106 protein-coding genes, 1 riboswitch and 1 other annotated feature (2 of these 108 cut by a window edge) are annotated in these 115,343 nt (G+C 29.3%); of the genes, 25 read left to right on the top strand and 81 right to left on the bottom strand.

Going from position 1 to position 115,343, the window contains the following annotated elements; translation table 11 throughout:
• The 4 genes in view from T514_RS0101870 to eutM are tightly spaced (at most 21 nt apart) and all read right to left on the bottom strand, a layout consistent with a single transcriptional unit that may run on beyond the window.
• A protein-coding gene (locus tag T514_RS0101870; RefSeq protein WP_027623214.1) for a propanediol/glycerol family dehydratase medium subunit crosses the window boundary here: on the bottom strand, positions 1-589 show its 5' portion. It extends 89 nt beyond the left edge of the window; the window shows 589 of its 678 coding nt (coding positions 1-589); the start codon lies at positions 587-589; the stop codon falls past the left edge of the window.
• A gap of 15 nt (positions 590-604) precedes the next feature.
• A complete protein-coding gene (locus tag T514_RS0101865) occupies positions 605-2,269 on the bottom strand; it encodes a propanediol/glycerol family dehydratase large subunit (RefSeq protein ID WP_027623213.1) in 1,665 nt (554 codons plus the stop codon).
• Between the two features lie 21 nt (positions 2,270-2,290).
• Positions 2,291-3,142: a propanediol utilization microcompartment protein PduB gene (gene pduB / locus T514_RS0101860; protein WP_027623212.1), complete on the bottom strand. Its 852-nt coding sequence runs from the start codon at positions 3,140-3,142 to the stop codon at positions 2,291-2,293.
• A 20-nt stretch (positions 3,143-3,162) separates the two neighbouring features.
• On the bottom strand, positions 3,163-3,447 hold the full coding sequence (eutM, locus tag T514_RS0101855) for an ethanolamine utilization microcompartment protein EutM (protein WP_027623211.1): 285 nt from the start codon (positions 3,445-3,447) through the stop codon (positions 3,163-3,165).
• A 204-nt stretch (positions 3,448-3,651) separates the two neighbouring features.
• Here eutM and T514_RS0101850 point away from each other — a divergent pair, with 204 nt between their 5' ends.
• Together T514_RS0101850 and T514_RS23695 are read left to right on the top strand one after the other, a co-directional pair.
• Positions 3,652-4,860, top strand: a complete 1,209-nt coding sequence (locus tag T514_RS0101850) for a sensor histidine kinase (RefSeq protein ID WP_027623210.1) — start codon at positions 3,652-3,654, stop codon at positions 4,858-4,860.
• A 102-nt stretch (positions 4,861-4,962) separates the two neighbouring features.
• Positions 4,963-5,745: a response regulator transcription factor gene (locus tag T514_RS23695; protein WP_051541709.1), complete on the top strand. Its 783-nt coding sequence runs from the start codon at positions 4,963-4,965 to the stop codon at positions 5,743-5,745.
• Positions 5,746-5,793: 48 nt separating this feature from the next.
• On the opposite strand, the gene T514_RS0101840 is transcribed toward T514_RS23695, so the two are convergent.
• From T514_RS0101840 to T514_RS0101735, 23 genes are all read right to left on the bottom strand, one after another.
• Positions 5,794-6,240: a cupin domain-containing protein gene (locus tag T514_RS0101840; protein ID WP_027623209.1), complete on the bottom strand. Its 447-nt coding sequence runs from the start codon at positions 6,238-6,240 to the stop codon at positions 5,794-5,796.
• Positions 6,241-6,254: 14 nt separating this feature from the next.
• The gene (gene eutH, locus T514_RS23690) at positions 6,255-7,382 is read right to left on the bottom strand and encodes an ethanolamine utilization protein EutH (protein ID WP_051541707.1); all 1,128 of its coding nucleotides are present in this window, start codon (positions 7,380-7,382) and stop codon (positions 6,255-6,257) included.
• 28 nt (positions 7,383-7,410) lie between these two features.
• Positions 7,411-7,956 (bottom strand): BMC domain-containing protein, encoded by a 546-nt coding sequence (locus tag T514_RS0101830; RefSeq protein ID WP_027623208.1) that lies wholly within the window; start codon positions 7,954-7,956, stop codon positions 7,411-7,413.
• A gap of 1 nt (position 7,957) precedes the next feature.
• On the bottom strand, positions 7,958-8,236 hold the full coding sequence (locus tag T514_RS0101825; protein WP_027623207.1) for a EutN/CcmL family microcompartment protein: 279 nt from the start codon (positions 8,234-8,236) through the stop codon (positions 7,958-7,960).
• Positions 8,237-8,317: 81 nt separating this feature from the next.
• The gene (locus T514_RS0101820; protein ID WP_027623206.1) at positions 8,318-9,010 is read right to left on the bottom strand and encodes a hypothetical protein; all 693 of its coding nucleotides are present in this window, start codon (positions 9,008-9,010) and stop codon (positions 8,318-8,320) included.
• A gap of 13 nt (positions 9,011-9,023) precedes the next feature.
• Positions 9,024-9,848, bottom strand: a complete 825-nt coding sequence (eutJ, locus tag T514_RS0101815) for an ethanolamine utilization protein EutJ (protein WP_027623205.1) — start codon at positions 9,846-9,848, stop codon at positions 9,024-9,026.
• 13 nt (positions 9,849-9,861) lie between these two features.
• Positions 9,862-10,488: a phosphate propanoyltransferase gene (locus tag T514_RS0101810; RefSeq protein ID WP_027623204.1), complete on the bottom strand. Its 627-nt coding sequence runs from the start codon at positions 10,486-10,488 to the stop codon at positions 9,862-9,864.
• Positions 10,489-10,500: 12 nt separating this feature from the next.
• Complete coding sequence (locus T514_RS0101805; protein ID WP_027623203.1) at positions 10,501-11,265, bottom strand: hypothetical protein; 765 nt, start codon at positions 11,263-11,265, stop codon at positions 10,501-10,503.
• A gap of 63 nt (positions 11,266-11,328) precedes the next feature.
• Entirely contained in the window at positions 11,329-11,613 is a 285-nt protein-coding gene (locus T514_RS0101800) for a BMC domain-containing protein (RefSeq protein ID WP_027623202.1), read from the bottom strand.
• A gap of 42 nt (positions 11,614-11,655) precedes the next feature.
• The gene (locus T514_RS23685) at positions 11,656-13,107 is read right to left on the bottom strand and encodes an acetaldehyde dehydrogenase (acetylating) (protein ID WP_051541705.1); all 1,452 of its coding nucleotides are present in this window, start codon (positions 13,105-13,107) and stop codon (positions 11,656-11,658) included.
• A 5-nt stretch (positions 13,108-13,112) separates the two neighbouring features.
• Positions 13,113-13,241, bottom strand: coding sequence for a hypothetical protein (locus tag T514_RS27495; RefSeq protein ID WP_278246504.1), 129 nt, complete (start codon positions 13,239-13,241; stop codon positions 13,113-13,115).
• Positions 13,242-13,267: 26 nt separating this feature from the next.
• Positions 13,268-13,762, bottom strand: a complete 495-nt coding sequence (locus T514_RS0101790; RefSeq protein ID WP_027623201.1) for a BMC domain-containing protein — start codon at positions 13,760-13,762, stop codon at positions 13,268-13,270.
• Positions 13,763-13,769: 7 nt separating this feature from the next.
• On the bottom strand, positions 13,770-14,423 hold the full coding sequence (eutL, locus tag T514_RS0101785) for an ethanolamine utilization microcompartment protein EutL (RefSeq protein WP_027623200.1): 654 nt from the start codon (positions 14,421-14,423) through the stop codon (positions 13,770-13,772).
• Positions 14,424-14,440: 17 nt separating this feature from the next.
• A complete protein-coding gene (gene eutC, locus T514_RS0101780; protein WP_207640909.1) occupies positions 14,441-15,331 on the bottom strand; it encodes an ethanolamine ammonia-lyase subunit EutC in 891 nt (296 codons plus the stop codon).
• Between the two features lie 42 nt (positions 15,332-15,373).
• Complete coding sequence (locus tag T514_RS0101775) at positions 15,374-16,738, bottom strand: ethanolamine ammonia-lyase subunit EutB (RefSeq protein WP_027623198.1); 1,365 nt, start codon at positions 16,736-16,738, stop codon at positions 15,374-15,376.
• 25 nt (positions 16,739-16,763) lie between these two features.
• Positions 16,764-18,191 carry an ethanolamine ammonia-lyase reactivating factor EutA gene (gene eutA, locus T514_RS0101770; protein WP_027623197.1) on the bottom strand — a complete coding sequence of 476 codons (1,428 nt, stop codon included), beginning with the start codon at positions 18,189-18,191 and terminating at the stop codon, positions 16,764-16,766.
• A gap of 120 nt (positions 18,192-18,311) precedes the next feature.
• Positions 18,312-19,724 carry a sensor histidine kinase gene (locus tag T514_RS0101765; RefSeq protein WP_027623196.1) on the bottom strand — a complete coding sequence of 471 codons (1,413 nt, stop codon included), beginning with the start codon at positions 19,722-19,724 and terminating at the stop codon, positions 18,312-18,314.
• A gap of 21 nt (positions 19,725-19,745) precedes the next feature.
• On the bottom strand, positions 19,746-20,315 hold the full coding sequence (locus T514_RS0101760) for an ANTAR domain-containing response regulator (RefSeq protein WP_027623195.1): 570 nt from the start codon (positions 20,313-20,315) through the stop codon (positions 19,746-19,748).
• A 77-nt stretch (positions 20,316-20,392) separates the two neighbouring features.
• Positions 20,393-20,812, bottom strand: a complete 420-nt coding sequence (locus T514_RS0101755; protein ID WP_341350164.1) for a EutP/PduV family microcompartment system protein — start codon at positions 20,810-20,812, stop codon at positions 20,393-20,395.
• 22 nt (positions 20,813-20,834) lie between these two features.
• Entirely contained in the window at positions 20,835-21,179 is a 345-nt protein-coding gene (gene eutS, locus T514_RS0101750; RefSeq protein WP_027623193.1) for an ethanolamine utilization microcompartment protein EutS, read from the bottom strand.
• Between the two features lie 219 nt (positions 21,180-21,398).
• A complete protein-coding gene (locus T514_RS0101745; RefSeq protein WP_027623192.1) occupies positions 21,399-22,562 on the bottom strand; it encodes a 1-propanol dehydrogenase PduQ in 1,164 nt (387 codons plus the stop codon).
• A gap of 161 nt (positions 22,563-22,723) precedes the next feature.
• The gene (locus T514_RS0101740; protein WP_084284226.1) at positions 22,724-25,501 is read right to left on the bottom strand and encodes an ATP-binding protein; all 2,778 of its coding nucleotides are present in this window, start codon (positions 25,499-25,501) and stop codon (positions 22,724-22,726) included.
• A complete protein-coding gene (locus T514_RS0101735) occupies positions 25,494-26,816 on the bottom strand; it encodes a metallophosphoesterase family protein (RefSeq protein ID WP_027623190.1) in 1,323 nt (440 codons plus the stop codon). Before T514_RS0101735 ends, T514_RS0101740 begins: the two co-directional genes overlap by 8 nt.
• Positions 26,817-26,960: 144 nt before the next feature.
• Here T514_RS0101735 and T514_RS0101730 point away from each other — a divergent pair, with 144 nt between their 5' ends.
• A complete protein-coding gene (locus T514_RS0101730; RefSeq protein WP_027623189.1) occupies positions 26,961-28,466 on the top strand; it encodes an MBL fold metallo-hydrolase RNA specificity domain-containing protein in 1,506 nt (501 codons plus the stop codon).
• 187 nt (positions 28,467-28,653) lie between these two features.
• Here T514_RS0101730 and T514_RS0101725 read toward each other — a convergent pair whose 3' ends face one another.
• Entirely contained in the window at positions 28,654-29,115 is a 462-nt protein-coding gene (locus T514_RS0101725) for a hypothetical protein (protein WP_027623188.1), read from the bottom strand.
• Between the two features lie 551 nt (positions 29,116-29,666).
• Here T514_RS0101725 and gltX point away from each other — a divergent pair.
• Positions 29,667-31,127: a glutamate--tRNA ligase gene (gene gltX / locus T514_RS0101720; protein WP_027623187.1), complete on the top strand. Its 1,461-nt coding sequence runs from the start codon at positions 29,667-29,669 to the stop codon at positions 31,125-31,127.
• Positions 31,128-31,177: 50 nt separating this feature from the next.
• On the opposite strand, the gene T514_RS0101715 is transcribed toward gltX, so the two are convergent.
• The 8 genes from T514_RS0101715 to T514_RS0101680 form a co-directional block, all read right to left on the bottom strand.
• Positions 31,178-32,587, bottom strand: a complete 1,410-nt coding sequence (locus T514_RS0101715) for an FAD-binding oxidoreductase (RefSeq protein WP_027623186.1) — start codon at positions 32,585-32,587, stop codon at positions 31,178-31,180.
• 28 nt (positions 32,588-32,615) lie between these two features.
• A complete protein-coding gene (locus T514_RS0101710; RefSeq protein WP_027623185.1) occupies positions 32,616-33,812 on the bottom strand; it encodes an electron transfer flavoprotein subunit alpha/FixB family protein in 1,197 nt (398 codons plus the stop codon).
• 51 nt (positions 33,813-33,863) lie between these two features.
• Positions 33,864-34,652: an electron transfer flavoprotein subunit beta/FixA family protein gene (locus T514_RS0101705; protein ID WP_027623184.1), complete on the bottom strand. Its 789-nt coding sequence runs from the start codon at positions 34,650-34,652 to the stop codon at positions 33,864-33,866.
• 56 nt (positions 34,653-34,708) lie between these two features.
• Positions 34,709-35,983, bottom strand: coding sequence for a nickel-dependent lactate racemase (larA, locus tag T514_RS0101700; protein WP_027623183.1), 1,275 nt, complete (start codon positions 35,981-35,983; stop codon positions 34,709-34,711).
• Between the two features lie 25 nt (positions 35,984-36,008).
• Positions 36,009-37,529, bottom strand: coding sequence for an L-lactate permease (locus tag T514_RS0101695; protein WP_027623182.1), 1,521 nt, complete (start codon positions 37,527-37,529; stop codon positions 36,009-36,011).
• A 253-nt stretch (positions 37,530-37,782) separates the two neighbouring features.
• Positions 37,783-38,475: a FadR/GntR family transcriptional regulator gene (locus T514_RS0101690; protein ID WP_027623181.1), complete on the bottom strand. Its 693-nt coding sequence runs from the start codon at positions 38,473-38,475 to the stop codon at positions 37,783-37,785.
• A gap of 27 nt (positions 38,476-38,502) precedes the next feature.
• Positions 38,503-39,135, bottom strand: coding sequence for a ribonuclease H-like domain-containing protein (locus T514_RS0101685; RefSeq protein ID WP_027623180.1), 633 nt, complete (start codon positions 39,133-39,135; stop codon positions 38,503-38,505).
• Between the two features lie 60 nt (positions 39,136-39,195).
• The gene (locus T514_RS0101680; protein ID WP_027623179.1) at positions 39,196-39,924 is read right to left on the bottom strand and encodes an HAD-IB family hydrolase; all 729 of its coding nucleotides are present in this window, start codon (positions 39,922-39,924) and stop codon (positions 39,196-39,198) included.
• A gap of 188 nt (positions 39,925-40,112) precedes the next feature.
• Between T514_RS0101680 and T514_RS26015 the strand changes: the two genes are divergently transcribed.
• From T514_RS26015 to T514_RS26010, 6 genes are all read left to right on the top strand, one after another.
• A complete protein-coding gene (locus tag T514_RS26015; protein WP_027623178.1) occupies positions 40,113-40,286 on the top strand; it encodes an aspartyl-phosphate phosphatase Spo0E family protein in 174 nt (57 codons plus the stop codon).
• Positions 40,287-40,432: 146 nt separating this feature from the next.
• Entirely contained in the window at positions 40,433-40,819 is a 387-nt protein-coding gene (locus T514_RS0101670; protein ID WP_027623177.1) for a BlaI/MecI/CopY family transcriptional regulator, read from the top strand.
• Positions 40,820-40,830: 11 nt separating this feature from the next.
• Positions 40,831-43,218, top strand: a complete 2,388-nt coding sequence (locus T514_RS25510; protein WP_084284222.1) for a M56 family metallopeptidase — start codon at positions 40,831-40,833, stop codon at positions 43,216-43,218.
• 301 nt (positions 43,219-43,519) lie between these two features.
• Positions 43,520-43,786, top strand: coding sequence for a FeoA family protein (locus T514_RS23675; RefSeq protein WP_051541702.1), 267 nt, complete (start codon positions 43,520-43,522; stop codon positions 43,784-43,786).
• Positions 43,761-45,527 carry a ferrous iron transport protein B gene (feoB, locus tag T514_RS0101655; protein WP_027623176.1) on the top strand — a complete coding sequence of 589 codons (1,767 nt, stop codon included), beginning with the start codon at positions 43,761-43,763 and terminating at the stop codon, positions 45,525-45,527. Before T514_RS23675 ends, feoB begins: the two co-directional genes overlap by 26 nt.
• Before the next feature lie 12 nt (positions 45,528-45,539).
• Positions 45,540-45,692 (top strand): FeoB-associated Cys-rich membrane protein, encoded by a 153-nt coding sequence (locus T514_RS26010; protein WP_084284219.1) that lies wholly within the window; start codon positions 45,540-45,542, stop codon positions 45,690-45,692.
• Between the two features lie 104 nt (positions 45,693-45,796).
• On the opposite strand, the gene pflA is transcribed toward T514_RS26010, so the two are convergent.
• The 6 genes from pflA to T514_RS0101615 form a co-directional block, all read right to left on the bottom strand.
• Complete coding sequence (pflA, locus tag T514_RS0101645; RefSeq protein ID WP_027623175.1) at positions 45,797-46,531, bottom strand: pyruvate formate-lyase-activating protein; 735 nt, start codon at positions 46,529-46,531, stop codon at positions 45,797-45,799.
• On the bottom strand, positions 46,518-48,740 hold the full coding sequence (pflB, locus tag T514_RS0101640) for a formate C-acetyltransferase (RefSeq protein WP_027623174.1): 2,223 nt from the start codon (positions 48,738-48,740) through the stop codon (positions 46,518-46,520). Before pflB ends, pflA begins: the two co-directional genes overlap by 14 nt.
• 216 nt (positions 48,741-48,956) lie before the next feature.
• Positions 48,957-49,340, bottom strand: a complete 384-nt coding sequence (locus T514_RS0101635; RefSeq protein WP_027623173.1) for a CBS domain-containing protein — start codon at positions 49,338-49,340, stop codon at positions 48,957-48,959.
• A gap of 60 nt (positions 49,341-49,400) precedes the next feature.
• Entirely contained in the window at positions 49,401-50,198 is a 798-nt protein-coding gene (locus T514_RS0101630; protein ID WP_027623172.1) for a ribonuclease H-like domain-containing protein, read from the bottom strand.
• Between the two features lie 149 nt (positions 50,199-50,347).
• Positions 50,348-52,039, bottom strand: a complete 1,692-nt coding sequence (gene argS / locus T514_RS0101625; RefSeq protein ID WP_027623171.1) for an arginine--tRNA ligase — start codon at positions 52,037-52,039, stop codon at positions 50,348-50,350.
• Between the two features lie 89 nt (positions 52,040-52,128).
• Positions 52,129-52,343 (bottom strand) — a binding site (T-box leader).
• Between the two features lie 43 nt (positions 52,344-52,386).
• Positions 52,387-53,622 carry an MFS transporter gene (locus tag T514_RS0101615; RefSeq protein WP_027623170.1) on the bottom strand — a complete coding sequence of 412 codons (1,236 nt, stop codon included), beginning with the start codon at positions 53,620-53,622 and terminating at the stop codon, positions 52,387-52,389.
• A 166-nt stretch (positions 53,623-53,788) separates the two neighbouring features.
• Here T514_RS0101615 and T514_RS0101610 point away from each other — a divergent pair, with 166 nt between their 5' ends.
• Positions 53,789-54,145, top strand: a complete 357-nt coding sequence (locus T514_RS0101610; RefSeq protein WP_027623169.1) for a CidA/LrgA family protein — start codon at positions 53,789-53,791, stop codon at positions 54,143-54,145.
• Positions 54,138-54,827, top strand: coding sequence for an LrgB family protein (locus tag T514_RS0101605; RefSeq protein WP_027623168.1), 690 nt, complete (start codon positions 54,138-54,140; stop codon positions 54,825-54,827). The genes T514_RS0101610 and T514_RS0101605 overlap by 8 nt, the downstream gene beginning before the upstream one ends.
• Positions 54,828-55,031: 204 nt before the next feature.
• On the opposite strand, the gene T514_RS0101600 is transcribed toward T514_RS0101605, so the two are convergent.
• The 6 genes from T514_RS0101600 to T514_RS0101575 form a co-directional block, all read right to left on the bottom strand.
• Positions 55,032-57,083, bottom strand: a complete 2,052-nt coding sequence (locus T514_RS0101600) for a thioredoxin domain-containing protein (RefSeq protein ID WP_027623167.1) — start codon at positions 57,081-57,083, stop codon at positions 55,032-55,034.
• A gap of 147 nt (positions 57,084-57,230) precedes the next feature.
• On the bottom strand, positions 57,231-57,731 hold the full coding sequence (locus T514_RS0101595; RefSeq protein ID WP_027623166.1) for a MarR family winged helix-turn-helix transcriptional regulator: 501 nt from the start codon (positions 57,729-57,731) through the stop codon (positions 57,231-57,233).
• On the bottom strand, positions 57,697-59,274 hold the full coding sequence (locus T514_RS0101590; RefSeq protein ID WP_027623165.1) for a DHA2 family efflux MFS transporter permease subunit: 1,578 nt from the start codon (positions 59,272-59,274) through the stop codon (positions 57,697-57,699). The genes T514_RS0101595 and T514_RS0101590 overlap by 35 nt, the downstream gene beginning before the upstream one ends.
• A gap of 14 nt (positions 59,275-59,288) precedes the next feature.
• Positions 59,289-59,942 carry an HlyD family secretion protein gene (locus T514_RS0101585; RefSeq protein ID WP_027623164.1) on the bottom strand — a complete coding sequence of 218 codons (654 nt, stop codon included), beginning with the start codon at positions 59,940-59,942 and terminating at the stop codon, positions 59,289-59,291.
• Positions 59,943-59,962: 20 nt separating this feature from the next.
• Positions 59,963-60,943: an RND family efflux transporter gene (locus T514_RS0101580; protein WP_027623163.1), complete on the bottom strand. Its 981-nt coding sequence runs from the start codon at positions 60,941-60,943 to the stop codon at positions 59,963-59,965.
• A gap of 239 nt (positions 60,944-61,182) precedes the next feature.
• Complete coding sequence (locus T514_RS0101575; protein ID WP_027623162.1) at positions 61,183-61,773, bottom strand: TetR/AcrR family transcriptional regulator; 591 nt, start codon at positions 61,771-61,773, stop codon at positions 61,183-61,185.
• Between the two features lie 134 nt (positions 61,774-61,907).
• Between T514_RS0101575 and T514_RS0101570 the strand changes: the two genes are divergently transcribed.
• Positions 61,908-62,750, top strand: a complete 843-nt coding sequence (locus T514_RS0101570) for a DegV family protein (protein ID WP_027623161.1) — start codon at positions 61,908-61,910, stop codon at positions 62,748-62,750.
• Positions 62,751-62,851: 101 nt separating this feature from the next.
• On the opposite strand, the gene T514_RS0101565 is transcribed toward T514_RS0101570, so the two are convergent.
• The 11 genes from T514_RS0101565 to T514_RS0101515 all read right to left on the bottom strand — a co-directional run bounded on the left by T514_RS0101565 (position 62,852) and on the right by T514_RS0101515 (position 77,119).
• Complete coding sequence (locus T514_RS0101565) at positions 62,852-63,508, bottom strand: HAD family hydrolase (protein ID WP_027623160.1); 657 nt, start codon at positions 63,506-63,508, stop codon at positions 62,852-62,854.
• Entirely contained in the window at positions 63,495-64,331 is an 837-nt protein-coding gene (thiM, locus tag T514_RS0101560; protein ID WP_027623159.1) for a hydroxyethylthiazole kinase, read from the bottom strand. The genes T514_RS0101565 and thiM overlap by 14 nt, the downstream gene beginning before the upstream one ends.
• 28 nt (positions 64,332-64,359) lie before the next feature.
• Positions 64,360-64,863 (bottom strand): energy coupling factor transporter S component ThiW, encoded by a 504-nt coding sequence (gene thiW, locus T514_RS0101555; protein ID WP_027623158.1) that lies wholly within the window; start codon positions 64,861-64,863, stop codon positions 64,360-64,362.
• A gap of 15 nt (positions 64,864-64,878) precedes the next feature.
• Positions 64,879-65,178 carry a thiamine-binding protein gene (locus T514_RS0101550; RefSeq protein ID WP_027623157.1) on the bottom strand — a complete coding sequence of 100 codons (300 nt, stop codon included), beginning with the start codon at positions 65,176-65,178 and terminating at the stop codon, positions 64,879-64,881.
• Positions 65,179-65,414: 236 nt separating this feature from the next.
• Positions 65,415-65,513: riboswitch (TPP riboswitch) on the bottom strand.
• 86 nt (positions 65,514-65,599) lie between these two features.
• Positions 65,600-67,999, bottom strand: coding sequence for a tyrosine-protein phosphatase (locus T514_RS0101545; RefSeq protein WP_027623156.1), 2,400 nt, complete (start codon positions 67,997-67,999; stop codon positions 65,600-65,602).
• Between the two features lie 405 nt (positions 68,000-68,404).
• Positions 68,405-69,739, bottom strand: a complete 1,335-nt coding sequence (gene potE, locus T514_RS0101540) for a putrescine-ornithine antiporter (protein ID WP_027623155.1) — start codon at positions 69,737-69,739, stop codon at positions 68,405-68,407.
• A gap of 35 nt (positions 69,740-69,774) precedes the next feature.
• A complete protein-coding gene (locus T514_RS0101535; RefSeq protein ID WP_027623154.1) occupies positions 69,775-71,934 on the bottom strand; it encodes an ornithine decarboxylase in 2,160 nt (719 codons plus the stop codon).
• 110 nt (positions 71,935-72,044) lie between these two features.
• The gene (locus T514_RS0101530; protein WP_027623153.1) at positions 72,045-73,190 is read right to left on the bottom strand and encodes a PucR family transcriptional regulator; all 1,146 of its coding nucleotides are present in this window, start codon (positions 73,188-73,190) and stop codon (positions 72,045-72,047) included.
• Positions 73,191-73,407: 217 nt separating this feature from the next.
• The gene (locus T514_RS0101525; RefSeq protein ID WP_027623152.1) at positions 73,408-74,091 is read right to left on the bottom strand and encodes a GntR family transcriptional regulator; all 684 of its coding nucleotides are present in this window, start codon (positions 74,089-74,091) and stop codon (positions 73,408-73,410) included.
• Positions 74,092-74,271: 180 nt separating this feature from the next.
• Positions 74,272-75,594, bottom strand: a complete 1,323-nt coding sequence (locus T514_RS0101520; RefSeq protein WP_027623151.1) for a sodium-dependent transporter — start codon at positions 75,592-75,594, stop codon at positions 74,272-74,274.
• Positions 75,595-75,727: 133 nt separating this feature from the next.
• A complete protein-coding gene (locus tag T514_RS0101515; RefSeq protein ID WP_027623150.1) occupies positions 75,728-77,119 on the bottom strand; it encodes a tyrosine phenol-lyase in 1,392 nt (463 codons plus the stop codon).
• A gap of 328 nt (positions 77,120-77,447) precedes the next feature.
• On the opposite strand from T514_RS0101515, the gene T514_RS0101505 reads away from it, so the two are divergent.
• From T514_RS0101505 to T514_RS0101480, 6 genes are all read left to right on the top strand, one after another.
• Positions 77,448-78,185: a CPBP family glutamic-type intramembrane protease gene (locus tag T514_RS0101505; protein ID WP_027623149.1), complete on the top strand. Its 738-nt coding sequence runs from the start codon at positions 77,448-77,450 to the stop codon at positions 78,183-78,185.
• Between the two features lie 222 nt (positions 78,186-78,407).
• Positions 78,408-78,971 carry a serine/threonine-protein kinase gene (locus T514_RS0101500; protein ID WP_027623148.1) on the top strand — a complete coding sequence of 188 codons (564 nt, stop codon included), beginning with the start codon at positions 78,408-78,410 and terminating at the stop codon, positions 78,969-78,971.
• A gap of 215 nt (positions 78,972-79,186) precedes the next feature.
• The gene (locus T514_RS23670) at positions 79,187-81,145 is read left to right on the top strand and encodes a 5'-nucleotidase C-terminal domain-containing protein (RefSeq protein ID WP_051541700.1); all 1,959 of its coding nucleotides are present in this window, start codon (positions 79,187-79,189) and stop codon (positions 81,143-81,145) included.
• 208 nt (positions 81,146-81,353) lie between these two features.
• Entirely contained in the window at positions 81,354-82,841 is a 1,488-nt protein-coding gene (locus tag T514_RS0101490) for a spore germination protein (RefSeq protein ID WP_034867837.1), read from the top strand.
• Positions 82,834-83,919, top strand: a complete 1,086-nt coding sequence (locus T514_RS0101485) for a GerAB/ArcD/ProY family transporter (protein WP_027623146.1) — start codon at positions 82,834-82,836, stop codon at positions 83,917-83,919. The genes T514_RS0101490 and T514_RS0101485 overlap by 8 nt, the downstream gene beginning before the upstream one ends.
• Before the next feature lie 83 nt (positions 83,920-84,002).
• A complete protein-coding gene (locus T514_RS0101480) occupies positions 84,003-85,127 on the top strand; it encodes a Ger(x)C family spore germination protein (RefSeq protein WP_051541698.1) in 1,125 nt (374 codons plus the stop codon).
• 39 nt (positions 85,128-85,166) lie between these two features.
• On the opposite strand, the gene T514_RS0101475 is transcribed toward T514_RS0101480, so the two are convergent.
• The 5 genes from T514_RS0101475 to T514_RS0101455 all read right to left on the bottom strand — a co-directional run bounded on the left by T514_RS0101475 (position 85,167) and on the right by T514_RS0101455 (position 89,704).
• Positions 85,167-86,156 (bottom strand): D-cysteine desulfhydrase family protein, encoded by a 990-nt coding sequence (locus T514_RS0101475; RefSeq protein WP_027623144.1) that lies wholly within the window; start codon positions 86,154-86,156, stop codon positions 85,167-85,169.
• Between the two features lie 35 nt (positions 86,157-86,191).
• Complete coding sequence (locus T514_RS23665) at positions 86,192-87,463, bottom strand: dicarboxylate/amino acid:cation symporter (protein ID WP_034867834.1); 1,272 nt, start codon at positions 87,461-87,463, stop codon at positions 86,192-86,194.
• Between the two features lie 327 nt (positions 87,464-87,790).
• The gene (locus tag T514_RS0101465; protein ID WP_027623143.1) at positions 87,791-88,798 is read right to left on the bottom strand and encodes a WG repeat-containing protein; all 1,008 of its coding nucleotides are present in this window, start codon (positions 88,796-88,798) and stop codon (positions 87,791-87,793) included.
• A gap of 19 nt (positions 88,799-88,817) precedes the next feature.
• Positions 88,818-88,973, bottom strand: a complete 156-nt coding sequence (locus T514_RS26885; RefSeq protein ID WP_169735791.1) for a hypothetical protein — start codon at positions 88,971-88,973, stop codon at positions 88,818-88,820.
• Positions 88,974-89,059: 86 nt separating this feature from the next.
• Positions 89,060-89,704, bottom strand: a complete 645-nt coding sequence (locus T514_RS0101455) for an undecaprenyl diphosphate synthase family protein (RefSeq protein ID WP_027623142.1) — start codon at positions 89,702-89,704, stop codon at positions 89,060-89,062.
• A gap of 159 nt (positions 89,705-89,863) precedes the next feature.
• Between T514_RS0101455 and T514_RS0101450 the strand changes: the two genes are divergently transcribed.
• From T514_RS0101450 to T514_RS0101440, 3 genes are read left to right on the top strand one after another with little or no spacing between them, the layout of a single operon-like run.
• Positions 89,864-91,126: a 2-hydroxyacyl-CoA dehydratase subunit D gene (locus T514_RS0101450; protein WP_027623141.1), complete on the top strand. Its 1,263-nt coding sequence runs from the start codon at positions 89,864-89,866 to the stop codon at positions 91,124-91,126.
• Positions 91,127-91,147: 21 nt separating this feature from the next.
• The gene (locus tag T514_RS0101445; RefSeq protein WP_027623140.1) at positions 91,148-92,800 is read left to right on the top strand and encodes an acyl-CoA dehydratase activase; all 1,653 of its coding nucleotides are present in this window, start codon (positions 91,148-91,150) and stop codon (positions 92,798-92,800) included.
• A gap of 48 nt (positions 92,801-92,848) precedes the next feature.
• The gene (locus tag T514_RS0101440) at positions 92,849-93,784 is read left to right on the top strand and encodes a DMT family transporter (RefSeq protein ID WP_027623139.1); all 936 of its coding nucleotides are present in this window, start codon (positions 92,849-92,851) and stop codon (positions 93,782-93,784) included.
• 64 nt (positions 93,785-93,848) lie between these two features.
• Here the strand turns inward: T514_RS0101440 and T514_RS25505 are convergent, their stop codons facing one another.
• The 3 genes from T514_RS25505 to T514_RS0101425 all read right to left on the bottom strand — a co-directional run bounded on the left by T514_RS25505 (position 93,849) and on the right by T514_RS0101425 (position 96,599).
• Entirely contained in the window at positions 93,849-94,553 is a 705-nt protein-coding gene (locus T514_RS25505; RefSeq protein WP_027623138.1) for a phosphatase PAP2 family protein, read from the bottom strand.
• A gap of 182 nt (positions 94,554-94,735) precedes the next feature.
• On the bottom strand, positions 94,736-95,389 hold the full coding sequence (locus T514_RS0101430; protein WP_027623137.1) for a GntR family transcriptional regulator: 654 nt from the start codon (positions 95,387-95,389) through the stop codon (positions 94,736-94,738).
• A gap of 76 nt (positions 95,390-95,465) precedes the next feature.
• Positions 95,466-96,599, bottom strand: a complete 1,134-nt coding sequence (locus tag T514_RS0101425; protein WP_027623136.1) for an alanine dehydrogenase — start codon at positions 96,597-96,599, stop codon at positions 95,466-95,468.
• 148 nt (positions 96,600-96,747) lie between these two features.
• Here T514_RS0101425 and T514_RS0101420 point away from each other — a divergent pair, with 148 nt between their 5' ends.
• Positions 96,748-97,551, top strand: a complete 804-nt coding sequence (locus tag T514_RS0101420; protein ID WP_027623135.1) for a polysaccharide deacetylase family protein — start codon at positions 96,748-96,750, stop codon at positions 97,549-97,551.
• A 15-nt stretch (positions 97,552-97,566) separates the two neighbouring features.
• Positions 97,567-98,841, top strand: coding sequence for a lysine 2,3-aminomutase (kamA, locus tag T514_RS0101415; RefSeq protein ID WP_027623134.1), 1,275 nt, complete (start codon positions 97,567-97,569; stop codon positions 98,839-98,841).
• 28 nt (positions 98,842-98,869) lie between these two features.
• Here the strand turns inward: kamA and T514_RS0101410 are convergent, their stop codons facing one another.
• The 12 genes from T514_RS0101410 to T514_RS0101350 all read right to left on the bottom strand — a co-directional run bounded on the left by T514_RS0101410 (position 98,870) and on the right by T514_RS0101350 (position 111,347).
• On the bottom strand, positions 98,870-100,930 hold the full coding sequence (locus tag T514_RS0101410) for a methyl-accepting chemotaxis protein (RefSeq protein ID WP_051541697.1): 2,061 nt from the start codon (positions 100,928-100,930) through the stop codon (positions 98,870-98,872).
• A gap of 295 nt (positions 100,931-101,225) precedes the next feature.
• Complete coding sequence (locus T514_RS0101405; RefSeq protein WP_027623132.1) at positions 101,226-101,735, bottom strand: DUF2179 domain-containing protein; 510 nt, start codon at positions 101,733-101,735, stop codon at positions 101,226-101,228.
• Between the two features lie 92 nt (positions 101,736-101,827).
• Positions 101,828-102,847, bottom strand: a complete 1,020-nt coding sequence (locus T514_RS0101400; RefSeq protein ID WP_027623131.1) for a homoserine dehydrogenase — start codon at positions 102,845-102,847, stop codon at positions 101,828-101,830.
• 4 nt (positions 102,848-102,851) lie between these two features.
• The gene (locus T514_RS25500; protein ID WP_051541695.1) at positions 102,852-104,573 is read right to left on the bottom strand and encodes a transglutaminase domain-containing protein; all 1,722 of its coding nucleotides are present in this window, start codon (positions 104,571-104,573) and stop codon (positions 102,852-102,854) included.
• Between the two features lie 106 nt (positions 104,574-104,679).
• On the bottom strand, positions 104,680-105,126 hold the full coding sequence (locus T514_RS0101390; protein ID WP_027623130.1) for a PadR family transcriptional regulator: 447 nt from the start codon (positions 105,124-105,126) through the stop codon (positions 104,680-104,682).
• 1 nt (position 105,127) lies between these two features.
• Positions 105,128-105,979: a DegV family protein gene (locus T514_RS0101385; protein WP_027623129.1), complete on the bottom strand. Its 852-nt coding sequence runs from the start codon at positions 105,977-105,979 to the stop codon at positions 105,128-105,130.
• 201 nt (positions 105,980-106,180) lie between these two features.
• Positions 106,181-106,378: a hypothetical protein gene (locus T514_RS23650; RefSeq protein WP_051541693.1), complete on the bottom strand. Its 198-nt coding sequence runs from the start codon at positions 106,376-106,378 to the stop codon at positions 106,181-106,183.
• 151 nt (positions 106,379-106,529) lie between these two features.
• A complete protein-coding gene (locus T514_RS23645) occupies positions 106,530-108,152 on the bottom strand; it encodes a S41 family peptidase (protein WP_051541691.1) in 1,623 nt (540 codons plus the stop codon).
• Between the two features lie 105 nt (positions 108,153-108,257).
• Positions 108,258-109,046 (bottom strand): TIGR00266 family protein, encoded by a 789-nt coding sequence (locus T514_RS0101370; protein WP_027623128.1) that lies wholly within the window; start codon positions 109,044-109,046, stop codon positions 108,258-108,260.
• 470 nt (positions 109,047-109,516) lie between these two features.
• On the bottom strand, positions 109,517-110,281 hold the full coding sequence (locus T514_RS0101360; protein WP_027623126.1) for a hypothetical protein: 765 nt from the start codon (positions 110,279-110,281) through the stop codon (positions 109,517-109,519).
• On the bottom strand, positions 110,281-110,976 hold the full coding sequence (locus T514_RS0101355; protein ID WP_027623125.1) for an ABC transporter ATP-binding protein: 696 nt from the start codon (positions 110,974-110,976) through the stop codon (positions 110,281-110,283). The genes T514_RS0101360 and T514_RS0101355 overlap by 1 nt, the downstream gene beginning before the upstream one ends.
• Complete coding sequence (locus T514_RS0101350; protein ID WP_027623124.1) at positions 110,976-111,347, bottom strand: GntR family transcriptional regulator; 372 nt, start codon at positions 111,345-111,347, stop codon at positions 110,976-110,978. The genes T514_RS0101355 and T514_RS0101350 overlap by 1 nt, the downstream gene beginning before the upstream one ends.
• A gap of 154 nt (positions 111,348-111,501) precedes the next feature.
• Between T514_RS0101350 and T514_RS0101345 the strand changes: the two genes are divergently transcribed.
• Positions 111,502-112,110, top strand: a complete 609-nt coding sequence (locus tag T514_RS0101345; protein ID WP_027623123.1) for a superoxide dismutase — start codon at positions 111,502-111,504, stop codon at positions 112,108-112,110.
• 91 nt (positions 112,111-112,201) lie between these two features.
• Here the strand turns inward: T514_RS0101345 and T514_RS0101340 are convergent, their stop codons facing one another.
• Complete coding sequence (locus tag T514_RS0101340; RefSeq protein WP_027623122.1) at positions 112,202-114,277, bottom strand: M1 family metallopeptidase; 2,076 nt, start codon at positions 114,275-114,277, stop codon at positions 112,202-112,204.
• Between the two features lie 211 nt (positions 114,278-114,488).
• Positions 114,489-115,343 carry the 3' portion of a methyl-accepting chemotaxis protein gene (locus T514_RS0101335; RefSeq protein ID WP_027623121.1) on the bottom strand. 846 nt of this gene lie beyond the right edge of the window, so the window shows 855 of its 1,701 coding nt (coding positions 847-1,701); its start codon lies beyond the right edge, outside the window; it ends in the stop codon at positions 114,489-114,491.

Here is a 115,343-nt window from a genome sequence, read left to right as displayed (position 1 = left end):
GATAAGTTGGTCTTGCCATCTGATCATTCCTTACTGGTACAGGATCAGGTGATTCACCCTTTGCATACTTTGCAGCATTTTTACCAATAGCCCTATAGGTTTCCCTATCAATTAGCGGTGCCTGTGGGAAAAGTTCTAGGTTATTTAATAGTTCCAAATCCTTTTGATGAATTACAGTAGTTCCTTTTGATTGAATTCCTATTCCAATACCAGAGCCACTTAATACTGCTGCATCATGAGCCATAAAGGATACATCTGAAGTTCTTATTACTCTAATTATTCTAGGAGATACTCCTTCTTCTTCTATACCTGCCATAACTTCTTTCAATATATCCTCATGAGGTGTTCCCATTATATTTTTACTTTGATTTTTTCCAAAGGCAGGTCCTATAGCTACTACTACTTCATCTAATCTTTTTCCTTGTGCTGCTGTACCTTTTTCTACAATATTCATTTTTCTTTTATTAACTTTGCTTACTTCTTTTTTCACATTTTCTGTTGGGACTTGAACTTTATCCTTCTCCATTTGCTTTAGGACTTCCTTGGTTATTATTTCTATTAAATCCTCATTGGATATTGTATTTAACATATTACCACTCCCCTCTTAAATCTTTTCTGGATCAAGTGCCTGATTAATATTCTTTATTTCTTCCCATCTCTGACCATCTACCCTGTAACCAGTTCCTGGTCCCATATAATCATTAGGATTGTTAACTGCTGTTATAACATTGAAATCCTTGTCAAAAATTGAAGAGGTGTGTAAGTAGTCTCCTGCAACCCTTTGTTTAAGCATATTTAATACATTATTAGCTACATCTTCAAATCCACCTTTATATAAGGCTTTAACTATATCAAGACCAGTTATTCCTCTCTTTAATAGTTCCTGAGCTGCCTTTAAATCCTCTACTACATTTCTATTAGGCATGTCTTTACTTCCATGAGCATAAGTAGCTGCTTCCACTTCTTCATCAGTAATTGGTGGAAGTGCTAATTCTTTAAATACTGCTTGTAGTGCCCTAGCTGCCTTATTTCTTATTTTAATAGCTTCTTCTTCTGTGATTGGTTTTAAACCACCCTCAACCTTTAAATCTCTTTGAAGAATTAAATAATCATCAAAATCTTCAGCATCAAAGTTTGAACCAGCAAACATATTGTCATAGTTTGGTACTGCACTATATCCAGAGAATATAAAATCAGTTCCTGGTAAAAACTGCATCATTGTTCTAGCAGTTTTTCTAATTTGTGAATGTGTAAAAGTCTGGTCATTTCCTGAAGCTACCTCTAAATCTAACATAGTAGTTATTAAATTTTCTGCGAGAACCGCTCTTATTCCTCCAGCTACTGCACCAGGAACACCTATACAACTTATAGAACCATTTTGAAGTCCCTGTACTCCTGCTCCTTTAGCTATCATGATACATCTTGCTTCCAGATATAGCATAGACTTACCCTCTGCATATCCCATTTGAACCTCAGAACCAGTTCCTGAAGTAAATCTCATTTTTAATCCTCTTGAAGCATAGGCAGAAGCTAAAAATGCTTTAGACCAAGGTGTATCATCTCCATCTACAAATACGTTTTCAGTACCATACACTGAAATTGTTTCTGCATAACATGTGTATCCAAGCATTCCTAGTCTTAATTCTGTAGCTTCTTCCAAAGCACACTGAGTTAGAACTCCTCCTCTTCCTGTTTGAGCTCCAATTAAAATTGCTAATGCATTAAAAGGAGCATACCTTACTATACCTACAGTGGTTTCCATTTCGTCAAAGCCTCTTATACCAGCTTCTGCTGCATCTGCTGCAATTTGAATAGGATTGTCCTTTACATTTGTTACATGACATTGATTAGATGGAGTTCTTCTTGCTCTCATCTTCTGCATAGCCATCATCATTTCTACTACATTAAGTTCATTTACTACTTGAACAATTTTTGCAGGTGTAAGTGCTGTTGTAATTTTAACTAATTCCTCTCTATGAACATTTATATCTACAAGCATTCTTGCAATTTCTAAGGATGTCATAGACATTGCTTTTTCTGTATTTTCAATATTTATAGCATAGTCTGCAATGAATAAATCTATAAAATCAAAATTTTCTCTCTTTTTACCATCCATTTCTACTATTACGCCATTTTCTACTTTTACACTAGGTTTTGGATCATTAGGGCTATCTACAGCTATTAAACCTACCTCTGGCCAATCCTTTACAAAACCATCCTTATTAACTTCTCTGTTCTCCAATATTTCAAACCTTTTAGACTTTTTCATTATTCCCACCACCTTCTAAATTTAAATATATGGTTGAGTTGTAGATGTTGGATTTTGCCCCATAGCTTTTAATATTTTCATTCCTTTTTCTCTTGCTGACATAACAGACTGTCTAACAGCTCCCGAGTCACCAGTTATAGTTAATATAACTTCATTAGAATGTGCAGTTCCTACATTAGGGCTTGCATAGGATACCACTTCTACATTTGCAGTCTTTAAAGCCGTATCTGCCATTACAACTCCTATGGCTGCTGGAGCTCCAACTATAATACCAAAAGCTTTTCCTATAGGTGCTCCAAATCCTTTGTTTAAAGCATAACTAGCTCTTGCAGTATACTGTAATTCAAGGTGTCCAACGTCGCATCCATAAACGTCTCCAAAAGTTCTATTTAATTCCTTTAAAGTTACTTCTACAGCTCTTCTAGCATCTGACACATCTTCTGCTGCAAATATAACTAATGAACCATGTCCTGCTCCACCTTTTGTATCTCTGGCTAATTCAATTGCCACTACTTCCGTATTAGTGGCTTTTACTGCTTCATCACCAGCCATTATTTGAGGACCTGCTCCTGTTCTTCCCCCAACTATACCAATAGATCTATACTTTTTATCTAATCCCATTTTTTCATGAAGAGCACTGTCCACATTAGCAATAACTAGTCCTACAGTATCTCCCAATCCGTATCCAATAAATTCTGTTATTCCTGATATATTTTCCATACACTTTACCTCCTTTTTTACTTCATTTTCACTTTCACCATTTAACTGACCTATAGTTTGCTGAATCTCTTTCTCCACATCAAAATTCATTTCTTTATCATTCAATTTCTTTTTTACTTCTTCTAAAACCCTTTGAATAATTTCATTATCCATGGTATACCGGCTCCTTTAAATTATTTCTCATCTAATTGAGGTATTATTTTTTCTACATCTGTATGTGGCCTTGGTATTACATGAATAGAAACTACTTCACCTACTCTTTTTGCCGAAGCTGCCCCTGCATCTGTTGCAGCCTTAACTGCTCCTACATCTCCTCTAACCATTACAGTTACTAATCCTGAGCCAATTTTCTCATATCCTAATAAAGCAACATTTGCTGCCTTCACCATTGCATCTGCTGCTTCTATAGCAGCCACTAAACCTTTAGTTTCTATCATTCCTAATGCTTCTTGTCCCATAAACACACCTCCATTTTTTTATACCTTAATTATATAATGCATTTTTGTAATTTTTTTACATTATTTTGACCTATTAAACAACTTTATTGACTTATTTCACATGTAATTTTTTTACTATTTATGGTATTATTTTAACTACTTTCATGAATTTTTTTAGTAATTATAGAATAGTCTAATTAATATAACGATCTTTGAGGTGATCTAATGACATTACCTGGAAGTTATCATTTTAATGAAATAATAGATATAAAATCTTTACAGGATATTCAGGATAAGTTTGCAAATATAGTTGGGCTGTCTACTATTACTGTAAACAAAAACGGTATTCCCGTAGCTAATTCCAGCAAATTTTCAAAGTTTTGCAATTTAGTTAGAAGTACTGAGCTTGGAAGAAAAAGATGTGAAAAATGTGATGCATCTGGTGGTACTAATGCCATGAAAACAGGTAAACCTATTATTTATTTTTGTCATTCTGGATTAACAGATTTAGCTGCCCCTATAATAGTTGATAATAATTACATAGGTTGTATGCTTTGTGGACAGATTATTGTAAAAGAATTCTATAACAAAAGCTACATGAACTTAGAAAAGCTCTCTAATGAAATTAAGGTTCCAAAAGAGCAACTTGAAGAGGCTTTAAAAGAAGTTAAGGTGTGGAAATATAAAGACATAACTGAGGCTGCTGATTTTCTCTATCTTTTCTCCAATTTTATAGCTAAAATTGGAGTTTCAAATATAACATATTTTAAATTACTAGAACAAACAAAAGAAAAAGCCTATCTAGAAAAATTATTAAAAGATACTAAGATTAAGGCTTTGCAATCTCAAATCAATCCCCATTTTCTATTTAACACACTTAATACAATTGCTAGAATGGCACTACTTGAAAATGCGCCCAAAACTGAAGAACTTATTTATTCCTTATCAGATATATTAAGATATAGTATTAAAAATTCAGAAAATATGGTATCAATTGAAACTGAAATAAATAATGTTGAAAAATATCTCTTTATCCAACATGAAAGATATGGTAATAGAATTAGATATGAAATAAATATAGATGATAAAATTCTTCACTATAAAATTCCTGTAATGACACTACAGCCTATAATAGAAAATTCCATAATACATGGATTAGAATGTAAAAAACATGGTGGTAAAATTACCATTTTGGGAAATCTAATTCCCGAAAATTATGTTGTATTAGAAATAATAGATAATGGTGTTGGAATGGATACTGATAAGCTTCATATTATAAATTTCCAAGAAAATGATTCTTCTTCCCTTGAACTAGGAATACAAAATGTAAGAAATAGATTGAAATATTACTTCGGAGACAATAGTAGTTTATATATTAAAAGTAAAGTTAATAACGGAACTAAAGTTACTATAAAAATTCCTTACATCTCTTAAATCATCTTTAATAAAAATTTTTTCCCTAATGAAATAGCTTTTGCACTGTCATATAAAAAATTACAAATGATATTAATCAGGTGTAATTTAGGAGGTATCATTATGTATAAATTGATGATTGCTGAAGATGAGGTTCTTGAACGTGAAGCTTTAAAATTAATTATAAAGAAAAATTTTAATAATTTATCAATTATAGGGGAAGCTTATGATGGAGAAATGGCTATACACTTAGCTAAAAAAATGAGACCTGATATTATACTTATGGATATAAAAATGCCTGTTATAGATGGTTTGGAAGCGCAAAAAAATATTTGTGAATTTTTACCTAATGTAAAAACTATTATATTAACCGCTTATGATGACTTCAAATATGCACAATTGGGAGTTAAGCTTCATGCTTTTGATTATCTTTTAAAACCTGCAAAACCTTCCGATATAATAGAATCCTTAAAAAAATTAATTCTATCTATAAATAATAATAGTGATTATATGCAAAAATTACCTGTAGTAAATAACGAAGATAGCATAATAGATAAAGCACTGAAATATATCAAATCTAATTATAGTGAAGATATAAATTTAGAAACCGTAGCCTCTTATGTACACTTAAATCCTCAATATTTTAGTAGATATTTTAAATCTAAAGTAGGAATGAATTTTATTGATTATTTATCAAAAGTAAGAATAAATGCAGCTATATTTCTACTTATGAATACAGAGGATAACATAAATTATATATCTTTGAGAGTTGGATATGTAGATGCTGCCTATTTTAGTAAAGTATTTTTAAAGTTTGTAGGGGTATCTCCACACAGATTTAGGTCACAAAATAAAGATAATTTCTTAAACTATTCTGTAGAAGATAAATTTCTTATTAAATTTTAACTAAGGAGGTGTTTCAAAAGCAACTCTTTTGAAACACCTCCCTATCTATTATTCCTTTTGTTCTGCCCAATTAGCTGGATAGGTCACATATAAAAATCTTGCATAATCAGGTACACTAAATTTAATTGAAGATCCCTTAGGAATAAAAATCATATCTCCCTCTTCTCCAGTAACTGTTCTACCATCGATAATTATTTGGAGTTTTCCTTTAATAATATAATCTACTTCGTCATAGTTTAAGGTCCAATCAAAACAAGTTTTATCCATTTCCATTACTCCGCAGCCAAGTCTTGGACTTTCTTCTAAGCTAACTACATCCTTTAGATAAACTTTATCCCCTTCTTTTCCAGTATCAAAGTTTTCACATTTTACAGTAGGTAGCTTTACACTTAAAATCCCACTTTTATCCACATCTTTTTCAAATTCATTATCTTTAATTTTTTCTGTCAATATTTTTCTTACTATTTCCGCTATAAGCTTTTCATCACATTCCATTTAACAATTCCCCCTTACATTCCTTTTGAACCATTAGCTTTTGTAGCAGCAGATGATTTCTTTATAGTACTTGCTGGAGCAATAAAGCATGCTAATATAACTGCTGTAATTCCTCCAATAAGCTTTCCAACTATCATAGGGAATATCATTTCTTTGTTTACTCCTGCTGTAAATCCTAAATGATCACCAAATACAAAGGCTGCACTAACAGCAAATGCAACATTTATTACTTTGCCTCTATCGTCCATATCTTTCATCATTCCAAACATAGGTATATTATTTGCAAGTGTAGCTACCATACCAGCTGCAGCAACATCTCCCATTCCTAGTAAACCACCAAGTTTCATTAAAGGTTTTTTAAATACTTTTGTTATAAAATATACCATAGGGAATGCTCCCGCAAGCATTATAGCTATAGATCCTATTATCTGAATACCTTCTGTTATAGGTGCCATACCTTTTATAACTACAATACCTGTTAAAGTTTCAATAATTATTGCAGCAAGTCCAATTGTAATAATTATTACTACTATTTTTCCAAAAGTATTAAATCCCTTTATCATCTTTTCAGGTATTCTCCATAATCCTATTGCTATTAAAACAGCAAATATTATTATAGGAACTAAATTTTTAAGTATCATTGATAAGCTAAATCCTGCAACTAAACCACCAACTAAACATCCAATAGGTATAGTTATAATACCTGCTAAAACACCGGAAGCTAAGAATTTTCTATCTTCTTCTTTAATTATTCCTAAAGCAACAGGAATAGTGAATACAATTGTAGGGCCCATCATTGATCCTAGTATTAGTCCTGCAAATAATCCAGCATCTTTAGTTTGTGCAAGTTCTATTGCTAATGGATATCCTCCCATATCACATGCAAGAAGCGTAGTAGCAAACATAGATGGATCAGCACCTAATGCAGTATATAGTGGAACTACAACAGGTTTTAAAACTTTAGCTAAAACTGGAGCTAAAGATACAACTCCTACCATGGCAATAGCTAATGATCCCATTGCCATGAATCCTTCATCAAATTTTTCCCCTAATCCAAATTTATTTCCTATACATTTATCAATAGCACCTAAAGTCATAAAAATAACCATTATATAAACTATTACTTGATTAATACTACTCATTATATAACCCCCCTCTAGGTTAACAAGTTTAAACCAAATTTTTTATTAACTCCCTGTCAGGTGATGGTATTACAACCTTATCTATTATTCTTTTCTTATCTATTTTTTCCGCAGCCGCATCTAAAGATGATTTTACTGAACTTACATCCCCGGAAATTATAAAATAAGATTTGCCTCCTATCCCCATTCCAAGGCTTAATTTTAACAAATCCACATTTCCACTTTTGCATGAAGTATCTGCTGCAATAATTCCTGAAGCTATATTAGAAAATTCCATGATACCAATTGAATTGAAATTTATAAGAGTACTTTTGCCTTTTATTGCATCTATTAATCCATTATGAATTGAAGGAAGGATTAATTTATCTATTACATTATTTTGTGAAATGTTAAGTCCTTTTTCCATAGCTTCTCTTACCGAACCTACATCACCACATATAAGTATTATATACTTTCCTGGGCATACAGTTTTAGAAAAGATAATTTCTACCTGTGATGCTTTTACCATACAATCTGTAGCTTCTATACCTTTAGCTATACTTCTAAATTCTATCAGTCCAATTGTTTTAATCATATTATTCCAAAGTTTTTTCAACTTCTACTGTATCTATAATTCCAACTATTGTAGCATCTACAGGCACATTGTTATTTCCTACTGAAACCCTAGCAGAACTACCCTGAACTATCAAAACAGTTTCCCCTATGCCTGCTCCTATACTGTCAACTGCTACAAATGTAGGAAATTCACCATTTGAATAATAGTCTATTGGTTTTATCACCAAAAACTTTAAGCCATTTAAATTTTCATCCTTACGTGTTGCCCACACATTCCCTAATACTTTTCCAATAATCATTTTATCAATCCTTCCTTCTATATTAATTTAGAGTCCTTGAGTATTGTATTATTTTTAAAAAACTCCATGTTAAGCTAAGAATCACTTGATAACTATGTTTTTTATTCTTATATAATCCTTTGCCAATGGAGTTAACACTGTTTTACTTTTTATAATAATTTCTTTTATTCCAGACTTATATAACTTATCAATATCTCTTTCTGTTAATAATTTTTTATCCACTTCTACTGTACATGATTTATTACACTCAACAATTTCTTCTTTCTCTCTATTTATTTCCTGGTTTTTTTCTTCAATATTTTCATATTCATTTTGGAATATACTATTAAAACTATTTACTATACTTAATCCAAAACTTACAAGCTTATTTTCATAATCTTCATACATATTAAAGAATACCTTGTTTGAAGTTTTATTATATTTTCTATATTCTATTCCTTCTTCAAGTATATAAACTTTTTCACCTTTTAATATAGAATCAATAATTACTTTTTCTTTTACTCCGCAAGGGACTCCTAAGGATATATTAACTAGTTCTCTATTATCTAGCTTTGGTACTAATACAAAATCATAACCTTCTATGTTTTTATCACATAAGTCTAATGAGAAAAATTCATACAGTTCTTCATTAAAATTTTCTACTGTTTTAGAAAAATCATCACTATTTGATGGCTCTAATATTAAAACCTTTTTTCTTGTATCCTTTGTTGTATCGTCTTTAATTTTTTTTATTACTTCACCTGTAATAATTTTAATTAGCTCTTCTAATTCCATAAAGTCACATCCTTTATATAATACAATTCATAGCAATTCCTAAAGGCGTTACTAAAAATGGATTGATAGGTTTAAAAGTTTTTATTCCTGTTTCCTTTTGTATAACATTTTCTATTCCTTCTAAGCAACAAGTACCTCCAACTAGATATATTGCATCAATATCATAATTCTTTATATTACTTTTAATAATATAAGCTATCTTTTGTATAACAGGAAGCACTACATTAAATATCTCTTTAGAATGTTCTTGAGATTTTTTTATTTTTTCAGCTTCTTCAAAGCTTACTTTGTAGTTTCCTGAAATAACCAAAGATAGATGAGTTCCTCCTGTAGGTTCATCTGAAGTATAAACTACTTCATTATCTTTAAATATAGCTATTCCTGTGGTACCTCCTCCCACATCAACAACTACTCCATTTTCTATACCTAAAACAGCATTAGCTGCAGTAGGTTCATCTAATATGTTAGTTACTTCAAAACCAGCACCCTCAACTACATATCTATGTGTATCACAATCTCTTCCTCCTGTGCCCGGTGGAACTGCTATAGCTGCCTTTATAAGTTCTACCCCTAGTTTTTCTTCGATTCTGTCCTTTAGTCTTTTAACTATAGACCTTGCTCCAGAATAATCTACTACTAAACCATCTTTTATCACTTGAGCAAACTCCATTTCGCAAGCTACAGGCCTTTTTTCTTTATCTAAAACTACAACTACTATATATGCAGTTCCAAGGTCCACTCCTACTAAAAGTTCCTCACCTTGACTTACCCTTTCATAATTCCCATTTGTTTTTTCCAATACCTTAATAAAATTATTTATTCTATCAAAATCCACCATTGTATATTACCTCTCACTTTATAATTTCAGCTTTCACTCCCTTAAAGTATCCACATGCATTTGCTTCATCATAATCAATATGCATATTTAAGTTGTAATTATTACTTACTCTTATCAATACATCATCAAATATAAGAGGTCTTTCTCCATAAACTTTAACTTTTACTATTTCTTTGTCTTTTACTTTAAAATATTCAGCATCTTGCTTTGTCATATGAATATGCCTTTTAGCTATAATTACTCCCTCTTTTACCTGGATAAATCCATTTTTAGATAAAATAATAACATTTTCACTTCCCATAATATCTCCAGAGTCTCTTACCGGAGGATTAACCCCAAGTACTAGAGCATCTGTTTTTGAAATCTCCACTTGAGTTTCACTTCTCACTGGTCCTAGGATGGATACATCTTTTATTACACCTTTTTTACCAACGAGCATAACCTTTTCTTTGGCTTGAAATTGTCCTGGTTGTGAAAGTTTCTTATTTATCTGTAATTCGTAATTATCTCCAAATAATGCATATAGATCCTTCTCACTTAGATGAACATGTCTTCCTGATGCTTCTACTTCAATCATATTTCTTTCTCTTATTCTTTTAACAACTTCTTCTACAATAGGTTCTAATGTATTTATTGTCATTTTATACACCTCTTATTTATACTGACCTGCAACATATTTACACATCATTATATAGAAACAACTACTTAACCTATTTAAGCATTGAATTATATCGTTTCTACTAATTTCTCCTTCTTCATTTTTAAATGCATGTAAAGCTGCAATTTCAACTTCTCTAGAATAGCTTCTAAGAGAATTTAAAGCTATTACTAGTTCCCCCATTTTGTAATTAGGCAATATATGATCTACATTAAAATATTTTTTAGGATAGTGAGACATCTCTCTCATTTCTGACTCATTCATTCCCAATAAAATTAAATCATTTATTTTTTCATCTAAGACTTCACTTTTTAAGATATTTCTTACAAACTGCATAATTTCATCTAAATCTTTAATAATTTTTTCATTTTTTTCTTTACTTGCAAGTATTTGAACTTCTAATATCTTAGATTCTAAACTATCCAATTTGCCTCTTAAAACAATTCTAGGATGGGTTTTATATACAAGTTTGTTCCCTAAAAGTTGAGTCATATGCTCTGGCTTTTTCTCAAAATATCCTCCAGAATTCATAAAAACATATTTAGGAATCATATATTTTTCTTTATCTTCATTGTTAATATCATTTGAAATATTCTTTTTTTCCTTCTCCTGTTCTTCCTTTATAACAATCTTAATATTTTTTTCTTTTAAATACTGTCTAGCAGAAGGAGTAATTAAAGTATCCTTACTAACTATATATTCATCTAACTTTTTGTTTCTTAATTCTGACCTTAAACTGTATTCTGTTAGAACACTCACACCATCACATCCTTTTATGAATGTATGTTCCCGGATCTATTAAGAGATCCGGGATTTAACACATTAACCTTCTAATTTAGGTAGAATAAGTTCAACTTCACTATGTGGTCTTGGGATTACATGAACTGAAACTAAATCTCCCACTCTTTCAGCAGCTGCTGCGCCTGCATCTGTTGCAGCTTTTACTGCTCCAACGTCACCTCTAACCATTACAGTTACAAGTCCTCCACCTACATGAACCTTTCCTATTAAAGTAACATTTGCAGCCTTTACCATCGCATCTGCTGCCTCAATTGATCCTACCAAACCTTTAGTTTCAATCATTCCTAATGCATTTGTATTAGCCATAATAAATTCCTCCTCTATAAATATAAAATTTAATTTTTTCTATTAACAATTTAATTTTTCTATTACTAATTTTGTTATTGAATAAATCAATTCATCATTAATTTCTAAGCTATTTTCTTTCTTTGGTTTTAAATCTTCTAGTTCTCTTATTCCATAAGCAAGTCTTCTAATATTCATAAGATTTAATGGATTAACATTATCAGAAGTAGCACTACCTCCTACAGCACCGCATCCTAGTGTTAAAGCAGGAATTAAATTGGTAGTACCTCCTATTCCACCTAATGCTCCAGGAGTATTAACTAATATCCTAGAAACAGGCTTTTTTAAAGCGAACTCCCTTATAACATCTTCATTATTTGAATGAATTATAAGAGTATGTCCTATTCCTTCATTGTTTAAAAGCTTTATACATTTTTCACAAGCTTTCTCCCAATCCTCTTCAGTATAAAATGCTAATATTGGGGCTAATTTTTCTCTTGAAAAAGGATAGTTTTTGCCAACCTTTTCTTGTTCTGATATCAATATTTTTGTTCCATTAGGTATTGTTATTCCAGCCATATTTGCTATATCTTTAGCTGTTTTTCCAACTATTTGAGGATTCATAGTTCCATTTGCTCTTAATATAAATTTTGATACCTTTTCTGTTTCTTCTTCATTTAAGAAATAACAGCCTTGTCCTATTAATTCATTTATAACATTTTCTTTTATGCACTTTTCAACAACTATAGATTGTTCAGAAGCACATATAACTCCATTATCAAAAGTTTTACTATCAACTATTCTTTTAACAGCCATAGTTATATCAGCAGACTTTTCTATGAAAGCTGGTCCATTGCCAGGTCCCACACCTATAGCAGGTGTTCCTGAACTATAAGCTGCTTTTACCATAGCACTTCCACCTGTAGCAAGGATAAGTGATACATCATTATTTTTCATAAGTTCATCTGTACCTTCCATGGTAGGTATTGTCATACATCCTATTATTCCTTCTGGTGCACCTGCATTAATAGCTGCTTCACTTAATATTTTTACAGCCTCTATTATGGAATTTTTAGCATTAGGATGTGGACTAAATATTATTGCATTTCCCGCCTTTAATGCTATTAATGATTTATAAATAGCAGTAGATGTTGGATTGGTAGAAGGTATAAGTCCTGCTATTACTCCTACTGGAGTTCCTATTTCTATAACCTTCTTTTCCATGTCTTCTTTTATAATGCCTATGGTTTTTAAATCTTTTATACTTTCATATACAACTCTGCTAGCAAATTTATTTTTGATGATCTTATCCTCATAATTGCCAAATCCTGTTTCTTCAACAGCTAGTTTAGCCAATTTCTCAGCATTCTTTTCTCCTGCTTCTGCAACTTTCTTTACTATATGATCTATTTTTTCTTGACCTAACTCACAATAAATTTTTTGAGCTTCTTTTGCCTTTTTTATTAAACATCTTACCTCTTGTATTGATTTTAAATCATCATAGATAAGCTCCATTTATCCTACTCCCTTTCATAAAACTGAAGAATAGCTTTAATTATTTCATCTTTTCTACCATCTCTTATCTGTTTTTTAGTTAAGGTAGTAATTTTTAGTTTTCTTGCAAGTCTTCTTAATTCACAGACGGTCATTACTTCTAAGTTACTTTTTGTTATTTTTAATTTTTTTTTTCATCCTCATCAGTTAATTCATTTATTTCTTCCTTATCTAAACTTTCTTCTTTATCTAAGTTTTTTTCTTCCTTAGTTAAATCATTTTCTTTATTTTTCTCTTCATTACTATTATTAGTACTATCCTTACTGTCATTATTACTAATTTTTTCTTTCTCTATCTCTGTTTCAGCTTTGAAATTTTTTGTCGCACTTTTGCTATTTTCACTAGACTTCTCTATCATATTCCATACACTATCAATTGGTCGTGGTATTACATGTGTACTTATTAAATTAGAAGTATTTTGCATAGACCCTGTAACAGAATCTATAGCTGCTTTTACTGCACCTACATCTCCAGAAATAGTTATATTTATTAATCCACCTGTAACAAAATTACGATTTACTAATTTTACGTTAGCTGATTTTAAACTTATATCCAAGGCCTCTACAGCAGCAATGTATCCTAAAGTTTCAATAATCCCTAAAGCTAGTCTTTCCATGGTTTAATTAATACTTATCTGGATTATCAGCTACATATTGTACTGCTGCCGCAAAAGCATCACAAGCTGCTTTACATGCTGATTGACTTCCTGTTAAAAGTCCTCCACCAAAGTTTGTCTCAGATGGTGGTCCATAAAATGCAGCTAATTTAACGTCTGCTGCTTTAAGAGCAGCATCTAATGAATACATTGCTTCTAATGGAGGTGCTATTACATAAGCTATTGCCTCCCCTTCTTCTATATTAGCTACTTTTGATAAATAGGAACCTGTTCTTGATATACAATGAGCATAGTAAGTAATATTATTCTCATCATTTGCACTATAGAAACAAGCATCATTTTCTATAAAATCAATAGCAGCATTTAATCCACTTCTTACTTCTGCTGGATTAGGTCCTGCAATAATTCCAATAAACTCACCTGCTAGTTTTGTATTGGCATTAGCTGAACCACCATACATTGATCTAGCATACACTACTTCTATATCTGCCTTTTTCGTAGCTTCATCTAATGCAGTATAGGAGACATCATCAATATCTGTTGATATAAGTCCCAAACTTCTTTGATGAGGCTGCAATTTAAAAGCTTCCACCATATCAGGATCTACATTAGGTATCATTTTTACACTTAATACTGTTGCACGAATAGGATCATTTTTCATGAATTTCCCCTCCAAACTTAAAGTTTTAGATCAAGACCGCTAGCTTTTTTCTCAAGCATTAATTTTATAATATCCGCAATATGTGCACCTGCTTCAACAGGAGGTGTTCCTCCCTTATGAATATTAGATACAACTGTCCTTCTTGCTTCTGGCATATCTACTGTAGCTTTGTATGCAATATAAGCACTCATACTTTCTCCAGTTGCAAGGCCAGGTCTTTCCCCTATAAGTACACAAGTTACCTCTGCACCCATTGTCTCAGAAATTACATCCATGGCTGGTACTCTTCCATATTTTACAAAGAATGGAGTGCCTACTTTTATTCCATATCCTTCAAGTCCTTGCATTATAGCTGGTAATACGTCTCTTACATTTGCTTCAATTGAAGTAGAACTTAATCCATCAGATACATATATTTGTACTTGAGGACTTTTAACACACTTATCTTTTATAATCTGTAATTCTTCTTCATCAAATTTTCTACCTAAATCAGGTCTTGTTAAATATTCATCTTTATTACTGCATTTTGTCTTTATAGATACCAAGTTCATTTCCTTTAAAAACTCTTCCGAAACATCATTAAATACTGCATCCATTGCTACTGCATGGTCAGCTCTAAATCTTAACATAGTTTCAGTTTTATATCTTGGACCTGCTCTCCAAACTCCTAGCCTTGCAGGAGTAGCATTTTTTAACTTTAAAAATTCCTCTTTATTTGCTGGATTTGGAACCAATATCTGACTCTTTAAATTTACTTCAGTTATATCTGGAATTTCTCCCTCTTCAGCCATTACATTTTTGCATTCATCTATAATATCCTTACTGGAACAAGAGTTTTCTTCATTATTGTTTTTATTTAATTCCAACATAACCTGTTCCACTAACTTCATTATGTCCTTTTCATTAATCATATAATTCACTCCTCCATTTACTTAAATATATTCCCTCCTCTATTTGAGGAAAATTGATGCATCTCCTGCTTTGTCAGTTAATCTTCCATTTTCCATTAAACCCATTTTTTCTAACCACTGTTCAAATTCTTTTATAGGTCTTAAATTTAGTAACTGTCTTAATGTTGGAGTTTCATGATATCCTGTACACTGATAATTAAGCATTACATCATCACCATGAGGTATTCCCATAAAGTAATTACATCCTGCATTTGATAATAGCACAGCTAAGTTCTCTATATCATTTTGATCTGCTTTCATATGATTTGTATAACAAGCATCACACCCCATTGGAATTCCTGTAAGTTTTCCCATAAAGTGATCTTCCAGTCCCGCTCTAATTACTTGTTTGTTATCATATAGGAACTCAGGTCCTATAAAACCAACAACTGTATTAACTAAGAAAGGACTATATCTTTTAGCAAAACCATAACATCTTGCTTCCATTGTTACTTGGTCTGCACCATGGTGTGAATCTGAAGACAATTCAGAACCTTGTCCTGTTTCAAAATACATAACATTTGGTCCAGTAGCTGTACCTTCTTTTAAAGCTAATGCTCTAGCTTCATCAAGTAATCCACCTGTAATTCCAAAAGCTTTATTTCCTTTTTCACTTCCTGCAATACTTTGGAATATAAGATCTGAAGGAGCGCCTTTTCTTATTGCCTCCATTTGAGTAGTTACATGAGCAAGAACACAACACTGTGTAGGTACTTTCCATTCTTCCTTAAATTCATGGAATTTATTTAAAACTCTTGTTACACCAGCAACTGTATCTTCTACAGGATTTAATCCTATAACAGCATCTCCTACACCATAGCTCAAACCTTCCATTAAAGAAGCCATTATTCCATCTATATTATCTGTAGGGTGATTTGGTTGTAATCTTGCTGATAATGTTCCTTCAAGTCCTATGGTTGTATTGCAATGAGCACTTATTCTTATTTTTCTTGCTCCATAAATAAGGTCTAAATTTGACATTAATTTTGCTACTGCTGCTACAATTTCACTGGTAATTCCTCTACTAGCTCTTTTTATTTCCTCACCAGTAGTGTGATCATCTAATATCCATTCTCTAAATTCTGCCACTGTCCAGTTCTTTATGTCATTATATATTTTTTCATTTACTGCATCTTGGATTATTCTAGTTACTTCATCATCTTCATAAGCCACTACTGGATTATTTCTCAAATCCCCTAATGTTAAATTACTTAATACCACCTTAGCTGCTATCCTCTCTTGAACAGATGCAGCACAAATACCTGCCAACTTATCTCCTGATTTTTCCTCGTTAGCCTTTGCCAATACTTCTTTAATTGATTTGAATTGATAGCTTTGGCCAAATAAGCTAGTTTTAAGTTTCATAAAAATCCACCTCTCACTTTAAACTTTAACAATTTAAAACTAATGTTTTTACAACAACAGGAAGAACCCTGCCATTTGCAAGTGGTCTACCAACATCAATATAATCTCCATTTTCAACTTTTATACTGTCTATGCATATTACCTCTTTGTTTCCTTTAAGAAGTCTATATATTGTTTGTCCCAAAACTTTAGCCATATCATTTTCTACAACTATAAACACTGGAAACTTTTCATTTAAAATATTATTCATGCCTTCAAGTAGAACTTTGGCTATATTCTCAACCTGTTTAAAGCTTGGATTTTTCACCCCCTTTAATGCAATGGCTACATTCTGCATACCATCTTCTACATTAAACCATTTAAGTTTTTCTTTTATTACACTAGCTGTATTTTTATAATCATAAGCCTCATCCATAGATGAAAGCTTTAATATAGGCACATTTTTTATTGGGAATAAATCCTTTGTAAATGTTATTGTACTTCCACTAATTTCAGTAGTATGTGAACCTGCTCCGACCACAGTAGCTCTTATAGTTTCCTTTGGTATTTCTATCTTCATCTTTTCTGCTATATTAGACTGCTTTATTCCTTTTCCAAGTAATATTCCTATATCCCCAAATTTAAATAAATCTTCACTAATATCTTTATAAATACAATCCGCTACTCCTCCAGAAAAAGTAACATAATCAATTTTATAATCTAGCTTCAATCCTTTATTTGTTACAATCTTTTTATAACTTGAAGATTGTTCTCTTAATCCAAGTGCTTCTTCTAGAATATTTACCATTGCAACTACCACTCTATTAACAATATCTAAATCTACTTTCATTCCTTCTTTTAAATCTATATTTTTAAATTTACATAGCTCCTTTATTTTTGGAGAAATATATTCTATTGTGTTTTGTTTTAACTTTATAAGCCTTCCTCCTATATCTAAACAACCAGTATCTATAACCTCTCCATCTTTAAATACAGCTAAATTTGTGGTTCCTCCTCCTATATCCAAATTTGCTACAATAGAACCTTTTTCCTTAGAAATAGCCGCTGCCCCGGCTCCTTTTCCTGCAATTATAGATTCCAAATCTGGGCCTGCAGTAGCAACAACAAAATCTCCTGCAAATCCACTTAAATTTTGTAAAACTTCATTAGCATTTTCTTTTCTAGCTGTTTCCCCTGTAATTATTACCGCTCCTGTATTAACATCACTTAACTTTACTCCTGCTTTTTTGTATTCTTCCTCTATTATTTGTCTTATTTTTACTCCATCTATTTCATTTTGTGATATTAAAGGAGTAAAATATATATCACTTTCATAAATTATCTTTTTATCAACTATTACAATTCTTGGAATGGAAAAACTAGAAGCCATATTTTCAATAATTATTTTGCTAAATACAAGTTGGGTTGTAGAAGTTCCTATGTCTATTCCTACACTTAATATATCTTCACTCAATTTACTTCCCTCTTTTCCTTAAAGCACTAATATATATAATAAAAACCCAGAACTATACTTTAAGAGTATAATTCTGGGCTCCTTTGCCTTTTTAAATAAACACACCTTTGTGCTTAATATTTAATTTTTAAAATCAAATTCAACTTTTGTTCCACTATTACTTGAATATATATTTAAACTTCCATTTAATTTGTCTTTTACTATACTTCTCACTATATTTAATCCTAAATTTTCTGGATTAATACATTTTGGATCAAATCCTCTTCCGTTATCCTCTATAATCAACTTACAATAACTTGTCCCTTTTTCAATATAGATATTTATTTCCCCTTCGTTTTTATCTATAAATGCATGTTCTAATGAATTTTGTAATATTTCATTTACAATAAGGGCAATAGATGTTGCTTTATCTGAATTTATTTGTATACTATCCCCCTGTACATTTATGATAATATTTTTAGATGATATACTAAAAAATCTTAATATATTTGCTTTTATCCTCAATATAACTTCCTTAATATCTATATCATCTATTCCATTTTGAGCTAATAATTCATGAGTAGCTGCTATGCTTAATATCCTACTAATACTTTCATTTAAAGCATATTTTGTAAGGTCATTATCTATTCTTCTAGATTGAAGTCTTAAAAGACTAGCTATGGTTTGTAAATTATTTTTAACTCTATGATGTATTTCTTTTATAGCTACTGATTTTAAAATTAATTCTTTCTCTTTTTCTTTCACTTCTGTAATATCTCTAACTATCATTAACATTTTTATACGATCATTTTTAGGTTTTGTTAAAATATATTTTATCTGTAAACATAACTTTCCCACAGTAACCTCAGATGCAATTGAATTTCCGTCTTTAACCATAGGGTTAAAAGTTCTTCCATCCAAAGCTAAATTTTCAAAACTCATTCCAATTAACTTATCTTTATATCCTAATTTTTTATACAATAAATTGGCAACAGGATTAGAAAACACTGCTATTCCATTAGAATTAAATATCATTATAGCATCATTTAAATGATATGTAATATTATCCTCATTATTTGTGCTAGTTAAAGATACAATAGTTTCTGTAAGTTGTTCTGTAGTCTCTGTAAGCATTTGCATATGTCTATTATTGTTTATATGTTCAGTTATATCCTGTTCTAAAATAAGTACTCCTATAGTCCTTCCCTCACTGTTTTTTATAGGTGCCACTTTTTGTGTCACATTAGCATTCTCTTGAGTTACAGCTTTTAAATTTATTGTAGTAAGCCCTAATTCTAGAGTTCTTAATGCTGCTGGTTCATTATCTCTTAATGCTAACTGACCTACAACACTTTTTTTATACATAGAGGGTACATTGTATGGTTTAGCCTCTGCTACTACAATAGCTTCGTTAGAATCTCTTGTTGGACAATCAATAAACACATCAGCCTTAGCTAAGTCAGCTATTCCTTGAAGTATACCCTCAATACTTTCTAGCTTTTCTATGTCCTTATTAGATAAATCCGTATATTCTTTACATAATTTTCTAATCATACTCATTACAGTCACCTTATATTATTTATTCATAATTATTATTGATGCAATATCTTTCATAGCACATCTCTTATCCATACTTAGTTTTCTTAACTTTTGAAATGCTTCCTCCTCGCATAGGTTGTACTGTTCCATTAATATTCCTTTTGCTTTTTCTATTATTTTTCTTGATTCAAGCTTGTCCTTAGTTTCTCTTGCTATTTTTTTTATTTGTTTTATTTCCATTCCCTTATATTCTGCAATTTCCAAAGTCGGTATTAAAGATTTTTCATCTATTGGTTTTACTAGATATCCCATTACTCCAGCTTTTTTTGCTTCTTCAATGAAATCCTTATCACTATAAGCTGTAAGTAACACTATTGCACCTGCTGTTTCTTCATTTATGATAATATTTGAAGCCTTTATTCCATCTAATAATGGCATCTTTACATCCATTATTACAATATCGGGATTAAATTTCTTGCATAACTCTACTGCATCAAATCCATCCGAGGCCTCTCCTACTACATTGTAGCCAACCTCTTCCAACATTTCACGTAGATCCATTCTAGTAATAGGCTCATCATCGGCTATTACTATATTTCTGCTCATAATTAACCCCCTTTATGTTTTAAGTTATTTTTTACCATATATTCTATAATATCATAGTTGGTGAAAAACATAAAGTTCTATTGTAATATTTCTCTTATTTTATCTATGCCTTCATTATTTATAGAACTCACTTTAAATATCTCACTTACACCACTATTAATTAAATAATTTGTAGCAATATTAATCTTTCTATTACATGTACATAAATCTATTTTTGTTATAATACCTATTACTGGTTTGCAAAATATAGAAGAGAAATTAGGGGGAAAAAAATTCTCATCACTTGTGCAATCTTGTACTAACGCTATTATGTCACAATCATATGATGATACTATAAGCGCATTATAATATACCCTGTTCTCTATGTACTCCCCTGGAGTATCTATTATATCTCTATAATATTCAACAGCTTGAGTTTTCTTATATGTTATTAACTCCTTTTGAAGAGCCTGACTTAATGTAGTTTTACCACATCCTGTTTTACCTATTAACATCACTTTCTTCAAGATGCAATTCCTCCTATGATTTGGTAATTTTTGAAGGAGTAAATGACAGTATATTGGTTAATACATTCATCACTTCCTTCAAAGCTTCTTCTACACTAGCTACATCTCCTACTATAATTAAAGAACCACTAAACCTGTCTACAAATCCTATTTCTATATTTGCTGCTTTTCTTGCTACATCTGCTGCTATTATTGAAGCTTCACTAGGAGTTATAGTAAGTATACCTATAGCCTCTTTATATTCATCGCTGAGTCCCAGTTTTCTATATAAATTTCCATCGGGGTGTGCAATTACATGGGCTAATGTTACCTGTTTACCTGGTACATACTCCTGTATAACTCTTTGCTTTTCTTCCAAGATATCACCCCTTTGCACTATAGATATTTTTATTAAAAATAAAAGCTTTTTAAATATACGCAATACACCGTATAATTTAAAAAGCTTCTTTGCTTCACTAAATAATCACTTCATTGTGATTTATTATTTACTTTTATAAATATATTTTATCTCTAAAAGGTTTACATGTCAATAAAATTTATCTAAATATATATTTTTTTCTAAATATTTGTTATATATTTATCTTCCATAATAAGCCTTTAAAAATAACTTTTCCACTTCTTCGCTGGTACTTACTTTTGGATTAGTTAAATTACATCTATCTTCTATAGCTATTTTAGACATATCTTTAACTTCATGTAAGAATTCTTCTTCCTTAATATTCAAGTCCTTTATCCTAGTTGGAATATTCAATGTTCTTAACATGTTTTTTATTTCACTTATTAAGCTTTTAACACCTTCTTTATCATTATAACAAGATAAACCCAAGAATTTAGATATTTCTGCATATGTTTTTACCACAGATGAACTTCTATTATCTCTTAAATTATTTATCTGAGAATTATATTCTATAACATAAGGAAGTAATATTGCATTTGCTTTTCCATGTGGTACATGAAATTTTCCTCCTAATATATGTGCCATACCATGATTTAATCCAAGTGAAGCATTAGTAAAAGCCATTCCTGCTATACAAGATGCATTATGCATTTTTTCTCTAGCTTCTAAGTCACTTCCATTTTTATATGCTTTAATTAGATATTTAAACACAATCTTTATTGCCTTTTCTGCTAAAGCATCAGTATAATCAGAAGCCTTAGTTGATACATAAGCTTCTATAGCATGAGTTAAAACATCCATTCCTGTATCTGCTGTAATACCTTTTGGCACAGTTAAAACTAAATCTGGATCTATAATAGATTCATCTGGCGTTAAACTATCCTCAACTAATGGATATTTAATATTTTTAATTTTATCTGTAATAACAGAAAAATTAGTAACCTCTGATCCTGTTCCACTAGTAGTTGGAATTGCAATCATTATAGGCTTTTTTTTATTTTCTTTTTCTATCTTATCTTTTATATAATACTGAAAAATTTTTATACCCTTTGCAGCATCTATAGAAGATCCTCCTCCTATAGTTATTATAGCTTCTGGTTCAAAATCGGACATTGCACTTATTCCCTTTGCTATAGTTTCAATTGGTGGATCAGGAACAATATCTGAGAATATTTTATAAGTAATACCTGATTTATCAAGCTTCTCTGTAATTTTTAATATCATGTTGGACTGAACAATAAACGGATCTGTAACAATGAAAACTTTACTTGCATTTATATCACATAAATGTTCAATAGAGCCTTGTCCAAAATAAATTTTAGGAATAACTTTAAATTCATTCATTATACCCTTCTCCTTTTTTAATTAATAAAAAAGCCTCTAAAAATCCCATGATTTTTAGAGGCTCCTATGCCCTAAATTAATTGTACTTCATTGTACAACATTGATGTATTTACTTTTATTTTAATTTTACCTCTACTTATAGCTTGTGTCAATATTATCCTTTATCCTAAATAACTCATTAGCTCTTTTCTATTTGTATATGAAAATTCACCTTTATTAAGTTTTATGTATTGAATTTTACTACTTTCTTCATCCATCATTTCTATTAATTTGCTATGACAAGTTAAAATAAAAATTTGATTTCTTTTTGATAATTCCTTTATTATTTTAATTGTAGCTTCCAAACTTTTAGAATCAAAGTTTACTAAGGAATCATCTATTATAATAGGCATTGGCTCTATTTCCATTATCCTGCTAAGTCTTACAGCCAAAAAAAGCTGTTCTTTTGTTCCCCTACTTAAAATGTTACAATCTTGTTGTATCTTTCTGTCATTTAAAAGAGTTTTAAAAGTGAAATTAGCTAAATCTTCTCCTGGAAGTATTTTTTCATACTCTCCTAAAGTCATTTTATTAAAAATATTGCTACCATCCTTTAGAACACTATCCTTGGCCTTATTTAAAAAATTGTCATATACCTTTTCTAAAATAAAAGCAGATGCATTTAATACTGCATACTTTTCTGCTAAAGGTTTTAATTCCATCTTTGCACTATAAATTTTCTTTTGAGCCTTTTCTACATTACTAGATTCCTCTAAATTTCTAATATTATATATGCACTGTTGCTTTTTTTCTTTTAATTCTTCTATATATTTATTTAATCTTTCTTTTTCTCTAGTTACTTCTTTATAACTATTTTCTATGTCTTCTAATGGAGAATACTTGATCCTTTCATTTTCAAAGATCCACTCCATATTATTCTTAAAATCTTCTTCAGTAAAACTATTTTTTAAAATTCCTGAACTTAAAGCATATTTTAAATGAAGTAAAATTTTTTCCTTGTCTTCTGTTAATTCTTCTAAATGTTTAAGCTTTTTTATATTATCTATAGAATTATATAAAATATTTTCTATATCTTTATCTTCGTAATTATTTATAGAAAAATATTTTGCTATCTTTTCCTCTAATTCATCCTTCTCTCTTTTTAGAACCTGAATTTCTTTAATAAAATCCCCATAGCCAAAAAACTTTTCTATTTCTCTCAATGTAGCATCTATATGTAAATCTCTCATTTTCTCATGTTCCATATAGCATTGTTCTATTAATACATTTATATCTTCTATTATATTTTTCAACTCATTTTCTAATTCTCTTTCTTTTTCCTCTCTTATATACAACTCTCCAATTTGTAATTTTACATCTTGAATAAATTTTAAGTATTCCTTTATACCTTCTGGTGATACATTTTCTTTTAATTCAAGAACTTGTCTACAATAGCTAAAACTCTTTTCTACAGCCTCTATTTTTCCATCTACTATTTCTAATTCTTTTTCTTCTTCTTTTATTAAGTCCTTCATAGAATAATCTATATCATCTTTTTCCACTTTTCTACTAGAATATTTTGAAAGATAAAATGACATTAATCCAATAGCTGTTATGGATATAAGTAAAAATCCACCTATAAATTTATTCTTCAAACTAAATAAAATTACAAATCCCATAATATAAGAAATACTTAATGCTAAATAGTATAAATATTTAACTGTTGCATTACCCTCATGCCCATCTTTGTTACTTATCTTAATTAACTTTTCTTCTCTAATAGCCTCTACTAACCTGTTATTTATATCTTTTTTTTCTTCTTTTAGTTCCTTATACTTTTCTATAAGATTTACTATATAATTAACTGTAAAAGTATCACTTTGAACTTTCATTACAGAGTTTAAATCTTCTTCAAGTTCCCTATTGGCATTATTTATCTTGAGCTTAATATTTTCTCTACCACTTTTATTTTTCTCTTTTAAAGATATATAATTTTTATATTTTTCATTAATTCCAGAACTTTCCTTAAAATAATATTGTATCTTAGGTAAATTTTTTAGTATTTCTTCTTTATTTATTTTATCGCCTTCTATTATGCTATTAAAAAAGGATACCTTTTTACTATGTTCTATTTTCGTTTTTTCAAAATCTTCTTTTAAATTTTCTAATCTATCTAAAGAATAACCCTTATAATTCACTATAATTTTCTTATTATGGTCTTTATTTAATTCCTCATCTATTTCTTTATACTTTAAATAGTTATAATAATTATCCTTTAATATTCCTAGTATAGTTAACTTCTCATTTACTTTATTATAGTTACATTGCTGAACACTTATATTTTCTTCTATACTTTTAAGGGTTTCTTTCTCTTCTAAAAATAATTTATTTTCTTTTAAAGCTTGATCCCTTTCCCCTATAGCATCCTTAGCTTCTAGATAATATGGTTTAAATAATTTAGTGCTAGGATTGCCATATTTACCTCCTATTTTTTCTCCATCCTTTTTAAATTCTTTAATTATATCAGGAAGTTTTATTACTTCGCTAAGTCCTGCTCCTAAAAGTACTGAATGTAGTTCTTTATTCTCTTTAGAAAAATTATTTAATCTATTCAAATCTATAGTAAAAAGCTCTTTATAAGTATATCTATCCAAGTTGTATAAATTATTATCTTCCTTAGGATTAATTACAGGTTCCTTATATCCTTTAAGCTTTATATTATATAATTTTCCCCCTTTTTCCATATCCCCTTCTATAAAATATTCACTAGTAGCCGGCGGAAGGTTATCTCCTTTCGTAAAGCCATATCCTAAATTGCTTAATACTTTAAGAAAAGTTGACTTACCAGCTCTATTTAATCCTCCTATAAAAACTATGCCATTTTCTAAATTCTTTATACTCTCATTATGAAAAATTCCAAAATCCCCAATGTAAAGCCTTTTTATAAACACTTTAATCACTACTTTCTAAAAGTTTTTCTTTAATTAATACAAAAGCCTTTTCTATAATTTCATTATATTTATCTTCATTTAATGAAATTTCTAAATCGTCACATTCTTCTTCTGTTTTGTTTGTCCAAATCCTCCCAAAGGTTTTTATAATATGTTTTCTATATTCATCATTAGCAAAACAAAGTTCCTTTACACTCTTTATTTCTTTATATAAGCTGTTTTTTTCTAATTCTTCATTATCTATTATTCTTTTAGTTTGAATATCTATGTCTTCTGTCCATATAGGAACTTCTAAAAAACATAACTTATTATTTAAACTTTCCTTTAAATAACTTATCACATCTTCCTCTTTCAATTTCAATAAATTATGTATATCTCCATTTCCTGTCAAAATCCATTTTACTATATAACCTTTTTTAGTAAATTCCTTATGATTTTCTCTCACAGGTAAATTTAAAACATCATTACTATTAATAACCTCTTCGCTTTTTTTTATTATTAGTTCCTCTAAATCATCTATAGTCTCAGGAATATTTTCTTTATCCTGACTAATATTTATATTGACTTTTTTTAAAATAACTGGAGAACAGTGAATAAACTTAATGCTTGTATAGCTATTTTCATCTACCTGAACATAGAAAAATCCACCGCTGTTATCTTCTCCAAAATCGTAACCTTGTGGTATACCTGGATACCCTATAAATGGACTTTCTTCATTAAGTACGCTTGCTTTATGAATATGACCTAATGCCCAATAATTTATATTTTTTATTTCCTTTAATTCTACTATAGAACAAGGAACATAATTGCTTTTCACATTATCCATTTGAGTATGTAAAAGAGCAATGTTATATGTTCCATCTTCTTTTATTAGACTTTTATAATTTATATATATTCTTTTCTCTTCAGCCTTTTTTATATAGGATTGTCCTATTATTCTACATATCAAATTTCCATCATTGTAAACCTCTTTAGCTTCTGCAATGTCCCCTTTAAAATAAAAAAGATTAGAGGGTTTATTGAATATTTCTATTTTTTCCTCTAGAGGATCATGATTACCGCATATTATAAAAATTTTTATAGGGGCTATTCTATTGCATTGTTCATAAAAAAATTTATCTACATTAATAGATCTACCTTTATTATGAAATAAATCTCCTGCAATTAGTATAAAGTCCACTTTATTTTTTATTGCAAAATCACAGATATTTTCAAATGCTTTATAGGAAGCATTATTAAATTCTTTAGGAAGTTTTCCTCCCACATGAAGCATATCTCCTAAATGTATATCTGCTGCATGAATGAAACTAAATTTTTTAGCCATACAATATCTCCCTTTCTAAAGGTATAATTTTCTACAATAAATTATATCATATTAATTATTAGTTAATTAAATATTTTAACTATTAGTTTATTTCAGAATTATGGTATAATCTATATCATATACTACAACTTAGGAGGGATACATATGAAAATAGAATTTTATGGTGCTGCAGGTTGTGTTACTGGATCTAGTCATTTACTAAAAATTAAAGACAAAAAAATACTATTAGATTGTGGTTTATATCAAGGAAAAGATGAAAAAGAAAGAGGCAATGATACATTTAATTTTAATCCTAAAGATATAGATTATGTTATATTATCCCATGCACATATAGATCATAGTGGAAGAATTCCATTGTTGTATAAGCAAGGTTTCAAAGGAAACATTATTTGTACAGAAGGAACCAAAGAACTTTGTAGTATTATGCTAGAAGATAGTGGCCATATTCAAGAAATGGAAATAGAATGGCTTAATAGAAAAAGAATGAGAATGGGGCAGCCTCTAATAGAACCCTTATATACTGCTAAAATTGCTCAGCTGTCTTCATACCTTTTTCAAGGATATCCTTATAATCAATGGATAGAAATTTTTGATGGTTTTAAGGTAAGGTTCAGAGATGCTGGTCACCTTTTAGGCTCATCTATTGTAGAAATGATTATAACAGAAGATGAGAAAGAAACTAAACTCGTTTTTTCTGGTGACTTAGGCAATAAAGGAATTCCTATATTAAATGACCCAACCTTTATAGATGATGCTGATTATCTAATAATGGAAACTACTTATGGAAATAAACTTCATGAAAATATTAGTAATAACTTGAAAGAATTAGTTAATATAATAAAATCTACTTTTAAAAAAGGTGGTAATGTAGTTATACCTTCTTTTGCAGTAGGTCGAACTCAAGAAGTATTGTATGCTTTAAATAAATATATAGAAAGCGATATATTAAAAAATATAAAAGTATTTGTAGATAGCCCTCTGGCCTCTGAAACTACTACAATTTATAATAAATTTACTAAATACTATGATAAAGAGGCTACAACCCTTGTAGAATCAGGAGATAATCCTTTAGAATTTGATGGTTTAACATTTACTAAATCCCCTGAAGAATCCTTAAAAATAAATAAAATAAAAAGCGGTGCTATAATAATATCTGCTAGTGGCATGTGTGAAGCAGGAAGAATCAAACACCACTTAAAACATAATCTATGGAGAAAAGAAAGTTCCATAGTATTTGTAGGATATCAAGCTGAAGGCACCTTAGGGCGTGCTATATTAAACGGTGTAAAAAAGGTAAAAATTTTTGGAGAAGAGATTGCAGTAAATGCTACTATATATAACCTTCAAGGTCTTTCTGGCCATGCTGACAGAGAAGGATTAATAACTTGGTTAGATAGCTTTAAAAATAAACCTAAGGCAGTTTTATTAGTCCATGGTGAAGAAGAATCTCAAAATAGTTTTAAAGAGCTTTTAGATAACAAAGGCTATAATTCATTTATAATGAAATCAGGAGATACTTTTATACCTGGTTCAGAAGTAAAAGAAAGAAGTGAAGTAAAAGAAAAGATAATGGCTTTGTTAGATTCACTTAAAGATATTGATAAAATGGATAAAGACTTATTATTAGCTAAAATAAAAGAAAGCATTTAAAAAGATTGCTCTGCAACTTTTTTAGAGCACAGAGCATAGATGAAAAATAATATAATTTTTAGTGAAGAATAAATGGGGAAAAATTTTCATTTACTCTTCATTATTCACTCTTCACTATAAAAAATTATTTGGAAATCTATGCTCTATAATCTGAAAAAATGTGATGTAATTTTTTCTATATTGTAAGTTAGCTGGTTTGTTTTTTTATTTTTAAAATTAAATTTAGCAATATTATAGAAAGTATTTCTGTTGAAATAAGAGTCATAAATAATCTATAATGTTCAGCTTTATATTTTATAAAAAGAAAACTGAAAGAATAAATAACAAAACCAATAATTAAACTTATTACTACATTCTTTTTCTCAATTTCATTTATATATTTCTTATCAGATATTATATAAATGAATTCTAATAAAAAGATTGCTGAAAACAGTTGTTTTAAAATCTCAGTTATCCCCATTATAAATGATTCGTTAGGTATAGGAAGTCTATCATCTAAGTACCAAAACCAATATTCTTTGGTTATACTCTTAAAAAATGTATTTGGTATAATTATAATGTCGCTATAACAAATTAACATTATAATAAAGAAGGCACTGAATAATATTGCTGAAATCAAAGAAATCATTAACACTCTATCTTTCTTCATTTTTTCCTCCAATATGAATCAATCTTTATAAATATCATAACATATTTAACATAATATTACACAGGGAATAAACCTTCTCTGTCTCATAATTCAATATTCCTATCAACTTTACACTTGGATTCTTACCACAGGTAGGTATTTTTTAGTGCTCCTTGAAATAAAAGTAGCAACAATAATTTAGAGTCCATATTTATCCTTTACTCTTCATTATTCATTAAATTAAAATATTACTGTATAATATTTTAATTTAATGAATAAATCTATAAAAACTGGTAATTATACTATATAAAATATTTATTTTACTTCAATCCTAATTATTAAAAAAAATATTTCATAAACTTGACATCGTAAACACAGTATTATATCATAGAATTAACTTAGTCATGCCACCTTTCGTCCCTAGTCTGTGGATGAGAGGTTTTTATTTTATACACTTATAAACATCTTTAAGGTATATGAAATAAAATAATAGTTTAGATTATCTATTAAATTACTCTACTATTTTTTAATATACCTAAAGGTAAAAAAATATAATATAGGAGTTGAAAATTATGGATGGAAACAAGGTAAGAACGAGATTTGCTCCAAGTCCAACAGGTTATATGCATGTAGGTAACTTGAGAACTGCATTATATGCTTATCTAATAGCAAAACATGATAATGGAGATTTTTTATTAAGAATTGAGGATACAGATCAAGAAAGACAAGTAGAAGGTGCTCTTGATGTTATTTACAATACTTTAAAAATTACAGGTCTTCACCATGATGAAGGCCCAGATGTAGGTGGCCCAGTTGGTCCTTATGTTCAAAGTGAAAGAATGCATATATATATGGACTATGCTAAAAAACTTATAGAAAAAGGCGAAGCTTATTACTGTTTCTGTGATAAAGAAAGATTAGATATGCTAAGAGAAAATGCCAATGCCTTAAATAGACCTTTTAAATATGATAAGCATTGTCTTAACTTATCAAAAGAAGAAATAGAAGAAAAATTAGCTTCTGGAATACCTTTTGTTATAAGACAAAATAATCCTACTACAGGTACAACAACTTTTGATGATGAGATATTCGGAAAAATAACTGTAGATAATTCAGAATTAGATGATATGATACTTATAAAATCTGATGGATTCCCAACATATAATTTTGCTAATGTTGTAGATGATCATCTTATGGGTATTACTCATGTGGTTAGAGGAAGTGAATATTTATCCTCATCTCCAAAATACAATAGATTATATGAAGCTTTCGGTTGGGAGATTCCAAAATATATACATTGTCCTCCAATAATGAAAGATTCTCAACATAAATTAAGTAAGAGAAATGGTGATGCTTCCTTTGAAGATTTACTAGAAAAGGGTTATTTAAAAGATGCTATAATGAACTACATAGCATTACTTGGTTGGAACCCTGGAACAACTGAAGAAATATTCTCACTTAATGATCTTATTGAAAAGTTTGATTACAAAAACATAAATAAAGCTCCTGCTATATTTGATGTTACTAAGCTAAAATGGATGAACGGTGAATATATTAGAATGCTTCCATTAGAAAAGTTCCATGAATTAGCATTGCCATACTATAAGCAAGTTATATCAAAGAATCTAGACTTTGCAAAATTAGATGAGCTTATGCATACAAGAACAGAAATATTATGTGAAATACCTGATCAAATAGATTTCCTTCAGGAACTACCTGACTATTCTGCTGAAATGTATATTCACAAGAAAATGAAAACAAATTACCAAAACTCATTAGAAAGCTTAGAAAAAGCGCTTCCTATATTGGAAGGTTTACAAGAATGGACTTTAACTTCAATACAGGATTCCATGATGAATTTAGTTAAAGAAATGGGAGTAAAAAATGGTGTAGTTTTATGGCCACTTAGAACTGCTGTTTCTGGAAAACAATTTACACCTGGTGGAGCTTTTGAAATAGCTGAAATACTAGGTAAAGAAGAAACTTTAGGTAGAATAAAAGTAGGTATAGAAAAATTAAAATCACTTCAATAAAATAAATAGATGGTTTCATAAATAATTTATGAAACCATCTATTTTTGACTCTATTGACATACCTTCCCTGGATTTAAAATATTCTTAGGATCAAATGCTAACTTTATTCTCTTCATAAGTTCTTTTTGCTCTTCCCCTATTAAATCAAATAAATATTCCCTCTTAGCAAAACCAATTCCATGTTCTCCTGAAACAGTACCATTTAACTCCTTAGCTTTATTATACATACAATCAAATACAACCTTTAGTTTGCTATTCCAATCTTGTTCGGATAAATTATCCTTTAATACATAAATGTGCAAGTTTCCATCTCCAGCGTGACCAAAGTTCTTTATGCGTACATTAAATTCTTCCTGAAGTTTGTAAGTATATTTAATAAACTCTGCAATCTTATTTCTTGGTACACATACATCACATTCATCCATTTCTGTAGTTGAAGCTTTAATAGCTTCAAGAAAAGCTCCTCTTGCTGACCAAATAGATTCCTTTCTTTCATCTGTATCTGCAATAAGTACATCTATAGCTCCATTTTGCAAACAAATTTGCGCTACATTATCATAATTCTTTTCAATTTCTTCTTTACTATTGCCATCAAATGTAAGTAAAAGATAAGCATCTGCTGAATTGTCAGGGAACTTCTTTCCTAAAAATTCCTCTGATGCAAGTATAACATCCCTTTCCATAAATTCTATAGAAGTAGGTATAGACTTTGCTTTTATAATTTTAGGTACTGTTTCAATAGCTTTGTCCAAATCCTCAAAAGGTATTAAAAGGCTTATAACCTTCTTTGGTAATGGTAATAACTTCAAAATGGCCTTGGTTACAATACCTAAAGTTCCCTCTGATCCACAAATAAAATCTTTTAAACTATAGCCTGAGCTGTTTTTTACTACCTTTCCTCCTAATTTCATAATTGTACCATCAGGCATAACTACTTCAAGTCCTCTAACATAATCTCTAGTTACTCCATATTTAACTGCTCTCATTCCACCTGCATTTGTATTTATATTTCCTCCAATGGTAGCTGATTTTTCACCTGGATCCGGTGGATAGAATAAGTCATTTTCTTCAACAAATTTTCCTATTTCCATTAAAAGAACTCCTGGTTCTACTGTTAAAGTTAAATTTTCCTCATCTAATTCTAATATTTTATTCATACTAGACAAATTAATCATTATACCACCATATATTGGAACAGATGCTCCAACAAGTCCTGTACCAGATCCTCTTGGGACTACAGGTATATTATTTTCATAGGCATATTTCATTATTTTTGAAACTTCCTCTGTAGATAATACTTCTATAAGAATATCTGGCATTTTTTTAACTCCACCTAGCTCGTCATGGCTAAAGTCCTCATTAATTTCATTACCTATGCATATTCTTTCCTTACCAACTAAAGCTTTCAAAAACTCTATATCTTTTTCATCTATCTTTTTATAGTTATTACATAATTCCATAATAAATCAAATCCCCCTTCATTTTAGCTTATACTAATGTATTGTTATTTTTAATATTTTCTATAAGCTGTGGTAGCACCTCATATATATCTCCTACTATTCCATAATGGGCTACATTAAATATTGAAGCATTAGGATCTTTATTTATAGCAAATATATGATCTGAATTATTCATTCCAGCTACAAATTGAACGGAACCTGATACTCCACAAGTAATAATAAGTTTTGGCTTTACTGTTCTTCCACTTAATCCTATCTGTTTCTTAGGATCTACCCATCCTATTTCTATTAAAGGTCTTGTACCAGCTACTTGAGCTCCTAATAATTCAGCCAATTCATTTATAAGCTTCATATCTTTTTCTGATTTTACTCCTCTTCCAGCTACTACAATTACTTCTGCCTCGGATATATTTTCCTCCTTCTCTTTTTTTGTTACCTTCAGCACCTTAATATTAGATCTTAATTTATTCTCCTCTATATTACATAAAACAATTTTGCCACTACACTCAGTATTTCTTTCTGGTGCGTTCATTATTTTATATCTTACCGTACAAAATTGAGGTCTATTATTAGGATTTATAATCTGGGCCATAATATTACCACCAAAAGCTGGTCTTATTTGAACTAAATCTGTATTTTCTTTCATATCTAGAATAGTACAGTCTGCTGTAAGTCCTGTCCTAAATCTTGCCGCTGTTCTTGGTGCCAAAGATCTTCCCACTGTAGTTGCTCCTACTAACACTGAAGAAGGCTTTGCTTTATTTATAAAATCTTCAAAAGCTGCTGTATATGGCTCTATTCTAAAATCTTCTAACTGTTTATTGTCATATACAAAAACCTTATCTACTCCATAATGTAATAACTCTTCAGCCTTATTCTTTATGTTATATCCAATAAATACCGCATATACTGAATGATTTATCTTTGATGCTAGTTCTCTTCCTTTCCCAATAAGTTCATAGGTTACAGGATGGATTTTCCCTTCTACGTGATCTACATATACTGCTATACCATTCCATTCATCCTTATTTATGGACTTCTTATCTTCTATAAATTCCATAACTCCTTTAGGGCCTTTTTTTACACATAGCTTACACATTTTACAACCAGCATTAATGTTTAACTTTCCTTCCCATTCCTCAAGAGCATTAAAAGGACAGATATCCATAAGTTCTTTTATTACTTCACTATTTAATTTATCTTCATTTATTATTAATTTTCCCATATTACTTCCCCCTAAATATTATTTTAAATACTATAATCCTCATATCTAATTTTAAACAAATTTCATTTCCTTTAAAGCATTAAACATTCTATTTCCTAGTTCTTCACCAGTACCTTCCCAGATTTCCTTATGATCATTTACTGCTGGAGGGAATATTCTTTCTACCTGTGTTGGTGAACCATTAAGTCCATATCTTAACTCATCCTTATCTTGAAAATCATTTAAACTAAATACTTTTATTTCTTTATCTTCTGTAGCTTTTTGCCTTTTATAGGATGGAAGTCTTGGTTGGAAAATATCCTTTTCCACAGTTATTAAGCAAGGAAATTGTATTTCTGCTACTTCAATTGCATCAGGCATATCCATTTCCACCACAACTGAAGTTTCTTTAACTTCTAATATTTTTAATACATTTGCAATATGTGGTATATCTAAATACTCTGCCATTTCTGGGCCTACCTGAGCAGTATCTCCATCTGTAGTTTGCTTTCCACAAATTATTAACTGAAAATCTCCCATTTTTCTAATTCCTTGAGATAAAGTATAAGAAGTAGCAAGTACATCTGCTCCTGCAAATCTTCTATCTGAAAGGAGAGCTCCCTCGTCTGCACCCATAGCATAAGCTTCTTTTATTATTTCCTTAGCTTGAGGAGGTCCCATGGTTATTACTTTTACTTCTCCTCCAAATTTTTCTTTAAGTTTTAAAGAAGTTTCTAAAGCAAATAAGTCATAAGGATTCATCTTGGAATCTACTCCATCTCTTTTTAATACACCTGTAACCTCATCTACTTCAACTTTTGAAGTTCCTGGAACCTGTTTTATACAAACTAATATATTCATTCTATTACCTCCATTTTATAATTTAAACTTCTATAGAATAATTAATATTTTTTATACTATTTAACTATTACAGATACACCATCTGGTATTACTACTACTTTGGCATCATCTCCTTTAATTTTAAAAGCCTTATTTAATGCTTCTTCAAAAGTATAGGCATGATCCATATGCATATTCTTTATAATTTCAGGATCACACATATCTGTAACCATAATTACTTTATGTTTTGAAAGTATTCTGCATAGTATTTGGAATTCCCATTGATCTGGTACTGTTTTATTTCTAGGTACTTTGCCTATCTTATCTAACAGTTCTTTGGGGGATTTTGCCTCTACTACATTACGATAAAAAGATTCACCTCCATGCCCATCATTACATGCAGCCACCATTATTATTATTCCATCTTCCTTACAGGTTGCCTCTGCTGCTGTCATCCCCTTTACTGATTGATATATATTTTGATCTAATGGATATCCTCCATTAGTTGATATTGCAATATCACATTCTATCTTTTTTACTTCACATAAACTTGAAACAAATTCGCAGCCTTTTTTATGAGCATTTTCGCTATGCCCTGCTACTGCACAAATTATTTTTTTCTTCTCGTCTAATACCACATTTAGTATAAAAGCAAGCTTGGCTGCTTCTGCTGCATATAACATATCTCTATGGATTGGGTTGTCTTTAAGTTTACCAGTTCTAGCATTAGAGCTTCCTATAAATTCAGCACAGTGATTTGCCATTATTGTTTCTGCTGCTGCAATACCCGGTAAAATACTCTTTCTTCCTCCTGAAAAGCCTGCGAAAAAATGAGATTCAATAAAGCCTTCTGCAATTAAAAGTTCTGTTTCCATAGCTAATTTATTTAAATATAGTTCACCACCAGAAGGAAGAGTCCCTGCTTTTACCATACTGTCTTTGTCAAGAGATCTATGCATTACTATATTCTCATTTTTCACAATTTCTTCTCCAAACTTGTCTATAAGTTCTTCTCTTGTTGATGGTCTATGAAAGCCAGTGGCAATAAGAATTTTTATATCAATGCTTGGATTAACTTTTCTAATTCTTCTTAAAAGTATTGGCATAGTTATTCTGCTTGGTACTGGTCTAGTATGATCACTAGTTATAATAACCATATTATTTTTACCCTGTACTAATTCCTCTAATTTGTGACTATCTATTGGGTTGTCCAAAGCTTCTTCTACTATTTTTTCTTCACATTTGTTCACTTTATATTCCTTCGCCTGTGATTCTAAAACACCTGCTAAATTTTTATCTGGTATTTCTATTTCTATATTTTTTCTCCAATATGGTACCTTAATCCTTTTCATATTCTACCACCTCACCCAAATATTTTTAAATTGTAAAGAATGGAGCTCCAAAATATGCTACTAACCCTAAAAAGATTACATAAATTAGACAAAACTTTAATGTTTCATTTAAGATCTTTCCTTCTGCCCCCATAAGTCCTGTAGCTGCTGTTGCTACAGCTATACTTTGAGGAGATATCATTTTTCCAGCAGTAGCCCCTCCTGTATTTGCTGCTGCTAACCAATAAGGACTCATATTTAAACTCCTTGCTACCTCTACTTGAAGACCTCCAAATAAAACATTGGATGAAGTATCACTTCCAGTAACAAAGGTACCTAATGCACCTATAATTGGTGAAAAGAACGGATAATACTTACCTGTAACCTTAACTAGCACTAAAGCTATAGATTTTATCATGCCACTGTAGCCCATAACTTTTGCCAAAGCTACTATAGATAATATAGTGATAAATGAAGTTCCCATCTGTTTAAAGGTTTTCATTAACACTTCAAATATTTCTCCAAATTTAGCTCCTTGTATTATCCCTCCAATAAAAGTTGCTATTATGATTAAAGTACCAGGAGTGGACAGCCATAAAAATGTGTATGGTTTTCCCTCGGGTCCTCTATATATGTTTACTGAAGTTTTTACTGAAGAAAGTAAATCGTTTACTTTTGGAAACAATGGGCTAGAAATTAGTATAAAGAAAAATACTAGTATAAAAGGCATCCAAGCTATTACTCCCTTTTTAAAAGGTATCTTTTCCTCCTTTAAAGCTGTATCCTTATAGAAAACTTTTGTGATTAAGATAGTAGTAAACATACAACATATACTACCTAAAATTGCTGGAAGTTCTGCTCCTAAATATTTTGCGGCCAAGACTTCTGGTATTGCAAAAGAAAGACCTGACATTATAGCTAAACCTAATACTCCTTTTATTGCCTTTACACTTTTACCTGTAAGCATTACAAGAATTATTGGAACTATAACTATAAGAATTGAAAGTTGTATTACAACTGCATAACTTAAGGTAGCTACATCTATGCCAGTTACTTTTGCAAGAGTAGTAACTGGTATTCCTATAGCTCCAAAAGCTGTAGGTGTGGTATTTGCTATTAAACATATAATGGCTGCAAATATTGGATCAAATCCAAGAGCTGCCATTATACTTGCTGGAATTGCTACAGCGGTACCAAAACCTGCAATAGCTTCAAGAAATCCTCCAAATCCCCATGCAAGTATTAACACTAGAATTCTTTTATCTGTAGTTATGTTTATCATCATTTTTTTTATTATTTCCATACTTTTTGTATGTACGGATAAGTTATAAGTAAATACTGCAGCAATAATTACTAACATTATTGGCCATAAACCTAAAGCTGCACCTTCTAATGCTGCTGTAAACGCATTTGCTACTGGCATTTTCCAGAAAAGCATAGCTAGTATTAAAGTAATTATTAATGTTGTTAGACAAGCTTTATGCCCAGGAATTTTTAGTATTCCAAGTGATACGATAAGCCAAACAATGGGTGTCAATGCAATAATAAATTGAACATACTCATTCATTTTTTTGCCCCCTTATTGCTGGTACTATGGTATTATGGTATGACCAGTTATTATATTCATACTATCATAATATTATAAATATTTCCACTATAGTTAAATTATTAACACTCTAATTACTAAAGACTATTTGTTCAACTTCCTATAACTACTTGATGCTCAAAATAGGCCCTACTAAATTCATACAAAAAAACATGATAAATTTTATATTTTTATAAAAACATAGGTTATATTGTTACAATTGTAACAATATAACCTATGTTATCATATAGTCATTTGTAAAATTCAAGTGTTCCATCATAGCTTGCATAGCCTGATCAGGATTTCTATTTAATAAAGCCTCATAAATGCTCTCATGTTGCTTATAAAGTATTTCCTTATTTTCTTCTTTTGCTAAAATATTTTTTCTTGCATCTTTAATAAAGGACTCCATTAATGAAGATATGGCATTAAAAACGCTTAGTATGAGGAAATTTTTGGAAGCCTGGGCTATTTTATAATGAAATTCTCTATCCACTCTTACCATTTCTTCCCCTTCCACTAATTCACTAAATTTTACAATAAGTAATTCTAATTCTTTTAATTCCTCTTCAGTTATTCTTTCTGCTGCCAAAGCTGCCGTTTCTTTTTCTATCATTTTTCTTAATTCTAATATTTCCTTAGAATTACTATCTTGAAGCAAGAACATAATAGACAGCGGTTCTATTAAGCTATTCTCAAAGCTACTTTTTATAAAATTTCCTTCTCCCTGTCTGCATTCTATAAGACCTATTATTTCTAAAGACCTTAATGCTTCTCTTATAGATGTTCTGCTTACTTGCAAACTTTCTACCATATCTCTTTCTGAAGGCAGTTTATCACCTTTCTTTAAAACACCCTTGTTTATCATGTCTTTTATTTGATATATAACTTGTTCATATACTTTTGTATTTTTTACTGGATTAAACATGGCCTTCTCCCCTCTTTAAACTCTTCCTTATTCGCATTTGGAAATTATTTCCTCCCAATTTAAACACATATAAAACAAACTTACTACATCCTGCTCGTTATAAAGTAATATTTTTTCTTTTTTTTCATCTGGCATTCTATTTATATAATCTTCATCCTTTATTATTTTTCCAAAGGTTTTTGCCAAATTCTGCCCACTTATGAGCTCACTTTCTCTTTCTATATCAAACTCCTTTTCTAATACTTTAAGCCCTATATTGACACCCTTAGCCTTTTCATATTCTCTTTGAAGATCTACATGTATAAAATGTTCTTTTATATCAAAATTTATTCCGTACTTATGAAATAAATAATTAATTACTGTAAAATCATTATTTCCTGAAAATGTAACTATATGTTTTTTACCTTTGTTTTTATAAATATCTTTAAAATAGTTTCTTGCCAATTTTAATATTTCTAATGAATCTTTCCTGTTTTCTATCATATATTGGGTGCTTTTTATTAAATCATCTTTTTCATCATAATAGCAACAACCAAAAACACCTATACACACTGGCCTTTTATAAACATAATGTTCTAGATCAAAAAATATTGCATCTTTATAGATAATTGTTTCATTACTTTTTAAAGAGAAATCCTCTATAAAATTGCCAGGCTTTATGCTTCTTTCTCTAAAAATCAATACTACCACTCTTTTCTACCTTTAAGTTTAAATATACTCTTATATCAAATCAATATATTCAGGTTTTAAATTATAAATCATATCTTTTCTTTCTACTATAATTCTTATTTTCTCTCTAACTTCAGGTGAATTCATAACTTTGCTTAATAATTCCCTAGTTGGATTAATACATAATGGATGCTTTATCATTTCAAACATAGAAAAATCTCCTGCTGTATCTCCATAAGCATAACTATTATCTAAATCAATATTATATTTTTCCTTCAACTCTTCTATAGCCGCTTTTTTACTTTTACTATCCCACATAGGAATTACTTCACCAGTATATTTTTCATTATTATTCATTACATAAATGGTTCCTCTATAATCATTAAAACCATGTTTTAAGCTCATTTCCTTTACTAATTCTATAGGACTACCTGATATAGTTATTATTATATGCCCTTGTTCCTTATGCCATTTAATTCTATCCCTTGTAAATGTATAAACTCTATCTCCTTTTTGTGATACTACATTTTTAGCTATAAATTCTACTTGATATTTATGCAGCCCTTTAATTGCTTCTGTATATATATTGGCCATTTTTAAAAGATAGTTATCATAATCCCCTTCTCTTCTATCCCACTTTACATATTCAGGTTTCACATCATTATACCATCTTTCTGGTTGAATTATTTCGTATTTAATTAGCTTTTTAAATACTTCTGTTATAAGCCCTTCTCTATATAATGTTCCGTCTATATCAAAGAATGCTGCTATATTTTTCATATTATCCCTCCTAAATCTATCAATAAGAAAATAGTAGAACTTATAATAAATTCTACTATATATAATACCATTATATATTTAATCTTTGTATTATTCTACTATATTATTTTTTTATTCTTTTTTATGCCCCAAAATTAAACCATAATATCCCAATTATTGATATTATCAATCAAGAAAGGAGGGATATTATGGATGAATTTAAAAAGCTAAAAAAGATAATTGACGAGTTAAGAAAAGACTTATACGACCTAATTGAACAAAAATCAGACCTATTAGATCCAGAAGTAGTTTTTGCTAGTCAACTGCTTGATTCAGCTCTGGATGAGTACTACAAAATCCTAGAAAAGAAAAAGGACAAGTAGTATAAACTAGAAAAGAGGAGAAAAAGATAGAGATGCCTTTTTCTCCTCCCCATGGAAAAATTATTAAAAACATGTTGACAATTACATATTACAATTGTAATATATAACTAATGATTACAATTGTAATATTGAATGGAGGTATTAATATGTCACATGTCCCTAAAATATCTGATTCTGAATGGCAGGTAATGAATTTTATTTGGATTAATAAAACTAGTACAGCAAATCAGGTTGTAGACGCTTTATCTAAGATTACCAATTGGAAACCACAAACGATAAGAACATTAATAAACAGATTGGTTAATAAAGGACTAATAGGTTATGAAATAGACAAAAAAGATAAGAAAACCTATCATTATTTTGCCTTAATTTCAGAAGAAGACTGTAAAAAAGAGGAAAGCAGGTCATTTCTAAAGCGTGTATTTAATGGTTCTATAAATGCCATGTTTGCTAACTTTATAAGTGACAACCAATTGTCAACAGAAGAAATAGATGAATTAAAAAGTATTCTTCAACAAAAGAAGAAAGGATAGATGGTGATATTATGATATATCTTTTATCTATCTTCAAATGGATACTTTACTCAACAATTATTAGTAGTATATTAGCATGTACTATACTGATTATTAAATTTATATTCAAGGAAAAGTTAGGGGTACGCTTAAATTATTGTGTTTGGTTTCTATTGTTAATAAGACTTATAATTCCATATGCACCACAGAGTTCAATAAGCATTTTTAATATTTTTCATATAGCTGAAAGCAAGCTATTAAAAAATAAAACATCAGAAACCCAATTAAGGAAAATAGATTTATCTAATGATAAGCTGATAAATAATAAAGTTGATAGTAAAAATATTAAACAGCCTAATGACTATGTCTATGATATTCCAAAAAATGAAGTAGTAGAAACAAATAATTTAGATAAATATAACAAAGAAATATTAAAAAATCATAATACAAATTATATGCATTATAAAGTTCCAGATATGAAATTTTATAATAACCAAGTGTATTTTGATTTAACAGCCCTTTTATGGATAATTGGAGTAGTAATACTTGGAGTATACATAATATCAGTAAATATTAAATTTAGATTGAAGCTTTCAAATGAGTTAAAATGCAAGGATAAGGAGATTTTAAAGCTCTTAGACGAATGTAAATTAAAAGTAGGATTAAATTGTAATATAGAAATTTTAAATACAGATTTAGTTAAATCACCAGCAGTTTTTGGAATTAAAAACCCAAAACTACTATTGCCTACAAATATTAAACAACAAATTGATTATAAAGAATTACGTTACGTCATTCTTCATGAAATTTCTCATGTTAAGCGTAAAGATATACCAATTAACTGTGTAGTAAGTATATTACAAACACTTCATTGGTTTAATCCTATTTTGTGGTACTCATTTTATATAATGCGTGGAGATAAAGAGTTAGCCTGCGATGCCTTTGCTTTGTCTCATATAAATTCTAGTGAATATATAAATTATGGGTATACAATTCTAAAATTAATAGAAAATCACAAAAAAACTAAATATTTTTATGGATACAATTGTATTGTAAATAATAAATCTGAAGTAAAAAGGAGAATTAGTATGATTTCTTTATTTAACAAAAACTCATATAAATGGCCTATAATATCTATAATTGTTTTAATTATATTGTCACTTGTAACATTAACTAATCCTAAAAATAGTCCAGTGTTAGCTACTAAAGGAACAGATAAAAAAATAGCTACAAAAGAATATGGTAGTATACTTGATAGGAATGGTGAAAATTTAACAGATAAAAATATAATTAATGGAGTTAAACTTCAATATGATAAATATTTATCTCAATCTAAAAGTACAGCAGTTAATGATGTAGTTTTAACTTTAGACAATAATATTCAAAATTTCTGTGAGAAAGCAGCAGAAAAAGCTGTAAAAGATAATAAAGCTAAAGCAGTTAATATCTTAGTTATGAATCCCAATAATGGAGAAATTTTATCTATGGTGGATAAACGTACCCCTTCATTAAACAATGACAGCAAAACAGAAAAGTTTGAAAATAGCATTATAAATTATAGTTATGCACCTGGCTCTATATTTAAAGTCATTATAGCTACAGCTGCATTAAATGAAAAAGTAATAGATCCAAATAGTTATGAAGTTGTGTGTAATGGTCAATTAGAAATTGGACATAGAATAGTAACTTGTTGGAAACGAGATGGACATGGAAAACAAAATTTTCATGATGTATTATCAAATTCCTGCAATATAGGCTTTGCTGACTTAGGTAAAACTTTAGGTACAAAAAATTTAAATAAATATATTGAAACCTTTGGTTTTGGCAAAAAAACTGGTATTGATCTTCCAAGTGAACAACCAGGATTTATAAAAAACACAAAAGACTTAACTAATTTAGATTTAGCTATTATATCTTTGGGTCAAATGAATACTTCCACGCCAATACAATATCTAACTGCCTTTAACTCTATTGCAAATGGTGGCACATGGATTAGACCTCATGTTATGAAAGAAATTGTTAAAGAGGAAGATGGTAAAAAAGATATCTATAAAAAATTTGATGATTATGGAAAAAAACAAATACTTAATAAGGCTACAACTGATATGATAAAACGCAACCTTGAAGAAGTTATCTCTAAAAATGGAGTTACAAAAACTCATATAAATGGATATAACATAGGAAGTAAAACAGGAACTTCTCAAAAATTAATAAATGGTAAATATGAAAACGGAAAATATATATCTAACTTTGTTGGAATGGCATCACTTAAAGATAGTAATGAAACACAATTTACAATTCTAATATCTATAGATGAACCTGATCCTAAAAATTATTATGCTACACAAATAACCACTCCAATAGCAAAAGAAATTATTAATGAAATCTCTAATTATTATGAAAGCAATCCAAAACATTAGATAAGTATACCCCTATTCGCTCCCCCTTCTAACATATAACATTAATAAAAAACAGCATATATATCCTTGAATATATATGCTGTTTTTTATTGCATAAAATCTACATATATAAAATATGTGATTTATATCCACCTCCTTACCCCTTTATATACCATTGCAATTGTTAAATCGTGGAGCAAAATATATTAAGCAGTTCTCTATAATTCGACATAAAATCATATCATTCAGTATTGACATAAGTAGATAAAAATGATATATTTTAATTGATAATGATAATAGTTTTCAAATAAGGAGTGATATTATGAGTATATACGATTTAAAACTAGGTGAAAAGGCTTATGTTAAGGATATATGTGGAGATGAAAAATTAGCAAAGAGACTTTTGGCTTTGGGATGCATAAAAGGCACAGAGGTTTCTGTAAAAAAAGTTGCTCCTTTTGGAGATCCTATTATAATAAATTTAAGAGGCTTTGATTTAGCCATAAGAAAAAATGATGCAAAGAATATTTTCATAGAAACTACAGAAAAATTGGAGGAAATATATGATAACTGCTGCACTATTGGGTAATCCAAATGTAGGTAAAACTTCTTTATTTAATGCTCTAACCGGATCTAATCAATATGTAGGAAACTGGGCTGGAGTTACAGTTGAAAAAAAAGAAGGTTTTATCCATGACCAGGTAAAAATAGTAGACCTTCCTGGTATATACGCAATGGATACCTATTCAAATGAAGAAAAAGTATCAAAAGATTTTTTAAAAAATGGTAATGTAGATGTAATCTTAAATATTGTGGATGCTTCAAATTTGGAAAGAAATCTATATTTAACCCTTCAACTTAAAGAATTTAATAAACCTATAATACTTTTATTAAATATGGTTGATATATTGGAAAACAAAGGAATAAAAATAAATTATGAATCTCTGAGTAAAGATTTAAATGTATTGGTGCTTCCAATTTCAGCCGCAAAAGGCCTAGGAATAGATAAATTAAATGAACTACTTTTAAGTGGTAATTTTTTAAGCTCAAGTGTTGATAATGAATATCATTTTCTCAATGAAGAAGAATCTTATAAATTCATAGAAAAAACGGTTAAAAACTCTGTAACTTATACAAATGATAAAAAAACTTCTACAACTGAAAAGATTGATAATGTAGTTCTTAATAGAATATTAGCTTACCCTATTTTCTTAGGAATACTATTTTTAATATTTCAATTTACATTTAGTTGGGTAGGACAACCTTTAGCTGATATTTTCGATACTACTTTAAATGATAAATTTATACCTTTTTTGGATACTTATTTATCATCTTCTACCAGCCCATGGTTTAAATCTTTATTAATTGATGGAATCATTGGTGGTGTAGGTTCTGTTATAGTTTTTTTACCTGTAATACTTGCATTATTTTTAGGTATTTCTTTCTTAGAAGACAGTGGATATATGGCAAGAGCCGCATTTATAATGGACAAGATTATGAGGAAAATGGGATTGTCCGGAAAAGCATTTATACCTCTTGTTGTAGGTTTTGGATGTTCAGTTCCTGGAATAATGAGTGCAAGAACCTTAGAAAGTGAAAAGGATAGAAAACTTACTGCTTTACTTGTACCACTTATGTCTTGTAATGCTAGACTTCCAGTATATGCCCTATTTGCTTCAGTATTTTTCCCTGGAAAAGAAACTTTAATAGTTTTTTCCTTATATTTGACTGGAATACTTTTGGCTTTTATTATAGGACTTTTATTTAAAAATACTATATTTAAAAAAGATGAAGAACCATTTATAATAGAACTTCCTGAATATAAAATGCCTGAGTTAAAAAACTTACTTTTGCATACCTGGGATAAAGGAAAAGGATTCTTAAAGAAAGCTGGTACTATTATATTCTCAATATCTGTTATAATTTGGATATTATCAAACTTTAATCTAACTGGAATGACAGATATAAATAATAGTTTTTTATCTTATATAGGGAGGGCTATTAATCCAATATTTAAACCTTTAGGATTTGCTTCTTGGCAAAATTCAGTATCTATATTAACAGGACTTATGGCTAAAGAAGTAATTGTAGGTTCTATGGGAGTTATTTATGGAGGAAATTTAGCAGAAGTTTTGCCAAATCATTTTACAGTTTTATCTTCCTATAGCTTTTTAGTATTTGTACTCTTATATACTCCTTGTGTATCTGTAATTGCTGCTATGAAAAAGGAATATGGACATAAAATGGCTATGTTTTCAGTATTTTATCAATTTACATTAGCTTGGATTATATCATTTTTAGTTTTCAATATAGGAAATTTAATTTTTTAGGATGGTGATTAAATGACACTACAAATAGTAATAACTTCAGTTATTGTTATATCTGCTGTATATATTTTATATAAAAATATAAAAAATAAAGCTACGGGGAAATGTGATTGTGGAAGTTGTTCCTCACATTGTTCAAGCTATAAAAAAGATTCATCTCAAAAATAAATTTATCTAATACTTAAATAGCCTTAAGAGCGTTTTAAAACACTTTTAAGGCTATTATAAAATTCACCCTTTTTATTTTTATGCAAAAAAGAAACATCCCAAATTTATATTGAGATGTTTCCTTTATTACATTCTATAATAAATTGTAATTTATCTAATTTTTCTTTGTCCATATCCTGTACATTCTTTAATCTATATTCCATATTTAGCTTTTCATATTTATGGACCCCTAAAGTATGATAAGGAAGAAGCTGAACCTTTTCTACCCTATCTATTCCTTTTATAAATTCTTGTAACTTTAGTATTTCCTCTTCATTATCAGTAATTCCAGGTACAACTACATGTCTTATCCACACAGTGCTTTTACTTTCATTTAACGCTTTCAAAAATTCATTAAACTCATCCATACTTTGCCCAGTTATATTTTTGTATTCTTGTAAATCCACATGTTTTACATCTAATATAACAAGATCTGTATATTTTAGTATGTCTTCATAATCTCCATTACCACATCCTGATGTATCAATGGCTGTATGGATGTCATTTTCCTTGCAAAGTTTTAGTGTTTCTAATAAAAATTCTCCTTGTAGTAAACACTCTCCTCCAGAAAAAGTAACTCCTCCATTAGATCTTTGAAAATAAGGCTTATATTTTAATATCTTATTTACTAATTCTTTAGGGGATATATAAAATCCCCCTTCTATATTCCAAGTATCAGGATTATGACAATAAACACATCTTAATTTACATCCCTGAAAAAACACTACTGTTCTTATCCCTGGTCCATCAACTAATCCCATAGTTTCAATAGAATGAATTCTTCCATTACATTCTTTCATGGAATGTTCTCCTTATTACCTCTTCCTGTTGATTTCTTGAAAGTCTATTAAAGTTAACTGCATAACCTGAAACTCTTATAGTTAGGGTTGGATACTTTTCTGGGTTTTCCATAGCATCTATTAGTGTTTCTCTGTTTAATACATTTACATTTAAATGATGAGCACCTTGTGAGAAATATCCATCCATTATACTTACTAAATTATCTATTCTTTCTTCTATTTCCATTCCCAATGCATTAGGTACTATAGAGAATGTATTAGATACTCCATCTTCACAATAGCAATAAGGAATTTTAGCTACTGAGTTTAACGAAGCAAGTGCTCCTAAAATATCTCTTCCATGCATAGGGTTAGCTCCCGGTGCTAATGGCTCTCCTAATTTTCTTCCATCAGGTGTGGAACCAGTTTTCTTTCCATACATTACATTTGAAGTTATAGTAAGCACTGATAGAGTATGCTTTGCATTTCTATAAGCTGGATTTTTCTTTAATTCTTCAGAGAATTTCTTAACTAACTCAACTCCAATTAAATCTACCCTATCATCATCATTTCCATACTTAGGGAAGTCCCCTTCTACTATAAAGTCAACTGCAATTCCATCTTTTCTTATAGGTTTTACTTTAGCATATTTTATAGCACTTAAAGAATCTATTGCTACTGAAAGTCCAGCAATACCAAAAGCCATAAGTCTTCCTACTTCTGTATCATGCAATGCCATTTGTGAAGCTTCATAGGCATATTTATCGTGCATATAATGGATAGTATTCATTGTATTTACATAAAGCTCTGCTAGGTATTCAAGTGCTTTATGATAGTTTTTCATTACTTTATCATAATCTAATACCTGATCCTCTATTTTTTCTATACCTGGTACTATAAGTATTCCCTTCTTCTCATCTATTCCACCATTTATAGCTAACAATAGTGCTTTGGCTATATTACATCTTGCTCCAAAGAACTGCATCTGTTTTCCCATTTTCATAGCTGATACACAACAAGCTATACCATAATCATCTCCATAAATAGGTTTCATTATATCATCATTTTCATACTGTATAGAATCTGTAAGTATAGACATCTTAGCACAAAACTTTTTAAAGTTTTCAGGAAGTGTTTCTGACCATAGTACAGTCATATTTGGTTCTGGTGCTGGATCTAAATTTATCAATGTGTGTAAAAATCTAAAAGATGTTTTTGTAACCAATGGTCTTCCATCTTGTCCCACTCCTCCAATAGATTCTGTTACCCAAGTTGGATCTCCTGCAAACAATTCATTATATTCAGGAGTTCTTAAATGTCTTACCATTCTTAATTTAATTATAAATTGATCTATTATCTCCTGTGCTTCCTCTTCTGTAATTACATTATTCATTAAATCTCTTTGAACATATATATCTATAAAAGTACTTGTCCTTCCTAATGACATAGCTGCGCCATTATTTTCTTTTACTCCTGCTAAATATCCAAAGTATATGAATTGTACCGCTTCTCTAGCATTTTCAGCTGGTTTTGATATGTCTATACCATAACTTTCAGCCATTTTTTTTATTTTTCCTAAAGCCTTTATTTGCTCACTAACTTCTTCTCTTAATCTGATGTTTTCTTCTAGCATAACACCTTTTATTTTACTTAAATCTTTTTTCTTTTCTTCAATTAAAAAATCTATTCCATAAAGAGCTATTCTTCTATAATCTCCTATTATTCTTCCTCTGCCATAAGCATCTGGAAGTCCAGTTAACACACCAGCAGTTCTAGCTCTTCTAGTTTCTTCAGTGTACGCATCAAAAACACCTTCATTATGAGTTTTTCTATATTTATTAAATATTTCATCCATCTTAGGGTTAAACTCATAACCATACTCATCTAAAGCTTGTTTTACCATTCTAATTCCACCAAAAGGATTAACTATCCTTTTTAGTGGAGCATCTGTTTGAAGCCCTACTATAACTTCACTACTCTTTTTTATATATCCAGGTTTGTAACTGTCAATACCTGATATTGTTTCAGTATCTACATCTAATATGCCCTTTTTTAGTTCCTCTAAAATAAGCTCTCTACTTACTTCCCATACATCCTTAGTTTTTGGGCTTATATCTTGTAAAAAATTATCATCTCCATAATAAGGAGTATAATTATTTTGAATAAAATCCCTTACATCTATAACCTCATTCCAATTTCCTTTTTTAAATCCATTCCACTGTTTAAACATATATTGCCTCCTTTATATAATCTCCATCAATTAACGTATATTATTTTAAATTTTTATCTCTACGTTCATATTATAACATATATTATAATATTTAAAACAAAAATTGTTCGTCATAAGAGGCTAAATTAAAAAATAAGAGTAAATTAGCTTTAATATTTAACTAATTTACTCTATTTTTCACTTTAACATGTTAAATTATAATACTATCTTATCCTATTATTCAACCTTTTTTATAAAATAATCTATTATATCTTCTACGGTAATAATGCCCTTAACGTTGTTTTCATCATCTATTATAGGCATAGCAATGATATCATTTTCTCTTAATTTTTTAGCTGTTTCTATTAAATTCTCTTCTAATCTCCCTGTTACAACTTGTTTAGTCATAACCCAATCTACAGGGCATGTATCATAATGGCCTTCTTCAATTAAAAACCTATAGATGTCTGCCTTTACTATCATCCCAGCTAAGCAACCAGATTCATCTATTACTGGTGTTCCATTAATTTTATTCTCATTCATAATGTCTAAAGCTTTTTTTAGTGTGTCTTCTGACTTTACAGTTATTAAATTTGATTCCATTATATCCTTAATTAGCATAATTAAACACCTCCTAATTAAATTATACCATTTTATTTAGGACAAGTGTAAAATTTTATTTTAATAACTATTTTTAATTATATTTTCTAATTTTTCATTATCTAAAGCACCTTTTAATATTCCATCTATTATCCTAGATGCGGCTTTTTTGGAAATTTTTTTAAATTCCTTATCAATTTTTATATTGTTTTTTTTCATTAAAAAATTTAAGTATCTTATTTGCTTCTCTGTTATAGCATCTTCTCTTATAATTTCCTCATTATTATCTACCCTATATATTAAATTAAATATTTTAGGAAGATTTAATACATCTTCATAATTGTGTAACATAATTTTTTCTTTTAATTCATTACTCGATGTTTGAAGATATTTATTATATAATTCTACACTTAATCCTCCATCAATAGTATCTTTTCTTTGTATACCTATAAATTTTTCTACAGTTTTTAAATTACATCTATCTATACCTAATTGTTTATAATAAGGTCTAATAAGTCTATATAAATCTATATGTTCACTAGGAACGCCATATTCTAATTTATTTTTTTGAAATCTAAATTTGATAAAAGGTTCATCAAAGGCTAGTCCATTGTATGAACACCAAGTTATAAATTCTTCTATATCCTTACCAAATGCTTTAAGTAATTCTCTTTCATCCTCTAAATTTTCTGCATAATACTGTTTTATATTAAGATTTTCCTGATCTAAATACCAACCTAAAGATATGAGGATTATTTTATCTTCCTCTTTTTTAAATCCTGTAGTTTCTATATCAAAATAAGCTATTGAATCCATTTTATATTTTTTAAAAATATTTATAGGTATGGATACCTTTTGTACATTTTCTCTTATAATCATCTCTATCCTCCAACCCCTATACTGTACGAACGATTATAATTATACAACAATATGTAGACTAATAAAATACTCAATGCAATGTATTTAAAAAATTTCATAATAAAAATGCAGAATAAAAGTTATACTTCCATTCTGCATTGAGTATAAATTTACATTTTTTCTACTACTTCTATGCCTAGTAGATTTAATCCATTCTTCAATACTTGACAAGTTCCTTCTACAAGCTTCAATCTTGCTTTTCTTGTTTCTTCGTCCTCTGCATTTATTATACTGCATTGATTGTAGAATTTATTAAAGTTTTTAGCTACATCTATAACATATCTTGTAACTACTGATGGTTCCAATTTATCTATGGAGTATAATATAGCGTTATTAAAGCCTTCTAAAGTTTTTACTAATTCAAATTCTTCTTTGGAGCTTAATTTGCTATAGTCCACTTCACCAGTAACAGTTCCCACTCTTCTTAATACACTCTTTCCTCTTGCATAACTGTATTGTACATATGGACCTGTTTCTCCATCAAAACTTAACATCTCATTCCAACTAAATACTATATCTCTTTCTCTGTTGTTCTTTAAATAAGTAAATATTACAGCGCCTATACCTATCTTCTTAGCTACTTCCTCTTTATTTTCTAAATTAGGATTCTTCTCGTTAATTACTTCCATAGTCTTTTCAATAGATTCATTTAATAAATCTTCAAGGAAAATTACTTCTCCCCTTCTTGTTGATAACTTTCTATCCGAAAATCTTACAAGACCAAAACCTACATGTTTACAATCTTCAGCCCATTCATGTCCCATAAGTTTTAATGTAGTAAATACTTGTTTAAAATGAAGAGATTGTTCAAGACCCACTACATATATGCTCTTATAGAAATCATAAGTATTCTTTCTATAAATAGCTGCTGCTAAATCACGAGTAGCATATATAGTTGCTCCATCAGATTTTTTGATTATACATGGAGGCATATTGTATTCATCAAGCATTACAACCTTTGCTCCATTACTTTCAGTAAGCAATCCTTTTTTATCTATTTCTTCTACTACTGCATCCATTTTATCTCCATAGAAGCTTTCTCCTGCATAAGAATCGAATTCTACATTTAATATATCATATACTTTTTGGAATTCCTTTAAACTTAAATCTCTAAATCTCTTCCAAAGTTTTACTTCCTCTTCTGATCCTTCTTCTAACTTCTTAAAATGCATTCTTCCTTCTTGTTCTAATGAAGGATCTTTTTCAGCTTCATCATGGAATTTAACATAAATTCTTAAAAGCTCTTTTATTGGTTCTTTTTCTAATGCTTCTTCATCAACCCATCTTTTATAGGCAGAGATTAGCTTACCAAACTGAGTTCCCCAATCTCCAAGATGATTTAATCTTACACAATTATAACCTTGTGAAGATATTATTTTATAAAGTGAATTTCCTATAGATGTACTAAATAAATGTCCTACATGGAAAGGCTTAGCTATGTTTGGTGATGAATATTCTATAGCTACATTTTTGCCTTCCCCTATTTCTGAAAAACCATATTTTTCTCCTTCGCTAATTATTTTCTCTATAGTTTCTTTTGTAAATACAGCTTTATCTACGAAAAAGTTTAAATAAGGCCCTAAGTTTTCTATCTTTTCAAATCCTTCTTTATTAATACTTTCTTTAAGATCAACTGCTATCATATTAGGTGCTTTTCTTAAAGTTTTTGCTAGTTGGAAACATGGAAAAGCATAATCTCCCATTTCAGCCTTTGGTGGTATTTCTATTAGCTCTTCAATTTTTTCTAAAGGCAATTCTATTTTTTCAGCTATTCTTTCTGCTACTAACTTTTTATAATCCATTTTAAACCTCCTAAATTTTAAATAATAAATTATAAATAAAAAATAATAAATTTTGTTTTTATATAATATAAAAAACCCCTCTCTTAAATAAAAGAGACGGGTAAATATTCCGCGGTACCACTCTAATTGACAAAGTCCACTCAAAACCTTAACGGGGTTAGCGTCTTATTCTACTTTTCTTAAGTATAGAATTTTGAATAAGCTTCTCCAAGGTTCTCTTCCTTTTTATTCTCTTCCAGGCTTCCACCACTCCCTGTTCGCTTAAAGAATAAATAAAAAGTACTCTCCTTTTCATAGAATTTACTTTTAATTTCAAAGTCAATTATATTATTATCCTCTCGCTTTTGTCAATATGAATTAGTAATTTTTCCTCTATTAACCTTTGCTAACAATCTCATAAACATAGATGCAATTAAAATAGCTGCAAAAATCGTTATCCAACTTTTTTCTATACCATAGCGAGATGAAAATTTCCCCATAATTATAGGTCCTACAGCCCATCCTGCTCCATAAATAGTAGGTAATACTCCATTTATTCTTCCTCTATGAGAAGCAGGGCTATTGTTGGATATAACCACTGGGGTATTTATGGCTACTATAACTTCCCCTATAGTCATTATAGCTATAGAAATGAAAAAATATACTGTGCTTTTAAAAACTGCAAAAACTAAAAAAGATATAGAATATAATATACCTCCAAATGATATAGACTTAAAACAATTCATCTTTCTAGTCCATCCAGAAATTAATGAAGTTGAGCATATAATTATAAATCCATTGAATCCTGCTAAAAATCCAAAATATTTTCCTCCTTCTTGGCCAAATATATTACTTAATTGTAATGGAAGTAAAAATGCCCATTGTGAATAAGCAAATTGATATACAAATAATATTAAAGCAAAATATATTAATATTATTCTTTCATATAATATTTTAAAAACAGATCCTTTTTCTTCTTTTTCCAGAGTCCACTCTTCTTTTTTGTTTATTTTTAAATTTGAGGTTTCTTCAATAAAAAACAAAATAAGAGTTAAAGATATGATTGTTGTAAAAGCATCTCCCCAAAACACAAAAGATAAATGATTTTTATATAAAAGTCCGCCTATTACAGGTCCTATTGAAAAGCCTAAATTATGTCCCATATATAATAGAGAAAATGCCTCATTTCTATTATTGGGTGTAGTCAAATCCGCAACAATAGAATCTTGTGCTGGCATACAAAATGAATAAAATATAGGCGCCATCATAAGTGTATATGCCATTTTCATAGAGGGTTTTAAAAAACCACATATTATAAATACAATTAAAGCTAAACTCTGAAAAATTAATATGGTTTTTTTTCTTCCAAAACTATCTACAAGCTTTCCCCCAATTAGCATACCTGGTGCAGAAAGTAAAGATATACAAGTCATAAAAATTCCTGTTTTGCTTACAGATATTCCAATCTTTTGAGTAAGTATAAGAGTTAATAATGGATAAACAAAACTTCCCAAACTATTTACTATTCTAGATATAAAAATTATATATATTTCTTTTGGCAATCCTTTATATGGCTCTATTATCTTATGTATTATTTTGTTCATATAACCCTCCGTCACACTTCTTCAATTAAATTATACATATATTATTAAATATTGAAAATAATTTTTTAAAAATTTAAACTTCTATTCTATTGTGGCATTTTTCTACAAAAAGTACTACAATGAATATTGGCGTTTTTAAAAATACTAAAGAGAAAGAGGTGTTTTTTTGAAAACATTAAGACAATTGGGCATTATATTAATTGTATGCCTATTAGGAGAATCTATACACAGTTTTTTTAAGCTAAACATACCAGGCAATGTAATAGGTATGTTAATATTATTCTTATGTCTATTTACAGGTATAATTAAGGTAAATATGATAGATCATGTTAGTAAATTTTTGCTTGATCATTTGGCATTTTTCTTTATACCTGCCGGAGTAGGTATTATATCCTGTATGCCTATTTTATCTGGAAAATGGATAGCCTTTTTATCTGTATGTCTTATATCTACAGTAATAATAATTGCTGTTACAGGATGGACAATTCAACTATATGTAAGGAGAGTAGGAAAAAATGAATGATATTATAAATTCACCTATGTTTGGGATATTACTATCTATTTTCTGTTTTGAAATAGGACTGTATACATACAAAAAGACAAAACTTCCCCTATTAAATCCACTATTAATATGTATAACCTTGATAGTTATTATTCTTATTTCCAGCAATATAAGTTTAGATTCATTTAATAAAGGTGGAAAGCTTATCTCTTTTTTTCTAGGACCTGCAACAGTAGTACTTGCTGTTCCATTATATAATAAATTAGAAACCATAAAAGAATATGCCATACCTATAACACTTGGTGTAACTATTGGATCTATTACTGCTATAATTAGTATATTCTATATTTCTAAGCTATTTGGTCTGACCAGTGAATTGACACTTTCTTTAGTGCCTAAATCTATAACCACTCCTATAGGTATAGAAGTTTCTAAAGTTATAGGTGGTGTTCCTGCTATTACAGTAGCTGCAATTATTATAACTGGTATTATGGGAGCAGTTATCTCCCCCCTTGTGTGTAAAGTGTTTAAAATTACAGATAAAATTGCCATAGGAATTTCCATAGGAACTGCTTCTCATGCTATAGGTACTACAAAAGCTATAGAAATGGGCGAAACAGAAGGAGCTATGAGTGGGCTAGCTATTGGTATTGCTGGACTTATTACTTCCTTTTTAGCACCAATTTTGATTAAACTACTGTAAAAAAGCGCTATGCACTTTTTTAGTTGACAGTTGACAGAGAACAATTGACAGTTATGGATGCTCTTCCTCAGCTAACACTATAGAAAAGCTTAAATTAAAAATTTTTCGTAATGCTAATGGAGAAAAATTATCCTTAACTGTCCACTGTCAATTGTAAATTGTAGAATCCTAGGACTCTATACTCTCCCTATATAATCTAAAAAATCATCTGTCCAATAACTCTACAAAATCCATAATATTATCTACTGGTTTATTACAAGAAAAATTTTCACATAAATAAGCAGTAGTTTTTTCGTTTATTTTCCCTTCATGTTCTACGAAAGGCACAAGCTTATTTAGGTTATTTCCATCACTGTTTAATAGTATATTAGTAAAAGGTAAAAATCTATCATTTAGTTCTTTTAACATTTCCCTGGTAATATTATCCTGAGGATCACCAGCTATTACTATTTGTGTATTTTCTTTTATACTATACATAAATGCAGTTAGCAAAAATCCATGAGACTCCAAATTATTTTTTATATTTCCTCCAAAATTATTGAATGTATTAGAAGCCATTTCGCCTAATTCTATATCTCCAGTAATTCTAGAAAGTCTGAGCATATTGTAAACAGCTACAGAATTCCCTGAAGGTATGGCACTATCATAACTTTCTTTTGGTTTATATATAAGCTGTTCTCCATCTTTTCCATACAAAAAAAATCCTGCTGAAGTTTCATCCCAAAAAAGTCTTACCATTTCTTTATTAAAATAAATAGCCTTATCCAAATACTGTACATTAAAAGTAGATTCATAAAGTTCTATAAGAGCCCATATTAAAAATGCATAATCATCTAAATATGCTAAATGAGCACCTTCTCCTTCTCTATATCTAGCAAGCAGCCTTCCATCTTCTCGCAAAAGATTATCTAAAACAAACTTTAATGCTTTTTCCCCTGCTTTAGTATATTCATCATTGTTAAAAGCTCTTCCTGCATATGCAAAAGCTACAATGGCTAAACTATTCCAAGAGGTAAGTATTTTATCATCTTTAAAAGGATGTATTCTCTTTTCTCTATATTTAAACAGTTTATCCCTATAGCTATCTAATTCTTTTTTCGAATTTTCATCTATTTTCTTTAAATCTTTTCCTATTAAATTAGGTATATTTTTTCCTTCAAAATTTCCCTGTTTACTTATACCATAAGTAGATGAAAAAATCTTTCCCTGTTCCTCTCCTAATACTTCATATATTTCCTCTAAATCCCATAAATAAAACTTTCCTTCTTCACCTTCTGAATCTGCATCTTCAGCAGAATAAAAGCCTCCCTTTGGTGATGTCATATCTCTTAATATATAATTTAATATTTTTTCTCCAATCTCTTTATAAAAACTGTCTTTTGTAACTTGATAAGTTTCAGCATAAACTAAAGTTAAAAGAGCATTATCATATAACATTTTTTCAAAATGTGGTAAAAACCACTTTTTATCTGTAGAATATCTTGAAAATCCAAAACCTATATGATCAAATATTCCTCCCTTATACATTTGGTGCAAAGTATTTTCCACCATTTCTAAAGCTCTTTTATTATTATATACTTTATAAAATCTTAGAAGAAACATAAGTTTATGTGGAGTAGGAAATTTAGGTTGCGTATAGAATCCTCCATATACTGGATCATAAATTTCATTTAAATTTTCATAAGCTCTTTCTATCACTTCTTCTTCTAATTCTTCGCTTTTGTCCCCTACTATATAATTATTTATATCTTCCATAAGTCTCTCAGAAGAATTGATTAGCTTATCCTTATTGTCCCTCCACTCTTCAGAAATAGCATCTAGAATGTGCAGCAATCCTGGTCTTCCAAAACTATTTTTCTTAGGAAAATATGTACCTGCAAAAAAAGGCTTTTTATCAGGAGTCATTATAATAGTTAAAGGCCATCCACCACTGCCTGTAGTAGCCTGGCAAAAGGTCATATAAATACTATCCACATCTGGTCTTTCTTCTCTATCTACTTTTATAGAAACAAATCCTTCATTTAATTTTTTTCCTACTTCCTCATCCTCAAAAGACTCTCTCTCCATAACATGGCACCAATGACATGTAGAATATCCTATACTTAAAAATATAGGTTTATTTTCTTCTTTTGCTTTTGCAAAAGCCTCTTCACTCCAAGGATACCAATCTACTGGATTATGGGCATGCTGAAGTAAATATGGGGATTTCTCATTTACCAGTCTATTTTCATATTTATGTATATTCTCATCCGACATATTATCACACTTCCTTATATACTATAATAATCTTTAGTATACCCTAAAAATAAAAAGGTACTACTTTTATTTAGCAGTACCCTACTTGACTATTTCAATATTATCTAAATTTTTTAATAACAGTTCACTTATCTTTCTTATAAACACTTAAAACTTCTTATTTTCTTCGTCATCATCATTTAATAATAAACTAAATTGCTTTAATCCATAGATAATTTTTTCAACTTCTAATGGATCCATATTCTTTATTCCATTAGATATTAAATCAGATATATATGCCTTTTTCATGTTGCAAATATCATTATTTTTTTTAAACTCTTCAGAAAGCGATAGTTTCACAATTCTACGATTATCTTCAGGTATTTCTCTAATCACAACCCCTTGCTTAGTTAAACGATCTACTATACCTGAAACTGTACTTTTGGCTAACATCATATGCTCACTTAATTCGTTAAGAGTTATAGAAGGTATATGATGCAGATAAAATATAACACAAAGCTGCTGCGCTGTAAATCCATATTGTTTTGCAATTTTCCCAAATTTACATCTAATAACCCTTTGAATATTTCTCATTATTTCAATTATTTCATTTGATTGTTTTGACACTAATTCATCATTCAGAAATGACGACTCCCCCCTTAGAGTCATTTATTTCACCTTCCTTACCTTGTTTTTTATTTTTCATAAATAAAGTTAGAATTATTGCTGCTAGAACTATAACAGCAGTTACACTAACTGAATACCCCATAGCATCCAAAGTAGCTTGACCTTGAACCATTTTAACTAGCTGAGATATAGCCATTCCCTTAGCCGTCCCTTGTGGAAAACCTGCATGCACATATGACTTTGTTAACATACTTATAGTATTATTAGCTGTTCCATTATAAACATTTATTTGCTCTGACAGTTTCAAGTAGTTATAATTAGTCTTCCACTGCATTATTGTAGACATTACAACTACACTTAATGAACCTGCTATTTGCCTTATAGTATTAGAAATAGCTGATGCCTTTCCAATCAAGTGCTTTGGGACAACATTCATTCCTGTAGTACTGATTGGCATGGAACTAAGCCCTATTCCTATAGATCTCATGCAATTAATAAGTATTATAGTTTCTCTGCTAGAATTCATATTTAAAGCAGCCGCCAGTTCATAAGAACTTATAGCTAGTATTATGAGTCCAGGTATAACAACTGTTTTTACTCCAACCTTCTCAAAAAGATTACCGCTTATTGGCATCATAACTCCCATTACAAGCGCCCCTGGCAGCATAATCAATCCAGCTTCCATAGCTGTATATCCTCTTACATTTTGTAAAAATAATGGAAGTACATAAACCCCACCCATTAAGGCAAATGTTAAAACACAAGTTATAATTTGACTTATACTAAAGTCAAATAATTTGAAAATACGCAAGTCTAATAAAGGCTCTGGATGGGTAAGTTCATTTATTACAAACAGTATAAGGCTTAAACAACCAAGGGTCAATATTATTGGATTTTCTACCTTTCCCCAATCAATTGAAGATCCTTCTCCAAGAACATATAATACACTTACTATACCAACTGTTGAAGACAAAAATCCTATTATATCAAAAGATTTAACTACCTTTTCTTTTGTCCCTTTTAATAAAATACCTGCTAGTATTACCCCTACAATACCTATTGGAACATTAACATTAAAAATAAGTCTCCAATCCATCTTCTCAATCATATATCCCCCTAGAGTTGGCCCTATGGCAGGTGCTGCCATAGCTGCTATTCCCCAAAATCCAAGAGCTAAACCTATTTTTTCTCTAGGAAACACCTGATATATTATGGACATTCCAACAGGCATTATCATTCCTCCACCAATGGCTTGGATTACACGAAAAATTATCATAGATGTATTATTCCATGAGAATCCACATAATAATGAACCTAGTGTGAACATTGCTAATGCAAATATATATATTCTCTTAGCCCCAAAAATATCTTGCAAATATCCTGTTAATGGTATTATAGCACCTAGCGCTAACGTATAAGAGGTTAATATCCACTTTGCATCATCTAATGATACACCAAAGACAGCCATCATCTTAGGAAGAGCAATATTAACTATACTACTATCTAGTATAGACATAAATGTACCTATTATAACTACACATAAGGCTAACCAAGCACTTGCTATATCATTCTTATTCTCTTCCATCATAAATCACCTCATTATTTAACGTGAATCTTAACAACAGCATTTGTTCCTGGAAGTATTTTATTATTAAACTTATTAAGTTCAATTTTTATTGGTATTCTCTGAACTACCTTTGTAAAGGTACCGCTAGTTGATGATGGAAGAAGAGATAAAGCTGAATTTGCTGCTTCACCTACAGATTTAACTTTACCTGTAAACTTTTGAGAGCTAAATTCATCTATAGTAATGTCCACTGCTTGTCCAACTCTCACCTTTCCCAGCTTTGTTTCTTCTATATTTGCAGTTATATAAAGTTTATTTGGGTCTATCAATGTAAATAAAGTTTGACCTAATGACCAAACTTCACCTATAGTACCTTGCTTCTTAATTATTATACCATTAATAGGTGATCTCATTAAAGATTGCTCTACACTTGTATCTGGAAGATTATTCATTTCCTGACAAGCTAAAATTTGATTTTTTACAACTGTATCCCCTTCTTCCACATTAATTTCTAATAGCTTTCCTGTAATTTGCGGAGTCACGCTAACTAAATCTGCACTAACTCTAGCATCGTCAGTAGAAACATAATAAGTGTTTTCATACCAATAGTAAAATCCTATACCAGATAAAGCTACTACAATTGCCACTAATATTCCAATTATTAATACTTTACGCTTTTCTTTCATATCAAAAGCACCTTCTCTCCTTATTTCTTTAAGCCAACTTCTGCAAACATACCAGATTTTAACATGGAATTTGGATCTGATAAAGCTACCTTAACTAAAACATTTCTGCTTTGTGAATTTAGTTTTGAGTTTATGACAGTTATTTTTCCTTTAAACTGTTTATCTGGTATCTCAGATACTTTAACAATTACATCTTGTCCTTCCTTTAGCTGATTTACAATCTCTAAAGGTGCATAGGCATTTACACATAGTCTACTAGAATTAACTATAGATAATAGTGCAGCACTTGTAAAAGCCATTTCTCCTACATTAATATTTTTAGCAATTACTACTCCAGAAATAGGAGCTGTAATAGTAGCATTACTCAATGCTGCCTGTGATACTTTCAAAGCTGCTTCAGCTTGATTTACCTGAGCTTGATAAACACCTATACTAGACTGTGTTGGACCATTTTTTAACATATTTAACTGTTCTTGAGTATTTTTATATTGTGCCTGAGCAGCTGCAAGCTGCTGCTCAGCTAAATCTAACTGCTGCTTAGCTTCTACTCCAGCATCAACTAGAGTTTTAGTACGATCATAATTCTTTTTGGTAACTTCGTAACTCTTAGATGCACTATCTAAACTAGCTTGAGCCTGTGCTATTTGTTCAGGACGTGTGCCGTTAGTGGCGTTAGCTAAATTTGCCTTGGCAGTATTTACTGCTGCTTCAGCTTGATCTACCTGAGCCTGCAAATCTCGTGTATCTAGTTTAATAATAGTATCTCCTTGATTAACTTTTGAACCAACATCAACTGTTATTTCAGAAACCCTGGCTGAAATTTTTGAGCCTATGTTTGCTTCTTCATTTGCTTGAATCTTCCCTGCCATTATGTATTGAGCATTAGTGCTTTGTTGAGTATTTTTGGTTGCTTGTACATTATTATTTACACTTGTACTGACATTTGAACTACAACCACTTAAAAATACTGCTGTAATTAAACAAAATAAAGTCTTTTTCATTTTAACCCTCCATATACGAATTATTATTATAGATATTATTCGTATTCTTATCGTTCGTATGATAACAATTATTATAATACTTTCCATTTTTCTATTCAAGAAAATTATTCAATAATCTATATAAAAAATAAAAACCATTAATACTTATTTTAGAGTATCAACGGCTTTTAATTTTCTTATATATTTTAGGTATCGTTCTCATTATAGCAGTATTTCCTTTTTTAAAAAATCTGTTTATTTCATGGATTTTGTATTTCATTCTTTATATTTCCTACATTTAAACCTTTCACATGATAGAAGTTTAAAATAACATTTGTCATTTCTTCTGGAGTTTTTTCTGTACCATCCTCAATCCACTTTTTTAGTGCAAACCATAATCCTCCTGCCGAAAAATGATTAAAATAATCATCATTTGATATAAAAGTTAATTTTTCAAATTTTTCATTTGTTGCCATAGAACTTATATATTTTAAATGTAAATGGAGTAATGTTGAATATACATTATTGTCTATCAGCTTCTTTACAAATTCTCTATTTTTATACCAATATTGAAAATATGTAATAAGCAAATCATATAATGTTATATTATTTTTAGCTGAAATTATTTTTATAAAATCATTGTAAAATCCATCAACATAATATTCTAATATAGCTTCCTTTGTAGAAAAATTTCTATAAAGTGTCTGTCTAGTTAAATCTGCATTCTCTGAAATTTCTTTTAAAGTAATCTTACTATAGGGTTTTTTATCCATTAGTTCAATTAATGAGTTTACAATCCATTTTTTTGACCTTAAAGTTATAGGATTAATTTTTTCTTTACTTTCACTCATCTGTAACCTTTCTCCTTATATGTATCATTTATTTTATTTCATTGACTTCATACTTTACAGTATTATATGATAAATATATAAATGTTACAAGTGTATCATTTGTAACGCAAACTACATTTTACGAGGTGAACTAGATGAATAAAATAGCTGTTGTTACTGATAGTACTGCTGTAATTGATAATGAACTACTTAAAAATAATACAAATTTATATTCATTACCTCTGCATCTAATAATTGATGGTAAATCTTTTAGAGATGGAATAGATATAACTCCAAGTGAATTTTGTTTTAAAATGAATCAAGCCTTAGATCTTCCAACTACTTCTCAACCAGCTGTTGGAGATGTTTTTAAACTTTTTGAGGAACTAGTAGAACAGTATGATTACATTATATATATTACAATTAGCTCTAAATTAAGTGGTACTTTTCAAACAGGAGTGTTAGTTAAAAATCAAATTTCAGATGACAAAATAATTGTTTTTGATTCTACCTTTACATCAACTATTCAAAAACAGATGATAATTAAAACTTTAGAATTAATAAAAACGGGAAGTTCTATTGAAAATATCATTAAAAATCTTGACTATATAAAATCAAATTCAAAAATATATTTAGTTGTAGATGATTTAAAGCATTTACATCGAACTGGGAGAATATCACTATGCGCTTCATCCTTTGGAAATTTAATAAATTTAAAGCCAATTCTATATTTTGAAAAAGGTGAAATATTATTAAAAAACAAAGTAAGAACTATGAATAAAGTATATACTAATTTAATTGAATTGATTACAAATGCAAAGTTATCTTCAAATTCAAAAATCATTATAGCACATGCAAATGGTTACGATTATGCCTTAAAATTAAAAGAAAAAGTATTAGAAATCTATCCTGAAAATATAGTTACAATTGAAGAACTATCCCCTGTAATAAGTGTACATACAGGAGAAAAGAGCTTTGGTATATCATGGGTATCTTAAACACTTATATACATTTGTAAAGAATTATCATTAGTAATATATCTCTTAAATTTGGACATGCAATCTATTCCAAAAATAAAACTTCCTAAGTTATAAAATTCTTAGGAAGTTTTATTTTTCAACAAGCATTGAAAAGAGCATACATATTTATCACAAAGTAACTGCATTTCTTCTTTTGATTTACGTGTAGATTCATCATATATTCCAATAGTATAAAAACCTGTATTTTTTGCTGTTCTCATTGCATAGTCGGCATCTTCATAAACCATAGTATCTGCTATATTTGCTCCCATTTTCTTTATAGCAAGATAGTAGATATCCGGTTTACTTTTTCCAACACCAACTTCATCACAACATATAACAAAAGAGAAATAGGATAATACCTCCAAGCGCTTTAAAACTACCTCTGCCAGTTCTACTGGTGTAGCTGTAACCACACACATAATCACCTTATTTCTTTGCAAGTTTGAAAGGTATTCTTTCACATATGGTTTTAGCGGTATTTTATACTTATACTCATCTTTTATTAACTCATTAATATCAGAAATAATCTGCTTTGAAGAATCTCTGATTCCGAACTCTTTTTTGAAAAAACTAGCTGATTCTGTCATAGACATTGCACTTATGACTTCATTTAAATTTTCTGGAACTTTAATTCCTTTTCCTTTAAGATAATCGCATCCAAGATTCCTCCATGCAGGCATAGAATCAATAAGGGTACCATCCATATCAAAAATAGCATATCTATATTTCCTCAATATTCATTCCTTTATTTATAATTCCCAAAGTCATATTGCTTATATTGTCAATTAAAAACATACGAAACATCATAGTACCACCTTCAAATCTTTTCATCTTTTCAAAAGCTATATCCCCACTAACACCCATAGTTGCTACTGCAGCTAATGTGGCTTCAAATATATTATTTGGATTTCCCCCGCAAAAAGCCCCTATTAATGCTGTAGACATACAACCTGTTCCTGTTATTTGTGCCATGATTGGATGACCATTACGAATTACATATGCTTTTTCTTTATATGCTACAATATCTATAGCACCAGAAATAACAATAACACTCTGCATTACTTTACTCAATCTCTTTGTCACTTCTACTGTTTCTTCAAGACTATCCTCTGTAACCTTATCTATTTCATCAGCATCCACTCCTTTTGTCATGCTATTTCCATTTATTACACCTTTTTCATTTGCTATTCTCTTGATTTCTGATATATTCCCTCTAATAACAGAAAACTGTATACTTTGAGATAGCTTGAAAAATGTTTCATTTCTTAGCTTTGAAGCTCCTATTCCTACTGGATCTATGATTACAGGATGTTCCAATGTATTGCTCCTTTTTCCAGCTAAAATCATAGAATCCACCTCATGCACATTCCCCATATTAAGTACAAGGCTCTGACTTTTTTTGGTAATCTCTTCCACCTCATCCTTATGGTGTGCCATGGTAGGAGAACCTCCTCCAGCAAGTATAATATTTGCACAGTCATTTACAGTAACAAAGTTAGTTATGCAATGAACAATAGGCTTACTTTCAAACACATTTTTAAATATTGGTTCAAACATTATTTCCCTCCTATCTTCTATTTAACCTTTAACTATTCACAGTAGATTTCAAATACTGAAGCAACTTTGCCTTATCTAATATCTTTAATAATATATAACCCAACACTGCACCCATTAAAGAAGATGGAACAAAAAACGGAATATATGTAAATACAGAAGTATCTGGCAAACCATAAAATGTTCTCATAAATGGATAAGCAATAATTGCACTTATAATTCCAGTTCCAATAACTTCTCCAACAACTGCCCAAATTAATTTCTTAGACATTCTATACAGTAATCCTGATAAAAATGCGCCTACAACAGCACCAATAACTGCTAAAATAGTATTACCATTCAATATCATTCTCATAAGTCCTGTCATTAAGGCACAGGCAAAGCCCCAGAATGGCCCTAAAAAAACTGCTGCTATAACATTAATAAAATGTTGGAATGGGGCCATTCTTGGAAAAGATACGAAGGTACTTAAAACGTACCCCATACTTGCTAACAATGCAGTAAATACCTGTTTTTTAAATATTGATTTTTTCATTAGTTATCCTCCTTTTTATTTCGTTTCTAAATGATGCTTTTTTGTTTTCTTATCAATTGTCCATACACCCTGTGGATTATAATTTATTTTGACGTAAGACATAACACTTGGAGCATTCTGCTCTATACAGATAATCTGACACCTCTTTACAATATCCATCAGTTCATCATAATCACCTTCAATGGTTGTCTCAAAAGGGCCTACAAACATGCTCAATCCTGTGCTTCTAATATAGGCTATGACTTCATCCACAATACGAATAGTTTCTTCTCCTTCCACATTTGGTAATACCTGAATTGCTACACTTGCATTCATTTTCCATTCCTCCTAATTTTTATTTATTAAATTTTAAATAAAAAAGCATAAAAAGTAGATACACCCGCGGTGGTGCACCCCTTTTTATGCTTTTCTAAATTCACATAAAAGTTACGTGTTACTTATTAAGTTTTCTGTTTCAAATTTTCCTACTTTAAACTGAAAATCTGATTAATTAATATTAAATTTAAAAAAGATGCTTCAATCGTACAGATTAAAGCATCTTTATCTTATCTTAATCACAGTGCTTTGCTCCCTACGACAGTATTAACTGACAGGTTCTAAGGGTCAGGTTTTATCCTTCTCAACTATAATTAGTTCCCCTGCAATTTATATCAAATTTTATTTAAGTATAACATAAATTCACCTCTAAATCAATACCTCTCATGTATATAAATATAGAATTAGATAATTGTCAATACTACTTGCTTGGAAGAACCAATTTCTGTCCAGTATAAATCCTGTCAGAGTTCTTTATGGTATTCTTATTAAGCTTATAAATCTCTATATAACGTGTACCATCTCCAAGCTGTTTTTTAGCTATGCTCCATAATGAATCCCCCTTAACAACTATATACGCTACCACTTTAGTATTTTCTTTAACGTTATTATTGGTATTACTTGTTTCCTTTGTTTTACCACTCTTTGAAATTGCGGATTTTAAAGAAAGATTAGCTTTTAATGTCTCTATCTGTTTATCTGTCATACCACCTGAAAGAAGATAGTTTTTTGCACCTGCTCTAAGATCTGCTTTATTTAAATTGTCAGTTCCTGCAATAACTTTAAGCATTGCAAGCACATCCTGGGATATGAGCTTGTACTGATCAGTGCCTTTTTTAACACCATAATAATTAATATAGCTTTGCATATAATCTTCAACAATCTGATCCTTAGATGCACCCATTAAAGATCCAAGCAGTGCTCCGAAAAATCCTGTACGGTCTTTACCTTCTGTACAATGGAATACATAAGGTCCTTTATTTTCTGACATAAATACAAGACCTTTAATAACATTTTCTTTAAATTCATTGCTTCCATAAGCAAGTCCCATGTTCAAACATAATACATGATTATTCCTATAAAGTTCTGCATAGTATGGGGATGCAAAATCTTTTGTATTAAGGTAGTTCTTAATATTATCATTTGAATCAGCAAGATCAATAACTGTATTTACTTTTGCTTTCTTAATAAGCTTATCTGCATAAGAAGCACGACCAAGTTCATTATTTATTGGGCTTGAACTGCGGTAAAGTACATCTTTTGCAACATTTCCCATTGTAATATTACGGAAGTTAGCGAATATCTCATCAGAAGAATAATCTGCTCGTTTATTAGTACGCACTAATTTACGAATCTGATACTGAGTAAGATAACCCTTTGGTGAGTTAAGCATAATTGTTACTCTATCACCAACCTTTACTCCAGCTACCTCATTTAGCTTTCCATAGTTGATACATACTGCTATATTAGTTTGTCCTGGATATGCACGAATCAAAGGTTTACCATTGTCTACATAGTAACCATCTAAAAATGGTGCTTCTAGTACAAAACCATTATCAAATATAGCTGTTACCATATCACCTGCTTTAAAACCTAATTTATAAAAATCATTAATTAAGATATCTGTTGCCGCATGTCCGTATTTCTCTATTTGTTTAACTGTACCTGATACACTAGGAGTTTTATAAATTGAATCAACTGAAAGCTTTGTCCTAAGAGCTGTAATCTCATTTGAAGTCATACCACATCTTTTAAGATAGTTCTCTGCAGCTATTGCAAGATCAACTTTTGAAATGTCAGTTCCTTTTTTGTATTCACAAACAATTGTGGTTAAGGAAGCTATGATATTATTATTTGCTATTGCTGTATACTGCTGACTACCCTTTTTAACTTTGTAATAGTTCTCATAGGTAGTCATATAATCAGCCACTACTTCATCAATTTTTGCTCCCATAAGTGACTCTAATATAGCACTTACAAATCCTGCACGATCCTTACCCTCTGTGCAGTGAATTATATAAGGACCGTCATTTTTGCTTAAGAAACGAAGACCCTCAACTAATTTCTTTCCAAAGTCTTCTCCACCAATATTAACATCCATATTTAGTCCTTTAACTTTTCCTGCATCATAAAGTGACTTATAATAATTAGAATGGAAATCCTTTGATGTGAAATAACCCTTAATTTCTTCATCTGAATCAGCTAAATTAAGTACTGCCTTTACTCCTGCAGCCTTAACTAGTGCATCAGAATAAGCTGCACGAGCTAACTCATTATTTACAGGACTACTGCTTCTATATAAAACACCAGGATTAATTCCAGTAGTTGTAATGCTTCGGAAATTCGCAAATATTGAATCTGCTGCATAATCTGATCGTAAATTGGTGCGCTTTAACTGATGAAGCTGATACTCCGAAAGATACCCTTCTTTTTCTGATAATGAGAATGATACTTTGGTACCAATTTTTGCATTATACTTGGTAGAAAAATTACCCATGTTAATTGCAACAACAAGTAAATTGTTTTTCTGGTCATCACGTACTACAAGACTTCCTGTATTTACATCACTATACGATGTACAGAAAGGTATTTTAAGTACATTATCACCAACTGTAATTTTAAGAATATCACCTAATTTGTAACCCGCATCATACAGAGATTTAGGCTTGATATCCATTGTGATGTTACCATATTTTTGTACCTCTACAACAGTTCCCAATACCTCATCATAGCTATTTGTTGCCTTTGCTGTAATCTGTAGTGAGAATACCATTATAACGGCAACTAGAAGCATTGAAAAAATCTTTTTTACCTGCTTCATATTTCTCCCCCCTAAAACTTATATTTATATATTGTATATTCAACAAAATTAGGTATTTCCCTGCAAAATTCCATGGAGAATTAGTATTTTATGTAATAATACTATAATATATCCATATTTTTTTTGTATCAACACAATTCCACAGTAATCTCTAACCATTTTTGTATTTCAATCTAAAATTCTATTAATTAAAACTCCTTTATTTTTCTCAAGTATTTCAAAGAAAACCTTCAGCTAAAGGTATTGAAAAATTTAGTTACAACTGTTAAAGTAGAAAGAATAGCCAGTTAATAATTTTTATAAATAAAAATTATTAACTGGCTATTAACTATAATCACATATTATATTATAACTATCACTTGTAATAAATGGCGGCTAACGGATGCTATGCCGCTAGATAAAATATTAACTTTTAATATCAGTAGTAACATAATCCTTTTTTAAATCAAAACGGTAAGAAACAAAGCCATATAGTGTCCATCCTGCAAAAGTTACTAATGCTCCTCCAACAATTGGTTCAAATCCTGAAGAATAAATAGCATATAAACTATATAATGAAGCTATCAAAGCAACTATATTAATAATTTTCACTTTTTTATCTGGTACATTTTCGGATTTTAGTATTACGCTTATTGCTCCCATAGATAATAAATATGGAATAACATTTGTGACTACTGCCAAGTTTACTAGCAAGTTGAATTGTTTACTTAAACTTGGACTAATTGTCATTAAGGAAAGTAATGTTTGGATAATGGTAATAATAATCATTCCAGCAACTGGTGTACCTGTTTTTGTCACCTTACTAAATATTTTAGGAAAATATCCTTCAACTGCAGAACTTTTAAATACTTCTGCAATAGTAAATTGCCATCCCAATAAAGATCCAAAGCATGAGAGAACCATTAAACCAATAACAATATTGCCTACAACTGGATTAAACATCGTAGAAAAAACTAATCCAAAAGGTGCATTAGATTGCAATAATTTTGCATTTGGAACTATACCAGCCATAACATTTGTTGAAACAATGTATATAATTCCAACACCAATAGTTGCTGCCATACATGCAATAGGAACATTTTTCTTTGGATTATCAACTACATCCATATTTGCAGAAGCAGATTCGAGTCCTAAGAATGCCCATAAAGTTATTGATATAGATTTTCCAACAGCACTAAAAAACGGCATATTATTAGGATTCCATGAATTTACATATAATTTTCCACTAAACCAAAACCACCCCAAAACAGTAAGAAGTACTACAGGAATAATTACGCCCCAAACAGTAACTGAACTAATTTGACCAGTAATCTTTGCCCCTCCAAAGTTAAGTATTGTAGCTAACCATAAAACCATGATCGTACATAGTGCTACTGCAATAGGAGATAGTGACACCCCTAAAAATACTGAAGCATAGCCTACTGCGGAAATTGCAATTGCTGCATTAGCAATTAGTAATGAAACCCCGTAAGTATAATTGGCCATAAAACTTCCTGATTTTCCATAGGAATATTCTGCATATCCACCCATACCTCCGGAATTACGACTAAACATACCACATTGAGCAAAAACATAAGCTAACGCCATAGATCCACCTGCTGTAACTAGCCATGAAAGAATTGACATTGTTCCAACTTGGGCTAGATTAGTAGGAAGCATTATTATACCAGAGCCCATCATATTTATAGCTGTTAATATTGTTAATTGGAAAACACTCATTTTATTTTTTTTCTTCTCCATAGTATAATCCCCTTATTCAATTAATTTTTATTTAATTAATTCTTTTTATCTAATACGTATCCATAAGCTTTAACATGGCCATTTTCTTTTTCCAAATATACCCCTTGTATTTCTGGTGCAAAACCAGGAAATTGATTAATTCCATCTTGTAATATTAAAAAGTACTTTTGTGCTACTTCATTCCACTTTTCTCCTGGAACAACGCAAAACACTCCTGGTGGGTATGGTAAGGCACCTTCTAATGCTACTTCTCCAACAATATTTTCTAATGAAACTAACTTAGCATTATTTCTTTTTAATGCCCAATTAGCTTCTTGAGCAGTCATTGATCTTTCAGGAATTGAATCTGCCCTAAACAATTTCTTTTGACAAGTCTTAGCATCATTATTTTTGTAAAAATCATGCATTTCTTGGCATAGCCTTCTGATTGTATATCCCTTGTAACGCTCTTTATTATTATTATAGACATTTGGCAATACTTTACTTAATGGTGCATTTTCTTTTATAAGCTGTTCAAATTGAACAAGTTGTGCTACAAGATTGTCCATTTTTGTTGAAGTTTCTGCAGGTGTTAATAAAAATAATATTGAATTTAAATCATTTTTTTCTGGTATAATTCCACGTTCCCTTAAATAATTTGCAAGAATAGTAGCAGGAATACCAAAGTCTTCATACTCACCAGTTTCAACATTTATTCCTGGAGTTGTAAGCATAAACTTATTAGGATCAACAAAATATTGCTTTTCACCATATCCATCAAAAGAATGCCACTTTTCTCCTGGAATGAATTCAAAGAATTCTATATTATTAGCAATTTCTTCTGTATCATATTCCTCCCATCTTTTCTCTCTTACAATTGGTGGAATAAATGGTTTTAATAATGAACAATTTTTTATAACTGATTTTCTAGCTTCCACACCTAATTTTACACATTCTTCCCATAATCGTTTACCATATTCTCCTTCTTGCATTCTTGCATTAACATCCAATGATGCAAATAATGGATAAAATGGACTTGTAGAAGCATACATCATATATGAGTTATTAAAACGCTTATGATCTATATAACGTTTTTGTCCTTTTATATGTGAATCTTTTTTGTGAATCTGTGATGCTTGAGAAAATCCAGCTTGTTGTTTGTGAATGGATTGTGATACAAATATTCCAGGATCATTTTCATTTAAATGGAGTAATAATGGAGAACAATCCCTCATCATAGGAATAAATTGCTCATATCCAACCCATGCTGAATCAAATAAAATATAATCACAAAGATGTCCAATTTTATCAACTACTTGTCTAGCATTATAGATAGTTCCATCATACGTTCCAAGTTGAATTACAGCTAATCTAAATGGTCTTTTCTCCCCAGCTTTTTCTGGAGCAACCTTAGCTATTTCTTCTCTTAAATAATCTTCATCAAAGCAATGAGCATCAATACCCCCAATAAATCCAAATGGGTTACGACCAGTTTCTAAGTATACAGGATTACCACCTGATTGAACTAAAGCCGCATTATATACAGATTTATGATTATTTCTATCAAATAAGACCAAATCTCCTGGAGTAACTACAGCATTTATAATCACAGTATTAGAAGCACTGGTTCCATTCATTACAAAATAAGTTTTATCTGCATTATATACTTTTGCAGCATGTCCTTCACCATCTACTGCTGGGCCTTCATGAATCAACAAATCACCTAAAGCAACATCCGCATTACAAATATCTGAACGAAAAAGATTTTCGCCATAAAAATCATAAAAATATCTTCCAGCTGGATGTTTACGAAAATACTGCCCACCCTGATGTCCAGGACAATCAAATTGTATATGTCCTTTTTCTACATAACTACTTAAAGCCTTAAAGAAAGGGGGTAACACATTTTCTTCATATTGATTTGCAGCGGTTTCAATCTCTCTGCTATAGCGATTAGCATCATACTTATTACCATCAATTATACGATATGCTTTTTTTACTAATTTATTATGAGGCTTGTCCGTATTCTTTACTACCACAAATATGGGTATTCCAAACTTTGTATTGTATACTTCATCAATCAAATTAGTATCAGAGTCAGTTAGTATAACTGCAGCCACGTCCGTATAATCAGTATTTTCAGTTAAAACTAACTCTCGATTAGTTGAAAAATACTCTTTAGACTCTGAAGTGCAAGCAATTTTAAAATGTTTCATAATTTTACCCTCCATCATTTGTTAAAATAAATTTAATTAAATATTACACTATTGGAGGGTACTTGGAATTTGTAATAATTTAAATTAGAAATAATATCCTATTGTAAAATTTACAAATGACTTTTCAACAAAGTATATATTCTAACAGCTACAGCAAGCTCCTCATAAAAATGTTCACTTTTAAACTTTTCACTCATAATTTTATCTATCTTATCTATTCTATATCTTATAGTGTTGTCATGCTGAAATAATTCTTTTGCAGTAGCTTTAATATCACCATTATTTTCAATGTATTTTACAGCTGTTTTTAACAATTCTGTTTCATTATTTTTATCATACATAATTAATGGTTCTATCACTTCATTGTAATACTTTAATACCCATGGACTATCAATCAAGGGCAGAATTATTTTATTGATACCAATTTCTTTAAAAAATGCAATATCCTTTTTATATGTAATTGAATATTTAAAGGCATATAGACTCTCCTGTATAGAATTATTGAGGTTTCCTAAATCTTCATGTAGTCCACTTACTCCAATAACATATTCTTTTTCAGTAAATCCACACCACCTTAGCCTTCTTAAAATAACATCATTTATATTCTCCCGTTTTAATTCTTCAAATGTATTTATGAAAATATATCCATCTTTATAAGGTATAACTTTGCTTGAATGTTGTTCCATATCATTATCAAAAAAGTCTTTTCTGTTTATTAATTTTCTATTCTTTTTCTTACAAAATGCTACAACGTTTTTTTCTTTAAAATTTATATTAATATTATGAGCAATTTTTTTTATACTTGAATCATTCAAATTGTCATACAAAATATTATCTATTTTTAATTCCAAATTTTTATATTCGTTTTTCTCATTGATAGCTTTATTAACATGTACAATTACATCTTCAGTAAATGTATCACTAAATATCATAATAGGAAAATTTTTTTCGTTGCCAAGCTTAATCACTTCATCTGGAATATAATTAAAATAAATATTTTTAATTGCCAAGCAACTTACTCCTACTTCAATCATTCTTTCTACAATTTCATATAGTTCCTCAAGTCCATCTTTTATTGCAACCAATGTACTTAATGCAAAATCTCCTCGTCTGAAATTTTTTGCTATTAAATCACCAATTTCATAATCCCAAATTGCTACATTTGTTATTTCATTTGAAAGGCCTTTTTTTCCTGCAATAACCTCAAATCCTTTCAATATATCAAGTTCTAGAGCTTCTTGTACAGTTAGAGCCATAAAATCTTCTGCACCTCCCCTCTTTATTTTCCATTCCAATACTTTTTATTTATTAATTTTAATGTTTCCAGGCATATTATTAGTATTAACATCGCTTCTATTAACATACCTATAAAAATATTTTATTTAAAAATAAGCTATAATAAAAATGCACTCAGTAACTAATTTATATTAATTACTGAGTGCATTTCTTATATTCCCTAAAAAACACTTTAGTTTAATCACCAAAATCATCTTCTTCAATTTTTTCTTCCCTTTGCTCAAGGATTTTCTTAAAGATCTTTTCCGCACCTTTATAATGCTCCTCGGTAAGATCCATTGCCAATTTATAATCCTTATCTCTAAACGCATCTATTATTTGCTTGTGCATTTTAATACTGTCTTCCTGAATTTGAAACGTCTCTGGCTCATAATAATTTCTAACAAGCATTTCATGAAGAACATTATATTCCTTAAAAATCTTTTTTAATCTAGTATTTTTAGAGTACTCAATGAATGTCTTATGAAACTTGTAATCATAGTCATAAAATTCATCAGTACCTATATACTTCTCCTGAAGTGATAAATACTCTTCTAAATGCTTACATACTTCTTCAGTGTCAGATTTCTCGAAAGACAATTTTACACCAGTGTTAATTACATATAGAAGTATCTCGTTAACCTCAAGAAAAAAATCGTAATCAAAATCAACCACTGTTGCTCCCGATTTATCTATAGATGTAACAAGCCCATCTTGATTCAAACGATTTATAGCATCTCGAATAGGAGATGAACTAACTCCAAATCTCGCTTGTAATACCCTATTAACGAGCTTTGAGCCAAAAGGAATCTCTCTTTTTAATATTTCCATTTTTAATATATCATAAATTTGATCACTTAAAGTTTTTTTGTTGATTAGCACGGCACTGCTCCTATATTCTTTATTAGGCAAAATGAAATAATTTATCATATTATATATTTTTTAACATATTATACACTTAACATTATATCATTAATCCTTTATTATGTAAATAAATGAGGTGGAGTGTCATTCCACCTCATTTATTTAATATTTGATATTTGCTACTAAATTAATTAGATTTTAAAATGCTACTTTCATAAATAAAGCAACTACACACAAAATTGTTGCAAATGGTACATAAACATATTTTCCTACATTATACCATAGATTTCCTTGTTTATTTTTAGCTCCTAAATTAATTTCATTAATTAAATCTTCTTTTTTCATAATCCAGAACCAAGATATTGCACCTAATGTTGCTCCAATTGGAATAATATATATAGATACAAGGTCCATCCATGGTCCCCATTTGAATATAGGTTCCATATTAATGCCTACACCAAAGCAAATTACCCCAAGTAATACTAACATAGGAATACGTTTTAATTTAGGAAATTTATACATTAGCGATTCTCCAACTACTTCAAACATGTTTTGTAGAGAGCTTACTCCACCAAATACTACCGCTGTAAATAATATTATTGCAAATAATCTACCTAATGGTATATTTTGTAATATTTTAGGTAAAGTTACAAAAAGAAGTCCGGGACCTGAACCAACATCTACCTTATATGCAAAGCAAGCAGGTATAATAACTAATGCTGCTACCATTGCTGCAATTGTATCAAATACAGCAGTATTTATTGCGCCATTTACAATATCTTCATTATCCGAGAGATACGCACCATATACAATCATCCCACTACCAGTTACAGATAAAGAGAAAAATGCTTGTCCCATAGCCCAAATCCAAACCATAGGGTCTCCTAATGCTTCCCATCTAGGAATGAACATGAATTTATATCCTTCTATTGCTCCTGGTAAAAAAGCTACACGAATAGCAAGAATTAGAAATAGTATAAAAAACAGCGGCATCATAACCTTATTAGATTTCTCAATACTGTCTGCACCAAGTGTTAATGTAAGCAATGTTCCAATAACAACTATTATGTGATATGGAACAACTGAGTAATCTGTCATAGCAAATGATTCAAACCACACGCCTGTATCAACAGTCATAAGACTGCCTGTAGCAGATTGAGTAAAACCCTTAAGTACATATGAAATAATTACTGCATAACCTATTGCTATACACATAGAACCAGCAAGTGGAAGCCATCCTACGTACTTTCCGATTTTTTCCTTACCACCAGATTTCCATGCATTTTCATAAGCACCAATTGTACCAGTTTTTGCCCTGCGCCCAATTGCATATTCTGCCGAAAGTCCTGTATAACTAAAAATGACTATAAATATAAGATAAGCTATTAAAAATGCTCCTCCACCGTTGCTGCCCAATTTGTAAGGAAATCCCCAAACATTGGCCATGCCTACAGCAGAACCTACGCACGCTAATATAAATCCCCATTTGGATCCAAATTTATTAGTATTTTGATTTCCCATATTCCCCCCATTTTTACCCTTATACCATTAATTATTATAAAGTAGTATTTTTAATTGATTATATCTCTTTATTATATATCTATATTATCAGGCTTTATGCCCGATAATATAGATATATAAACTTTTATTCAAATTAATCTGCATACTCAAACTTTGCAGTAAAGAATCTTAATTGTGCAGGTTCATAAGTGAATTTAAGTGGTCTTATATCTTTATTATGTTTATATAGATTTATAACTGATTCAGCTACAACATCCATATGTTTATAAGTGTAAACTCTTCTTGGAATAGTAAGCCTAACTGTTTCTAATTTTGGTTTATGATTTTCACCTGTCTTAACATCTCTACCTGCTGAAACTATACCACGTTCCATTGATCTAACGCCCGAATCAATGTAAAGTGAAGCGGCTAGTGATTGAGCTGGGAATTGCTCTTGATCTAAATGTGGACAGAATCTTCTTGCATCTAAAAATACCGCATGTCCACCAACTGGTTCAACTATAGGAACCCCTGCTTCTTTCAATCTATCTCCAAGATATCTAACTTGTTTTATTCTATGTTCTATATATTCATATTGCATTGCTTCTCTAAATCCAATTGCTATAGCTTGCATATCACGACCAGTCATACCACCATATGATGGCATACCTTCGTAAACTACTACTATTTCTTTAGCCTTTCCAAATAATTCTTCATCATTAATTGCTAAGAATCCACCGATATTTACGATACCATCTTTTTTACCTGACATAGTAGCACCATCAGAATAACTAAACATTTCATGCACTATATCTTTAATTGAAACGTTTGCATATCCTTCTTCTTGTTCCTTAATGAAATATGCATTTTCAACGCATCTAGTAGCATCATAGAATACCTTAATTCCGTGTTTTGCTGTAATTTCTCTAACTGCTTTCATATTAGCCATAGAAACTGGTTGGCCACCTGCTAGGTTTACAGTAACAGCAAGACATATATATGCTATATTCTCTGCACCTTTTTCTTCTATTAACTTTTCAAGTTTATTTAGATCAATATCGCCTTTGAATTTAACATTTGCTGAAGCATCATGTGCTACATCCTTGATAATATCTACGAAAATACCACCGTTTTTTTCCTGATGATATCTAGTAGTTGTAAAATACATATTTCCAGCTACATATTGTCCAGGTTTTATAGCTATAGTTGAAAGAATATTTTCTGCACCACGCCCTTGATGAGTAGGAACAACGTGTTTAAATCCAAATAGTTCCTTGATAGTAGATTCTAGATACACCCAGTTTTTACTACCAGCGTAAGCTTCATCACCAATCATCATTCCTGCCCATTGACTATCGCTCATAGCATTAGTTCCTGAGTCAGTAAGTAAGTCAATATAAACATCCTCTGATTTTAAGTTGAATGTATTATATCCAGCTTCCTTCATAGCAATTTCACGTTCTTCTCTTGAGATCATTTTTACAGTCTCTACACTCTTAATTTTAAAAGGTTCTGCAGGGTACTTACTTAAATCCATATAATTCATAATAAAACTCCTCCTTGTAAATCAAACACATATTATATATTATACATGATGCATCATACATCACCGACCACCTTAATTGTATAATACTGGAAATGAAATGTCAATGAATTTTTTATATTTTCTTAATATTCTTATTCTTTATAAATTATTTTGTGCCTTTCACTACTTATAATATCAGACATATATTAATGCTAATGATATTATAAAATGGAACTTATTTGGTAAATTTAAAATAATAAAGCTAGTGCTTTTTATATACATATATGGTAATATAAGGTTAGAATTTTCTACACTCACCGACCAAATATAAGTTATTGGAGGACAAACATTGAAAAAAAGTTCTAATCAATTTTTATTAATATCCTTTATGATAAGTTATATATGTTTTGGAGTAATCCTTTACTACGAAATTGCATTTAACTATATATTTACTAATTCTCTTTATCAAGCCCTCTTTCTTCTTGGATGTCTAGGTCCGCTTATTTCAACATTTATTGTACATGCTTTAAATAAAGAACACCTAGGTGGAATAAAAGGATTTATAGCTAAGTTAAAAATAATTAAATCTCCAAAATCTATTTTTTTAATACCACTATTTCTAATTGCCCACTATGGTTTTGCCATCCTTTTGAAAGGTGTATATAAATATGGTAATCCTATAGATTTTTTTCGCTATCTTCCTCTGATGATAGTGATACTAGGTTCTCAAGAAATTGGTTGGAGAGGACTATTGCAACCAGCTAATGAAGAAAAAAATGGTTTTTGGAAATCCTCTATTACAACAGGACTTTTTTGGTCCTTATGGTTTTTGCCGCTTATCTATATACCACAATTTATTATATTGCCACAGTTTTATGCTCAATTCGCAGCATATTTAGTAGGAGTAAGTATATTATTGACCACCCTTTATAAGCTAAGTGGAAGCATTATGTATTGTGTACTACTATCTAGTCTTATCTTCGCATTGTTTCCAGTTATAGTCTTAAAGCAAAGCTTCATGCTTGTGGTAATAGCATTGGTTGATGCAATAGTTGCAAATACATTTAAGGACAAAATTTTTAATTAGTAGATTAAAAATATAAATAGATTATGAACTTTTTTAATAAATGAAGGGATTATATTATACATTCATCCCAATATAATCCTTTCATTATATCATTTACCCCTAAGACAAATGGTATAATATTACATTTTTATACATATTGATAAATCTTCATCACTTTTTATTTTCACCTCTCTCCCACTTATGTAATATACTATAGTATTGATTATTGACCGAGGTGAAAAAATGAATAATTTTTATAACAAATATTTAGGAGTTGATCTAAGACAATGCAAGCCTATCGGAGAGGGAGCTCAAGGAAGAGTATATCTGCTTCCAGACAAAAAGAGGGTTATTAAAATATATAATTCACCTAAAGGTTGTAAAGGAGAAGCTAAAATATTATTAAGTGTAAAACATAATCCTCACTTTCCTAGAATCTATGCCTATAATAACATATGTATGATAAGGGAATATGTACCAGGAACCTGCATTAAAAAATATTTAAAAAACCATAAACTTTCTAGAACTCTGGCTATAAATATAGTTAAACTTATACAAAGTTTCAAAAATGACGGCTTTAAAAAGTTGGATATAAGATCCTCACATATTTTTATACAATCTGATGAGAACATAAAAGTAATAGATCCTAGAAATGTATTTAAAAAAAAGGTTAGTTATCCTTATAAAATATTAAAAACTTTAGATAAATCGGGAAATCTTCCAGAGTTTATGAAAATATTAAAGAAGGAATATCCTGATCTGTACAAGAAGTGGATGTATAAGTACAAAAAGTCTTATAAAAGATAAAGTTAACAAATCTTCTTTTTCTTCAAAATGAAAAAGAAGATTTGTTATTGTCTTAAAATTAAACTTTTATTAACAGTTTATTTACATTATATCCTAAATATTGTATAATTCATACTATAGTGTAAAATAAGACAAATATTAGCTCAAAGTTTTTATAATTCATAGTTAATCTCTTATTTTATACAAAAATCAAAATTTATTAAGGAGTGATTTTTGTGTTTAATTTTAAGAAACTTAAGAATTGGCAGTCAGTTCTTATAGTTCTTCTGATGGTATTTACTTTTTTAACACCCTCAAAAGCTTTAGCAGAACAGGCTGTTACAGCAGTAGAAAATAATGGTGAGATTAATATTACATTAGTACATACTAATGATACTCATGCAAGAGTTAAAGAAGATAAATATGCTGGCATGGGTTTTTCAAAAATTGCAACAAAAATAAAGGAACTTAGAAAAAATAATAAAAATGTTTTAGTATTAGATGCAGGTGATACCCTACACGGGCAAACTATTGCATCAATTTCAAAAGGTGAAAGTATAATTAATCTTATGAATAAAATTGGTTATGATGCTATGGTTCCAGGAAATCATGATTTTAATTATGGTAAAGAAAGACTAGTAGAATTATCACAAAAAGCTAAATTTCCAATTTTAACTTCTAATATTGTAAAGAAAGATAATTCTACATTACTGCCAAATAAATATATAATCAAAGAAATGAATGGTGTAAAAGTAGGTATATTTGGATTAAGTACTCCAAATACAGCTGTTATGTCTCATCCTAAAAATACTGAAGGATTAACATTTAAAGATCCAGTAAAAACAGCAAAAGAAATAGTCGGTGAACTTAAAGATAAGGTAGATGTAATCGTAGCTTTAACACATCTAGGCGTAGAAGGAAATTATACAAGTATTCAAGTAGCAGAACAAGTACAAGGTATAGATATAATAGTAGATGGTCATAGTCATACAACACTTAAAGAAGGTAAAGTGGTAAATAATACTTTAATAGTTCAAACTGGTGATTATGATAAAAATTTAGGAATTGCAAATATCAAAATAAAAGATGGAAAAGTAGTAGAAAAGAAAGCCTCTCTTCTCAGTAAGGAAGCAACAACAACAATAGTACCGGATAAAGATATAGAAGAAGCTGTACAAGCTATAGAAAAGGAAAATGAAAAAATCACATCAGTAGTTGTAACTAAAACAGATATAGACTTAGATGGTGAAAGAGCAAATGTAAGAACAAAAGAAACAAACTTAGGAAACTTAATGGCTGAAGCAATGAGAGAAGTAAGTGGCGCAGATATTGCTTTTGTAAATGGTGGAGACATAAGAACATCAATTAAAACTGGAGATGTAACAAAAGGAAATATAATTACAGTATTACCTTTTGGAAGCATAGTTGTTCTAAAAGAAGTTAAAGGTTCTGATATTGTTAAAGCATTAGAAAATAGTGTTCACTTATATCCAGAAACTTTTGGAGGCTTCCTTCATGTATCAGGAATAAATGTAACTTTTGATCCTGATAAAAAAGCTGGTAATAGAATTTGTGAAGTTAACTTTAACGGAAAATCAATTGAATTAAATAAAACTTATAAATTAGCTTGTAATGAATTTGTTGCAGCAGGTGGCGATGGTTATGAAATGCTTAAATCTGGTAAAGTTTTAGCAGAATTTGAACAAGAAGATGAAGTTCTTGTAAAATATATTAATAAATATGGAACCAAAACAGCTAAAGTAGATGGACGTATGAAAATGGTTAAAGGAATTAAAAAACCAGCTAAAAAGCCAATTCAAAAACCAACTGACCAAACTAAGCCAGTTAAACCAACTAAGCCAACACAAAATAATGTTGTATATGTTGTAAAATCTGGTGATACACTTATAAAAATAGCTAATATGTATGGTGTTTCATATATGGAAATTCTAAAATTAAATAATATTAAAAACCCATCATTAATATATGTAGGGCAAAAATTTGTAATACCTTCAAAAAATAGCTCTGTTAAAACTACTGAAACAAAGAAATCCACAACTTATATAGTAGTAAATGGAGACACATTATCCCAAATAGGAGCTAAACATAATGTTGATTATAAAGAGCTAGTAAAATATAATAATATTAAAAATCCTAATTTAATTTTTGTTGGTCAAAAAATAATGATACCTTAGTTAATATTGAAAAATAGTAATTAAGATGATACCTTGATTTATGGTATCATCTTTTTTATTACAATACTATATTACCTTTTGAAAATTTCTTCCTAAATTTTAATTAATTTAGTACATCCATCTTATGCGAACTAAAAATAGGAACATTTTCTATATTAACTGAATAAAAGCACAACATTTGTTAAAAATGTTTAAATAGGTGATATATATGGTAAGTAATAATCTTAAGCAAAATATTGACTTTATTGCAACTGAAATAGGTAATAAAAGCCCTGTAGTAATAAAAAACTTTTATATTGGAAAAAGTACTTCATTTTTAAATTGTGCTATTATTTACAATAATGCTTTAATAGATAAAAATATTTTGGATAGGGATGTATTAAATCCTTTAATGCTTCATGTAGATATAGACTTAACTACAGATGAAGCCACTCCAGATTTTATATGCAAAAAGTACATTCCTATGTGTAGTACCTCTGTTGAAAATGATGTTAATAAAGCCATTGAAGGAATTAAATGTGGAAAAACAGTTATACTTATAGACAAAATTAAAAATTTTATTATAGTTGATACCACTGGTGGAGAATATCGTTCTATTTCTGATTCTACAAATGAAACAGCTGTTAGAGGTCCAAGAGAAGCATTTGTTGAAAATCTAGAAACAAATTTAAGTATATTAAGAAGAAATATAAAAGATAAAAATTTAGTTGTAGAATCTTTTGTTGTAGGAAAACGCTCTCAAACTTCTTTGTCAGTGATTTATATTGAAGATATAGCAGATAAAGATATAGTTAATGAAGTAATAGAAAAAATTAATCTTATAGATGTGGATTTTGTTACTGATACAGGTATGATTGGACAATACATGGAAGATAGCACATATTCAATTTTCCCGCAATTTTACACCACAGAAAGACCTGATGTTGTAGAAGCAAACTTGATGGAAGGAAGAATTGCTATTTTATTAAATGGAACACCCTATGTTATTACAGTTCCAGCATTATTTATAGAATTTATTCAAGGTGTAGAAGACTATTATACAAGACCATTAGTTGCATCCTTTGGAAGACTTATTCGTTTTATTGCCATATTTATAATTATAACACTTCCATCCTTATATCTAAGTATTATATCTTTCAATGTTGAGCTTATACCCACTAATTTTATTAATCCAATAGTTCAGTTTAGAAAAGGTATAGCATTACCACCATTCTTGGAAATAATAGCCATGGAGCTTATGGTAGAATTTTTAAGAGAAGGCGGTCTTAGACTTCCTAGTAAAATAGCACAAACTCTAAGTATAGTAGGAGGTATAATTATAGGTAACACCGCTGTACAATCTAAAATAGTAAGCCCAACAACTTTGCTTGTTATTGGAGTTACTGTTATTTCTACATTTTTAATACCAAATTATCAAATGTCTCTTGCTATAAGACTTGTTAGGTTCCCTATGCTAATATTTGCAAATATGGCTGGTTTTTTAGGAATAGCAGCTGGCTGGTATATTATTTTAGTTCATCTTTATTCATTAAAAAGTTTTGGAGTTCCCTATTTGAGTTTTAATAAACATGATATGGAAGATACTTTTATAAGATACCCCTTATATACTATGAAGAAAAGACCAGAAACTATACCAAATGATAATCCTAGGAGAAAAGGTAACTTTATGAAGAGAATGGTGAAAAGAAATGAATAAACAGGAAAATAGCCTTTTAACATCTAGCCAAGTAACTTTTCTAATATTTGGTATTACAATGGGAGCTTACTTTTTAAAGTTACCTTATGTTATTATAAGAATAGCCAAACAGGATGCGTGGATATCCGCTTTAATTGGATGTATATATCCATTATATATTATACTTGTTGGAAGTTACATTATTAAAAAACATCCTAAGGATACCATTTTACAATTAAATAAAAAATATCTTGGTAAACTGCTTGGAAGCATATTAAATTTTATTTTTCTCATACCCTTCTTTATATATACTGGAACTGTTACATCAGACTTTATTAATATTTCTCTAGTATACTTTTTAGCATTTTTAGATAAAATTAAGATTAGTATTATTACTATTGGGATATCAGCATATGCAGCTTATAAGGGACTAAAGGTATTAGGAAAAATTAATGAAACTGCATTTTACCTTACTATATGCACCCTATCTTTTTCCTTTTTAGCTTTAAAATATGGAAGTATAAAAAATGTTATGCCTATTTTTAAGGTTGGAATAATAGATATACTGAAAGGAAGTAAAGAAACTGCTTATGGATTTGCTAATATTGAACTATTTCTTTTGATTCACCCCTTTGTTAAAAATACTAATAGTATGAAAATTTGTGGATTGAAAGCAGTAACATTAACTACTGTAATATATAGTTGGGTTGTTTTTATTACAATATTTTTCTTAGGATCCGACATAGTTCCTAAAAATATTTATTCTTTTATAATGATTGCTGAAAGTGTGCAAATACCCATAGTAAATAATTTTAGAGCCATATTTATGTTTCTATGGAGTATAGTAGTATTTAAATTAATTTCCACTAACTATTATTTTTCAACTTTTATTATAAATGATTTAACTAAAATAAATAGGGAAAAATTATGTATATATATTTTTCCCATTGAGATTTTCTTATCATTATTATTTTTAAATACCTCTACTAAACAAAAAATAATGGACTCTTTAGTACCAATTTCAGTGCTTTTTAATATCTCTTTTATATCATTAATAGCAATCTTAATTTTTATTAAAAATAAATCTTCTTCAAGATAATAATTAAAAAAGAATAAATAGTAAAGATTTATTATCTATTATTTTAAGAATTACTTCGTAATTTCTTTAAAGGAGTAATGATTATGTCAAGTAAAAAAATTATTTTTATTGTAGTTTGCTCTATATCGCTATATATTTATTATAGATTTGGAATAGATTATGTTTCTATAGAATTGCTTGATATTCCTTCTTCTTCATCTATAGACTTAACTGAGGGTGCCGCTGAATCAAAGGAATACCACTCAGTTTATACTGCTTATACATATTTTGATCATAAAGAAACTTCCAGAAGAACTGTGAGTGGAACTTCTATGTCCTTAGGCAGTGCAAGAGAGGAGAGGCAAATTAATACCCCTAATAAATCTTTTGTGGCACTTCGGAAAGTTATACTACTAGGAGAAGACTATTCAAGGTTTGGAATAGGTACTTTTGTGGATATAACATTCTCAAATACAGGAAGTAATGATACTGCATTAGTTTCCATAACACAGGGCAAAGCATCAGATATTTTGAAAGCTAAAATTGAAGGTTTCCCAAGTTCAGGAGATTATATAGGGTCACTGATTAAAAATTCTGTAAATGCTAACTTTTTCTCTAGTGACTATAAATTAATGGATATTTATGTAAGAATGGATGCGGAGGGAAGAAATTTTGTACTTCCATATATTGAAATAATAGACGAAAAACCAGTAATAACAGGTATGGCATTGTTTAAAAAGGATAAAATGGTACAAAAAATTAATATGCGAGATGCACGTGTTATGAATATATTAAGAGAAAATAATTCTAGAGGAATATTAACATTACAGGAAAATCTGAAAAAATATACAGATTATCAAGCTACCTCAAAAAGAAAAGTAAAGGTTGAAAAACAAGGTGATAATTATATATTTACAATAAATTTATCAATAAAAGGAACCATAATATCCAATACTTTATATGAAAACATCCTTATAAGTCCTGATGTGATGAAGAAGTTTGAGAATGATATGGCTGAGCACGTTGAAAATATATGCAATATATTCATTGAAAAAATGCAAAACAATTATAAAGTTGATTGCCTTGAACTTGGAAGAGATGCTGCAGCAAAATATGGACGTGGTAAAAATACTGATTGGGACCAGATTGTGTGTAATTCAAAAATACAAGTTAAAGCTAATGTTAAATTGAATGGTGTAGGTAGAGGTAATTATTATCAAAAGCACTAGATACTATATATCTAGTGCTTAGTATACCCATAATATATTTTAAAATTTAAACATACCTTTTTGTGGAAATAATCCAAAAAGCCCTCCTGTGTGTATAAATAAAATATTATTATGTTCTTTAAAGTTTCCTTTTTTTATTTCTTCCACTAAACCATACATAGCTTTCCCCGTATAAACAGGGTCCAAAATTACTCCTTCCAGTTTGGCTAATTCATGAATAAATGTTATTTCTTCTGGCCTACTTAAAGCATACCCCTTTCCCACATAGCCATCAATAATATTAATTTCATCTTTAAAAAATTCTATGCTCTCCTTTGTATACTGAAAACTTTCATATAGAATATTATTAATTGCATTTTTAAAATACTTCTCATCATCACACACATTAATGCCATATACTTTAGCATTATTTTTATAATACTTATTAGCATAGAATAATCCTGCATAGGTTCCGCCTGAACCTACCGCTAAAACAATAGCATCAAATTTTATCCCCATTTCTTTTTCTTGCTCAAAGATTTCTTCCATAGCTTTAAAATAACCAAAAGCTCCAATTCCGTTAGATGAACCCTCAGGAATAATATATGCTTTATGTCCCTTCTTATCTAACTCTTCTTTAACTTCTTTCATGATTTCCATTCGTCTTTCTCTATATTCCTCAGCAGTAATAAATCTAATTTTTGCACCTAATACTCCATCTAAAAAATAATTTCCATCTATCATCTCTTCTTTATTAGTTCTTAAAACTAAATATGAGCCTATTCCAAGCTTTGCAGCTACTGCCGCTGTTGCCCTTGCATGATTTGATTGAATACCCCCGCAAGTAATTAAATAATCACACCCTTCATTAAGAGCTTCTTGTACTGCAAATTCTAATTTTCTAACCTTATTTCCTGAAAATTCTGACCCAGTTTGATCATCTCTCTTTATATAAATTTCTGGTCCATTTAAGTATTTTGAAAGCCTATCTAACTTTTCAATTTTAGTAGGTAAATTTGCAAGATCAATACTTTCTGGTAATTTTATCATTCCTATCTCTCTCCTTTTTAGATGCATTATTTATCTTACATAACATTTATATTATTTTCCTCACATATTGTTAATTTTTTCTTCATCCAATCTTTACCTTCTATAATCCTAGTAATCATCATTGCTGCAACGGAATCCCCTGTTGAATTTATCATTGTAGCAATAGGATCTACTAAGTATCCAATAGTTGCAATAATCGGGAATGCCTCTGCTGGTAGCCCATACATATTTACAATAAGCATTTCTCCAATAAGTCCTCCTCCTGGTACACCTGACATAACTACTCCACCTAATACTGATAATAAAACAGCACTTACATAAGTTCCTATTCCTTTAAATGGAATACTATATAAACCAAATAAAAATGATATCTTCAATATGGAGCTAAGGCATGTGCCGTCCATGTGAGCGGTAGCACCTATTGGCAATACAATTTCTCTAATATCTTTTGGAATTCCCATTCTTTTTGACGCTTCTAGGTTAACAGGTAAAGTGGCAATACTGCTCTGTGTAGCTAATGAAGTTATCGCAGGTGATGTAATGTTTCTATAAAAAACCTTAACACCATCTTTTCCTCCTGCAAAATACGAATATCCAGCAAACGCAACTATAAAATATACTATACATATTGGATAATATATAGCTATAACCCTTGCATAAGAACCTAATAGTTGAGGACCAAACTCTCCTATTAAAGCTGCAAAATAAGCACCTAATCCTATAGGCGCATAGTACATAAGTAAATTTACCATTTTTAGAAACACTTCTGATAATGCATTTAATCCATCTGAAACAATCTTTCCTTTTTCTTTTAACATACTAACACAAAGTCCAAAGAATATTGAAAATATAATAAGCGGCATCATATTTTTTCTAGAAATCAATTCTGGAAAGTCCTTTACGGTTAAAGCGGAAACTATTTGTTCTGAAGTATTGAAAGGTTTTATATTCTCAGCAACCTGAGTTTGAATATTGACTCCTTGTGCTGGAGGAAAAATATTTACTACAATAATCATTAAAACTGAAGCAATAATGCCAGTCACAACAAAAACTAAAAGAAGATTCTTTAATATTTTCCCAAGTCTTTTCAAGTTTGCCATATTAGCTATAGCACTGCTTATAGTAAAAAAAACCAATGGTACTACTATAGTAAACATACCATTTAAAAATATATCCCCCAAAGGCTTAAATATAGTAGCTTTTTTCCCCATTATTAAACCTACTATACTTCCTACTACTATAGAAGAAATTAGAATAATTGGAAACCTGTAGGATTCCAATATCCTTTGTTTCTTATCTTTATTCATGAATATCCCCCCATAATTGTTATTATATAACATTTTAGCCCAAGTAATGTTTTTTTTCAATATATAATGTATAAAAAATAAAACCCTATAAGATTATAAAATGTCCTTGGCACAGGTTACATTTTATTAATTCCTATAGGGTTTATCCGATGACTACCCGCTCTAGCTCTAATACTCCCATCTTTTTAAAAGCGGAAGTAAAGAGCGGCCTCATCCTTGGATAACGATTTCTAATTTTCCGTGGGAGTAAAAACTCCCTCTGAAGATTAGAAATCTGTTTATATTAAACAAATTACTATCTTTTGAATCCTCTATTATATTAAAAAATTAAACTTTCCAAATATACTGTCCACTCTTATTTATATATCTAATTCCATTTTCAAATATAACCTTAGCAACTCCATCTACAAATTTTGATACTTCATCAAAAACTGGTTCTATAGCAAATTTACATTCTTTATCTATATATCCCCACTTCCCATCTACCTCTACAGATATTAAACCTTCACTTATAGTATCAACATTATCAAATTTAATGGTAATTATTTCCTTTCCTTCTTTGTCTATAAATCCATATTTATCTTCAATAGCTACTGCTGCAACTCCATTATAAAAATTATCTGCCCAATCATACTTAGCAGAAATCACCATATTCCCTTCTTTATCTATAAATCCATATTTATTATTTAATTCTACTGCTGCTAGCCCCTCGCTAAAATCGTTAGCTGAAGAATACTTAGCATTTATAACTATTTCTCCTGTTTTGTCAATGAATCCATATTTATTTTTCACCGCAATTGCTGCTAATCCTTCAGAGAATCCATAGGCATAATCATATTTGGGTTCTACGACTACCTGACCATCCTTATTTATGAAACCTAGTTTTCCCCCTAATTGTACCAAAGCTAAATCTTCACTAAAATTAAAAGCATCTAAAAATTCAACCTCTGTTACCATTTCACCTTTGTTATTTATATATGCCCACTTATAACCTAGTTTTACTGCTGCTAACCCCTCTGAAAATTCATTAGCTTCGTCATATTTAGGTAAAATAGACATGTTACCATTAGTATTCACATATCCCCATTTATCTTTTAGTTGAACTGCTGCTAATCCTTCACTAAATTCATATACATCTTCATATTCAGCTTTAACCACTAAATTTCCTTCTCTATCTATAAATCCAAAATAATCACCTATACCTACTATAGCTAATTCTCCATTAAATTCTTCAGCATAGTCAAACTTAGGTTCTATACAAATTTCTCCTAAATTATCTATGTATCCATATTTTCCATTTAACTTTATGGGATAAAGCACCTTATGTTCTTTCATAAATTTAAGCTCTCCTTTTCTACTTATCAAATAATCCGCCTTGTTTATTCTTTTTAACAGCTTTTCTACTTCCACCAATACTTTTATCAGCTCTCATGTTACAACCTTGCTGAGAACTTTTCTTCTTTTTTTCTTCAATTAATTTTTTCATCATTTCTATATTTTTATCTGACATGATATTCTCCTTTAACTAATGTAAATTATATTTCTTATTCCACATTATACTACACATTAATACTTTATTCCATAATATAAACTTATTTAGCCACCTAATGTTACATCCTGATTTTCATACCACTTTAAGGCTTCATATAAATGTTCAACCTTAAAATCTGGCCAGTATTCATCAATAATAAAAAAGTCCGAGTATACAGATTGTACTGGTAAAAAACCGCTTAGCCTACGTCTTCCTCCCCATCTTATTATTAAATCTATTCTTGATATATCTGATGAAGCTATACTGCTTTTCTTTTCATCCTTATTGTGATGAAATAAATCCCATTCCCATCCATAATTAATTAAAAAATTTGCCTTGGTTCCACCTTTACCAAACTTCTGTCTTTGTGTAAATGGAAGTAATTCTTTTGGAAATAAATTTGATGATGTATCACCAAGAACCAATATTTCTGAATCCATACTTGTTAACCTCATTACAGATTCCACACAAGCCTTTCTAAACTCTTCCGTTTGGTCAGAAGGCCTTTTTGTGTTATCCTTGGTAAATCCATAAAATGTTGCCTCTTCTATTCCTATTTCTGAAAATATTTTAAATAATTCAACTCCTGGATCTATGCCAAATTTATAACCTTCTTTTTTACTAAGTCCTCTGCCTTGAGCCCATCTCCTATTTCCATCTGGAATTACTCCAATGTGTTTAGGTAGTCTTTTAAAGTTTAATTTATTCATAGTAGCACCTCCACATTCTATCAAAATATATTTTTACCTAAATTTAGAATTATATTTCCTAAATACATAAAAATAAATATTTTATAAGATCTTTTAATCATCATCTTTAAAGTTGACAAAAATATTTATAGAAATTAAACTTATAACGGGGTGAAAAATATGGATATAATTAAAAATTATGGCAAATTGATTAAAAAAAATATTTCCAATCCTTCAAAAGCCTTAAATTTAGTTAAGCTAGGTCTTTCAATAGAAAATATAAGAGTAAATAAATTTAAAGATAAAAGTTTACCAAAATCCTTTCAATACTTAAATAAAATTTGCTTGAAATTTGTTTTAGATCCATTAAAGAATCCACAAAAAAGCTGCTGGACAAATCTATTTTCTCCCTGCGAACTATTCCACAGCTTTAATATAAATCCTTTATCTATAGAAGCTATGTCATCCTTTTTTTCTGGTCTTATGTGCGAAGATGCCTTCATTAATTATGCTGAAAAATTAGGTATAAATGATACTTTATGTAGCTATCATAAAGCTTTTATAGGTGCAGTACAATCTAAAATACTTCCTTTGCCTAAGCTTGCAATAACCACCACTAGCATTTGTGATGCAAACACTAATACTTTTAAATACATCTGTAACAACACAAATGTACCTTATTATATAATTGACGTTCCATATGAACACAATAAAGAAAGTGAAGCTTACGTAAGTTCTCAATTAAAAGAAGTTATTGTTTTTATGGAAGATATTTTTCAAAAAAAATTTGATTTAAATAATCTTAAACAAATAATAAAAAAAGAAAATGAAACAAATAAATATAGAAAAGAATATATGAAATATTTGGGCATTAACTTCTTTCCAACTACTTTAACTTTAGAAATGTACATGTTATTCACTTCTCATATTTTTATGGGAAAAGAAGAAACTTATATTTTTTATAAAATGCTTTCAGATGAAATCAAACATTACCCTTATAGAGAAGGAAAAGGAATTTTTTGGGTTCATTTAATTCCTTTTTATCACCCTATATTAAAAGAGTACTTTAATTCAAATAAAGACTATCAGCTTCTAGGTTGCGATTTAAATTACGATTATATGGACCATATGGATTATAATAATCCTTTAGAAGCTATAAGTAAAAAAATAATATTAAATCATGGAAACGGACCATATGAAAGGAAAATAGCCTCCATATTAAACATTTCAAATATATTAAATGCAGATGCTGTAATAAATTTTTGTCACTGGGGATGTAGGCAATCTAGTGGAGGATCTATGCTTTTAAAAGAACGCCTAAAAAATGAGAATATTCCTTATCTATCTATTGATGGGGATGGAATAGATAGACGTAATAGTCATGTAGGTCAAATGAAAACAAGGCTAGAAGCCTTTCTTGAGATAGTAAATAATAAATATTAAAACTATATTGGAGGATAATTAATGATAGCTTATATTTGTAAATATACTCCTATTGAGGTAATTAAATCCTTTGGTGAAGAAGCTTACAAAATTGAGCCTACAGTCTTGAATTTTGATAAAGCTCATAGTATTACCCATGATAATTTATGCTCTTACTCTAAGTCAGTTATTGAAGAAGTAATAAATAAAAAAATAGATAAAATTTTATTTGTAAATTGTTGTGATAGCATAAAAAGAGTTTATGATGTATTAAGATTTAGAAAAGAAATTAAATTTATTCATTTATTAGATTTGCCTCGAAAAGTTAACCCTTCATCTATAAAATATTATGAAAATGAGATTAACAAATTCATTAAAGCTTATGAAGACTTTTCTGGAACACTATTTAATGAAGTAAAATTTAATTATCTATTTATGAAGAAATTAAAAAATAATACTATGTCAAATTCAGAAATTAATATAGCTATTTTAGGAGGAAGATGTCCAAAGTTTCTTATGGATAGCATAAAAGCTTCCGGACCAAATATATTTGCTAATTTTACCTGTACTGGCGATAATAATAGAATTCTTCATAAGCTCAATTCCTATTCAGAAAGCATTTTATCCATTTATCCCTGTATGCATATGATAGATACTGATTATCGAAATAAGTGCTTAAAAAAAATAGAAAATAATATACAAGGTATAATTTATCATACAATTAAATTTTGTGACATATATTCTTTTGAATATGCGCAATTAAAAAACTCTAAACTACCTATATTAAAAATAGAAACTAACTACACAAATGAAAGTAATGGTCAAATGAAAACTAGAATTGAAGCTTTTATAGAATCTTTAAAAAAAACGCGCTCTCCTTGTAAAAAAGAAAATATAAAAAGACTTCAATATATATTAGGTATTGATAGTGGTTCTACATCAACTAATGCTGTTATTATAGATAGTGATAAAAATATAGTTGCCTATATTATAATAAGAACTGGAGCCAAAACTATAAACAGTGCTAATAAAGCATTGGAGCAAATTTTAATAAAGAGTAATTTAAAAAGAGAAGATATTTCTTTTATAGTATCTACTGGTTATGGCAGAGTAAGTATTCCTTTTGCGAATATAAATGTTACAGAAATAACCTGTCATGGGAAAGGCGCTCACCATATAAATAGTCACATAAGAACAATCGTAGATATAGGTGGACAAGATAGCAAAATTATCAGATTAAATGAAATTGGAGAGGTAGTAGATTTCACTATGAATGATAAATGTGCTGCTGGTACTGGCCGTTTTTTAGAGATGATGAGTAGAACTTTAGAAATACCACTAGAAAAAATGGGAGAAGAATCTTTAAAGTGGAAAGAAGATCTATCAATTACTAATATGTGTTCTGTTTTTGCAGAGTCTGAAGTTATATCCTTGATTGCACAAAACAAAGAAATATCTGACATAATACATGGCATAAATAAATCTATAAGCGGTAAAATTGTTTCTCTTATGGGTAAGCTAGGCAAAAAACCAGACTATATGCTAACAGGTGGAGTAGCTAAAAATATTGGTGTTGTAAAAACATTAGAAGATACCTTAAAAGAACCCCTTCAGATATATGAAGAACCAGAAATCGTAGGTGCACTAGGAGCTGCTATAATTGGATTAGATTATTTAAATGGCAAAGAAAAATAGTCAACTTTTGTAAATAATGTGCTATAATTATCCAGGGGGTGCTTTATAATGAACCGATTATACGGAATATTTTATGTTATATTATCTTCTGTCTGTTTTAGTGTTATGCCAATCTTTGCAAAATTTTGTTATAAATCTGGCATGAATTCTTACAATGTGTTATTTTTTAGATTTTTAATTGCAGTAATAATTCTTTTATTCTATCTTAAAATTAAAGGTATTTCACTAAAAATAGAAAAATCACAATTTGCAGTATTATTTTTTCTAAGTACTATAGGTTACTCAGCTACATCATTATTATTATTTTTATCCTACAATTATATTTCTGTAGGTATGGCTACTATTATACATTTTATATATCCGTTAATGGTAACCATCGCTTCCTTCTTAATATATAAAGAAAAAATCACTATAAAAAAATTATGTTCATTATTTTTAGCCATTATAGGTGTTTACATACTTATTGGCTTTGAAAATGGTTCCTTAAATAAATACGGAGTAATTATATCCTTTTTATCTGCAATATTTTATGCCTATTACATAATAGGTGCTTCTAATGAAAAAGTAAAAACTATGAATAACTTTGTTATGACCTTTTACATTACTTTAATCTCATCATTTTGCATTGGCATAATGTGCCTATTTAGAGGAGACTTCTATTTTAAAACAGACATTTTAGGAGTGGTTTCACTGATTTTAATAGGACTTATATCTACAGTTATATCATTAATGACTCTCATAGAAGGTATCAAAATAGTTGGCCCTTCCGTAGCATCTATACTAAATACCTTAGAACCTATCTTAAGCATTATACTTGGAATAGTAATACTTAAAGAACCTATTACTATAAACATTGTTATAGGAACTATTCTAGTATTATTATCTGTTATAATTATTACTTTAGATAAAAACTCAATGGAAACTGTTAATGTAAAAGATAAAGATTTAAATTATGATAAAAAAGAAGATACTCTTCCTACTTAAAAACTCAAATGCAAAAATAGCATTTGAGTTTTTTATTACATCTCTATTAGTGTTATAAATCACTTTATAGTCTCTTTATTTTTCTTCTATAATAGGAAAACCTATGTATGGCTATATTTATACCTGACCAAAACAATGCTGCAGACCATCCTGCCAATACATCACTTAAATAATGTACTCTTAAGTATACTCTACTTGCTCCTATTATTATAGCTAATAACACCAAACAAACAGTAATCAAGTAAGCTGTTAGCCTATTATTTAAGTATAATAATATTAAATAGGAAGCTAGTATAGAAAAAGCCAAAAATACCATCGCATGTCCACTAGGTAAACTATATCCTGTTGCCTTAATCAATTTCAAAGAAGGCCTATCCCTTCTAAAAGAAGCCTTTAAAGCCTCATTAAATAACCATACTCCTAAAATATTTAATCCAAAAAATATACTCTCATTTTTCATCTTTTTAAAGTATAATGCAATAACTATAATTATTGTTATTACAATTACAGAAGCTGGATTTCCTATATTAGTAATTGTTTTAAAAAAATTACTTAGACTATCACTCTCTATACTTTTAGCATAGTTAATAGCCCATATATCCATGTATAATTTTCCTTTATTCTTAAAATAATACTGTATTATATTCACAAAAACTACTATAGATATAAAGGCTAAAATTATTCCTATAAAAAAGTATTTCCATCTTTCATCATTCTCTTTATACACTTTTAAAAAATTTCTATAGGACTTATTTGGAGATTTATTCAAGTTATCACCTCAATATTAAGTTTATGTTCACATATGAATTATAAGTATATATACCACAGCTTGCCTAAAGTTGTCAAATATCCTTATTGCATATTTTACATATTAAACCATAAACTCAAACTTTTATTTAATAAAAAACATCAAGCTTAACTTGCTTGATGTTTTCATTAATAACTTATATTTTATTTCTTTTTCTTTTTTTCATCACTAGGATAGACGTCATATATAAAATGATATACTTTATCATATACATTGCCATTACCTATCACCACTATTATATCTCCAACCTGAAATATATAATTAGGACCTGGAGAAATGGCTATTTTATCCTTTCTTCTATAAGCAACTATAGTGGCACCAGTAGCCTGCCAAAATCTAATTTCATTTACTTTTTTACCTATAACATTACAGCCTTCATTAATGTCTATTTCTATCAAAGTAAACGGGGTGATATTTTTAAATCTATCTATAAAATCCAATATTTTTTCAAAATTCAACTGAATTTCATCATCTAATTCTTTCTTCTTTTCAATAAGCCCAAATATATTTTCTTTCACTGTGCTCAAATATTCAGTATCCTTATTCTTTTGAATAAATTTTTCTGCTGCCGGTATAGATAATATCTCTATTCCACTTCCCTTTGTAGAAGAAACTACACTCATATCCTCAAGTAAGGCTATTGCCCTTCTTATAGTTTCCGGAGACACATTATACATACTAGCTAATGTAGATCTACCGCTTATCTTCTCATCAGTTTTTAATTCTCCAATAACAATTTTGTTGGCAATGTCTAATGCTATATTTTTATATACTGCCCCTCCTTGATGACCCCTCATTTTTGATTCCTCCATTTAATTATAATATATATTACGAATAAATCGCTAATTATCCTATACTATATTACACCAAATTTTATTTTATTTCTACTATTTTCTCGTTTTCTTCAAAATATTCTATAGTTCCCCTGTATACTGCTCTTATAAAATAATCATCACTAGTATTTGTAAAGTCTTTTCTATCCAACCTAATTATCTGCTGCACTATTGGAAATAACTGCATTCCATATAAATACATACATTCTTTAGGTTTTATGCCTGGCCATGCATTGCAACTAACAACTATTCTTCTATTATCTTTTTTTACCCCTTCTGGTATAGAATTATATATTGAGTCTTCTGGATATATTACTGGTTTATCTAGTGTTCCTGTAGGAATTCCTTCTATTGCCTTAACCTGTATAGGATTTATGTCTACTAAATAAGGATCTGCAGTTAAATCTAGTATTACTGCATGTGACTTTAAGTACTTAATTAAATCATTATTAATTATATAATTAGAAGGATTGTCTCTTGTAGAAGCATCTACTAAAATATCTGTTTCTTTTAGTATTTTTATTAGTTCTTTCTCATCATTGGTAATACTTCTAGGAAGCATATTAACTATAACTCCCCTTGCTCCTATTTCATTCATTTTTTTATTTAATTCTAAACTTCCATACTTTCCTGCAGCCTTTGCAGCATAAAGCCCTACCATTCCCATACCAATAATTGTAACCTTTATAGTATCTCTATCCTTAGAATAAAAATTCTTCATAGTTTTGGATAGTTCTTTAAAAGCCACCTCAACTCCATTGCCAGAAGTCCCATTATAATTTACAACTATTCTTTCTAAAAAATCATTTCTTAAAGAATCCATGGAAACTCCAAAAATATTTTTTTCTTTTAATTTCTGTACTCTTGTAGATCTTGTAGGATAATGAAGCATACTTATTAAGGTACTTCTATCTTTCATAAAATCTATTTCACTAAACTCAGGAGAACGTAAGACTACTATTATATCTTTTTTATAACACTCTATATTAGAAACAAATTTTATGTTCTTGTTAGCCTTTAGGTATTCTTCATGACTTATTCCCATAGCTGATCCATAGCCTTCTTCTAAAAAAAACTGGGCATTTTCACTTTTTAACCTTGCAAAAAAATCAGGCAAAAAGTCCCTTTTCTCATTTTGTTCTTTATGCATTCGTGGAAACCCTAAATTAATCATAAAATCCCCCTCTTCACAAAAAATTAATATGAAAGTTTTTGACAATAAAAAACTCCTATAGTATAATTAAGTTGTTAATAGTTACAACTTCATTATATACTGGAAGTTGTAATTTTTCAATATATATTGTATAAGGGGGATTACTTAATTGAGTAATATAGAAAAACTTGTTAATGCAAAAGGATTTCAATTTGCTCTTTCTATGGATTGTGAGGGAACTAATTTTGATAAAAATTTAGAAAATAATACAAAAAATTTAGAAAGACTTTTAAGGCTTAATTCTAAAAATAATATATATACTATACTCTTTATAACTCCCTATTTTGCAGATATGCTGTCAAAATTAAATTTAGTAGAAAAAATAAAGGACTTCAAAGTTATATTTGGACTTCATGTACATCCGGATAATTTACCTGATGAAATAAAATGTCATTTAGATTTTATTAAGGATGATGAAGAACTTCTTACAGCTTATTCATATGAAGAACAAAAAGAAATTATAAAATATTCTATGGATTATTTACACCATAAAGGAATAACTCCAATAGAAATCTTTAGAGGAGGATATTTCTCTATGGATGATGATACTTCAAAGGCTCTTATAGAGTTAACAGATATAAAGTATGAATCTCATAATATATATAGGGAACAATATAAGGTTACAAAAAACATATTAACTCCAGTTCCTGTATATGCTTTTAATAATAACGAGGAACTAAGACTAGAATATTTTACAACAGAAAAATTAGTGCAAATGTTAGCTCAAGCTATAAAGGATAATAAAAAAGCTTTAGGAATTACTCATAGTTACTTACTTGACCCAGAAGACTTTCATTATAAAAGGGACAATATAACTAAAGATATCCATTTTAGATTAAAAGAACTCATTAAGGTTATCAAGCTTTATAAACAAGCTATTGAACCTATAGAAAATATAAAATTAAAGAGTTAAGAATGGAGGTCATTTATGAGAGATTATAAACAATTCGAATTATGGAAGGACGTTACTTTTGAGCAGTGGAGCGATTGGAAATGGCAGGTAAAAAACAGAATAACTACAATAGATCAGTTAAAAAAAGTTATTAATATTTTACCTGAAGAAGAAGAAGCTATTGATAAATGCTTAAAAACTTTAAGAATGGGCATTTCTCCTTACTATGCAACTTTAATAGATCCTGATGATCCTAATGATCCTATAAGGAAACAAGCTGTTCCCACTATACATGAATTAAATATTTCTAAAGCAGACATGTGTGATCCATTGCACGAAGATGCTAGTTCACCAGTGCCAGGCCTCACTCATGCTTATCCTGATAGGGTACTTTTCTTAATTACAGATATGTGCTCTATGTACTGTAGACATTGTACAAGAAGAAGATTTGCTGGACATACTGATGCTTCAATGCCTAAGGATAGAATAGAAATGGCTTTAGAGTATATCAAAAATACTCCTACTGTACGTGATGTGCTTCTATCCGGTGGAGATGCTCTCATGGTAGATGACGATAAATTAGAATATATAATTAAAAGTTTAAGGGAAATTCCCCATATTGAAATTATAAGACTTGGTTCTAGAATTCCAGTAGTTAACCCTATGAGAATTACAGATGACCTAGTAAATATGTTAAAAAAATATCATCCAATTTGGCTAAATACCCACTTTAATCACCCTAAAGAAATTACAGAATATTCAATCAAGGCTTGTGAAAAACTAGCTAATGCTGGAATTCCTTTAGGAAATCAAACTGTACTTTTAAAAGGTGTAAATGATTGTGTATATATACAAAGAGATTTAGTTAACAAATTAGTTAAAATGAGAGTGAGACCTTATTATATCTATCAATGTGATTTATCTCAAGGTATTGAACATTTTAGAACAAAGGTTTCAAAAGGAATTGAAATAATAGAAGGGTTAAGAGGACACACTTCTGGTTATTGTGTTCCTACCTTTGTGGTTGATGCACCTGGTGGTGGAGGAAAAATTCCAGTTATGCCTCAATATTTAATTAGCCAATCTCCAACAAAAATTGTTTTAAGAAACTATGAAGGTGTTATAACTACCTATACAGAACCTGAACACATTGAAGAAACAAAGTGTACTTGTCCTGTTTGTACTGGACAAAAAGAATCAAAAGTTTCTGGAGTATTCTCACTCTTAGAAAATAAAAGAATGAATTTAGAACCAAAGTCATTAGATAGAGAAAAAAGAATAATCGAATACAAAAAATTTCATAACAATTAAAAAAGACGACATGAGTCGTCTTTTTTAATTATTCTATTTTGAAATTTTTAATTTCTGTAATAAGCTTTTGAGCCATTTTATTTAGTTCTTCAGATAATGCATTAATTTCTTCCATTTCTGCATTTTGCTCTTCTGTAGCAGCACAGACATTTTGTGCAGCCTCAGCTATATCCTCAGATACTGTTGCAATATTTTCAGTTACATAAATAACTTTATTTCTACTATTATCTACACTATTTAAGCTTTCTGAAATATTATTTATTTTTTCCACTATGTTTTCAATGGACTTATTTATTTCTTTAAAGGTATCCTTAGTATCATTTACAGCTTCATTTTGTTCTGATACTACTAACTCTGAAGTTTTTATAGTACTCTTTGCAATTTCTATATCCTTTTGAATGTTTGTTATAATAACTTTTACATTATTAGTAGATTCCGCAGTATTTTCAGATAACTTCCTTACTTCTTCTGCTACTACAGAGAATCCTTTTCCTGCTTCTCCAGCCCTAGCAGCTTCTATAGCTGCATTTAGAGCAAGCAAATTAGTTTGCTCAGATATAGAAGTTATAGTTTCCACTATTGATCCTATATTATTTGCTTTTTCACTAAGATCATTAATCACTTTTGTAACCTGTTTAGAAACTTTACTATTTTCTTCATTCTTTAATTCTAGTTTATTAATAGTATTAAATCCTTTATTAGAAATATCATAAACCTTATTGGAAGATTCCTTACTATCCTCAATATGTTTTACAACTATATCAAGCTCATTAGATAGTTCATTAGCTGCTTCTAATCCATCCTTTGAATTTTTTGCACCTGCTTCCATATTTGAAGCTACATCACTAATAGTTGCAGCTACCTCATTTATTGAACTTGAAGTTTGCTGAGTTGATGCTAATAAGGATTCACATGAATCTGAAACTATATTTGAAGCTTCATCAATATTTTGAATTAATTCTTTCATATTATTAATCATTGCATTAAAACTATTACTTAATACTCCAATTTCATCCTTAGATTCATAATTACTTCTTACTGTTAAATCCCCTTCTGAAGCTTTTTCTGTTAATTTTGCTAAGTCTATTAGTGGCTTTATGAATTTACTTGAAAGAATATAAATTAAAATTATTACTAGAATTAACATGATTATTGCTAAAATCATATTCGTATTTTTTATGCTATTTACCATAGCATAAGCATCTTTCTCTTTTTCCACAGTAATTACAGCCCAATTTTGAGAGTCCCCTGGTAACTTTATACTTTCATAAGCACTAATTATATCATTGCCATCTAAATCTTTGTATTGTGTAATACCTGATTCTCCATTTAAAGCTTTTGATGTTATATCTTTAAGCTTTTCAGGAACTTGAATATCTTTCACTTCTGTTTTTGGTGCACCATTACTGTCCTTTATAACCTTTCCGTTGCTATCCAATAGCTTAACAGTTTTCTTTAATGTTTTATAATTATATATCTCCTGAACTTGTCCTTTTTCAGGATGTGCTATTACAGCACCTTCTCCATCAATAACATAGGCATATACTTCTTTAGTACTATACTTCTCAACCATTTTTTGAAGCTCGTCCAACTTCAAATCTGCATCCATTACTCCCATCATTTGTCCCTTATCATTTATTATTGGAAATATAATAGAATTGATGGCTTCACTATCATCGTTTACAGTAAGATAGGATTTACTAACAAAAGGTTTTTTAGTTTCCACACTTTGTTTAAACCACCATCTATCGGCTCTATTAGCCAATTTACCTTTTGTTCTTGATGTTTGATCTCCTTTCATATCCTGTATACAAAACAAATCAAAATAAGGATTTCTTTTTATAGTATCCTTTACTGCTTTAGTTTGTTTTGCTCCGTTAAATTCCTTTACATTGTCATTACTTATAAGCTCCTCTGTAAGAACATAAGCCTTTTTCATATAATCTGTTACTCCATTAGATATAGTCTTAGCTAATTGCTTATGATCTTCATTAATATGGCTACCTAGGTTTTTAGTAGTATAATAATTAAAAATAAAACCAGATACCATAAGTGGTATAGATACAAGTAAAATTGATACTACAATCAACTTCTGCTTTATAGATTTAATTTTAATCTCCTCCCTTACTAAATATTTATGATATTTAAGAAAATAGAATTAAGATAATTTAACTATCAAAATTATTTTAATTCTATTTTCTTAAGATGTAAACAAAAACTTACTATTTTCTATAATTATTTCCATTTAATTATAATATTAGTTATATTATCACATATTGTTACTGCATATTATTAACATATATCTACTACTATTTTCGTATATTTATATAAAAATATTAACTAAATTTAATAAAAAAAGTAAGAAATTATTGATATAGAATTTCTTACTTTTTGATCCCATACCCTCCATATATGGTTTTAGTATCGCTAATAGATATAACAGCATTCATATGAGTATTTTCAATTAATTTTACTATTTCATTTTTTCTTCTTCTTTTAGCATGAACCATAAGAATGGTTTTGTTTTCATGCATTCCCTCACCCTTAATTTTTGTAACTCCTATATTATCTTTCCTTAATTGTTCTGCAAGATTATTACCATCAACTTCTGATGCTATTACACTTATGGTTAAAAGACCTAATGCTAGCTTCTCTTCAATTACTGAGCCTAAATAATTACCACAAGCAAATCCTAGTGCATATATTACCATTCTTATTGGGTCTTCATTAATTCCTACTAAAACCTTATTAACCAGATATAACCATATGGCTACCTCAAAAAATCCAATAATCGATCCATATACTTTTTCTCCTCTGGTTATTAAAACAGTCCTTAATGTCATAAGTGAAACTTCAAATATTTTTGCTATAAAGATAAATAAATAAGTCATCATAAAATATTCACCCCTTTATTAGCATATATAATATATCCCTAAATTTAATAAAATGGGGGGTTTGATAAATCAAACCCTCCCCTTTTATTTAATTATTCCCTACAAATATTTATTACATCCTTAATAGCAGCAGCTGCTGCTCCTCTTGGATTGGACTCTCCTCCAAAAACACATATTTCTCCCATAGTATCTGTATTAAATATTACTCCTTTATTAGTGCCTTTTATAGAAGCCATAGGATGATCTCTATCTACTGCTTCTGGTAAAACTTTCAAAACTACTTCATTATCATTAAAATATGCTTTACTTAATAGCTTTATTACTTTATTCTCTCCTTTAGCCTTATTTATATCCCCTATACCTATGTTCCTTATTCCCTCAATGGAAATTTGGTCCAATTTATACTCTATTTTCATAAAGCTATTTGCTAATAATAATAATTTACAAGCACTATCTATTCCATCAATATCCATAGAGTTTTCTCTCTCTGTAATACCTTTTTTTATAGCTTCTTCCAAAGCTTCATCAATTGAAACGTTTTCTTTTTCCATTTTAGTTAATATATAATTTGTAGTACCATTTAATATACCAATTATAGATTTTATCTTAGCTCCTGCTAAACTATAATACCCTATATCTATAGTTGGTAATGCCGCTGCTGTAGCTCCACTATATTTTAGCCTTACGTTATTCTCTTTCGCCAACTGTACAATATTGGTAAAATTAGTAACTAAAGCCCCTTTAGATACTGCTACTACATCTATACCTCTTTTTATAAAATTAAAAATATAATTCAGTGCAGCTCCTCCATTGTATATATCACTATTACTACACTCTATAAGTATATCTCCCTCAAATACTGGGTAATCATAAAAAGAATCATTATTAATTTTTCCATATTGTAATATTCCTTTAGATCCTTTATCACATTTTAAAAGTAATGATAAATCAAGACCTTTATCTTCAAAAATACATCCTTCTCTTCCTATAACTCCACATAAAATTAAATTTATACCATATTCTTTCTCTATATCCTCTTTCTTTTCATAAATTAGTTTTACAAATTCCCTTCCAACATTTCCAAAGCCTGATAATACTAATTTTTTATTCATAAAATCACCTATTCCTTAGAAATTGAAAATCTTTATTATTACATTCACTATATATAGATTTATCCCAGAAATGATCGGAACTTATCTCATCATCTGTCATGTTAAAATATTGATAGCTTATTTTATTTTTATCATCTGGTACAGGATCATCCCAAGTTGTATCTACATGATAATAATTATTATTTATTTTAACAATATTCCATGCATGTTCTCCTTCACTAGTAGTACCATCTACCTTTTCACATTCTACTCCTACTTTATTTAACAACATTTTCATGGTTAGAGCATATCCATTACATACTCCTTTTCCATTCATTAATATTCCAAATGGATAATAACCTTCATTAGGTACTGTTCCCTTTATAAAATTATCATAATCATATGCTGTATTACTTACAATATAATCATGTATTGCATATTCCTTTTGGAGATCATTCATATCCTTTTTAATTATTTTGCTTATCACTTCATCTGCTTTATTCTCTAAATTCTTCCTAATACTTAAATAATCTTTTTTAGATATATTATAGGGATATGTAATTTTAACCTTAGTATAATCATAATTTATGTTTCCTATAGAATAGTATCCTGTATAATCTTCCTTAAATATGCCATTTATCACATCTTCTATTTCTAACGGATTCATTGATTTATTATCTATATATATACTAATATCACTTATTCCTTTATTAAAATCTTCATTTACTGCATTGTATAATTCATCTTTACTTCCTACAACCTTACTATTCTTAGAAATTACCTTGATTGGAATGTAGAAAAAGTATTCGTAAATATTATTATCTTCAATATTTTTTGAATATTTTTCATATTTTACTTTAATTAACCCCTCACCTTCGCCTATAGCTTTTATATTTCCGCTGTTGTCTATATCAATTATATTAGTTTTATCTATTGAATAACTTATATTTTTTATATTTTCATTTTCACTTAGGCATTTAACTTGTATTTTACCAAAATCTCCACATATTATTACTTTTTTATCTAAACTACAGCTAACATTGCCTAACAAATCATAATCCAAATAATTATTGTCTATAAAATAAAAATAATCAATATATAAACGAACCTCAGATAAATCAATATTCATAAATTCATCATATCTATAAAACAGTTTTATATCATTAAAACAATATAATTTAGGATTCTCTTTGATTATTTTATTTTTAATCTTTTCTATAGCTCCCTTATATTCTTCTCCTAACCCCTTCATATTTAACACTATGTTATTTTCTCTATTCATTATGGCTTTTAATAAAACTTTTTCTAGATCCTCTTCTGTATTTATAATTATAACTTCTTTTCTCTTATCAATAAAAGTCTGAAAAGCTACTATTTTTTCTTCTTTAAGGAAACTTTCATTAATGGCTTGCAATCCATTTTTTATATGAAGATAATATTTTTCTTTATCTCCATAATCACTACTGGGAAGAACTTGTATCATTTTTTTATCTTTATTATATATTAAGTTTATATCATTTTTATAATTATTATTGCTATCGCATACATAAATATTATTCTTATTTATAGTACTTTCATTTAAAGGAAAATTAAATTTTATATTCCACACCTTATCTGTAGGAACATTTTTATCAACTTCTAATCCTTCATAAAAGAAATCTGCCGAATGTACAGTGAATTTTATAAAAAAAGTAAAAAATATTGTACTAATAAGTATTTTACCTAAATTTCTGTGAAAATATTTCATAAACTTCCTCCCTAATAGAAGTTATAACTATGTTTTCCTATATTATATCATATTTAATATATTTATACATAATAAAAACAGCAAATTAGTTAAAATTAAACCAAATTTACTGTTTTTTATACAAATCTTTATATACTATATTAAACACTTCTAATGCTTCTTCTATTTTATTTTTTAACAGCTCTTTTTTCCCCTCTAATTCCTCAATTCCCAAATCAGTTAGTGTATATATCTTTTGTATTTTATTTTTTGAATCATCCCATTTTCCTTCTACTAATTTTTGTTTTTCTAATCTTTTTAAAAGAGGATAAATTCCACCAGTACTTGGTATCCAAAGTCCATTAGTTCTTTCCCCTATCTGATTTGCTATGTCATTACCATTAGTAGGTCCCAAACTTAATATAAATAAAGCATATAGAGGCAGTAGGCCTTTTGTGAAAACTTGCCCTACTGCTTCTTTTTCTTTCTCTACTTTCTTTAACTCTTCTAATTTCTTTTTATATTCTTCATATAATCTTTTTTCTTCTGCTCTTGTGTCTTCAAAATTACTCATTCTATTGCTCCTTTATTAATACCACTCCTATTAATCCAGGACCACTATGAACACCAGAAACAGGACTTATATCTCCTCCTAGCTTAACTTCAACAGCGTTTTCCATTATTTTAATCTTTTCAAATACTTTATTAGTCTCTTCTGATGCATTTCCATTCATTACACGAACCCTATATTTACCTTCTTTTAATTTAGTTCCTACTATTTCAAGGAGTCTATTTATTGATTGCTTTCTTCCTCTTACCTTATCATAAGTATAATATTTACCATCGTTCTTGTCTATTCCTATTATAGGCTTAATATTAAGTAATTCTCCAATAGTTCCAGAAACCTTTCCTATTCTTCCACCTCTTTTTAAATACTCTAAGGTTCCAACTACAAAAAATACATCAATTCTATTTTTTATATTAGGTATTTCCTTAACTATTTCGTCAAAACCTTTTCCTTCTTCCATTAATTCAGCGCAAATTTCTATTATAATACCTTCTCCTGCTGATATAGATTGTGAATCACATACATATGTCTTTATTGTTGGATGATTTTCACTAACTAATTTTGCAGCATTATAAATACCTGATAAACCTGAAGATAAAGTTACAACTATAGCATGAGTGTATCCTTCTTCTTCAAGCTTAGTGAAAGTATCTTCCATATCCTGCATTGAAGGTAATGAAGAAGTTGGAACCTCCTTATCTAAATTGTCATACACTTCTTTGGGAGTTATATCTATCCTATCCTTATACTCCCTGTCCTTATATATTATTCTAAATGGCAGAACATGAATATTATATTTTTCAACTACATCATCATGTAGATCTGCAGCAGTGTCAGTAATTAACGCAATTTTTTCCACCTAAATTTCCTCCCTTTAAACATTGAAACTTGTCTTTATTTATCTAGTATTCCACTTTATATATTAAATTATATCATTAAACAAATAATTATCAATAGTGATATGTATCAATAGTGATAACTATCAATATTGATACATATCAAAAAAAATAAATGAGTTATAAACTCACTTATTTTCAACATATAAAAACTATTACTATATTTAAGTTTTTAACTTAAATTTAAATGAACATCTAGGGCAAGTAACTAATATATTACCTTTTCCTCTGGGAAGCCTTAACTTTTGCGAACAATTAGGACATTTTATTATTAAAAAATCTTTTTTCTCTATTAGTTTATTTTTTATATTTTTAAAGGCATTTTTTATATTATTCAAGCCTTCTGAATAATTAACTCCCATTATATAGCCTCCTTGTAGATAATAACTGTTTTAAGTATATATTATCATAATTATAACCTATCTTTATTAACCTTTTGCAAACTTTTTGTATCATTTCTAACAAAAGAGCTCCTAAAATTAGGAGCCTCATGTGAACTTTTTTTAAATATATTTATTTAATATCTATACTTAAAACGGTTTTCATATTTAACCTTTTTCCATCTTTACCTTTAATGTTTTGAACCATTAAAAAATAATTTTCCCCAATTTTGGCCGCTTCCTTTGGAGTAAGAATAACCTTATCTCCCTGTTCTACTTTATATTCTACTTCTGTTTCTTCAAAAGTATCTTCCCTTATTAATTTTATATTATTGTTATTTATAGTATTGGCATCTATGTCTTTATTAAACTTAATTGTAAATCTTACATTATCCTTTGCTTTTACTATTTGTGGTAATCTTTTAAAATCATTGAAGTATATATTAAATTTTTTATCTAATTGCTCTTTACTAGCCTTTACCCATTCACTCTTTGTTCCTATATAGATATTATCTTTATCAACATTTTCTAAAATATACTTAAATGCTTTCCAATATTTATTATCTCTAGCTTTATTTAAATCAATTATAAATTCTTTATTATTTATTACTACTTTTATCAAATCTCTTTTATCAATTTTATTAATACCAGAATATAAAAGTTCCGCAACAGCTAATGAATTCATGTTTTTTGTGTCAAAATCTGGAGTTATACCAACCTTATGTATTTCATTGCCCTTAGGTGAATAAAAGCTATGAGTAGTAAGTTTTAATATTCCTCCATCTCTTAATGAAAAAGTTGTTTGTTGTACCCCTTTTCCATAACTTTTTATTCCAACAAAAAAAGCTTTTTTATAATCCTTAACCGCTGCTGATAATATTTCAGAAGCAGAAGCTGTATAATCATTTATTAAGAATATAGTGTCTTTATCTATAGTATATCCATGACCTATACCTTTAAACTCATATTCTTTATTATATTTATCCTTCATAGTTATAGTAGTATTTTCTCCAATAAAATAGCCTGCTATATCATATGCTGATTTAGTATATCCTCCTGTATTATCTCTTAAATCTACTATAAATTTATCTACAGCTTTTTCTCTAAGTTCATTTATTGCTTTAGAAAAAAGCTCTGGAGTATCCTCTCCAAAAGATAATATTCTTATATATCCTATATGACCTTGTAAAACACTCCATTGTACTGTTGGTAAATCTATTTCTCTTCTTTCCACAGTAAATTTCAAAGCACTTTCTCCTCTTAAAATCTCTAAATTTACTGTAGTACCTTCTTCCCCTTTTAAATATTTAACTGCTGCTGCTAAATCTAATCCCTTAAGATTTTGCCCATCAGCTTTTATTATTATATCTCCTGATTTTAAACCAGCCTTAAATGCTGGTGAACTATCTATAACTGATTTTACTTTTATTCCCTCAGAAGACTCTTCATTATATATTCCAATTCCACAAAATCTGTTATTTATTGAATTTACGAAGTTTTTAAAGTCTTCTGGTGAAAAATATTGGGTATAGGGATCATTTACCCCTTTAATTATTTTATCAATATCACTAGAATTTAACACTTCATTAGGTACATCTTTTATATAACTACTTTTTATTAAAGCTCTTATCTGGTTTAAAGTATCACTGTCACTAGTTGCTGCATGTACTGCTCCGCTTCCTACAGAAAAGAATAAAGTAAATAAAAGAGTACAAATAAATCCTAATAATTTCTTTTTGTTATTGACTCTTTTCATAGTATTTTCCCACCTTTCTAGTAAAATAATTATACCACAAAAAACCTATTATTAATAAATATATTAAGCAAGGTTTTTTGTGGTATACAGTTAATAAATTTGTTTTTAATTTCCATCAAAGAAATTTCCTATATCAAAAAAACTACCTTCTTCTCTTCTTTTTCCACCTGCTTGTGGTGCTGAAGAATATATTCTATCTGCTAATCTACTAAAAGGTAATGATTGTATCCAAACTTTTCCTGGTCCCCTTACTGTAGCAAAAAATAATCCTTCTCCTCCAAAGAATGCAGATTTTATTCCTCCTACATATTCTATGTCATAATGAACATCCCTTGTCATTGCAACTAAACATCCTGTATCTATTCTTAATAGCTCTCCTGGAAATAGCTCTCTTTCTATTATGGTTCCTCCTGCATGAACAAACGCCAGTCCATCTCCCTCTAACTTTTGAAGGATAAACCCTTCTCCTCCGAAGAAACCTACTCCTAATTTTTTTCTAAAATCTATACCAACAGAAACTCCCTTAGCAGCACACAAAAAAGCATCCTTTTGGCAAATTATTTTTCCACCCATCATACTTAAATCCATAGGTATTATCTTACCAGGATAAGGAGCAGCAAAAGCTACTTTTTGTTTTCCGTACCCGTTATTAGTAAAAGCAGTCATAAATAAACTTTCTCCAGTAAGAACCCTTTTTCCAGCGCCAAAAAGTTTATCCATAAATCCTCCACCGCTATTTCCACCATCTCCAAATATAGTTTCCATCCTTATGCCTTCAGTCATCATCATCATAGCACCTGCTTCTGCTATAACTGTTTCAGCAGGATCTAATTCTACTTCTACAACCTGCATGTCATCTCCATATATTTTATAATCAATTTCATGTGAATTCATATTATCCCTCCCTTTTTATTTTAATTAATTATATCAAAATTATTTACATCTTAATAATAAATTTTAATAAATTACACACTAACCTTCGTCCTTGTATCCTTAAATTTGAAATATATGCTCCAAAGGAAAAATATGAATGAACTCCCAAAAGTAATATCCCTAATAATATTATTAATATATTCTTTTATAGGAGTTTGAAATGGAATAATTAACATTATAGCAATAGCTATTAAAAGATTATACTTATTCTTAGTATTTTTATACTGTATGAGATTTAAAATTATTAAAGCTATTCCAAATACTAATTTCAAAACTAATCATCTCCAATTATTAATTTATTCTATAGCTACGCTCTTGGATAAGTTCTTCTGCTAAAGAATAAGGATTTCTAAGAAGCAAAGCTTATAAGAACTCTCTTAATAAGATTCAGATGGAAAAAGTAGTTTTTCCATCTGAACCCAAGAATTACTTTATATATCTAATTTTTTTCTTAAAAGATATGAAGTAGCTATAAAAAACACCACCGCAATACAAATATCAAGAGTAGCTTGTGCTATATTTATATTTATTAAAGATTCTGGCATCATGATTTTCATGCTATCTCCCGACATAATATTTAGGTTCATTGCTTTCATAGCAAATGTTTGAGGGAAAAATTTATCCAATATATCTGAAATTTTAGATATACCTACGCAAATTAATATAAATACTATCCATGATCCTAATTTCGCAATTTTTCTTTTCTTTTTAACAGCTACTTTACCTACTGATATTGAAAAATAAATAACACATAAAAAACCCATATATGTTATTACATGATAGAAAACACTTAAAAGTATAAACCATATATTTAAATTACTTATAGCTTTATTTATATCAGGAGCTATCTTTATAGCATTATAATATAAAAATATACAATTAGTTAAAAACACTGCAGTATATTGTATAAAAGATGCTACTAATTTAGAAGCTAGTAAACAATTAGTAGACACTGGTAATGTATACAATAAATAAGCAGTATTTTCTTTTAAATCTTTACTAAAGTTTTTTATATTCCATACAAATGCCACAACCATAGATGCAACAGTTATAAATGTACTTAATGCTACTACAGTCTGTCTTGTCCAAACCTCCACCTTTGTAAGTAATAATATATTCGCTATAATAACTACAGCTATTAATCCTAATGTTTCCTTCCAGTATCCTTTAATTTCATATTTAATTAAATTGCCCATTACACAAATACCTCCCTATAAAGTTCGTCTATTGACTTTCCTTTCTTTAATCTTAATTCTTCAGCATCTCCTGATAAAACAACACTTCCATTAGATATAAATATTACTTCATCAAATAGTCTTTCTATATCATTAACTAAATGGGTTGTTATTAACATTGAACTATCTTGATTATAATTTTGAAGTATTGCATCTAATATTTTTTCTCTAGTAGTTGGATCTACTCCTCCTAACGGTTCATCTAATATATAAAGTTTTGCTCTTCTTGCTAAGGTTAGTGTTAAATTCAATTTTTCTGTCATACCTTTAGATAAGCTTGTAACCTTACTATCTGGATCTAAATTCATAAATTTTAATAATTCCCACGCTTTTTCTTCATCGAAATCTTTATAGAAATCTTTATAATACCCTATAGCATCTTTTATTTTCATCCATTTATATAAAAAATTTGTATCAGGTAAATATGCTACTATAGATTTTGTATATACACCTGGTTCTTTTCCATCTATTAAAATTTCTCCTGAAGATGGCTTTAATAGTCCTGCCATAATCTTTAGCAAAGTAGTTTTACCACTACCATTAGGGCCTAATATACCTACTATTTTTCCTTTAGGTATCTTCACATTAACTTCATTTAATGCTTTTTTACCAAAATAACTTTTAGTTAATTCTTCAGTATTTAATAAAATATCCATTACTTTTCCTCCTCTTGTAACTTTTCTTCTACAATCTTAACTATCTCTTTTTCTGTAAAACCTATATTTTTCATTCTTTCAATAAATAAATTTATTACCTCTTTCGCCATATCCTTTTTTAATAATCGTATCATTTCCTCATCCTCCTTAACAAAAGTTCCCATGCCCCTTTGTGTATAGGTAATGTTTTCCCTTTCCAATTCCTGATAAGCTCTTTGTAAAGTATTAGGATTAACCTTAATCAATGCCGACATTTCTCTAACAGATGGAAGTTTATCACCTGGATTTATCTTCCCAGAAATAATACTTTCTTTAATGTAATCCATTATTTGAATATATATAGGAGTTTTTTCATCAAATTTAATATTCATATTCTCCTCCCTATCTAATGTTTTAGTGTACTATACAAATAGTACACTAAAACATTAGCCAAGTCAATAGTTTTTTTCAACAATTTCCTTTTTAACATTATTAACTCAACATGCATAAAATAATACAGTATAAATTATTTAGATAGGAGTAAATATGGCAGAGATCAAAAAGCAAAACTATAATTTTTCTACAGTTAAAGGAATAAGTTCAAGACAATTACAAGAGCATTATAAACTCTACGAAGGCTATGTAAATAAACTAAATGAACTTTGGAATATGCCTATAGATGCAGATAAATATGGGCAAGGAAATTCTACTTATAGCCCTATGAGAAGTTTAAAACTAGGAGAAACCTATTCGCTAAATGGAGTAAAACTTCATCAATTATATTTTGAAAATATGCTAGGTGGAAATAACAAACCTTTCGGACCAATTCTAAACCTAATTATTAGAGACTTTAAAAGCTATGAAAACTTTTTAGAATACTTAAAAAAGGTAGGCCTTTCAATGAGAGGTTGGGCTATTCTTGCTATGGATCCTCTAGATAATAAACTTCATATCATAGGCTCCGATGCCCATGATGTAGGTGCAGTTTGGCTTTCTTGTCCTCTTTTAGTAATGGATGTTTATGAACATGCTTACATGATAGACTTTGGCATAGACAGAACTAAATATATGGATAGATTTATAGAAAATATAAATTGGGCAGTAGTAAATAATAGATTAGCCAGATATGTAAATATACCTATGAGAATGCTGTAAAAATACACCATGAAAAAGAACTCATATATTTCTTTAAAAAGTAAATTAAGAGAAGCCTTGAACTAGCTTCTCTTAATAATTATTAATTAATTTAAATTCTACCCCTAAAATACTTATTATCCTTCATTTTAATAATTATGGTATCTGGAGTTTCTGAATCAATCTCCATAATCTTAGGTATAGACTGAGTCCAAAATAGAGATAAAATAAGTTTATTATCATTTTTAGGGTTTTTACATATAAAAGCTCCAGAAATATCTTCTCCTCTTATCATAAGATTTTTTCCGCTAACTTCATTTTTATTTAATCTTATAGGCAAATCTTTTAAGTTATTGTTTAGTAGTTTATTATTACAGGAATTGCCTAATAAAATCAAATTATTATTTTTAATATCTTCTTCCTTTATATCTTTATCTTCTTTAGTAATAATTAAATTGTCTTCAATCCCATACAAAGTTTCTTTTACAAAGTTATAGAAATTATCCAATTCAGCTTTTTCTTTATAATCTAAATTAGAAGGCTTTACTATAATTATTTTTTCATTATTTAACCCTCTCAAATTAACACTTGTCATTGTCATGCCTTGTTGATTTTCCTTTTGAGAAAGATAACTTTTCTTTCTTTTGTTATTTATCTTTTTACTATCCTCAGAAGTTAATTCTAAATTTTTAGGAACATATTTATCTCCATTTAAAGATTTTTCTATAGAATCTCTCACGCTTTTGCCACTTTTATTTTCAATTACTCCTAAAAAGCCCTGTATTGTTGAATTTTTAAACTTAAATCTTTTAAAATACTCCTGCATTATCTCTTTAAATTTTTCTTCCCCTACTCTATTCCTTAGATCCTCCAATATTAAAGCTCCCTTTTTATAGATAGTAGTATTGTATTGATACATTTCTTTAAAATTATCTACTGAGGATGAAATCTTTTTAGGTTCAATGTTTGATCTTTCATCAATATATACATATATATCCCTTAAGCTTGCTTTTATACCTTTTGATGAATACTCATCTTCCTTTTTATCAAAATAATATGCTGTAGAGAATGCAGTAAATGATTCATCTAAAAAAGGTTCCTTAAATTCATTATTACCTACAGTTACATACCACCATTGGTGTCCTACTTCATGTACCGCTGCCTCTAATAAAAAAGGAGTATCCTCCATATCCAAAATATAATCATCATATTTACACATCTGTATAATTTGTGGATACTCCATAGCTCCACCTGCTAAATAAGTTTCCACTATGTCTAACTCTTTATAAGGATACTTACCAAATTCATGACTAAAAAACTTCACAGCCTCTGCAGCTATATCTAATATTTCCTTCGCACACTTTTCTTCTCCTTTTGAATCCTTATCTGCTATATAGTAACTATTAACATTAATACCATCCATTTCCTTGGACATTACTTTAAAATGTGGACTCATGATTATAACAAAATCTCTTACATTCTCTGCTGTTAATATAAATGTCTTTTCATCTTTTTTTACTTCACTTTCTTTTTCTTCTCCAGTGGATACAACTACAAAATTGTTTGGAACTTTAATCTTTACATTATAATTAGCTACATCACTATAATTGGACTCTCCTATAGGATGAAAAGGAGTTTCATCCCACTTATTTTCTTTCACATCATATATAGATAATATGGGATACCAATTAGTAAGTGAATATACTTCCTCATTATATCCAAGTCTTGCGGTTCCCATAGGTATTTTTAGTTTAAATTCTATACAAACTTGAATACTTTTATTTTTCTTTAAAGTTTCATTTAAATCTATTTTTAATACTTGTTTATCTTCAGTGTATTTAACTTCTTTATCATTTACCAAAACCTTCTTTATCTTTATATCCCCTATTTCTTCTTTAGTTATTTTTCCATATTGTTTTCCGGATCTCCCAAGTAAAGGTTGAGTACTATAATCATTATAAGAATCTGGATATAAATGAAATACTATTTTATCTAATTCCTTATCCAAATCATTTTTAATAATTACCTTTTCCAACCCATCTAATGATTTGTCCTTTTGATTAAAAATCAGATCCATATTATATTGTGCCGAAAGTCCTTCTGCCTTTACTATTACATTTTTAAATGAAAAAATAATTAAAAATGTAATAAATAAAACATTAATTTTCCTTAGTCTTTTAATTTTCATAAGCTTTGCTCTAGTAGAGCTATCTCCCCCCTTTGTAATTTTATATCATAGCTACACTCCTAAATAAATTTCTTAAAAGTTAATTTAAATTGGTATATTTCTTTTAACAAATATTCATCTAAAACTAAAATTACTTATCTTAACAGTATAACTATTACCTAATTATAACATAAATAGCAATATGATTAAATTTCTTACAATAATAAAATGGTTAAATTTTAAACACATCTATATTTTGTCCTATATTCTCTACAGAATTATTAAGATTTTGTATACTGTCTACAACTTTTTGCGAAGAAGAATACATTTCTTGAGATGCTACTAGTATCTCTTCTGAGGATGTTGAAACTTCTTCAGCCATTGAAGACGCACTTTCTATTTTCTCTATTATTTCTTTTTTATCTTCATCAATTTTTGAAGCTGCCTCATTTACCTCGTATATTTTAGGGATTATATCATTTATACCATCTATTATTTCCTTAAAAGATTCAATAGATGAATTTATTATGTTAATTCCCTCATTAAATTCTTTACCCATATAGTCTGTTGTAAATACTACTTCCTCAGTATCCCTTGATATGTCTTCAATTAAATTGTTTATATCTTTAGAAGACATTTTGCTTTCTTCTGCTAATTTTCTTATCTCCTCTGCTACTATTGCAAACCCCTTTCCTTGCTCTCCTACCCTAGCAGCTTCGATGGAAGCATTTAAAGCCAATAGATTAGTTTGATCTGCTATGTTATTTATAACTATTGTTATTTCATTAATTTTTCTAATATTTTTATCTAAATTTCCTACTCTTTTTGTAACAAGTTTTAATGTACCATTTATTTTATTTATTGATGAATATAATTTTTCTAATTCTTTGCTACTATTATTAGCCTTAAAATTTATTTCCACTGACCCCATATTAATATTATTTATAGATTTTATAATATTATCTAGTAATTCTCCAAAAGAATTTAAAATTGATGAAATACCTATTAAATCATTTGCCTGACTATCTGTACCTTTTGCTATATCTCCAATTGCTTGGGATACACTTTCACAAGAGGCAAGCATTAC

Source organism: Clostridium lundense DSM 17049 (genome assembly GCF_000619945.1).
GTDB classification, from domain to species: domain Bacteria; phylum Bacillota; class Clostridia; order Clostridiales; family Clostridiaceae; genus Clostridium_AO; species Clostridium_AO lundense.
This window is presented reverse-complemented; position numbering and strand designations above follow the sequence as displayed.

Bases quoted from the DNA above. Each gene is read 5' to 3' on its own strand.
- T514_RS0101865 (WP_027623213.1), bottom strand. From the start codon at position 2,269: ATGAAAAAGTCTAAAAGGTTTGAAATATTGGAGAACAGAGAAGTTAAT.
- pduB (WP_027623212.1), bottom strand. From the start codon at position 3,142: ATGGATAATGAAATTATTCAAAGGGTTTTAGAAGAAGTAAAAAAGAAA.
- eutM (WP_027623211.1), bottom strand. From the start codon at position 3,447: ATGGGACAAGAAGCATTAGGAATGATAGAAACTAAAGGTTTAGTGGCT.
- T514_RS0101850 (WP_027623210.1), top strand. From the start codon at position 3,652: ATGACATTACCTGGAAGTTATCATTTTAATGAAATAATAGATATAAAA.
- T514_RS23695 (WP_051541709.1), top strand. From the start codon at position 4,963: ATGTATAAATTGATGATTGCTGAAGATGAGGTTCTTGAACGTGAAGCT.
- T514_RS0101840 (WP_027623209.1), bottom strand. From the start codon at position 6,240: ATGGAATGTGATGAAAAGCTTATAGCGGAAATAGTAAGAAAAATATTG.
- eutH (WP_051541707.1), bottom strand. From the start codon at position 7,382: ATGAGTAGTATTAATCAAGTAATAGTTTATATAATGGTTATTTTTATG.
- T514_RS0101830 (WP_027623208.1), bottom strand. From the start codon at position 7,956: ATGATTAAAACAATTGGACTGATAGAATTTAGAAGTATAGCTAAAGGT.
- T514_RS0101825 (WP_027623207.1), bottom strand. From the start codon at position 8,236: ATGATTATTGGAAAAGTATTAGGGAATGTGTGGGCAACACGTAAGGAT.
- T514_RS0101820 (WP_027623206.1), bottom strand. From the start codon at position 9,010: ATGGAATTAGAAGAGCTAATTAAAATTATTACAGGTGAAGTAATAAAA.
- eutJ (WP_027623205.1), bottom strand. From the start codon at position 9,848: ATGGTGGATTTTGATAGAATAAATAATTTTATTAAGGTATTGGAAAAA.
- T514_RS0101810 (WP_027623204.1), bottom strand. From the start codon at position 10,488: ATGACAATAAATACATTAGAACCTATTGTAGAAGAAGTTGTTAAAAGA.
- T514_RS0101800 (WP_027623202.1), bottom strand. From the start codon at position 11,613: ATGGCTAATACAAATGCATTAGGAATGATTGAAACTAAAGGTTTGGTA.
- T514_RS23685 (WP_051541705.1), bottom strand. From the start codon at position 13,107: ATGGAGCTTATCTATGATGATTTAAAATCAATACAAGAGGTAAGATGT.
- T514_RS27495 (WP_278246504.1), bottom strand. From the start codon at position 13,241: ATGACCGTCTGTGAATTAAGAAGACTTGCAAGAAAACTAAAAATTACT.
- T514_RS0101790 (WP_027623201.1), bottom strand. From the start codon at position 13,762: ATGGAAAGACTAGCTTTAGGGATTATTGAAACTTTAGGATACATTGCT.
- eutL (WP_027623200.1), bottom strand. From the start codon at position 14,423: ATGAAAAATGATCCTATTCGTGCAACAGTATTAAGTGTAAAAATGATA.
- T514_RS0101775 (WP_027623198.1), bottom strand. From the start codon at position 16,738: ATGAAACTTAAAACTAGCTTATTTGGCCAAAGCTATCAATTCAAATCA.
- T514_RS0101765 (WP_027623196.1), bottom strand. From the start codon at position 19,724: ATGATTAGAAAATTATGTAAAGAATATACGGATTTATCTAATAAGGAC.
- T514_RS0101760 (WP_027623195.1), bottom strand. From the start codon at position 20,315: ATGAGCAGAAATATAGTAATAGCCGATGATGAGCCTATTACTAGAATG.
- T514_RS0101745 (WP_027623192.1), bottom strand. From the start codon at position 22,562: ATGAATGAATTTAAAGTTATTCCTAAAATTTATTTTGGACAAGGCTCT.
- T514_RS0101735 (WP_027623190.1), bottom strand. From the start codon at position 26,816: ATGGCTAAAAAATTTAGTTTCATTCATGCAGCAGATATACATTTAGGA.
- T514_RS0101730 (WP_027623189.1), top strand. From the start codon at position 26,961: ATGAAAATAGAATTTTATGGTGCTGCAGGTTGTGTTACTGGATCTAGT.
- T514_RS0101725 (WP_027623188.1), bottom strand. From the start codon at position 29,115: ATGAAGAAAGATAGAGTGTTAATGATTTCTTTGATTTCAGCAATATTA.
- gltX (WP_027623187.1), top strand. From the start codon at position 29,667: ATGGATGGAAACAAGGTAAGAACGAGATTTGCTCCAAGTCCAACAGGT.
- T514_RS0101715 (WP_027623186.1), bottom strand. From the start codon at position 32,587: ATGGAATTATGTAATAACTATAAAAAGATAGATGAAAAAGATATAGAG.
- T514_RS0101710 (WP_027623185.1), bottom strand. From the start codon at position 33,812: ATGGGAAAATTAATAATAAATGAAGATAAATTAAATAGTGAAGTAATA.
- T514_RS0101705 (WP_027623184.1), bottom strand. From the start codon at position 34,652: ATGAATATATTAGTTTGTATAAAACAGGTTCCAGGAACTTCAAAAGTT.
- larA (WP_027623183.1), bottom strand. From the start codon at position 35,983: ATGAAAAGGATTAAGGTACCATATTGGAGAAAAAATATAGAAATAGAA.
- T514_RS0101695 (WP_027623182.1), bottom strand. From the start codon at position 37,529: ATGAATGAGTATGTTCAATTTATTATTGCATTGACACCCATTGTTTGG.
- T514_RS0101690 (WP_027623181.1), bottom strand. From the start codon at position 38,475: ATGTTTAATCCAGTAAAAAATACAAAAGTATATGAACAAGTTATATAT.
- T514_RS0101680 (WP_027623179.1), bottom strand. From the start codon at position 39,924: ATGAAAAATATAGCAGCATTCTTTGATATAGACGGAACATTATATAGA.
- T514_RS26015 (WP_027623178.1), top strand. From the start codon at position 40,113: ATGGATGAATTTAAAAAGCTAAAAAAGATAATTGACGAGTTAAGAAAA.
- T514_RS0101670 (WP_027623177.1), top strand. From the start codon at position 40,433: ATGTCACATGTCCCTAAAATATCTGATTCTGAATGGCAGGTAATGAAT.
- T514_RS25510 (WP_084284222.1), top strand. From the start codon at position 40,831: ATGATATATCTTTTATCTATCTTCAAATGGATACTTTACTCAACAATT.
- T514_RS23675 (WP_051541702.1), top strand. From the start codon at position 43,520: ATGAGTATATACGATTTAAAACTAGGTGAAAAGGCTTATGTTAAGGAT.
- feoB (WP_027623176.1), top strand. From the start codon at position 43,761: ATGATAACTGCTGCACTATTGGGTAATCCAAATGTAGGTAAAACTTCT.
- T514_RS26010 (WP_084284219.1), top strand. From the start codon at position 45,540: ATGACACTACAAATAGTAATAACTTCAGTTATTGTTATATCTGCTGTA.
- pflA (WP_027623175.1), bottom strand. From the start codon at position 46,531: ATGAAAGAATGTAATGGAAGAATTCATTCTATTGAAACTATGGGATTA.
- pflB (WP_027623174.1), bottom strand. From the start codon at position 48,740: ATGTTTAAACAGTGGAATGGATTTAAAAAAGGAAATTGGAATGAGGTT.
- T514_RS0101635 (WP_027623173.1), bottom strand. From the start codon at position 49,340: ATGCTAATTAAGGATATAATGGAATCAAATTTAATAACTGTAAAGTCA.
- T514_RS0101630 (WP_027623172.1), bottom strand. From the start codon at position 50,198: ATGATTATAAGAGAAAATGTACAAAAGGTATCCATACCTATAAATATT.
- argS (WP_027623171.1), bottom strand. From the start codon at position 52,039: ATGGATTATAAAAAGTTAGTAGCAGAAAGAATAGCTGAAAAAATAGAA.
- T514_RS0101615 (WP_027623170.1), bottom strand. From the start codon at position 53,622: ATGAACAAAATAATACATAAGATAATAGAGCCATATAAAGGATTGCCA.
- T514_RS0101605 (WP_027623168.1), top strand. From the start codon at position 54,138: ATGAATGATATTATAAATTCACCTATGTTTGGGATATTACTATCTATT.
- T514_RS0101600 (WP_027623167.1), bottom strand. From the start codon at position 57,083: ATGTCGGATGAGAATATACATAAATATGAAAATAGACTGGTAAATGAG.
- T514_RS0101595 (WP_027623166.1), bottom strand. From the start codon at position 57,731: ATGACTCTAAGGGGGGAGTCGTCATTTCTGAATGATGAATTAGTGTCA.
- T514_RS0101590 (WP_027623165.1), bottom strand. From the start codon at position 59,274: ATGGAAGAGAATAAGAATGATATAGCAAGTGCTTGGTTAGCCTTATGT.
- T514_RS0101585 (WP_027623164.1), bottom strand. From the start codon at position 59,942: ATGAAAGAAAAGCGTAAAGTATTAATAATTGGAATATTAGTGGCAATT.
- T514_RS0101580 (WP_027623163.1), bottom strand. From the start codon at position 60,943: ATGAAAAAGACTTTATTTTGTTTAATTACAGCAGTATTTTTAAGTGGT.
- T514_RS0101575 (WP_027623162.1), bottom strand. From the start codon at position 61,773: ATGAGTGAAAGTAAAGAAAAAATTAATCCTATAACTTTAAGGTCAAAA.
- T514_RS0101570 (WP_027623161.1), top strand. From the start codon at position 61,908: ATGAATAAAATAGCTGTTGTTACTGATAGTACTGCTGTAATTGATAAT.
- thiM (WP_027623159.1), bottom strand. From the start codon at position 64,331: ATGTTTGAACCAATATTTAAAAATGTGTTTGAAAGTAAGCCTATTGTT.
- thiW (WP_027623158.1), bottom strand. From the start codon at position 64,863: ATGAAAAAATCAATATTTAAAAAACAGGTATTTACTGCATTGTTAGCA.
- T514_RS0101550 (WP_027623157.1), bottom strand. From the start codon at position 65,178: ATGAATGCAAGTGTAGCAATTCAGGTATTACCAAATGTGGAAGGAGAA.
- T514_RS0101545 (WP_027623156.1), bottom strand. From the start codon at position 67,999: ATGAAGCAGGTAAAAAAGATTTTTTCAATGCTTCTAGTTGCCGTTATA.
- potE (WP_027623155.1), bottom strand. From the start codon at position 69,739: ATGGAGAAGAAAAAAAATAAAATGAGTGTTTTCCAATTAACAATATTA.
- T514_RS0101535 (WP_027623154.1), bottom strand. From the start codon at position 71,934: ATGAAACATTTTAAAATTGCTTGCACTTCAGAGTCTAAAGAGTATTTT.
- T514_RS0101530 (WP_027623153.1), bottom strand. From the start codon at position 73,190: ATGGCTCTAACTGTACAAGAAGCTCTAGAACTTGATATATTGAAAGGA.
- T514_RS0101520 (WP_027623151.1), bottom strand. From the start codon at position 75,594: ATGGGAAATCAAAATACTAATAAATTTGGATCCAAATGGGGATTTATA.
- T514_RS0101515 (WP_027623150.1), bottom strand. From the start codon at position 77,119: ATGAATTATATGGATTTAAGTAAGTACCCTGCAGAACCTTTTAAAATT.
- T514_RS0101500 (WP_027623148.1), top strand. From the start codon at position 78,408: ATGAATAATTTTTATAACAAATATTTAGGAGTTGATCTAAGACAATGC.
- T514_RS0101490 (WP_034867837.1), top strand. From the start codon at position 81,354: ATGGTAAGTAATAATCTTAAGCAAAATATTGACTTTATTGCAACTGAA.
- T514_RS0101485 (WP_027623146.1), top strand. From the start codon at position 82,834: ATGAATAAACAGGAAAATAGCCTTTTAACATCTAGCCAAGTAACTTTT.
- T514_RS0101480 (WP_051541698.1), top strand. From the start codon at position 84,003: ATGTCAAGTAAAAAAATTATTTTTATTGTAGTTTGCTCTATATCGCTA.
- T514_RS0101475 (WP_027623144.1), bottom strand. From the start codon at position 86,156: ATGATAAAATTACCAGAAAGTATTGATCTTGCAAATTTACCTACTAAA.
- T514_RS23665 (WP_034867834.1), bottom strand. From the start codon at position 87,463: ATGAATAAAGATAAGAAACAAAGGATATTGGAATCCTACAGGTTTCCA.
- T514_RS0101465 (WP_027623143.1), bottom strand. From the start codon at position 88,798: ATGAAAGAACATAAGGTGCTTTATCCCATAAAGTTAAATGGAAAATAT.
- T514_RS26885 (WP_169735791.1), bottom strand. From the start codon at position 88,973: ATGTCAGATAAAAATATAGAAATGATGAAAAAATTAATTGAAGAAAAA.
- T514_RS0101455 (WP_027623142.1), bottom strand. From the start codon at position 89,704: ATGAATAAATTAAACTTTAAAAGACTACCTAAACACATTGGAGTAATT.
- T514_RS0101450 (WP_027623141.1), top strand. From the start codon at position 89,864: ATGGATATAATTAAAAATTATGGCAAATTGATTAAAAAAAATATTTCC.
- T514_RS0101445 (WP_027623140.1), top strand. From the start codon at position 91,148: ATGATAGCTTATATTTGTAAATATACTCCTATTGAGGTAATTAAATCC.
- T514_RS0101440 (WP_027623139.1), top strand. From the start codon at position 92,849: ATGAACCGATTATACGGAATATTTTATGTTATATTATCTTCTGTCTGT.
- T514_RS0101430 (WP_027623137.1), bottom strand. From the start codon at position 95,389: ATGAGGGGTCATCAAGGAGGGGCAGTATATAAAAATATAGCATTAGAC.
- T514_RS0101425 (WP_027623136.1), bottom strand. From the start codon at position 96,599: ATGATTAATTTAGGGTTTCCACGAATGCATAAAGAACAAAATGAGAAA.
- kamA (WP_027623134.1), top strand. From the start codon at position 97,567: ATGAGAGATTATAAACAATTCGAATTATGGAAGGACGTTACTTTTGAG.
- T514_RS0101405 (WP_027623132.1), bottom strand. From the start codon at position 101,735: ATGATGACTTATTTATTTATCTTTATAGCAAAAATATTTGAAGTTTCA.
- T514_RS0101400 (WP_027623131.1), bottom strand. From the start codon at position 102,847: ATGAATAAAAAATTAGTATTATCAGGCTTTGGAAATGTTGGAAGGGAA.
- T514_RS25500 (WP_051541695.1), bottom strand. From the start codon at position 104,573: ATGAAATATTTTCACAGAAATTTAGGTAAAATACTTATTAGTACAATA.
- T514_RS0101390 (WP_027623130.1), bottom strand. From the start codon at position 105,126: ATGAGTAATTTTGAAGACACAAGAGCAGAAGAAAAAAGATTATATGAA.
- T514_RS23650 (WP_051541693.1), bottom strand. From the start codon at position 106,378: ATGGGAGTTAATTATTCAGAAGGCTTGAATAATATAAAAAATGCCTTT.
- T514_RS23645 (WP_051541691.1), bottom strand. From the start codon at position 108,152: ATGAAAAGAGTCAATAACAAAAAGAAATTATTAGGATTTATTTGTACT.
- T514_RS0101370 (WP_027623128.1), bottom strand. From the start codon at position 109,046: ATGAATTCACATGAAATTGATTATAAAATATATGGAGATGACATGCAG.
- T514_RS0101360 (WP_027623126.1), bottom strand. From the start codon at position 110,281: ATGGGCAATTTAATTAAATATGAAATTAAAGGATACTGGAAGGAAACA.
- T514_RS0101355 (WP_027623125.1), bottom strand. From the start codon at position 110,976: ATGGATATTTTATTAAATACTGAAGAATTAACTAAAAGTTATTTTGGT.
- T514_RS0101350 (WP_027623124.1), bottom strand. From the start codon at position 111,347: ATGAATATTAAATTTGATGAAAAAACTCCTATATATATTCAAATAATG.
- T514_RS0101345 (WP_027623123.1), top strand. From the start codon at position 111,502: ATGGCAGAGATCAAAAAGCAAAACTATAATTTTTCTACAGTTAAAGGA.
- T514_RS0101340 (WP_027623122.1), bottom strand. From the start codon at position 114,277: ATGAAAATTAAAAGACTAAGGAAAATTAATGTTTTATTTATTACATTT.